This is a genomic window from Petrimonas sp., from assembly GCF_963921705.1.
GTDB classification, from domain to species: domain Bacteria; phylum Bacteroidota; class Bacteroidia; order Bacteroidales; family Dysgonomonadaceae; genus Petrimonas; species Petrimonas sulfuriphila.
Window position 1 is genome coordinate 2,595,003 of record NZ_OY997410.1, and the last position, 115,343, is coordinate 2,710,345.

Sequence of the window (115,343 nt, forward strand, 5' to 3'; positions counted from 1 at the left end):
TTATCAGTAGTTTTATCACATCCTCGTTCCCATCCATCACCTCTAGTGCGTACTCATACTTGTATGAAAGTGTTTTACGCTTCTCAAACATTTCAGCTAAAAGCTTGCTGCCTCTGCTTAAAACATTTAACAAATCCTTTATTGAGTAGAAATAATTCATTACATTTTGTTTCAGGATGATTATTGTAAGAGCAAAGATAATCCAATTTATCATTTTTTTATTGCAACGCAATTGGTATGCATAAAGAATGTAAGCAGTATATTTCAACCATTCTCCTTTTTTTATGTGGTACCACTTGAAATCGAATCGTAGCTTTAGATCATCATTATTTACATCAATAGTTCGTTATTTTTTCAAGTATAGTCATGCAGCAATAGCCGCAAACTCAATAAGTTCTTTGACAAGTTTATCATTTAATCTTCTGTTCGGTCTAATGCCGGACACGCGAATAAATCGATCGAGCCTATAGGCGTTGTGTATCATTGTTTTACACGATGCCATCGAAAACGGGATGCCCCTTTCCCTTGCCAGCACTTTTGCAAGGTTCACCGAGGTAAGCGAGGCATTGAAGTTAAATCCAAGTTTTGCCACATCCCTTGCCTGCGATTGCATGAGCCCGGTAAATCCCTTGGCATCGCGAAAGCAGAACTCGATTTGAAAACGTGTCCGGTAATACTCGATGACATCCTTGCCGCTCATGGCGGTATTGGTGGAGAAGAACAGTTTGGGGCTTTTTGCCTCCCTATCGTACCAGATGACCAGCCTCACTTTCATCTTGAGTGATTTTGACCAGGCGATTAGGGTATATAGTTCCCCGTTGTCTATATTGATCTTCTCGACCCTGGATTTGTCCAGGTTTGCCATGTCAATCCTGCCGTCGTAGAGTTTGGGTCTTCCCCTCTTGCCGGTAGGTTTTTGCAGGGTGGGATAGAAAAGGACGGCATCATTCCTGAAGCGGCTGACCAGTGCAAAGCCCATCCCGTGCAAACCCTCCACGAAAGTGCTCCTGGAGAAGTATGCATCGGCAACCACATAGTGGCTTGCCCGCTGGAGTTTCTCCTTCATTGAGCCCAGTACCCGCAGGTACCAGTCAATCAGGTTTGAATCCCGGCTTTCCAGAGTCTGGCTGTCAGGTGTCTGTACCCCCTGAAGGCTGATGCAGTCATTGTTGTCGATATCGACCAGCCCGATTCCAAGGATCTCCAGTCCCCGTTTGGATTGACCTGCGGCACCCGACCAGAAGTAACCAATCCATGGGGTATGCTTTCCCGATTTGGATATGAAACTGGGATCAACGGCTACAGCCTTCCTATTCCCGGTCAGTATGCGATCCGAGAGAAACAGGTTAAACCCGCACCAGTCAAAATCCTTCGAGAAGTTCTGGCGAAAGCGTTGTTCACACGATTTGCCATATCTTCCCAACTGAAGGAAGTTGATTCTTCCGGGAATGACCATATATAAAATCAGTGTCTCCATCAGGAATGTTTTGAAACTTTTGTGTAACTTCGTTGTCAGTTCACTAAGGACATCATTACAGATACCCATATATTGGTCAAGCAGGCTGTTTCTTTTCATTACTTTATCGTAGTAGGATACCATAAAGTTACTGAAATTCAGTCACTTGACCATCTTTTTTATGTTAAACTTTGTTCATATATGTCTGAATATTAATTAGTTATTAAATATTTACCGAAGTATTGTTACATATAAAACCAAGAAAAAGTCGATTTACTGTGCAAAATATACTAAGACATTTTGAATTACTTTCCGATGCAGAACTTGCTAAAGATGTTCCCCAGAATTTCATCGGTGGATATTTGCCCGGTAATTTCCCCGAGGTAGAACATGCACTCACGGATATCCTGTGATATAAAATCGCTGGAGATACCGATCTCCAGTCCCTCTTTAACCCGACGGACGGCTTCCAGCGCTTTTACCAATGCCTCGTAGTGGCGCAGGTTGGTCACAATCACATCGTGTTCGCCTATTTGCGGGATAGCCGCCGCTTTTAACAGCAGCTGCTGCAAAACGTCGGTATTCTGTTGTTTCTTTGCCGATATAAACAGGCGTTCGGACTTCAGTTCAGGCAGGATATGTTCTTTTTCGACCCGTTCGGCATCTGGCAAGAGATCGGCTTTGTTGAACAACAGCAACACATGCTTGTCAGCAAGTTTGGGGACAATGGATTCGGCAAGCGACTCTATTTTCTCCACGGGAGTAGTTAGATCAATCATCCACAACACAATGGAGGCCTGCCCGATTTTTTGAAAAGTGCGTTCGATCCCCATCGTCTCAATGGTATCGGTAGTGTGACGGATACCTGCGGTATCGATAAACCGGAAAGAGACTCCGCTGATGTTTACGGTATCTTCAATCACGTCACGCGTGGTGCCGTGGATATCGGAAACAATGGCTTTTTCTTCGTTTAACAGCAGGTTCAGCAACGTGGATTTTCCGGCATTGGTCTCTCCGATAATGGCAACAGGAATACCGTTCTTGATCGCATTCCCCAACTGAAACGAACGAGCCAGCTTATCAATCTCGCGTTCAATCTCTTCCGTCAGTTCGTAAAGTTTCTGCCGGTTGGCAAACTCCACATCCTCTTCCGGAAAATCCAGTTCGAGCTCGACCAACGACACAAACTGCAACAACTTATCCCGTAACTCCGCCAGTTTTCCGGCAAACCCGCCGCGCATCTGGTTCATGGCCACACGGTGCGAAGCCTGCGATGCGGAGGCAATCAGATCAGCTACCGCTTCTGCCTGGCTCAGGTCGAATTTGCCGTTTCCGAACGCACGGCGTGTAAACTCGCCTGGCTGTGCCAAGCGGACACCCCGGGCAATCAGTGCCTCCACAATCTTCTGCTGGATGTATACCGAACCGTGGCACGAGATCTCCACGCTCTCCTCACCCGTAAACGAATGCGGAGCACGAAAAACGGTAACAAGTACCTCATCAGTAACTTCGTTGTTAAACACGATCTGTCCGAAAAGTACCGTGTTTGCCTTTGTCCCAGCCAGTTTTTTACCGGATGGTGAAACAAAAAGGGTATCGGTCACAGCAATAGATCCCTCTCCCGATAAGCGGATAACGGCTATCGCACCCATCCCGGGCGGAGTGGATACCGCACAGATAATATCATTCATATGCGTTGTGAATTAATACCGGAAACTACTCCCTCCCAAAAACTCCCTCAGCAGGGAAGTGGGCGGCAATTCCCTGTCGGCAATATAATTGAAATAACGCAAAAACTTCAGTAAGCGATAAGCTTCGGAATATTCTTCCACCACACGGGGAACCTGTTGCAAAACCGGCTCGGCATGGCGACGGATGGCGGCCAGCTCGTAGATCATGGCCGAGTTGAACATCACGTCGGCGTTCTCCTGATACGGAAAAATCCACTTCTCTTCGCCCCGGCGAACGCTGTCCCACCGCGAAATGGTATCTCGAGCAGAATATCCGCGGTACCGGTTGTCACGGACAATCCTTCGCAACAGCCGGTTGTCCGCAGGCGGGATCCAGTTGTGGTTGTCCAGCGAGATGGAGGTGAGCGCCGAAACATAGATCATATACTTTTTATCGCGAGCAATGTGTTCCGTCAGCTTGGGATTGAGCGCATGGATCCCCTCAACGATCAGCACACTTTTTTTATCCATAACGAGACGACGGTTCCTGAACTCTCTTTTCCCGGTCACAAAATTGTACGATGGCAACTCAATCTCCTCCTCATTAAGCAGTGTTATGATCTGATTTTCAAAAAGATCCAGGTCAATAGCGTAAAGCGATTCGTAATCTTTTTCGCCAAACTCATCAAGCGGAGTCAGGTCGCGGTCGATAAAATAATCATCAAGTGAGATACCCACCGGCTTCAGCCTGTTCACATAAAGCTGTACTTCCAGCCGCTTCCTGAAGGTTGTTTTTCCAGACGATGACGGCCCCGAGATCAGTACAACCCGCAAACCATCGTTGTATCTTTCTGTAATTTCTTTGGCAATATCGGCAATTTCATTCGCCTGGTAAGCTTCCGAAACCTGAATAATCTCTGAAATTTTATTTGTTCGGATAGCCTTGTTCAAATCGCCCACATTATCCAGCTTACTTATCTTCAGAAACTCGAGATGCTCCCTATAAACCTTCAGCAACTTCTGCTGCGGGATGACCGGCTCCAGCTCAACCGGATTTTGCCTGTTAGGCACCACAAGCAAAAAGCCGCCGTTATAGGGAACAACATCAAACAAATGAAGATAGGCCGATGAAGGCAGCAGACAACCGTAATAATAATCGATATAATTGTCCAGTTTTGAGTAACGTGCATACAACAAATCATCAGAAGTCTCAAGCAATAGCGCTTTGTCTTTCATTCCGTTTTCGCGGAACAGCTTTACCACTTCCGCAATCTCTTCTTCCACTTGAATAAACGGAATATCGGCATCGATAATTTCCTGCATCCGTTTTTTGACCGCCATCAGCTCCTTTTCTCCTACCTCCACGTTGCTCTCTATGTGGAAATAGTATCCCCTCGAAACGGCGTGTTCAATGTACACTTCCGCATCCGGCAAAGTGTCGTCAACGGCTTTCGACAGCACGAAGCACAACGAGCGGACGTATGTCCGCATGGCCGAAGAGTCACTGATGTCGACGTACTCCACCCTACGTGGACGGTAGACCTGGTATGTCAGCGATTCTGTTTTATTGTTCACTTTTGCATTCGCAATGAGGTATGGTTTTTTCACTCCGAACACTTCGATCAGTTCTTCCAAGGAAGAACCCACCCTAACATCCTTGTATTCATTGGTGTTAAGGCAATGAATACGAACAGTATCAGTCATGTTTTTTTCAATTAATTTTCACAAATATTTGCAATCAAGCCTATTTTAGCTATATTTGCACGCTAATATACGCTATTTTTGGAAAATGGACTACAGTTTCTTCGACTTTTTAAAGCTTATAGGCTCACTTGCTCTCTTCCTTTACGGCATGAAGATTATGAGCGAAGGCCTGCAAAAACTGGCAGGAAATAAGCTCAGAACAATTTTGTCAGCGATGACAAAAAACCGCGTCATGGGTGTTTTAACGGGTGTCCTGATCACCGCACTCATCCAATCTTCGTCAGCCACTACGGTTATGGTGGTGAGTTTTGTTAATGCCGGATTGCTGAGCTTGGTCCAATCCATCGGTGTTATCATGGGAGCCAACATCGGGACAACGGTTACGGCGTGGATAATTTCTCTGTTTGGATTCGGGAAATTTTCCATCAGCGCTTTATCCATCCCGTTGATGGGGATTGCCCTCCCCTTGATTTTCTCATCGAAAAGCAAAAACAAATCTACCGGCGAATTCATCTTTGGTTTTGCATTTCTTTTTATGGGCCTCGATTTCCTGAAAAGCGCAATGCCTGACCTTCAGAACAATCCCGAAGTGCTGTCGTTCGTACAAAACTTCTCCGACATGGGTATCGGATCGGTTCTTATTTTTCTGCTGATAGGATCTGTTTTGACCATCCTTGTGCAGTCGTCGAGTGCAACCGTGGCCCTTACCCTGATTATGGCAACAAAGGGATGGATCGATTTCCCGGCTGCGGCAGCAATGATTATGGGTGAAAACATCGGCACCACCATTACGGCAAACCTGGCAGCCATTCCGGCAAACCTGTCGGCAAAAAGAGCCGCCTTCGCCCATTTCATGTTCAATGTGCTGGGTGTCATCTGGATGTTGTTTGTATTCAAGTATTTCGTAAATATGGTGGAAGGGCTGGTAACCTCTTTCGGGCCGGCCAATCCGGCTGAAATGTCGGCGTTTATCTCATCCCTCTCTCCCGAAGAGTATACACAGATAACAACACTTTCAAAATCGGAACTTTCTGCGGACCTGGTGTCCAAACAGAACATGTACCTCAGTTACCAGGGAGCTACCTCATACGGATTGTCGCTTTTTCACACGTTGTTCAACATTTGCAACGTATCATTGATGATCTGGTTTGTAAAGGTATACGAAAAAATATGCATCAACGTTGTTCGTCCGAAAGCCGGAGAGGAAGACGATGAAGAATTTGTTCTTCAGTACATTTCCACGGGAATCTTATCCACGGCAGAGCTCTCTATCCTGCAAGCCGAAAAAGAGACGGAGGTGTATGCCAAGCGGGCACGGAAAATGTTTGGATTTGTCAAGAAGATGACCAACATGGACCACAACGACAAGAAATTCCTGAAGCTATACAACCGGTTGGAGAAATATGAAGATATCTGCGACCAGATGGAAGTTGAAATTGGATCCTATCTAAGCAAGGTTTCCGAAGGAAGGCTTAGCCACCAGAGTAAAGAACATATTCGTGCCATTCTTCGTGCCGTAACGGAAATAGAAAGTATTGCGGATTCGTGCTGTAACATCGGCCGCCACCTGAAACGGAAGATGGAAGCAAACGTTGTTTTTGAAGAGAACATCCTTACCAACATCAACTCGATGTATGGATTGCTGGATAAGGCATACGAGAACATGCAGCTGGTTCTGAAGAACCAGCAGATTTCGGAAAAAGAGCTGCACGAAAGCCAAAGCATAGAAAGCACCATCAATAACAAGCGAAACACACTGAAACAGAAAAATGTGGAAGACCTGAACGAAAACCGGTATTCTTACCTGAACGGCGTGTTCTATATGGACATTACTTCGGAGTGTGAACGGATGGGGGACTACATCATCAATGTAATCGAATCACTGAAAGTGAAACCGGATTGAATTCTGTGCCGGTGACTAAAAAAAAATTCCTACCTTCGTAGTTTAATAAACAACGGCAACAATGAAGGATAACGACTGGAAAAAGCGGTTGAATATTGTTTACTCAACCAACCCCGATTATCACTATCAAGATGGGGAAGCGGAAGAGGAAATCACTCTTCCCAAGGAGAAGCAACTTCTGCGTGTGAGCCTTGACAAACGGAACCGGAAAGGGAAAGCCGTTACATTGATTACCGGATTTGCAGGGACAAACGAAGCATTGGAGACATTAGGAAAACTGCTGAAAACCAGATGCGGTGTGGGTGGTTCAGCCAAGGACGGAGAGATTATCGTTCAGGGCGACCACCGGCAAAAAGTGCTCGAGATACTGCAAAAAGAGGGATATGCAAAATCGCGCGTCATCTGACTTCAACCACCTGCTGCTCATAAAAGCTTCTGCCGGGTCGGGAAAAACACACCGGCTGACCGGAGAATACCTGCGCCTGCTTTTTTCTGCCGAAAACCAATACAGGCACATCCTGGCTGTTACCTTCACCAACAAGGCTACGGATGAAATGAAGTCACGCGTTGTAGAAGAGCTCTACAAGCTCACAAAAGAAGAAGGCTCAAGTTATTTGGAAGAGCTGAAAAAAGAATTCCGGCTCCCGGAAAACAGAATCAGAGAAAGAGCCGCAACTATCCTCGAAAGTATTCTTCACGACTATTCCGCTTTTTCCATCAGTACCATAGACCGTTTTTTTCAACAAACCCTGCGTGCTTTCACGCGTGAAATGGGTTTGTCGGGAGGGTATAAACTGGAACTCGACGACAATTTTGTGCTGACGCAGATTATCGACTTGATGATCTTTGAACTCGACAAGCCCCAAAACAAAGAACTCGCCGGATGGATCCTCGATTACATGAGACACCAGATTGAGGACGGGAAAAGCTGGAACATCAAACAAAACATCGGCAAGTTGGCCGGACAACTCTTCAACGAGAAATACAAGCTGCTGGACAATGACGACAAGCTGAAAATTGAAGACAAAAAACAGCTGAACGATTACCGGCAGACATTGCTGAAGATCATCCGGTCGTGGGAAGGTGAATTGAAATCTACCGGAGCGCGCGCGTTACATCTGATGGAACGATTCGGGCTGAACTACACCGATTTCAAGCACGGCAAAAACTCCGGGTTTCTGGCTTTCATCAAATTGGCCAATGGAGATTTTAAAAAGCCATCGCCCCGTTTTTTTAGTCGTGCCGACAACCTGGAAGATTGGGTAACCACCAAAAGCGAGAAAAAGCCGGCAATAGAGTCTGCCTATTACGAAGGGCTCAACGATTGCGTGAAACAAGCCGTAAACCTGTTCGAAAACAACCTCTCCTACAACACCGCCGTAAGTATCCTGCAAAACTACCACACGCTGGGGATCCTCAACGACATACGAAACCGCCTGCAGGAATACCAGCAGGAAAACAACACCCTTTTCCTTTCCGACACAACCGAACTGTTGAACAGGATTGTTTCCGACAGCGAATCGCCCTTTATCTACGAAAAAACAGGCACGCGCATCAACCACTATATGATTGATGAGTTCCAGGATACTTCATCCATGCAATGGCAGAATTTTAAACCGTTAATCAAGGAGAGCCTGGACGGCGGACATTTCAACCTGATTGTCGGGGACGTGAAACAAAGCATATACCGTTGGCGGAATTCCGACTGGGAGTTGTTGGAAAGCCGGATCCTGCAGGATTTCAGCGACAACATTATCCGCAACAACGTGCTTGAAATGAATTGGCGTAGTGATTTCAACATCGTGAATTTCAACAATTCCGTCTTTTCCGCCGCAGCGGCAATCTTGCAAAAAAAATTCAATACCTCTGCAGAATTACAGGAGAATCCCAACGGGAAAATTACAGAAGCCTACCAACACGTCCGGCAACAGGTTCCGTCGGGTAAAAGTCCGGGCGAGGGGTATGTCAAAATTTCGTTCCTCGACACCTCTGACAAGGAAAACGACTGGAAATCAAAGGCATTAGAACAGCTTCCTCTCGAGATCGAGCGCTTGCAGGACCAGGGATTCGCCTTAAAAGACATTGCCATCCTGGTGCGGAAGAACGACGAAGCAATAGAGGTTGCCGAGACCCTGCTGAACTACAAGGAAAAGAACCTCCAATCCGGTTACCGGTACGACATCATATCAAACGAGGCACTCGTCATCGGTAATGCGCAAAGTGTGAAGGCCGTCATTGCCTTGCTCCGCCATTTTCAGAACCGCAACGATGAAACCCGCCGCATGCTTGCCGTATATGAATATTACCGATTTCACCGGGGTCTGTTGCCCGATAAGGCTATCAGCAACTATTTTGATGAAGGAGCGAAGGATTTCCCCGTTGAAGTCAAACCGGAACTTCACCGCATCTCCACCCTGCCTTTTTACGAGATGATCGAGGCTTTTTTCGCGATGAGTGTGGATGCGCTCAATGAAAAGGAAAATGCTTACGTACAGGCATTTATGGATATTGTGCTGAAGTTCAGCACCGATGCTTCATCGAACATCAATGATTTTCTGGAATGGTGGGACGAAAAAGGATCGGGGAAAACACTTTTTTCGCCCGACGAACAAGATGCCATCCGGTTGGTCACCATACACAAATCCAAGGGATTGGGGTTTGGTGCCGTTATTATGCCGTTCTTAAAATGGGACATCGACCATACCGGCAATATGGGGCCTGTTTTGTGGTGTAAGCCCACGGTGGAACCTTTTAACAGGCTTGGAACCATTCCACTGCAGTATAAGAGCTCTCTCGAAAACACCCTCTTCAAAGAGGACTACCTGAAGGAGAAGCTGTACACATACATAGACAACCTGAATCTGCTTTATGTGGCTTTCACACGCGCCAAGAACCGCATCATCGCCGTTGCGCCTAAACCTGTAGGGGACGCCGTTAACGATATCAATTCGCTGTTGTGGCAGACATTTAAATCGGACGGGAAAAATGAAGGAGAGCTTTTGCTAAGTGATTATCTCACCGGACAGGAAAACAACGCGGTTTTCGAGTTGGGAACCCCTACTCTGCTCCAGCGTAAAACAGAAAAAGGATCGGCTTCCAAGCTGGATTCGGGAAAATGGCAATCCATCCCGTTCAACAACCGACTTAAGCTGCGGTTAAACTCAGCAGGCTTTTTTTCCGAAGATGGAAGCCGTGCCTACGGAACACTTATGCACGAGATCATCAGTAGCATACAAGACCTTGGCGACCTGGCCGGTGCTGTTGAAAAAAAATATATTTCGGGGGAAATCGATGCCGGTGAAAAAAACGAGATAACCGGACTGCTCACACACATTTTGTCAGATCCGGGGATTGCTGAATGGTATTCAGGAAAATACCGTGTCATCAACGAAACAGAAGTACTTCATCCGGCTTTCGGCTTTAGCCGGCCCGACAGGATAATGATTGGAGATAACGAGGCAATCGTGGTGGACTACAAATTTGGCGAAAGGGAAGAAGAACAATACAAACGCCAGGTGAGACATTACGTCAGGTTAATAAAAGAGATGGGATACAACAATGTGAAAGGATACGTGTTTTACGTGAAAATAGGGAAAGTAATCGAAGTCGGGACAATCTAAAGATTATGCTAAAAGAAATGCTATACGTGGGATTGGGGGGTGGAGCCGGCAGTATACTGCGGTTCCTTACCTCGAAAATCGTGGCGAAGTATGCGCACGATTATTTTCTATTTTTAGGGACGTTCGCCGCAAACATTATCGGGTGTTTCCTGATAGGGGTTTTGTCGGGGTGGATGCTCGCCAACCAACCCGATAATCAACCGTTCAGGTTGCTTTTTATCGTAGGATTCTGCGGCGGATACACTACATTTTCGACGTTTGCTTTTGAGAACCTCCGGTTACTGGAACTCGGCCAGTGGACGCTGTTGCTGGGCTACACCCTGTTCAGCGTTGTCCTGGGGATCTTTGCCGCCTGGGCGGGAATGAAAATCGGTGGTTAAAAAAATGAAGAAAACACAATGAACTCATCAATCAAATTTACCTTGACCGTCTTTTTTACGGTTATCAGTACCTCAGCCGTCTTTGCACAGACCGATTCCGTCTTGCTGAGAGAGATCAACTCCTTGAAACAGACAGTAAACGACTATCAGCATCGTTTTGATGTATTGGAAAAGCAAATCGACGACCTGATGTGGTTCCGGCGGTTGGAAGATATTGCCCATGTCGACAAAGTGAGGATAACCAGTACTCCCCGATGGAAACCGAAAGACCCTGACGACCGCTTCGCAGGCAACAAATTACAGTTCTATACCTATGTGTTCATTCCCAAAACTGTGGACACCAACAGGAAATACCCGCTAATTGTCCTGCCACACAGCGGGATTCATGCCAACTTTTCTACCTACTACGCACACATCGTACGCGAGCTGATTGCCCAGGAATACGTGGTGGTATCGGCGGAATACCGGGGCAGCACGGGATACGGAAAAACCACGTACGAAAACATCGATTACGGCGGCCGTGAAAACGACGATGTACTGGAAAGTCGGAACTATATGATTGATAACTATAGCTTTGTGGATTCCACCCGCGTGGGTATCATCGGGTGGAGCCACGGTGGAATGATTGCGTTGATGCAAATCTTGCAGCACGGCGACAACTACCAATGTGCGTTTGCCGGAGTGCCCGTAAGCGACTTGGAAAACCGGCTGGCCTCGCACGAAGAGAGTTACACGGATTACTTCACGGCACCTCACCATATCGGGGAAAGTATCCGGGAAAATCCCGGAGAATATGCAAGGCGCTCCCCCACTCACTACGCCAGGAACCTGAACAAACCGTTGTTAATTTACACCAACACCAACGACAACGACGTCTATGTGGAAGAAGTAAAATTAATGATCGAAACCCTGAAAAAAGAGGGTAAACAGTTTGAATACACCATCTTTGAAGAAGCATCTGGCGGGCACGGCTTCGACCGTATCGACAGCAAGGAGGCCACCGATATCCGCTATGGCGTGCATAAATTTCTGGAACGTTACCTGAATCCGCCCAAACCGTTCAAATCGGCGGCAGAAATGCGTGTGGCGGCGTACGGATTTTAAGCTTATGCTTCTATTTCGTTTTAATAATTATCACCCCGTTCTTCCCCTCGTCACCGTAAATTTCATTAGCGGATTTATCCTTTAATACTGTTATCGACTCAATCTTATCGGGATTAACGGTATTTAGCTCAAAGTCTGCCGGCATTTTTTTTTCGTCAACAACAATCAAGGGTTTTCCCTTCAACCCATGAGTCGAAATTATTGCATGTTGAGCCGGCTTTTTCATCGTAATCAACACCACACCGTTTTTCCCGTCTTCGCCGTAAAGGAACGTGGATGTCTCGTTCTTCAGAACATCTATCGATTTGATTTCCTTGGGATTGATTCCCTTAAGTTCTTCTTCCGAAGTTCGTTTTCCATCCACGATAAGCAACGGTTGCATTCCGTCCGGGGTACGGATTCCGATAACATTCTCACCCTCCTTTTCCCGGATTTTAAGACCTCGCAATTCTCCTTTGAGGGAGGACATCTGTCCTGAACCCACAGCAATCACCTCCTCGGGAGATAACACGATAACCAGATTGTCTTTCGCTTCATCGACCGTATATTCCGAAGATTTATAATTAATCATCGAAAACACGAGCGTACTGCCTTTATCCACTTTTATTACAAATTTTCCTTGTGAGTCAGTGATGGTTCCCCGGTTTGTTCCTTTAATAACAACAGCTGCCCCCATTATAATACCCTGGTTGTCTTTCACTAAACCAGATACAGTAAGCTTTTCCTCAAACGCGATGACAAAATCTGAACTATCCTTCGTCAAAACTCGTGTGTTCCCTAATTCTAACGGATTTTTTGTCAAATCTGCCCGATCATCGGCAATAATTATCGAATCCCCCATTTGAGTCGTCATTATCTCGTTTTCAGAAGTGTTTTCAATTTCCTTTTCCACCACTTTCGCATTCAGTTTAGGAACCGAGAGGACGACCATAGCCAGAAACAACACGGGAAGCGCCGCCGTGTAGCTCCATTTCATTTGTTTGTTGGTTTTGTTTTTCATCATCATTGTAATTCTTTTGTGCAAGTCGCGCTGACGGAAGTTGTTTGCCAAAGCAAACTTATGTTCGCCCACACTCTTGCGGATTAATAAAAGTTGATATTGTTTTGCATCGGTGCCGCTGGTAAGGACCTGTTCGTCGGCCTGGTATTCGTGAACCGATTGAATTTCCCTTCGCAGCAGCCACGAGAAAGGGTTAAACCAGAAAACACACGTGAACAGATCGAAAAAAATCATATCGTATGAATGTAGCAAATGAATATGTGCCCGTTCGTGATTGATGATAGCCCGATTGTCTGCCGTAATGTCTTTGCGTGACAAAACAATGTTTTTCATCCAACTGAACGGCGCAATATCTTTATCGGTTACACATAAAACTGTTTCGTCGGCCAATGACTGCTTCTCTGCCTTCCGAATAATACGGATAAGCTGATTCAGTCCCGCCAGGTAACGCAAAACAGCGAAAAGGAATCCGGCGGCAAACAGAACCGACAGTACCGGCACCCATGGAATTACAATATGTGGTTGCGGTCCAACAATCTCACTCACTGGAATATTCGAGGGATCTAAGGCAAATGTTTCTGCGATTGGTTCTACTTTTTTTACGGGAAGCAAACTGAAACGCAAGACCGGAAGCACGACGACCAGCATCACGATCGATATCAACAAAAAACGATTGAAGCGATGAAACGTATTTTTTCCGAAAAAAAGCCTGTAGAAACCGTAAAAAAAGGCCATCAGAACGGAGGCGCGAAGCAGGTAATATAAAAATGTTTCCATTTGTCAGTATTTGTGTTTGTCTTTTTTTTAAGAATTTAAATTGAATTAGATTGAATAAGATTGAAAAACAGGCAGCCCACTATCAATCTCCATCAATCTTTTTCAATCTATCATCAATATTACTAAAACATGGCAGTAATTTTTTATTTTCAGTTCTCATTCAACTTTTCCACTTCGTCCAGCAGTTTCCTCACCTCTTCCACCGAAATATTCTCCTCTTTGATCAACGACGAGACTACGCTCAGGTACGAATTATCGAAATACCTCCTCACCACATTCCGAAGCGTTCCGTTGCGATACTCCTCTTCCGTAATTACGGCAAAATAGCGGTATGTGGTCCCAAATGTTTCGTGAGACAAAAAACCTTTCTCTTCCAGTGCCCGCACATAGGTGGATAACGTATTGAAATGCGGCTTCGGTTCGGGATACATTTCTACGAGTTGCTTCACAAACAACGCATCGTTTTCCCAAAAATAACGCATAACTTCTTCTTCTTTGGCTGTTAATTGTTTCATTTTTTACAGAGGTTAGATGTCAGACTTCAGACCACATTAAGCGTGGAGAAATTTACTATGGCACAAATATAACTATTTTTTTTAGTTTTGAAACTAATTTATATAGTTAAAAGAACTAAAGAGTATAGTTAAAATTAAAAGTGAAAAATAAACCGACTGGTTATCAATCGGTTTATAAATATATAATCAGATAGTATTAACGTAGCTGACAGATTAACCCTTTTCCTTCAACCTCCCGTTTTTCTTCAACGCCTGATCCAGGACCCACTGGATTTGGCCATTAACACTGCGAAACTCATCAGTAGCCCACTTTTCAATAGCCTCCATCGTTTCTGAGTCCAGCCGCAATGCGAAGTTCCGGGTTGTTTTTTCTTTTTTAGCCATTTTCAATCCTTCGTTTTGCCCAATTTAACCAAAATTTCGGCAAGAAATTCAGCCTGCATTGTTCCGATAAGCACTTTTTTGCCGTTCATCAACACAAGCTGCAACCCCTTGTTTCCAGACATGGTAAAAGCTCTTCCCGCATTTATGGAAAACCGGATACCCCAGCCACCGAATTCTTTTATGGGTTTATAATCTCTGACATACACCTTATGCAAGTTACTCCAATCGTAAAACTTATACCGGAAATGAAACGGGAAAAATTTCACGTAAACACCTTCTTCGTTAATGTAAGTAAACAGTTTTGCACCGAGGATTGCCACACTCAACAAGAGCATGGCTGCGGCAACAATTATTAATCCGGCATCGTTCATCGGGTTAGTTCCCCACTCCTTTCCCAGTAGAAGCTGTTGAATACAACCCCACAAAAAAAGGGCGTTAATCCCCAGCAAGAGAATCCATGTCCACCACTGGCGAAACCGCTGTACTTCGTAAAATTCAACCGGTTCTTTTTTCATCATTCTTGACTTTATCCTTTAACCCTGGCTCGCTTACTGATACAATGTTCCTGTATTCAATACCGGCTGCGCCGATTCATCGGCACAAAGCACTACTAACAGGTTACTTACCATGGCTGCCTTTTTATCGCTGTCCATCTCAATGATGTTTTCGTCTTCAATGCGTTCGAGCGCCATCTTTACCATCGACACCGCTCCTTCAACAATCTTCTCGCGTGCCGAGATAATGGCTTCGGCTTGTTGGCGGCGAAGCATCACGGCTGCAATTTCGGGAGCATATGCCAGGTAATTGATGCGCGCTTCAACAATTTCTATACCCGCCATTTCCAAACGGTTGTTCAACTCGTTGAGCAAATCCACGTTCACCTCGTCACCTCCCGAACGGAGCGTAATTGCCGCATCCGATACCACATTATTGTCGTAAGCGTATTGCCCGGCAACCTGACGCAAAGCGGCATCACTCTGAACAGCAACAAAGTTTTCAAACGCATCCATTTGTTTACTCACCGAATAAGTTACCGTGCCGTCTTTGCCCGGTTTGGAAGCCGCCATTGTCTGTGCGTCAATTTCAAACATTGCCTTGTACGTATCTTTAAGTTTCCAAACCAATACCAATCCTATCAAAATGGGATTTCCCACTTTATCGTTGACTTTTATCGGATTCACATTCAGGTTTCTGGCACGCATCGATAGTTTTTTCTTGGACATGAACGGATTAACCCAAAAGAATCCGGTTTCTTTTAAAACACCCTTGTATTTTCCAAAGAAAATCATCACTACTGCTTCATTGGGTTCGAGTTTTACAAATCCGAAAAGCAGAACAAACCAGATCAACGCCAAAAAACAACCGGCAATAACCCCTGCATTACCCCCAAAAAAACAAAAAACAGTTCCCCCAAGCATTAGAAGTAACAAAAAAAGCATAAGAAACCCGTTGACTTTAAAACTCTTAAAATTAAATTCCTTTGTTTCCATATCGATTAATTTAAAATGATATTATTTCAATATCACAAATATATTAAGTATTTTTATACCTCCCAAATTTTCAGCGTTTTTTTTGTGTTTTTTTAAAATTTCTCTCAAAAAACATGAAAAAATGACAGAGCATCGGGTAAAACCATCGGTTAAATCCTTAATTAATAAGCAAAAAGTTATACCTTTGCCTCAGAAACTATTTTGAATTTTTAGAAAACATTCAATGCTTTTTTACAATCGTTTAAATAACAATCAATTAGTACTCGAATGAAAAAATTATTATTTATCACGTTAGCAACTATGGCCTTACTTGCTTGTAACAACGCAAAAACCGGGGAACAGGCCCGGGAAAACGGAGCTATTTTTTACACCGAATTCGACACACCGTTCGGGATGCCACCCTTTGACAAAATTTCCTTTTCCGATTTTAAGCCCGCATTTTTAAAAGGGATGGAAGAGGAAGCCGGCGAAATTGATTCTATTGCGAACAATACGGAAGCACCCACCTTTGAAAACACCATTGCAGCATTGGACAACAGCGGACGTTTACTGAACAGGGTTTCTCGCGTTTTCTTTGGTTTAAAGGGAGCTGAAACCAACGATTCTATCCAGGCACTGGCAGAAGAATTATCCCCGCTGATGTCCGAACACCGGGACAACATCAATTTTAACGACAAGCTGTTTGCGCGTATCAAAACGCTACATGATGACACAACGGGCATGAACCTGACTACCGAACAGTATCGTTTGCTGGACAACTATTATAAAGAGTTTGTCCGTTCGGGAAGCATGCTGGGCGAAACAGAGAAAAACAGGCTCCGTGAAATCAACAAGGAGCTTTCCTCCCTTACGCTTAAATTCGGGAACAACCTGCTGAAAGAGACCAACGGCTTTAAATTGATTATCGACAATCGGGAAGACCTGGCCGGACTCCCCGAAGGAGTAATCGCTGCCGCTGCAGAAACTGCCAAAAACGAAGGACAGGAAGGGAAGTGGGTTTTCACACTTCAAAAACCCAGCTGGCTGCCGTTCCTGCAGTACTCTGAAAAGCGGGAATTAAGGGAGAAACTATATAAGGCCATGTTCAACCGTGGCGACAACGATAACAAAAACGACAACAAGAAAATCATCAATGACATTGTGAACCTGCGCATCGAAAAAGCGCAAATGCTTGGCTACAAAACCCACGCCGATTTTATCCTGGATGAAAACATGGCGAAAACGCCGGCAAACGTCTACAAGCTACTCAACGATGTATGGAAATACGCTTTGCCACAGGCTAAGAAAGAGGCTGCCGAACTTCAGGCAATGGTTGATGCCGAAGGCGGAAATTTTAAAATAGAATCGTGGGACTGGTGGTATTACACCGAAAAACTCCGTCAACAGAAGTATGCCCTCAACGAAGAAGAAATTAAGCCTTACTTCAAGATGGAAAATGTTCGCGAAGGCGTATTTGAAGTAGCAAACCGCCTCTACGGTTTGAATTTCAAAAAGCTGGAAAACGTACCGGTTTACCACCCCGAAGTAGAAGCTTATGAGGTGCTGGATGCCGACGGCTCCCACATCTCGGTATTCTACACCGATTACTTTCCACGTGCAGGTAAAAATGCCGGAGCCTGGATGAGCAGCTTCCGCGGACAGCAAATCCGCAATGGCGAAAACATCCGTCCGCTCGTTTTCAACGTGGGCAACTTTACCCGTCCCACCGAAACCACTCCTTCACTGCTCACGCTGGACGAAGTGGAAACACTTTTCCACGAATTCGGACACGGTTTGCACGGAATGTTGTCTAACGTGACTTACTCAGGTGTTTCAGGCACAAGTGTTTCACGCGATTTTGTAGAACTACCTTCACAAATCATGGAGCATTGGGCATTCCATCCCGAAGTGTTAAAAATTTACGCCAAACATTATCAAACGGGCGAAGTAATTCCCGATTCATTGATCGCAAAGATAGACGCAGCGTCCAAATTCAATATGGGATTCATTACCACCGAGTTTGTTGCGGCTGCATTGCTCGACATGGACTACCACACACAAAGCGAAAAGAAGAGTATCGACGTTCGCGATTTTGAGAAAAAATCCATGGAGAAAATCGGACTTATCAGCGAAATTATTCCCCGTTACCGCAGTACCTATTTCTCGCACATCTTTAGCGGAGGCTACTCTGCCGGATATTATGCTTACCTGTGGGCAGAAGTACTGGATGCCGATGCGTTCCAGCCTTTCGCCGAAAAAGGAGTGTTCGATAAAGCAACAGCCGCCTCGTTCCGTGAAAACATTTTATCGAAAGGCAACTCGGATGATCCGATGACACTTTACAAAAAGTATCGGGGCGCAGAACCAAACCCGATCTATTTATTGAAAAACAGGGGATTTATACAATAATTAAATTCTATCCATTAACTCGTGGGATGACTTTCAGAAAGTCATCCCCATTCTGCAAAAATAATCCAACGATATTGTTCTTAAAAAGACAAAAAAAGTGTATATTTGCAGGCTCAAATAGAAAGGCATTCCAGATGCCTTTATTTTTGGCAAAAAAAATCGGATAAACATCTAAAAAAGAATAGATTAATACTCATATAATAAACGTAATATCGAAATGCAAAACAAAGGATTTATTAAAGTTTTCGCAATCATACTCACGCTTATCTGTTTGTTCTACTTATCTTTTACCGTAGTAGGCAGACAATACAATAAAAAAGCCGACGCGTATGCTAAAGGAGACTTGGAATTAAAGAATCAGTATCTCGATTCACTTTCTACCGAGAAAGTTTATTTAGGATACACATTAAAACAAATTCGCGAAAAAGAGATCGGTTTAGGACTCGACCTGAAAGGTGGCATGAACGTGATTGTGGAAATGGATGTTGCTCAGGTTCTCAGAGCGCTGGCCAACACCGACGACCCGCAGTTCAACCAGGCATTACAGGAGACCATTGTTCAAAACAGAAAAGGAAGTTCATCCGATTTCATCACTCTTTTCCGTCAAAACTACGAAAGAATAAATCCCGACGGTAAACTGGCAAATATCTTCAGCATCACTATGAGTGACCGGGTCGCCCCGACAGCAACCAACGACCAGGTAATCACTGTCCTCCGGCAGGAAGTAAAAAGCGCTGCCGATAACTCGTTTAATGTGCTCCGCACACGTATCGACCGTTTCGGTGTGGTTGCGCCCAACATTCAACGCCTCGACCAGGCAGAACGTATTCTTATCGAGATGCCCGGTATTACGGAACCCGAACGTGTTCGTAATCTTCTGCAAGGAAGTGCCAACCTGGAGTTCTGGAAAACCTACAACGTAAATGAACTCGGAACGTATTTCAACGAAATAAATACCCGTTCTGCAGAATATGCGCAGGCCGTACGCGGAGCTGCTGCAACATCCACAGATTCTACAACGGTAACAACAGACTCTTTATCGGTAGATTCACTGACCTTGGTTTCCACAGCCGCTGAAGGAGAAAAGCAGGAAATCAACAGAAGTTTCGTTGAATATTTTGCTCAACCCTATTTTGCCATGAGCGGTGCCAGCGGACCTATTGTGGGGACGGCCGCCAAAAACGATACGGCTGCAGTTAATTACCTGCTACAACGATACAAAGATATTTTTCCCGCCGACGTTCGTTTCAAATGGGGATTTAAACCCATCGACCAGCGTGAGACTTATTTTGAATTATATGCACTGAAAGGTGACGGAACCAGACGCGGGCCCGCCCTCGAAGGAGATGTTGTTACCAACGCGAAAGCCGACCAGGGACAACAAGGTTCAGCATGGGAAGTGAGCATGACCATGAACTCAGCCGGTGCCAGCCGCTGGGCAACCATCACAGGAGCAGAAAAAGGCAAATCCATCGCCATTGTTCTTGACGGTTACGTTTACTCTGCACCTACCGTGAATGACCGCATAGAAGGCGGACGCTCCTCCATTTCCGGACGATTTACCCCCGAAGAAGCGGGTGACCTGGAAAATGTATTGAAATCGGGTAAAATGAAAGCGGGTGTACGCATCGTTCAGGAAGACGTTGTGGGACCCTCACTGGGGCAGGAAGCCATCCGCGACGGTTTTGTATCGTTCGTCATTGCCCTTATCGTATTGTTTATCTTCACCTGTTTACTGTACGGAATTGTTCCGGGAATGGTAATCAACGGTGCACTCCTCATCAACTTCTTCTTCACGCTGGGTGTTCTGGCGGCATTCCAGGCAGTCCTCACACTGCCGGGCATAGCGGGGATGATCTTGTCTCTGGCTATGGCTGTGGATGCCAACGTGCTGATTAACGAACGTATCAAGGAAGAACTGGCCAATGGAAAATCGTTGCGTAAAGCACTGGAAGACGGTTATAAGAATGCTTTCTCTGCAATTCTCGACTCTAACCTGACAACCATTATTACCGGTATCATCCTGGCGATCTTCGGAACAGGTCCTATCAAAGGATTTGCCGTTACACTGATCATCGGTATTTCCGTTTCGTTCCTAACCGCCGTTTTCTTAACTCGTTTGGTTTACGAGTATCAATTTGAAAAAAACAGGTGGCAAAAACTCACTTTCAATACCGGATTCTCAAGAGCAATCTTTAACGTATATAACTTCGATTTCATCAAAAACAGCAAGAAAATCATACTGGCAATACTCATTTTTGGAGTTGTCAGCATCGGTTCACTCTTTACCTTGAAATTGAATACGGGTATCGACTTTACCGGTGGACGCAACTACATTGTGCGTTTCGACCAGCCGGTAAAAACAGGAGATATTGAACAAGCTTTGCAACCGGTCTTAGGCGGTTCGGCGCAGGTGATCACCATTGGCTCAAGCAATCAGGTGCGTATTTCTACCAACTATATGATTGATTCCGAAAGCGCAACCGTGGAAGACGATTTAGTTACACTGCTTGGGGAAGGGTTAAAAGATTACATTGCACCCGGAAGCAGCATCAACGACCACATCCTGAGTTCACAGAAAGTGGGTCCAAGCGTTGCTGAAGACACGATGAAGAATGCCTTCCTGGCGCTTACCATCGCTTTAATCTGTATGGGTATCTACATTTTTGCCCGTTTCCGTAATTGGGCATTCTCCGTAGGAACAGTTGCAGCACTATCTATTGACACGTTTGCCGTTATCGGTTTTTATTCACTTCTTTGGAAGGTAATGCCGTTCTCAATGGAAATCGACCAGACATTTGTTGCGGCTATCCTGACCATTGTGGGTTACTCCATCAACGACAAAGTGGTTGTGTTCGACCGTTTCCGTGAAGTACACCAGTTGTATCCCAAACGCGAACTGCGCGCACTGTTCAACGACTCTATGAACGCCGTGTTGGCACGTACCATCAACACCGGTTTGAGTACGATCCTGGTTATCTTGTGTATTCTGTTCCTGGGAGGTGATGCCGTAAGAAGTTTCGTGTTCGCCATGTTGATCGGGGTAGTTGTAGGAACTGTAACAAGTTTGTTCATTGCTTCACCTGTAGCTTACTCGATCATGAGAACGCAGCAGGAAAAGAAACAATTGGAACCTAAAAAATAAACAATATATTCAATTAGGTATTATTATGTTAAAACGGGTTGCCAGGCAACCCGTTTTTTTTGCATTTGAGAACAAAGTACTAATTTTACCGCGTAATAAATCACAAGATTATGAAAAAGACGCTATTTCCCTTTCTTTTTTTATGCTTTACCGTATACATAAATGCGCAACGTACCGCCAACGGGCTTTTTGTTACAAAAGATACCGTTATAGGAAAAGCGTTTGACGGAAACGATATTGTGGCCAAATGTTACCAGCCACAACACAAAATTTACCGGTGGCATTGGGATGGTTTTTCAGACAACCTATTACTCGAACTGAGACAGGCAAACAAGAAAGGAACCTCGTTCAAGAATGAAGGAAACGTCGTGATGATCGATCTGGAAGATAAATCTGTAAAATGGAGCCGGAATGTCAATTACAACAACTCCGAAACAAAACAACAGGGGAGGTACCTCTTTCTCGCCGAAAAAAAGAAAAACCTTTGCCTCGATCCCGAAACAGGAAAGGTACTTTGGGAGAACAAAAATGACTTTTATTTTATAGACCCGGAGCTGAACATAGGCGTGGGTTATCCGCTCCAAAGCATGTCGAATAACTTATCGGCCATCGATTTATCCAACGGAAATATTCTGTGGACCAAGCCGGTTGACCGGACACGCGGCTGGGACGATGCTTACATGCTGACCGACTCCATTCTTCTGGTGTCCGTAAACGGAATTCAGGCACTTGAACTGCCTACAGGAAAGAGCTGGTCGTACAAAGCAACCACCAGTCAAAAGAAGATCGGGAAAATGATCGCAACCAACGCCGCAGGTATTTTGCTGGGGGTTCTCACGGGAACCGTCATGTATCAAACAAACCCCGACGAGGTTACGGAAATGGTTTCAAATATGCTGATCGATGAAGAAAACACGATCGTTCTCGCTTCCCGAGATATGATTTCCCGGGTAGGAAACTCGGGAGAAATTCAGTGGAGTATCCCGCTACCTGAAAAAATCACATCGAAATCGTCCCTTTTCCTGAAAGATTCGGTCATTTATATGATCAATCGCGGTTATGCCTTCTACAACGGTGGTTTTTCCACGGTTGGCGACCCTTATTTCGCTGCTTTTAACCTTAATGACGGCACCCAACGGTATTTAAACATGATTCCCGAGAAAAAAGAGTTCATCCGGAATTTTCAGGTTATCAACGACGTGCTTTTCCTGGTTTTCGAAAACAAAATCGTCACCTATTCCCTTGCCGACGGCAGCCTGCTGACGGAAAAAATAATCGGTCTCGAGAAAGGTGAACGACTGGATACTTTTGTGGAATCCGGAATCTATGCCCTGCAGGGCGATTCTACTTTTATGGATTTGGCTGCCGCTTACCCCGAACAGAACCTGATAATGACGTCCGAGAATCGAGTCATCTCGCTGACTGACAGTTTAGAAACACTAATAACGTATGACAAGAAGGATGTTTTCAAAAAAACAATCGATAACGGCAATTATAAATTCCTGACTAACGATGAAAAAGAGTTCACCGTTTGTGATTATTCGGGAAAAGCGTTAATGAAATTTCGGGCATCACCCAATATGTTTATGAGAAACAACAAATTGTATGCTTTCGATAAAGATTTGTTTTGGGAATTAAGCCTAAGTGCGTTCGTACGATAAAAACTTGATGTAATTTTAGTCGGTTTCGGTTATTTTTTATAATTTTGCAACCCGAAACGTTGCCACAATAGCTCAGTAGGTAGAGTAACGCATTCGTAACGCGTCGGTCGCGAGTTCGAATCTCGCTTGTGGCTCTTTCACCAAAAGCCTTTAGCCGCCCGGCTAAGGGCTTTTTTAGTTGGTGCCGCAGATCTCCCGGATAAACCGTTCTTCCGCCTGATGCACCCAATCCCGGAAGTTTTCATCGGGCCGGTAATGCGGTATAAAGTTCAACAGTTTGTTCAGTTTAAATTTCGTACTGCTTATTCCCGCTCCGGAAAGGCTGGCATCATAAGCATTAAACTCCTGCTCCACGTGTACGGGAATCATCAGAATGGGTTTTTTGTAATAGAGTGCCTCGCACACCGACTCAAATCCCGAGGTGGTGGAATATGCCATACTACCCGCCATACTTTTCAGGAAAAGATCGTCATTGATGCGATATAGTATCAGGTTTTCGTCTATCACCGTCACCTCATCGGCATCCTTCTTGTCCCAGAAGAAGCGCAGCGGAATGTGGGGGTTTTTAGTGTGCCAGTCCAGCACTTCCTCGTAATATCCGGTATTGATCATATAGCCGTGGATATAATCTCCGTCGGAGGGTTCATTTTCAAAGACCTCCTGTCTGAGCAGTGGCGGAACAACCACCAGGTTCTTCTCAATGCTTCCGGGCATATCACGGAACGAAAGTGCCAAGATTTTGGACGAACACTGGCAGGTAACCTTCGTTATCATCCGAAGAAAATAATACTTGATGTCCTGTTCGCTGGTGGTTTTGTATTTCGGATTCAGCAGCATGTATTGGTGTGCGATGCTGATTAATTGAACATTTAACTTCTTATCAAACCGATAGGTTCTAAAAGCCACTCCGGTAATCATCTCATAAAAATTGACCACCGCGTCGGGACGATATTCCTCTATCTTGGATTTGACGAAAAGAATGCTTTTCCGAAAGATGAACGATTGCGAAAAATTACCAATGACGCTCAATACGAGGTTTGGCCGTTTTTGTTTGTATAATGCGGTGAAATTAGGGCTTCTAAAATCAAAAACAGGCGCATTGATTTTATCGAGATAAAACCGGGGAATTTGTCGCGAGTCGTCTTTACCCACCAATACGGCCACCACTTCGTGTCCGTGTTTTCTTAACATAGACGCCAATGCGAGCGATTGCGTAAAGTGTCCCCTGCCCTCGCCCTGTACGGTAAATAAAAATTTCACAGTTATTTATTCTTGATTTCGCGCAAAGGTATAAAATTATTGCCACATAACAGCCATAACCTCACACGGATTTACCGGTTGAATGTCAATGCTTCTCCCGGAGCAGATTCAACTACATTACCTTTATCAAACACCAGATTCCCGTTCACAAACGTTTTCTCGATGCTGTGCCGGAAAGTTTCACCTTCGAACGGCGACCAGCCACATTTGTACAGAATATTGTTTTTACCGACTGTATAGGGTTTATCAGGATTCACAAGCACCAGATCGGCAAAATATCCTTCGCGGATATACCCCCGGCCTTTCACCTGAAAAAGTTCTGCAGGCGCATGGCACATTTTTTCCACAACAAATTCTTTCGACCAGAGCCCTTGTAACGACAACTCCAACATAGCCTGCAGGGAGTGTTGAACCAACGGCCCGCCTGAGGAAGCTTTCAGACAACCGCCCTCTTTCTCGCTCAACAAATGCGGAGCATGATCAGTTGCCACAATATCCAGCTTTCCCGATATCAGCGCAGAACGCAAGGCATCACGGTCTGCACGCGTTTTTATCGCCGGATTCCATTTGATGCGTGTGCCCAACCGGGCATAATCCTCATCGGTAAACCAAAGGTGATGAACGCATACTTCTGCTGTTATTTTTTTGTCTTTTACAGACGACTTACTGAACAAACTCATTTCCCGGGCAGTGGAAAGATGCAACACATGCAGGCGGGAACCGTACTTGTCGGCGAGTTCCGCAGCTTGTGCCGAAGAGCGGAAGCATGCTTCTTCACTGCGGATAAGCGGATGGTACAGAACGGGAATATCTTCCCCGAACCGTTTCTTATAGTTATCTACATTTTCACGTATAATCTCTTCGTTCTCGCAATGTGTAGCAATCAACGAATCTACCTCTGCAAAGATCCGCTGCAGCGTTTTTGCGTTGTCTACCAGCATGTTTCCGGTAGAAGCGCCCATAAATACTTTCACCCCGCAAACGTTCTTTTTGTCGACTTTTTTCAGTTCCTTGATGTTGTCGTTGGTGGCACCCAGGTAAAACGAATAATTGGCAATGGATTTTTGTGCGGCCAAATCAAACTTTTCGTGCAAAGCATCTATCGTCACGGTTTGCGGGTTGGTATTGGGCATTTCCATAAACGAGGTTACGCCTCCAGCGACAGCGGCCCTGCTCTCCGAATAAATATCACCCTTGTGCGTAAGTCCGGGATCACGAAAATGCACCTGATCATCCAATACCCCGGGAATAAGGTACAAGCCCCTTGCATCGATAATGTCACCGCACTGCTGAAGGATAATTTCGGGGACTTCGTTCTCAAATACTTTCGAAATCCTGTCTCCTTCTACAAGTACAGAACCCGTAAAGGAACGGCCTTCGTTAATAAGGATTGCCTTATGGATAAGTTTCATAATTGTTTGGGTTTAATGTTGCCCGATATTTTTCTCCAGCGCAAATTCATAACACCAAAAAAAGCTTCCCCAAAAATGCTGCTGTTCATTTTGGAGGTCCCCAACTGACGATTTACAAATATCACCGATACTTCTTTTATTTTGAATCCCAATGCGTAAGCCGTATACTTCATCTCAATCTGAAACGCATAGCCTTTGAATTTTATATCGTCCAGGTTGATGGTCTCCAATACCTTTCGTTTGTAGCAAACAAATCCGGCAGTAGTATCCTTAATAGCTACCCCTGTTATCACCTGAACATATTTGGAGGCGAAATAAGACATCAAGACACGTCCTATAGGCCAGTTGACTACATTTACACCGCTGCAATACCGGGATCCCACCGACATATCAAACCCTTCATCGTGACAGGCAGAATAAAGCCTTGGCAAGTCATCGGGATTGTGGGAAAAATCGGCATCCATCTCGAAAATATAAGCGTAAGAACGGGCTAGAGCCCATTTAAAACCATGAATATAAGCGGTCCCCAAACCCAACTTACCTTCCCGCTCTTCCATAAAAAGCCGGCTTGAAAATTCCGTTTCTGCCAAATGGCGTACAATGGTTGCGGTTCCATCGGGCGACCCATCGTCTATAACCAGTATGTCAAATGGCTTTGACAAACCAAAAACGGTACGGATAATGTTCTCGATGTTTTCTTTTTCGTTGTACGTGGGTATAATTACAAGACTGTCGGACATGGTTTTGAAATTTATACCAAAAGTACATATTTTGTCGCAGAAAAAAAAAGAAATACAAAAAACTTGTTTTATAAATAAAAACATTGTATCTTTGCACCTCAATTAATGAAAACATATCGCGGAGTGGAGCAGTTGGTAGCTCGTTGGGCTCATAACCCAAAGGTCATAGGTTCAAGTCCTATCTCCGCAACTACTGAAGGAAAGTTTTAATACTTTCCTTTTTTCTTTTCTACGGGTTAACGCGTCAATCTTCCCAATATCTCCTGCATCTCCGGATCTGGTTTGTGAGCCTGCAGATAACCACGATAAAAAATGATCTGGTATCTTTATGGGCAAAAAAAATAAAAAAAATGGGAGACTCTCATTTTTTTTATACATTTGCAGTGTGAAAATCAAAACAAGAGACAATGAAAAAGTCGTTCTTTTTTATTATCATTCTGTTTATAAACACATTAAACAACCCTGTTTTTGCACAGCAAAAAGGAGGAGCGTCCTATTATGCCGACAAGTTTCACGGCCGGAAAACATCAAGTGGCATACCCTACCATAGAGACAGCCTCACTTGCGCTCACAAAACCTATCCGTTTGGGACCATACTGGAAGTGATAAATCCGAAAAACGGAAAGAAGGTACTGGTGGAAGTAACCGATCGCGGCCCATACTCCAGAAATAAAATCATCGACTTGTCGTATGCCGCTGCCAAGCAACTGGACATTATCCATCAAGGTGTCACTACGGTGGAGCTCAGCGAATGGATTTGGGACCTAACAAGATTCAAGCCGTTTGTTTTCGAATTCAACAATATCTTTGTGAAAGTTTCTCACCCGGCTGCGAAGAATTTGAAAATAGACAAAGAAAAAGTGCTGAAGTAAATTTCAGCACTTTTTTTGTTATTTATTCTCGTTGGAAAACGAATACGGAAAATCGGACTTTCGGATTCCCCTTGTCCTGTTCGGTTTATCCGACATCTTCACATCAATTCTGGCTCCTTCCATCAAATCCTGATGCTTCACGTAGTTTTTGGTATACGTTTTTCCGTTCAATCTAAAGTCCGAAATGTAACGAGTTGACTTACTGTTCCCTGGAGAATTTATCAGTAGTTTTCTCCCGTTTTCCAGGTGAACGGTTATTTTCTCAAACAACGGTGACCCCAGGATATATTCATCGCTTCCCGGACAAACCGGGTAAAATCCCATAGCAGAAAAAACATACCATGCCGACGTTTGCCCGTTATCTTCATCACCGCAATAACCGTCGGGAGCGGGCGTATAAAGTTTATTCATCACTTCACGCGCCCAGTATTGGGTTTTCCAGGGTTCTCCTGCATAATTGTAGAGGTATACCATGTGCTGAATGGGTTGATTCCCGTGAGCATACTGCCCCATATTCATAATCTGCATCTCCCGGATTTCGTGAATAGGAAATCCGTAATAGCTATCGTCAAAAACCGGTGGCATCTTGAAAACAGAATCCAGCATATTCACAAATTCCTTGTTTCCACCCATCAGATCGATCAATCCTTGCGGATCGTGAAATACCGACCAGGTGTAGTGCCAACTGTTGCCTTCGGTAAATGCATCCCCCCATTTCGTGGGGCTGAAAGGCGACTGAAACGTTCCGTCCTTGTTCTTGCCCCTCATCAGTTTGTACTCAGGTGAATACAAATTACGGTAATTTTGGCAACGTTTCGCGTATAGGTCGATCTCCGCCTGGGGACGGTTCAAGGCTTTGGCCAATTTATAAATTGTCCAGTCGGCATACGCGTATTCCAGCGTGCGCGCCGCATTTTCTTTGATCTTCACATCATAAGGAACGTAGCCAAGTGTATTGTAATATTCATGCCCCAACCGCCCGGTAGACGAGACCTTCGGATGTACATTCTCCGTTCCGTGTATCATTGCCTCATAAAGCGTTTCGATATCGTAGCCGCGTAACCCTTTCAGGTAAGCATCGGCCACCACCGAAGCCGAATTGTTCCCAATCATGATTCCACGGTGTCCAGGACTTGCCCATTCAGGCAGAAAGCCGCTCTCTTTGTACGTATTAATCAACCCCTCCTGAATCTCCTTGTTGACAGACGGGTACATCAAATTCAGCAAAGGAAACAGGGAACGGAATGTATCCCAAAATCCGGTATCGGTGTACATATATCCGGGGAGTACCTGCCCGTTGTAAGGGCTATAATGTATTGCATTTCCCTGGGCATCAATTTCGTAAAACTTACGGGGAAAGAGCGTTGAACGATAAAGGGTGGAGTAAAAAGTGCGTTTGTTGTCAATATTGTCATCTTCAATCTCTACTTTGCCCAATACTTCATTCCACGATTTTCTGCCTTCCTGCTTAACATTTTCGAAACTCTTGCTTTCAACTTCTTTTAAATTCTGCCAGGCTTGTTCGTAGCTGATAAAAGAGGATGCCACTTTTGCAACGACTTTCTCCCCTTTTTTCGTGGAAAATCCGATAAAAGCACCTGCATGATTGTCTTCCACCTTATGGATCCCTTGCAGTATCTCTCCGCTTTTCACCACAGATTTATATTCAAAGGGTTTATCAAAAACAATCACAAAGTAATTTTTGAAGTTTTCCGGCACTCCTCTGCTGTTACGTGTAGTATAACCGATGATGGCTTTTTTTTCCGCAAGAATCTCCACGGCCGAACCCTTGTCGAAAGCATCCACCAGCACGTACGAACGGGTTGTTTCCGGGAAAGTAAAGCGAAAGACAGCCGCGCGTTCCGTTGGCGTAATTTCGGTTGTCACATCGTAATCAGCCAGGTAAACACTGTAATAATAAGGTTTGGCTATTTCAGCCTTGTGTGAAAACCAACTGGCTCGCTTCTCCTCATTAAACTCAATTTTATCCGTCATCGGCATAATCGAAAACTGGCCGTAATCATTCATCCATGGGCTTGGCTGATGCGTTTGCTTGAATCCGCGGATTTTATCCGCATCGTAGCGGTAAATCCATCCATCACCCATCTTTCCGGTCTGCGGAGTCCAGAAATTCATTCCCCACGGCATGGCAATGGCCGGATAAGTATTTCCGTTGGAAAGTTCAAACTTGGATTGAGTTCCTACAAGAATACTCACATAATCAACCGGTTCTAATTTATCCTGTGCATGAACAAGATAAACGCTCAGCAACAAAAGAAGAAACACTGAATTTGATTTCATTACGCTTATTTTTAAGTGTTTAATAGGTTCATTTTATTTTCCTTCTCTAATTTAAGAATCAATTCTCCAAAAAGAGTGTTAACCCATGCGAACCATGTTCGTGTAAAATTTGCAGGATCATTTTTATGAAACGATTCATGCATGAATCCGGTACCGGCGTCAGTATCACGAAGCATTTGTATACAATGTCGAATCTCATCGTCGCTCTGGCTTGTAATTGCACGCAAAATAATACTCATGGGCCAAATCATATCATAACCGATGTGTGGTCCACCAATTCCCTCCCCTGCAGTTCCTTTAAAGAAATACGGATTATCTTTGCTCAACACGAAATTACGCGTATTTCGGTAGATAGCGTCATCGTCACATTCGCCACCCAAGTACGGAATTGCCAATAAACTTGGGACATTAGCATCGTCCATCAGGTAATAATTTCCAAATCCGTCCACTTCAAATGCGTAGATTTGACCGTGGTTGGGATGTGTGGTGACCGCATATTTCTTAACAGCTACATCAACCTCGTCGGCCAGGGATTTGCACTCTTTCGCAAAAGAAGCATCCTTGGTAACCGATTCCGAAATTTCGACCAATTGCTTCAGCGAGGTTACGGCAAACATATTGGAAGGAACCAGAAATCCAAAAGTGGTAGCATCATCCGAAGGACGGAACGAAGAAACGATTAATCCGACAGGATTCACAGGATTCCCCAATCCCTTATTATTTACCGTATCCAACTGGCGGTCGGTAACACGTAGGAAAGTATATGGCCCTTCATTTTCTTTTCGTTGTTGTTCCCTGAAGGTTTTCAACACCAATGCCATCGCTTTTCGCCAATCGGCATCAAAGACCGAGGTATCGTTGGTCGTTTTCCAATAATGGTAAGCCAGACGAATAGGATAACAAAGTGAATCAATTTCCCACTTGCGCTCGTGCACCTCGGGTTTCATATCGGTATTGTCCGTCCTCCATTCCCCTTTGGGATTAGGATTAGGATAAAATGCGTTCGCATAAGGGTCGACAAGTATACACTGCGTTTGCCTGTTTACAACGCCTGCAATCATCTGTTTGAGTTGATTGTCTTCGTTCATTAAAGGAAGATAAGGCCAAACTTGCGCCGAGGAGTCACGAAGCCACATGGCATCGATGTCCCCCGTAATTACAAAAGTATCGGGTTTCCCGTTTCTCATTGAAAAATTCACGGTTGTATCCAACGTGTTCGGAAAACAGTTCTCGAACATCCAAGCCAATTTTTCATCTTTAATCTTGGACTTAACCCTTGTGATGGTCGTTTCCACAGCCCTTGAAACAAATTTTCTTTCAGAAACAGGAGGCCGTCGTGACACATATTTACCCGCCTGGCCGGAAGTTGTGATTTTTCCTTTCGCCCAGGAAGGATTTACAGCCAAGGCCGTAAGCCCCAGGGCACTTTTTTTGATAAAATTTCTCCTTGAAGTCATTTTTATTCACTTAATTTTAGTAATGTCGCCGAGTCCGGCGAAAAGTTCAATCATACAAGCATTATCGAGCAACCATTTATAAGGTTGTGTCGACTTTTTCCTCCAGTCTTTTCCAAGCAGGTTATGCTCATCTGCTGTATTGCTCCAGGCAAAGTGAGCGTTTTCAAGCATGGATTGAATATATTTCTTGTTTCCGTCCACGATATAAAGCGCTTTTAATCCCCTGAAAAGTATTGCATTAAACCACGGAGTATCGGGATAGAACACTATTCTTCCCTCCGCAGTTGATTCAACAGTTGTAAAATATTGATAAGTTCCCGATGCTGTTTTTTGAGCATCAGTCAGGTATGTTCTGTCACCGGTAATCTGGTAAAGCAAAACTCCCGCTTCGATCATTTGCCCGCTGTTGTAAGTATATTTCCTTTTATCAATTTTTCCATCAAGCGCAACATTATCCCAATAAACAAAATCAGACCGGTCCAGTAAATTGTTTTTTGTCCAGAGATAAGTCTCTACTGCACGTGAAAGGAATTTTTCATCGCCGGTTAACTGATACAACCTGGCACTGAGTACGGCTGACGGTGCATTTGAACAGGTATTTTTACTGGTTTTCTTTTGCTCACACCAATAAATGCCCCCATTTAGACTGCCGTCCCAACCGCTATAAACAAAATCATATGTTTCAACTGCATTGTCGAGGTATCTTTTGTTTTTGGTACTTGCATACAAGGAACAAAAATCAAGCGCCAGCCATACATTATCGTCATAGAATCTGTCGCTGCGCCCCGCGAAAGTGGGATAGGACTGATAACCTCCGGGTTGACGCGATCTATCGAGGTATTTCTCCAATCCCGGCAACAACCGCTTCTCCATCAGATCAAGGTATTTTTGTTCTTTCGTAAGAGCGTACAGTGCAACCGTTCCGGAAATCACACCCGAGTAAGGCCATAAAAAAGACACTTCCTGTTTTTGTTTTTGAGTGCTCCCCTCAGCCAGGTAATTTACTTTGTGATCGGGATTTATCGGATAGGTTTCCGACAACAATCCGTGTTCAGGAACATCATAAAGTCTTATAACATTAGTGAGAATAAAGTCAGCAATCTGCTTTTCATTGCCTATTCCTTCCACTTTTTTACCTGGAACTCCGGCATAACCGGCACAGAAAAACAAACCGGTAAAAACAAAAATAAATATCAATATTTTTTTTGTGCCCACCATCTGATTTTGAAATAAAACAGCTAACAATTCCTTACGAAAAATCTATCGGCAATTTCTTGCGAAAAGCATCCTTGAAACACATCAACGTTTCGGTTCTGGCCAGACCAAGAGGTTGAAGCTGGCTGTGGATAATTCGAAGCAGATCTTTGTTGTTTTTAGCAAACACTTTAATTAACAGGTCATACTGCCCGGTAGTGTAATAACACTCCACCACTTCGGGGATTTTCTCCAATTCTTTCACTACGCTATCGAAAGACGAAGGTGATACAAGGAACAGCCCCACGTAAGCACACGTTTCGTAACCTATCTTTTCAGTATCAAGGATAAATTCCGACCCTTTGATAACCCCTAAATTGACTAACTTCTGTACGCGTTGGTGAATGGCCGCACCCGATACGCCGCATTCACGGGCTACTTCAAGAAAAGGAATTCGCGCATTGTTTACAATCAATTTCAGGATTTTCCCGTCCAGTTCGTCTAAATCATGATAAGCCATAGTTGTACTTTTAATTTGTTATAAAAACGATTATTTTTTTACAAAAATATAAAAAAACAGGTTTCAAATGGCAAAAAACGAATAAATTATTACCATTTAAGCGAATCGAGGGCGATAAATGCGAATAACGATGAAGCTGTCAACAATGCTTTCTCGTCAATGAGAAAAGTGGATGAGTGAAGCTTACCGCAATTTCCGTTTTCGGAAGCCACACCAAACCGGTAAAAACAACACGGATATTGTTGGGAAAAAAAGCCAAAATCCTCTGCTGTCATGCGTACGGGGTACTCCGAAACCCCGGCTTCGCCTAAAAATTCGATAGCCTGCGAACGTACTTTTTCAGTTACAGCAGCATGACTGACGGTGCACGGATAACCTTCAGGCATAACAATCTCACAGCTACACCCATAGGCAGCAGATACCGAATCAATAATTTGCGGGATGACACCAAGCATCTTCTGTCGTTCGCTTTCGTCCATACACCTGAGTGAGCCGGCAAGCACTACTTCCGAAGGAATAACGTTGGTTGCACCGTCGGCAATGAATTTTCCGAAGGAAAGTGTCATGGGTTGAAACGGATTTCTGCGGCGGCTGACCACTTGTTGCAGGGCGATAAGTATGTTCGAAGCAGCCAGCACCGTATCATTCAGTTCGTGAGGTAATGCCCCGTGGCCACCCTCTCCTTTCACCTTAATGTGAATTTCGTCGGCGGATGCCATTACCGTTCCGGTTTGGAATGCCACCATTCCGGCGGACAAATCCACGTAAGCGTGTTGTTTCACTACGAAATCGGGTTTAAAATCCCGAAAAACACCGTCTTTCAACATCAGGGCGGCTCCACCGGGCGATTGCTCCTCCCCGGGTTGAAACACAAACAATACCGTGCCGGAAAATTCACTTCGCAGCGAATTCACTATTTTGGCTGTCCCCATCAACGATGCCGTGTGTGAATCGTGGCCGCAGGCATGCATGATACCATCGGTCACCGATTTATACGGCACATCATTTTTTTCGTGTACAGGCAAAGCATCCATATCGGCAACAAAAGCGGCGGTTTTTCCACCCCCTTCTTTTTCACCTACGACCCACGCCAGAATTCCATATCCTCCGATATTTCTGCGGTACGGAATTTTTTCGATATCCAAAAACTCCGTAATGTACCTTGCCGTATTTTCTTCTTTATAGGAAAGCTCGGGATGTTGATGTAAATAGCGGTAATGTCCGACAATTTCGGTAAAAATTTTTTCCGATTCTTTTCTTATCATTACCGCATTATTTGCCATTTCCATCCGGTCTGTTACTTTGGGCATTATTCCCTGTGATTTACGAAAGTTTATGGATTACCAGGCCTGAACGAAGTTTCGGTTCAAACCACGTTGTTTTGGGAGGCATGATGTTGCCAGAATCAGCAATATCCATCAACTGCTTCATGGATACAGGATAAAGTGCTATCGCCAATGCCATTTCTCCGGTGTCCACCCGTTTTTTCAATTCTCCCAAGCCACGGATTCCCCCCACGAAATCAATACGCTTATCGGAACGCAGGTCTTTTATTCCCAAAATCTCGTCCAGGATAAGGAGGGATGTAACCGTTACATCCAGTGCACCTATAGGGTCGTTATCGTCATAGGTTCCGGGTTTTGCCGTCACACTGAATGAACGTCCGTCGAGATATACCGAGAAGTTGTGTAAGTTTCCGGGTTTCTGTATTTCGGAACCGGTAGGCTCAACCAGGAAATTCTTTTCCAGTTTTTTCAAAAATGCGTCAGGGGATAATCCGTTCAAATCCTTTACCACCCGGTTGTAATCGATAATTGTCAACTGATTGTCCGGAAAACAGACCGCCATAAAATAGTTATACTCCTCATCCCCCCTGTGGTAAGGATTATTCTTTGCCTTTTCAGCACCTACAAGGGCAGCCGCTGCGGAGCGGTGGTGTCCATCAGCAATATACATGGCCGGGAAAGTGGCGAAAATTTCGGTAATGCGGCGGATATCGGTATCATTGTCAATCAGCCAGAAATGGTGTCCTACACCGTCTACGGAAATAAAATCATATTCAGCTTCCTGCCTGATAATCCGCGCTATTATGGCATTAATCTCTTCATTGTAATGGTAAGCAAAAAATACGGGTTCAATATTGGCATCGTTCACACGCACATGCTTCATCCGGTCTTCTTCTTTATCGCGCCGGGTTAACTCATGTTTCTTGATTTTACCGTTTATGTAATCTTCCACGTAAGCACCGACCACCAGGCCATATTGCGTCTTGCCGTTCATTGTCTGTGCATACACGTAATACATTTCTTTTTCGTCCTGCACCAACCAGCCTTTGTCTTGAAACAACCGGAAATTCTCTGCAGCCTTCGCGTACACATCCTCGTCGTGTTCATCTTTTCCAACCGGAAATTCAATTTCCGGTTTAATGATTCGATAGAGCGATTTTTCATTTCCTTCGGCTTCCCGGCGGGCCTCGTCAGAATTTAGCACATCATACGGACGCGATGCTACCTCTTTTACGAATTGTTTGGGTGGACGAACACCCTTGAATGGTTTAATAATTGCCATTGTTTAAGATTAATATTATTTGTGAATACTGCTGCAAAAGTACTGTTTTTTTCCCAACCTTGTAGTTATTCAGCGAAATTGTTTAACTTTGGTGTGAGCAATCAAACACTTAGTATTATGGGTGGTGAAGGACACATGCTGGACATGATAAAGAAGCTGGAGCTAAACCGCACACAAAGAAAGGAGGTCGGAGGCGGAAGATTCAGGTCGCATAAGCGGCCGCGCATAACGGAAGAATACTTACGGAACATAGAAAGCGTTGAAATAGAAAAAGCTGAGGAAATTTCTTCACAAAAAAAACGGCAATATCAAATTATTGCCATTGTCTCCCTGATTATTGTTGTGGCAGCCCTACTTTTTTTCTTCATCCAGCTGTTTTCACACCGATGAGTTTTTTATACGGCAGGTAACACCTTCAAAATTTATTAAAAACAAATAAAACGTGAAGTAATATGATTCAAATTCCCGAACAAAAGATTATCAAGGCAGCCGAAAAAGGCATGGATGAATTTCTGAAGGTGTTTACCGATGCTTACCTGGAAGTGTTAGACGGGGGCATTACGGCAGAGAACATGCATAAGCTAAATGGTTACCAACACACGCTTCTGGCTTTCCGGTTTTTTACGGACGAAGTGCGCGAAGGGGGTTTCGTGCAGTTGATCCAGAACGGATACGGCGGGTACCTTTTTGACAACCCTGCGGCGAAGGCCTTGAAGTCGATGGGAGCTAAAGGGTTATCGAAAATCCTGTACAAAGCCAAGGAAATTTACGATAGCCACCGGGCTGAACTCGAGCGTGACACCACCGAAGAGGAATTCATGGCCATGTATGAACAATTCGAACAGTTCGATGAATTGGAAGAAAAGTATATGGAAATAGAAGAGGAAGAGACTACTGTTATTGCAGCATACGTGGATGAAAACATGGAAGATTTTGCGGAAGTGGTCAAGTGAATGCTGATAAAAAAAATTGCGTATCGACCGGCCAAAAGAAAATAAAGAGGATATTTTCCCTTTTCTCCCGCTACGGCATGCTGTTTCTTTTGGTTCTTGTCAAATTTGTTTTGCAGTACGTCATGGTCAATCCGGAATACGAACTGCACCGCGATGAGTTTCTCTATCTCGACCAGGCTTTTCATCCGGCTGCGGGGTACATTTCAGTGCCTCCTTTTACCTCGTGGATTGCCGCAATAATCCAGTTGTTGGGTGGAGGGTTATTCTGGGTACGTTTCTTTCCTGCCCTCTTCGGCGCGTTAACGGTCGTGATGGTTTGGTTCCTGGTGGAGGAACTGAAAGGAGGGCTTCCGGCCAAGATGCTTGCCTCAGTTTTGCTGATTTTTTCTCCTTTTTCCCGACTTAATATCCTTTTTCACCCAAACGCTTTCGATATCCTTGTGTGGACAATCATTTTTTACACGCTCGTCAAATTTATCACTTCCCAAAACAACAAATGGTTGCTCATGTCAGGGGTTATCTGTGCACTAGCTATCAACAATAAATACACGGTGTTTTTTCTTATCGCGGGGTTGTTAATTGGGTTACTTCTTTCTTCTCAAAGGAAAATTTTAACCCATAGATATTTCTATTATGCTGCGGGAATCTGCCTGCTGCTAATCCTGCCCAATATTATCTGGCAAGCCAACAATAACCTGCCGGCCTTTCATCACATGAAAGCGCTGAACGAAAGCCAGCTGTCTCACATCAGTCATGCAGAGTTTTTAATTACCCAACCCCGTTTTTTGATGTTTGGAGTATTTCCTGTCTTGGCTGCACTCTGGTCGTTTATCTTTTACAAGCCTTTTCGCCAATTCCGGTTCATCGGAATAACTTTCCTTGTCGTCCTTACACTGTTCACCCTTTGCAGGGCGAAGAGTTATTATGCGCTGGGGCTTTATCCCGTTTTGCTGGCTTTTGGCAGTGTTTATCCGGAACGCATGATCGGGAAAGGCAGGGTTGTGGTATTCTCGTTGCTGGGAGGGCTGAGCATGGGTGCTTTCCTTTTTCTCGGCCCTTACATCATGCCCTACCACTCTCCCAAATACATCGCGGAAAATCAGGAGTTCTATAACAAGATGGGGCTACTCGACTGGGAGGATGGTTCCCAGCGTCAACTTCCTCAAGATTTTGCCAATATGACCGGTTGGAAAGAACTGGCCGCAAAAACAAGAGAGGCTTACAATCAAATCCCTGATAAAGAGAAACAATCAACACTCCTGTTCTGTGACAATTACGGCCTTGCGGGAGCTATAAATTATTACAACAGGGATAAAGTGCCGGAAGCCTACTCGTTAAGTACCGATTACATTTTTTGGATTCCGCATTATCCAGTTATTCTAAACATTATCTGGATCGGTCCGGAACCCGACAGCACAACCCTCAACCTGTTCAGGAGTGTTCACCTGAAAGGCAAAATTGAAAATAAATATGCCGATGAATACGGAACCCGGATCTATCTTCTTAGCCAACCGAAAACAGATGTAACACCCGTGTTTTATAAAATGATTGAAGAAAAGAAAAAGGCAATGGATATTTTCTAGGGCTCCCTGCTATCTGCTCTTTTCTCCTCTTCCAGCAACTTTGCCGCTTCACAAACCTCCTTGTACCATTCTTCACCGAACCTACGTATAAGCGGCTCACGAAGAAACTCGTAGATCTTTACCCCTTCACGTTTTCCAAGTTTCACAGCGGGCTTGCATATCGACCAACGGTTGTAGTTTACTGCCGTAAATTCGCTCAGCTTCTGTAAACGTATGGGATAAAGGTGGCACGAAATGGGTTTCTGCACCTGAATACGGCCTTCGCGGCAGGCTTTTTCAATGGAACATTTGCATGTACCATCCGCATCAAAGTAGGTGAACACACATTCCCGGCCGTTGATGATGGATGTTACCAGTTCACCGTCATAATCGGTATAAGCAATGCCCTGTTCTTCAATAAGAGCCTGCGCCTTGGGCGACAAATCGTTCCATATCTCAGGCAGGATCGACTGTATTTGCTCAAATTCCTCCTGTTCCAACGGCGCGCCAGAATCACCTTCAACACAACAAGCACCTTTACATTTGGTTAAATGACAAATAAAATGCTCTTCAAAAATATCGTCTGATAATATAGTGTCTCTAATTTGAATCATCATTTTCAACTTTAACTTGTACCTTGTATTGTGAAAACAGGAAATAGGTCAACAACCCACTCACAATCATCACAATAAACGAAACCCACGTCAGGGGCTTATCTTCCAGTTGTTCCAGAAAATTGCTTTCTCCCCAGAAGTACGTGATCACAACCACAGCCGCATTATTCACAAAATGATAAAGCATGGGAATCCATAAATTTCGTGAATAAAGAAACAGGTACCCCAACACAGCCCCCATAACCAGTCGCGGGAGAAAACCATAAAATTGCAAGTGAATGGCACTGAAAATAAAGGCGGCTGTCCACACTGCCACATGGCCGTTACGCAACCATTTTTCGATAAGCTGTTGCAAGGCACCCCTGAAAAAAAGCTCTTCCACAAAAGCGGCGGCAGCAGCAATAATCAACAAATTCAAAAACAAGTCGGATAAGGTTTCCCCCGAAAGGAAGAGATCGGTAACATCCTTGGCGGCGTCCTCCATCTGCCGCATCCAATTCTCCACTCCCGTCAATGAGTCAGGAAGCACAATCTGTTCATTCCACTGAGCGATAACCGCTATTGCGGGATAGGAAACTCCAAAAATTAAAAAACCGTACAGAAGACCTTGCGACATTTTTCGGGTTTTCCTTACCCCCATCATCTGCATCGGCTTATCCGCAATCCATAGACAAAGAGTGTAAGCGGGCAGAAACATCACAAAAATATCCTGCAAGATAATGCTGAACCGATAATACCAGATGCTTCCCTCTGCGGATGGCAGTGAAATTCCGGCCATGAACAAGATGGCTCCGGCCACAAATGAGCCCATCAGGGAGAACAAAAGCAGGTAGATAATTCTTGCACGCTGTGAGCTATGTTCGAGTATTTTTTGCATGTTTTGTAATTTCGAGCTGCAAAGATAGCTAAAATAGGGTGAATGCGAAGGGCTTATTTTGCATTGTTTAAATAATTAACTCTCAAATATTTTTTGCAGTTATCAATATAAAGCGTATTTTTGCATCCAATTTTAAAAAATCGGTTTTACTATTTAAATCGATTGATTTTCAAACTGGAACAAAACTTATAAAGCGTAAAATAAACAGTTCAAATGAAGGTAACACTCAACAAAACAGACAATGTAAACGGCATCATCGCCATAGAATTAGAAAAACCGGATTATCAGGAAAACGTTGACAAATCGCTGAATCAATTCCGTCAAAAAGCCAATATCCCTGGTTTTAGACAAGGAAAAATTCCCAAAGGAATTATTCAGAAAATGTATGGAAAATCTATTCTTGCCGAAGAGATCAACAAGTTAGTAAGCAACGAATTATACAAATACATCAAAGAAAACGAACTGAATATCCTGGGTGAGCCGCTGCCAAACGAAGAAGAACAAAAAACCATCGATTTCGACAAGGATGAAAATTTCGAATTTAAGTTTGATGTTGCTTTGGCTCCTGAATTTGAACTTCCACTCAACAGAAGAGACACGCTCATTTATTACAACGTCAAGCTGGAAGATGATTTGCTTGATAAACAATACGATGCCTACAAACAAAATTACGGCTCCTATAAAAAAGTGGAAGGCGAAACGGTCGAAACCGATCTTATCAAAGGAAAGATATCGGAAATCGATAACGGCGAACCTAAAGAGAACCTGATTGAAATCGAAAACGGCATGATCATGCCATCGTACATCAAGGATGAAGAGACAAAAAAGAAGTTTGTGGGTGCCAAGGTGGGCGATACTGTCGTCTTCAACCCCAAAACAGCCTATGACAACAACGCTGCGGAAATAGCATCGTTGTTGCAGATCGCCAAAGAAAACGTAGCGGATGTCGACTCCGACTTTTCTTTTGAGATCCAGGAAGTTACCCGGTACGAAGAAGCAGCTATGGAGCAGGAATTGTTTGATAAAGTGTTGGGCGAAGGTGTGGTTTCATCGGAAGAGGAATTCAAGGTAAAAGTCACGGAATTACTGAACAACCAGTTCAAACCGGCAGCAGATAACCTGTTTATGAAATCGGCACGTGAACTGATCCTGAAAAAGTTGAAAGACGTTGAATTTCCCGATGTTTTCCTGAAACGGTGGTTATTGGTTGCCAACGAAAAAAACACAGCGGAAACGATCGAAAACGACTACCCGAAAATCGCTGAAGATTTAAAATATCACCTGTCAAAAGAGAAAATTGTAAAGGAACAGGACATTAAAATCGAAAACAGCGACCTGGAAACCTTTGCAGCCGAGGTTGCCAGAGCACAATTCGCGCAATACGGGATGAGCAATGTTCCCGCCGACGTGTTGGAGAACTATGTTAAACGGATGCTGGGTGACCAGAATACGGTCAGAAACATGTACGACCAGCTGGTTGAAAACAAAGTGATGGAATGGCTCAAACAAACCGTTAAAGTCAACGAGAAGGAAATTCCATCAAAAGATTTCGAGAAGTTACTGTCGGAGGACAAAGAAGAAAAATAAAATCTTCTGCGTAAACAAGGAGATTATCTCCTAAAAATAAATATCTTTGTTTCACGGAAAACGATATTCAGATGGTTGATTGTCTAAACCACACACATCGCATCAGGAGTAAAACCGGTGATAAAAAAAACAAAAAATTATGCAAAACGATTTCAGAAAATATGCCGTCAAGCATCTTGGGATGAGCAGTGCCCGATTAGACGGCTATACAAAAATAATAAGTGCAGGCGGCGGATACATCTCTCCGACCATTATCGAAGAACGTCAGTTGAACGTTGCCCAAATGGATGTATTTTCACGTCTGATGATGGACCGGATCATTTTTCTGGGCACCCAGATTGACGATTACACCGCCAACGTCATACAGGCACAGCTGCTTTACCTCGACTCTGCCGATCAGGGAAAAGATATTTCCATTTACATCAATTCTCCCGGTGGATCGGTTTATGCCGGTTATGGAATTTATGACACCATGCAGTTCATTTCCAGCAACGTAACTACCATCTGTACCGGGATGGCAGCATCTATGGCCGCTGTTCTGCTGGTTGCCGGAGCACCCAAGAAGCGCTTTGCGCTGACGCACTCGCGTGTGATGATTCACCAACCGTTGGGCGGCGTTCAGGGACAGGCATCGGACATTGAAATTACCGCGCGCGAAATCGCCAAGGTAAAGCAGGAATTAAATGCCATCATTTCAAAACATACCGGAAGACCCATCGAGGAAGTATCCCGCGATTCTGACCGTGACTTCTGGATGAGTGCCTCAGAAGCAAAAGAATACGGCATGGTGGATGAAATATTGATGAAGAAGTAGGAATAACGGAGCGGATTCCCCGATCAACGTGTGGAGTCCACAATGTCAGGTTCGTCTGTTATCTGATGCCTGATATCTAAAAGTCTAATAAAATGGCAAAAAAAGCAAACAGCAGCAATCATTGCAGTTTCTGCGGAAGAAGTGAAAACGATGTGAACCTGCTTATCTCGGGAATATCGGGTTATATCTGCGATATGTGTTCTGAGCAGGCACATGAAATCGTAAACGAAACGTTCAAAAGCAGTGGAAAATCGGCTCCCGACATTTCACTCAATTCACTTCCCAAGCCGAAACAGATCAAGGAATTTCTTGACCAGTACGTTATTGGCCAAGACAGTGCCAAACGCTTTCTGTCTGTTTCAGTTTACAACCATTATAAGCGAATCCTGCAAAAGACGGTGAAAGACGATGTGGAAATCGAAAAATCAAACATCATTATGGTCGGTGCCACCGGAACAGGAAAAACTTTGTTGGCTAGGACGATCGCCAAACTGCTGCGTGTTCCGTTTACCATCGTCGACGCTACTGTTCTTACTGAAGCCGGATACGTGGGAGAAGACATTGAAAGTATTCTCACCCGGTTGCTGCAGGTTGCCGATTATGATGTCGCCGCAGCAGAGCGTGGTATCGTTTTTATCGATGAAATAGATAAAATTGCCCGTAAAAGCGATAATCCGTCCATCACCCGCGATGTCAGCGGCGAAGGTGTTCAACAAGGATTGTTGAAGTTGCTGGAAGGATCAGTCGTAAACGTTCCTCCGCAAGGCGGAAGAAAGCATCCCGAACAGCGCATGATTGCAGTAAATACCAAGAATATATTGTTTGTTTGCGGGGGCGCTTTCGACGGGATTGAGAAAAAAATAGCCAACAGGCTGAATACGCGCGTAGTAGGTTATGCAGCCAGCGGAAGAACCGCCGATATAGACCGTAACAACCTGCTCCAGTACATCACCCCGATGGATTTAAAAGCTTTTGGCTTAATACCCGAAATTATCGGACGCCTGCCTATACTTACCTATCTGGAACCCTTAGACAGGGATGCTTTGCTGAGAATCCTCACCGAGCCCAAAAACTCCATCATCAAACAGTACGAAAAACTCTTCTCCATGGACGGTGTTACACTCACCCTGGATAAGGATGTTTACGAGTACATTGTTGACAAAGCCATCGAATTCAAACTCGGTGCCCGTGGGTTACGTTCCATTGTGGAAGCCATTATGATAGACGCCATGTTCAGTTTGCCTTCCGAAGACAAGAAAAAACTACACGTAACACGCGAATATGCGGTGAAGCATTTCGAAAAATCGGATTTCCGGCACCTGAGAGTAGCTTAAATTGCCTTTTCTCTTTTCTCTTTTCCTTCCTTTTTCAGGAAGTGGTTTGTTGTGTCTTTATTTCTCCCGAAAGATGAATATCAGAATTTGTTTATTCGGTTTTTATTCTTAAATTTAGTGTTTATTTTTGAATTGGAATTGTTTTTAAATATAAAATACTTTCTTACATTTGCATTATTCCATTTGCACAAAAATGTTTTAAGTTTGTAGCGGAATTGCTCTTATGGAAAAACAAAAGACTCTATACGAAGAATTAAAGAAATATTTCGGGTTCGACACGTTTAAAGGAAATCAAAAAGCCATTATCGAAAGCGTCTTGTCCGGGAAAGATACTTTTGTATTGATGCCTACCGGGGGCGGAAAATCGCTTTGTTACCAGCTGCCGGCATTGCTTTCCAAAGGTACGGCAATCATCATTTCGCCACTTATTGCACTGATGAAAAATCAGGTGGATGCCATGCGGAATTTTAGCGAAGAAGACGGCGTTGCTCATTTTCTGAACTCTTCGCTGAATAAACAGGAAATTGAGAAAGTTAAACAAGATATTGTTTCGGGAAAAACCAAGTTGCTGTATGTTGCTCCCGAATCACTTACCAAGATGGAGAATATTGATTTTCTCCAAAACGTGCCCATCTCGTTTTACGCGGTGGATGAAGCACACTGTATATCGGAATGGGGACATGATTTTCGCCCCGAATATCGGCGCATAAAACCCATTATCAACGAAATAGGCCCTCGTCCAGTCGTTGCGTTGACGGCAACGGCCACACCCAAGGTGCAGCATGATATTCAGAAGACACTGGGTATGCTGGACGCAGCCGTTTTTAAATCATCCTTCAACCGGTCCAATCTATACTACGAAGTAAGAAAGAAAACCGATAAAGTTGATAAGGAGATCATAAAATATATCCTTTCTCAAGGCATAAAATCAGGTATTGTTTATTGCCTGAGCCGCAAAAAGGTAGACGATTTTGCACAGATACTGCAAGCCAACGATATACGGGCCCTGCCCTATCATGCCGGGATGGACGCTGCCACTCGAAGCGCCAATCAGGATGCGTTTCTGATGGAGCAGGCAGACGTAATTGTCGCTACTATTGCTTTTGGCATGGGGATCGACAAACCCGATGTACGCTATGTGATTCATTATGACATACCTAAAAGTCTCGAAGGGTACTACCAGGAGACGGGCCGTTCAGGCCGCGACGGAGGAGAAGGCAAATGTATTGCTTTCTATTCCAGCAAAGATTTGCAAAAACTGGAACGTTTTATGCAGGGCAAGCCTGTTTCCGAACAGGAAATCGGGAAACAACTGCTGTTAGAAACAGCCGCCTATGCCGAAACTTCCGTTTGCCGGAGGAAAATGCTCTTGCATTATTTCGGCGAAGATTACAACGAGCCCAATTGTGGGAACTGCGATAATTGTTTAAATCCAAAAATAAAAGTGGAAGCTAAAGAATTACTTGTCACCGTTTTAGAGGCCATCTCCGTGCTAAAGGAAAAGCACAAGGCCGATTATTTGATTAATTTTTTACTCGGAAAAGAAACATCCGAAATAGAAACATTTGAACACAATGAGTTAGAAGAGTTCGGATCAGGATCGGATGAAGAGGAGAGCACTTGGGAAACGGTTATCCGTCAAGCACTACTTGACAATTATTTAAAAAAGGACATCGAGAATTACGGAATTCTTAAGATCACAAAGAAAGGAAAAGAATTCCTGAAAAAACCCGTTTCTTTCAAAATCACGAAAGAGGAAGATGAAGATGATGCCGATATCGAAGAACTCGAATCCGAAGAAGGCGTAATCGCATCGGGAGGGGGAAATTCCGGAGCTGCCGACCCGGCATTATTTTCGATGATGAAAGACTTAAGAAAGAAAATATCCAAAAAACTCAACGTCCCGCCGTATGTTATTTTTCAGCCCGCTTCCCTGGAAGCGATGGCTACGTCTTACCCCATTACACTGGAAGAGCTGCAGAATATTCCGGGTGTAGGGGCCGGCAAAGCAAAACGTTATGGTCAGGAGTTTATCGAACTCATAAAGAAACATGTAGAAGAAAACGAAATTATCCGTCCCGAGGATTTGAGGGTGAAGACCGTAGCTAACAAATCAAAACTCAAGGTTTCTATCGTACAGGCTATCGACAGAAAAGTTGCCCTGGACGACCTGGCCGAATCCAAAGGAATAGATTTCAACGAGATGCTTTCGGAAGTTGAGGCTATTGTCTACTCGGGTACAAAAATAAACATCAACTACTTCCTCGAAGAAGTAATGGATACGGATACTGTTAGAGAAATCTACGAGTATTTCCGGGAAGCCGAAACCGATAACCTGGATAAGGCTATGGACGAACTTTCCGATTATTCCGAAACAGAAATCCGCTTGGTCCGAATCAAGTTTTTCTCCGAAATGGCGAATTAACACTAGACAATGAACCATCGAACTCGATTCTTCGTTTATCAGAAACGAAGAGAAGAGAAAACAAAAAGAATGACATATTTACAAGACATAAATAGCCCGGCTGATCTCAAAAAGTTCAATGTTGAACAACTCAAGGAGGTCTGCAAAGATTTGAGGGAGTTCATTATTGAACAGCTTTCTCACAATCCCGGACATTTTGCATCGAGTTTAGGTACTGTTGAACTCACCGTTGCGCTTCACTATCTATACAACACGCCATACGACAAACTGGTTTGGGATGTTGGCCATCAGGCTTACGGACACAAGATACTCACCGGACGGCGCGATGTTTTCCACACAAACCGCAAACTGGGTGGACTTTCCGGATTTACCAATCCGCAGGAAAGCATATACGATACTTTTGTTGCCGGACACGCCTCCACTTCCATTTCCGCTGCATTGGGGATGGCTGTTGCTGCATCACTTAATAGTGAAGAAGACCGGCATGTAGTGGCCATTATCGGAGACGGAGCCATGACCGGCGGTCTCGCATACGAAGGATTAAACAATGCCTGCTCACAGCCGAATAACTTGCTCATCATACTCAACGACAACGACATGTCTATCGACAGTAATGTGGGGGGTATTAAGGATTATCTGGTTAAAATGACCACATCGTCCAAGTACAACAAAATGCGTAACAGGGTCTACCAATCCTTCAAAAGCAAAAACCTTATATCCGAAGAGAAGAAAAACATTGTGCTTCGCTTCAACAACAGCATAAAATCCCTTATTACCCAACAGCAAAATATGTTCGAAGGGTTCAATATCCGGTACTTCGGCCCGGTTGACGGACACGATCTGCCGGGACTTATCCGGGTTTTGCATAACATCAGGGACATGAAGGGACCAAGACTGCTTCACATCAAAACCGTCAAGGGAAAAGGGTTCAAACCCGCAGAAAAAGCCGCCACTATCTGGCATGCTCCCGGGTTATTCGATAAAGAAACAGGCGAACGGATTGTAAGAAAAAGAATTGATCAACCGCAACTCTACCAGGATGTTTTCGGACATACACTGGTGGAACTTGCCGAAGAAAACCAGAAAATTGTCGGGATTACACCCGCTATGCCCACGGGATGCTCCATGACGTATATGATGCAAAAATTGCCGGATAGGGCTTTTGATGTGGGAATTGCCGAAGCGCATGCGGTTACTTTCTCCGCCGGATTGGCAAAAGAGGGTTTCATCCCGTTTTGCAATATCTACTCATCGTTTATGCAACGGGCTTACGATCAGGTAATTCACGACGTGGCGCTGCAAAAGCTCAAAGTTATCATGTGTCTCGACAGGGCCGGACTGGTGGGCGAAGACGGGCCAACGCACCACGGGGTATTTGACCTGGCATATCTTCGGCCCATTCCCAACCTGGTTATTTCGGCTCCTTTCAATGAACACGATCTCCGCAACCTAATGTACACAGCCGTTTACGGCAATGATGGTCCGTTTGTGATCAGGTACCCGCGTGGGCAGGGGGTAATGGTGGATTGGCGCAACCCACCGCAGCTCATCCCAATAGGAAAAGGGAAAAGGTTGAAAAAGGGCAAAGACATGGCCCTGCTTTCCATAGGCGCCATAGGTAACAGCGCGGTAAAAGCCATTGCACGGGCAGAAGAGATGGGAATTAGCGTGGCACACTACGACATGCTTTTCCTGAAGCCAATCGATCAGGAGATGTTGAGTAAGGTTGCCAGAAAATTCAAGTACATCATCACGCTGGAAAACGGAGTAATAAAAGGCGGAATGGGAAGTGCCGTAATAGAATTTCTGGCTGATAACGGTTTTATCCACAACCGGATTTTCAGGATCGGGATAGCAGATGAGTTTATCACTCACGGAGCAATAACAGAGTTGCAAAAAATTGCAGGGATTGATGAAGAGGGTATTTTACGAAAAATTATAGAGGTAAACGAATTAATAAAACAGGAACAGGCCATTGTCGTCATTCAGGAACAAAGTAACCTGAGAAACTAGAAAACAGAAAAGTTGTTCTTCCGTTAACGTATTCTGGATGGAGTTCAGAAGCAATTGTAATAAACCATAACTGATGAAAATATTAATAGCTGGAGCAGGAGAAGTGGGCACCCATCTTGCCAAACTGCTTGGGCAGGAAAATCACGATATCACATTGATGGACAGCAGCAAAGAGCGGCTGATGGCTGTTCGCGACAACGCTGAGTTATTGACTTTCATCGGAAACTGCACATCGCTGAAAGACCTTACTGAAGCCGGCGTTGCCGATTCGGATCTTTTTATCGGTGTTACCCCGGAAGAGTCCAAAAACATTAACGCTTGCATGCTTGCTGCCAATCTGGGCGTCAAGAAAACGCTGGCTAGAATTGATAATTACGAGTACCTGCTGCCCAAGAACGTGGAGTTTTTCGATAAGCTCGGCATTCACTCCATGATCTATCCCGAAATGATGGCCGCACGTGAAATCGTTTCTTCGCTCAAAACTCCCTGGACCAGGGTTTGGTGGGAACTATCAAACGGCTCCATAATACTTACCGCAGCCAAAATAAGGGCCAATGCGCCTATTGCCAACTGGTACCTGCGTGAACTCCCAAACGTCGGTAAAAAGTTTCATATCGTCGTTATAAAACGCGGAAACCAAACGTTGATCCCGAAAGGAAGTGATCAGATCTTACCCAACGATATTCTCTATTTTACCACGTTAAGAAAAAACCTCGATGAAATGCCTGCTATCATGGGTAAGACATCGTTCGAAACCAAAAACGTCATGTTTATGGGCGGTAGCCGGATTACCATGCGGGCCGTGCAATACCTGCCGTCAAACATAAACATAAAGATTATCGAACAAAACCGGGAAAGGGCGGAAAAACTCGTAGAGATTTCTCCTTCGAACGTTACCATATTTCTGGGTGATGCGCGCGATGCAGAGTTGTTACTCAGTGAAGGAATCTCCGATATGGACGCATTTGTTGCGCTTACCGGAAATTCCGAAGCCAACATCCTGGGCTGTATGATGGCCAAGCAATACGGTGTTAAAAAAACCATTGCCGAGGTAGAAAACATAGATTATATTCCTATGGCCGAACGTTTCGATATCGGCACCGTAATCAACAAAAAGCTGTTGGCAGCCAGCAAAATATACGAACTTCTTCTCAAAGCGGATGCTTCAAACATCAAATGCCTCACTTTCTCAAATGCAAACGTAGGAGAAGTTGTTGCAAAACCCAACTCAAAAGTCACCAAAAAACTGATCAAAAACCTGAATTTACCCTCCGACATGACTCTCGGCGCACTTATCCGAAACGGGGAACCCATGCTTATTGACGGTGATACGCTCATTGAGCCATACGACCAGGTAATGGTGTTTTTTATGAATACATCGTTGAAAAGCATTGAGAGTTTCTTCAATTGATTATGCGAAACTTCAACCATCAATTCGTATTTAGCAGCATAGGACTTATTTTGATGATCGAATCATCATTTATGCTTATTTCCGCATTTGTTGGCGAAGTTTATCAGGAACCTTCCGTTTACAGCCTTTACCTGTCATCGTTAATAACGTTCGTTTCAGGGCTTGTTTTATTTTTAATCGGAAGAAAGAAGCGTAAAGAGAAACGCATCTCCCAACGGGAAGTTTACCTTACCGTCACACTTGTATGGGTGATGATGGCCCTTTACGGTACGCTGCCTTTTTTGATCGGTGGAGCCATCCCTTCTTTTACGGATGCTTTCTTTGAAAGCGTTTGCGGGTTTACCACCACCGGAAGCTCTACCCTGATCAACATAGAAGCCTTCCCTAAATCACTTCATTTTTGGCGAAGTTTTACCCAATGGATTGGAGGCATCGGAATCATCATTTTTGTGATGTCTTTTTTGCCCCTCTTCGGGGGCAGCTCCTCCCATCTTTACAATGCCGAGGCAACCGGAATCTCCAAAGAACAACTTCGCCTGCGTGTCAGCGACATCACCCGAAACATGTCCTTCACCTACCTGGGTCTAACAGCAGTCGGGTTTCTCCTGCTCTGGGCAGGTCCCATGAATGCATTTGATGCGGCCTGCCATGCTTTCACCAGCATCTCCACCGGAGGATTCTCCACCAAACAAGCCAGCATTGCTCATTTCAACTCCGCCTATACGGAATATGTAATTATATTTCTGATGTTCTCGGGCGGAATCCGTTTTTTGTTGCTGTTCAACCTGTTCCGCAATTTCTCAGGTCGGATTTTCAAGGACGAGGAGTTTTTGTGGTACTCTTTTATGATTCTCGGCTTTACGTTTATCATTACCCTGGCCTTGTATGCCGAAGGTAACGTGTTGGGATCTGTAGAAGACACTATCCGCACCGTTCTTTTTCAGGTTGTAGCGGCAATCACCACTACCGGATATGCCACTACGGACTTCCTGCGTTGGGGACAATTTTATTGGTTCCTTTTCCTGGCTATGGTTCTGTTTTGCGGAAGCGAAGGTTCAACATCGGGCGGGATGAAGATATCCCGGTTAATCATTTTGGTAAAGAATACAAAGGTAGTATTTCGTCGCCAGGTTCATCCGCAAGCATTGTATATGGTAAAGATTAACGGGCAGGTGTACTCAAATGCGGTAGTTGAAAAGGTCCTTGCTTTCGTTTTTCTTTACCTGACTATCACCGGACTGGGTGCCATCGTACTGAGTTTTACCGGAATGTCGTTCGACGAATCCATTGGTGCCGCAGTTTCGAGCATGAGCAGTTATGGCTTTGGGTTAGGCGATTTCGGCCCGTCGGGGAACTTTTCAACCGCTACCGGTTTTGCCAAGTACTTCTTGTCTTTCCTGATGATTGTAGGCCGGCTTGAAGTGTTCACGGTACTCTCGCTTTTCACCTCAAGTTTATGGAAGAAGTGATAAAACAACAAAGGGCAACTTGCGTCGCCCCTTGCCTTGAACAACTGTTCATCATTTTTTCTTCAACAAGGCATACACCCACAGAATGATCAGTGCGCCTCCAACGGCCAGTAACAGCGTACGAAGGCTGAATCCGTCAACGGTCCCCCAGCCTAACAACGAACCTATCCATCCGCCCAAGACACCGCCGGCGATACCGATCAAGATGGTTACGATCCAACCGCCCGGATCTGCTCCGGGGCGAATGGCTTTTGCTATCAAACCTGCTAACAGGCCTAAAACGATCCAAGATAAAATTCCCATAATCAAAAATTTTAGTTAGCTAATTAAAAAATACTATTCTATAACGTATTCTTTTAACGCTTTGTTCGAACCGCCCCATCATTTTCCTCTGTTCCTACACCATTGGAAGAAACATTCATCCACGATTATTTTTTATATTTCGAAAAGTCGGCGTTGATCATATCACCGGTTTCCATAAACGCCTTGTGGAATTCAAAACAAGCGTATAAATTCTGCGGTGTGTGCCCTTTTTTCGTAAGACTCAGGTAATCGTGCAACAACGGGCGGTAGCTAGGATGTGCGCAATTCTCAATGATCTCTTCAGCACGGGCATACGTTCCCTTGCCGCGCAAATCAGCAACGCCATACTCCGAAACAATTACTTTCACCGAATGTTCGCTGTGGTCTTCGTGTGCCACTTTCGGAACAATGGCGCTTATTTTTCCATCTTTTGCGGTTGAAGGTGTAACAAAAATAGAGATATAAGCACTTCGCGTAAAATCACCCGAACCTCCGATACCGTTCATCATCATATTACCCATCACATGCGTGGAGTTTACATTTCCGAAGATATCAGCTTCAATGGCTGTATTGATGCCTATTACTCCCAACCGGCGCACCAGACCGGGATTGTTGGAGATTTCCGACGGACGAAGCACCAGCTTGTTCTTGAAAAAATCCAAATCGCGATAAAAACGTTCCATTGCTTCGTTGCTTAACGTAAGCGAGCAACCGCTGGCAAAAGAGATATGCCCTTTTTGCATCATATCCAACACGGCATCCTGAATAACCTCGGTATATACTTCGAAGCGGGGAATATCCTTGTTCTGTGCCATGGATGCAAGAACAGCATTGGCAATGTTTCCCACACCCGATTGAATAGGCAGGAAAGTGGGCGGAATATGTCCTTTTTTCAATTCAGAAACGAAAAAGTTCGAAACGTTCTCTCCGATTTTTTCCGTAATCTCATCAACCGGTGCAAAACCGCTGCCTTCATTTTCCTTACTTGTCCTTACCACATAAATTTTTGAAGGATCCACTTTCACGTATTCCAACCCTACACGCCCCTGTACTTCAAAAATATTTATCTGACGGCGTTTAGGAGGATCCTGTAATTCATATAAATCATGCACACCGCGCATTTTGGCGGGTACCTTATCGTTCAGCTCCACAATAACTATCTTGGCCAAACGGCAAATGGTGGGCATAATCCCAACACCGCTGGTGGGAACAATCTCTCCCGAATCGGTAACCTCACAGGCTTCCACAATAGCCACATCCACTCCTCCTAAAAAACCGTAACGAATTTCCTGCGCCACTTGAGACAAGTGCATGTCGAAATACTGTACCGGTTCATGCTGAACGGCGTTAATGGCGTTACGCATATCTTTATTCGTCTGATAGGGTGTGCGGAATTTTACCGCATTGGCGCGAGCCAGGCTACCATCGATAGAATCGCCGGTGGAAGCACCGGTAAACATGCCTATTTTAAAAGGATTGCCTTTAGCGTGCTCTTCTTCGGCACGTTTGGCAATTTCAACCGGAACCACTTTAGGACATCCGGCGTGTGTAAAGCCGCTAAAACCCACATTGTCGTTGTGGTTGACAAGAGCAGCAGCCTCTTTCGCTGTTACATAAGTAAGACTCATAGATTTTTGTTTGTTTTTTATATCATTGTTTTTTAGTTACACAAGAGTCAGGTCAGTATTTTCTGTTCAGTATTTCACTGTAGATAACCGCCTTGCGTATTTCAGACTGTCCGTTTTTGCTCCTCAATTGCTCCAGAATAGGATGGACCGTTTCCATTTCTTTCATCTCATGATGATTGTCGAACCGTTCGGTTGCAAACATGGAACCTTTCAACGAGGATTCTCCCTCGAAATCGGTTACCAGGTCCAGGGAAGATTGAAATTCCCAACGAGTGCTCCTGGCTGAGGCCATTGCTGGCCTTGCGAGTCGATTTTCATTCTTAACGGTCTTTGGAGTTGGAGGTGAAATAGGTTGTCTTTGTGGTTTTTGAAAAACTTCCCGAAACACATCGCGAAACTCTTCTTCTAAATTTACAGGTTGGGTACTTTTACTTATTTTCTTTTTCTTTTTTTTTGAATCATTAAAAATTCCAAAAACAAAGAAAGCAAGCATGAGTATTAAATAAATAATGTCGCCAAATTCCATAAATTGATTAATTTTGCAGTCCGACAAAAGTAATCAATTTTCACGAATAAAGGAAAGGTTATTCAAAAAATCAGGGGCAACTTCACAGCCGCCCCTAATTGTTTAACCAAAACCTTAACTATGAAAAAATTTTTATTTTTTCGTTCGTGACAAAAGTAAAACAAGAATTTAAATTTTACAAATATTTTAGTTTAAAATATACTAAGATGTTTATAAATTCCTGACATTAAGAAAAAATTACAGCAAAAAAAGAAAAATGAGCACAGAAACAACAGATAATCAAAAAGAAAAAAGGCTATTTATCGAAACGTACGGTTGCCAAATGAACGTAGCCGACTCCGAAGTAGTGGCAGCTATCATGGAGATGGACGGATACTCGGTTACCGAAGACGAGAAGGCTGCCGATGCTATTTTTGTCAACACCTGCTCCATCCGAGACAATGCAGAACAACGCGTGATACAACGGCTTGACTATTTCAACGCTTTGAAGAAAAAAAAGAGAGGAGAGCTCATCATCGGTGTTTTAGGATGTATGGCAGAACGTGTAAAAGAGGAACTGATCGATAATCATCATGCTGACCTGGTAATCGGCCCCGACGCCTACCTCGACTTACCCAACCTGATGGGGGCCGCCGAACGCGGAGAAAAAGCAATCAACGTGGTTCTTTCCAAAACGGAAACCTACAAAGATGTTATTCCATTAAAAATGAGTGGATTAAATATTTCGGGGTTTGTTTCCATTACGCGGGGATGCGATAAGTTCTGCCACTACTGCATCGTTCCTTTTACGCGTGGCAGGGAGCGAAGCCGGGAACCGGAGAGCATCCTCAACGAGATTCGTGACCTAAAGGGAAAAGGCTATCGCGAAGCCACTTTGTTAGGACAGAACGTCAATTCATACAAGTTTGAAGACGACGGAAGAGTTATCGATTTTTCCGATCTGTTGGCAATGGTTGCCGAGGAAGCACCTCAAATGCGTATCCGTTTTACCACATCGCACCCGTGGGATATGAATGACAAAACATTGGAAACCATTGCCAAGTACAAGAATTTGTGCAATTATATCCATTTGCCTGTACAGTCGGGGAGTTCACGCATGTTGAAACTGATGAACCGGAGATACGACAGGAAATGGTATTTAGAGCGTATTGCCGCTATAAAACGGATCCTTCCCGGTTGCGGACTCTCAACCGACATTATGTGTGGATTTCACAGTGAAACCGAAGCAGATCACCAGGAAACACTATCACTTATGCGTGAGGTAGGCTTTGATTCGGCTTTTATGTTCAAATACTCCGAACGTCCGGGCACATACGCTGCGAAAAAAATGGAAGACAATGTTTCCGAGGAGGTAAAAGGCCGCCGTCTGCAGGAGATTATCGACCTGCAGCTTGAACTTTCGCAGAAAAGCAACGAGCAGGACGTAGGAAAAGAGTTTGAGGTGTTGGTAGAGGGTTTCTCAAAACGCTCTCGTGAACAGCTCTTTGGAAGAACTGAACAGAACAAGGTGGTTGTTTTCGACAAGCAAAAGCACAGGATTGGAGAATTCGTAAAAGTCAAGATTACCGGATTTACTGCAGCAACGCTTTTTGGAGAGCCTAGCGGGAACTGATAAATCAACTTTTTCCCGAGGGAGTAAACATTTTCAAAAAAAAAACGTTTTACTAAATAGGCAACATTGAAAACAACATTTCAAAGAAAACAAACTATTAACATCTAAAAAAGCAAAATTATGAAATCAGAAGCAAAATTATTACTCGGATTAGGAATTGGAATTGCGCTTGGAGCAGCTGTCGGTTATATTATGGGAAGCGACAAAAAGGAAGAGTGGCTTGAACAAGCTAACGCGTTTGCCGATAAAGTACGTGCGAATGTAAAATCCGCTATCTATAAAGGAAAAAGCGAAGTCAGTGATCTGAAAGAAGACATTGATGACATTGCAGAAATAGCAAAAAAAGAATTGGCTAAACACTAAAAGGAAACTCAGATGGAGGACAAAACGGTTACCAGCTTATTTGAAGAGATGAAAAGCGATGTCACGGGTTATGTGACAAACACGATTGAGATTGTAAAACTCGAAGCTTTTGAAAAAGTGAGTAAGGGAGCGGCTTCAACTGCCATTACTCTGTTTTTGGTCAGTTTCATTTTTCTGATATTGGCATTGGCACTTCTCACTCTCGGATTTTACCTGGCAGACGTTTTTGACAGTAATTGGAAAGGTTTTGGCATTGTCACTTTAGGCACTATCGCTCTTACTCTGGTTTTGTTGTTGATAAAAAAGCCGCTGAAACACTCTATCATCAATTCTGTAATCAAATTTCTGCAACGTCAGGAAGACGAAGAGGTTAAATTTACAACAAAAAGCTGATGAAAAGTTACAAACTTACTCCACTCGACGAGCTCCATCTGGAGAAGAAGAAACTGCGTGAGGAACGTACAATTTCTGGTCAACGCCTATCTTATCAGATCCAGTATCTGGCGGATAACTGGGGATCTATGCTTACCAAAGGCGTAACGACCAGTATCAAGAACAAGTTCAGTGAAACGGTGGACAACCTGTCTTACGGCTCATCGTCGTCCGTGGTACCCTTTAAAACAAAAAAACCGGGTAACCCCTGGATAAACCTGGCCCTTTCAAACTTACCTTTAATAAGTGGAATTGCCTGGAATGTTGCCAAGCCGGCCATTCTGGCCTTTGCCGTAAAAAAAATTACCGGTAGGTTGTTTGGAGGGAAGAAACGAAAATAAAACTACTTGATTAAATTAAGGCTCTGTGGACGGTGGTTACACCGTCCACTTTTGCTATCTTCGAAATAAGGACATTAACATCTTCCACACTGTGGACATGAACATGAAAAACACCTTCAAAAATACCGTCTTTCGACGTAACGTTCACACTTTTTATGTTTACCACAATATCCTCTGCGAGTTTAGACAATATCGTATTCAAGATGCCTATCCGGTCAATGCCCGTAAAAACAATGGCTGAAAGAAAAGAATACTGTTTATAGTCGCCCCACTCCGTCGCCAGGATTCTTTCCCCAAAACGCGATTTCAACTTTATGCCTGTTTCGCAGGAGCGTTTGTGAACTTCCACTTCATTTTTGTCGGTTATAAATCCAAAAACATCATCACCGGGCAACGGATTGCAGCAAGAAGCAACAATAAAATTTTTCTTGAAACTCACCTCGTGCAGTTTATATATCGCCTTCTTGTCTATTTCTCCGGTTTTTGCAGGACTTGCAACAGCAATGTCACTCCTGCTTTCCTCAGGGGCTTTTTTAAAACCGCTCATGGCCTGTTTCATATAACGAACAAACAGGTTGTCTTGCTTGGGTTCCACTGTTTCCCGTTGTTTAAGTAACTTATCCCTGGAATCGGGAAGTTTCAGGTCACCATTCCCCAGGCCATAATGCAAATCTTCCCGCTTTTCTACTTTATAATAATTCAGGGTTTTGTTGTACAGGGTATTATCGAGTTGTTCTTCTCCGACAAACTCTTCCAACATTTTTTGACCTCGCTCGCTTATTCTTCTCCTTTGCCGGCGGATTGCGGCTTCTATCTTGGTTCGGGCCTTGGCGGTTGTAACGTAATTGAGCCACTCGGGTTGTGGTTGTTGCGATTGGGACGTCAGAATCTCTACCTGATCGCCGCTTTTCAGTTTCTGGCTAAGCGGAACCAGCGTATGGTTCACTTTTGCTCCCAGGCAGTGGTCGCCTATGCGGGTGTGGATGTTGTATGCAAAATCGAGGGCGGTAGCACCCAGGGGAAGGGTTTTGATTTCGCCTTTTGGGGTGAAAACAAAAATCTCGGAAGCGAACAGGTTCATTTTTACCGTATCCAGAAAATCGATGGCGTTAGGGTTGGGATTGGCCAATACCTCCTGAATCGTTTTCAGCCATTTATCCAGTTCGTTGTCTTCCTCTATCCGGTTCTCCTTGTATTTCCAATGGGCAGCAAAACCTTTTTCCGCAATATCGTCCATTCGCCGGCTCCGGATCTGTATTTCGATCCATTTCCCGTCGGGACCCATCACCGTCAGGTGAAGTGCCTGATAACCGTTGGCTTTGGGATGGCTTACCCAATCACGGATACGGTCGGGGCGTAATTTGTAAATATCTGTAATGGCGGAATAGATGTCCCAACATTGCTTTTTTTCATCCATCCCGGGATAGATCTCAAAGATGATCCTGACAGCAAAAAGGTCGTATACTTCGTTAAAATCGATGCCTTTGGCCTGCATCTTCTTCCAAATGGAATAAAGGGACTTTACCCGGGCACGCATCTCATATTCGATATTCATCTTATCGAGCGCTTTAACCACCGGTTCGGCAAAGCTCTCATAAATCTCAAACCGCTCCTGGGCAGACGTTTCTACTTTATTCGAAAGCTCTGCGTAAGATTCCGGGTGTTCGTGCTTGAAGCAAAGTTCTTCCAACTCGGTCTTGATGGCAAAAAGACCCAACCGATGCGCCAAAGGAGCATAAATGTACATGGTTTCGCCGGTTATCTTGAATTGCTTTGCGGGAGTCATGGACGACAATGTCCGCATATTGTGCAGTCGATCGGCAATTTTTATCAGGATCACACGAATGTCTTCCGACATGGTCAACAGGAGTTTACGAAAGTTCTCCGCCTGAGCCGATACGTTCTCACCAAACATGCCGTGTGAGATTTTTGTTAATCCGTCAACGATCTGCGCAATCTTATCTCCGAAAATCACTTCAAGATCTCCAACCGTATAGTCGGTATCCTCCACCACATCGTGCAGTAATGCGGCCGATATGGAGGTTGACCCCAGTCCCATTTCCCGGGAAACAATCCTTGCTACGGCCAGCGGATGCATAATGTACGGCTCTCCCGAACGACGGCGTGCTCCTTTGTGGGCTTCCTTCGCCATATTAAAGGCTTTGGTAATGACTTCCACTTTACGCCGGTGGTTCGAATTTAAATAATCGTTAATAAGTGCCTGAAACTCATCCTCGATCATCCGATCTTCTGCCGCAAGTTTATCTTCTTCGCTCATATTTTCATTTAAAACATACCGTAATTGAACGTTGCAATGAAGGAACGAAATTACAAATAAAACAGCTATCAAAGTCACACGTAACAGATTTTTTATTGTTGGAACGTTAAAAATTGCGGTTTTTATTGTTTGGTGAACAAAAATGAAGTAACTTTGTTTTGTCAAATACAGGGGTGCCACATAACAACGGGCTGAGATCATACCCAAATACCTGATCCGGATAATGCCGGCGGAGGGAAACAAAAAAAGATCACAAAAAAATCAATGGATATTCAACAGGTATACGCTCCGCGTTATTAGCCGTACAATTGAATAACATTGTAGCTTGGTGATTTTGTTTTTAGGTAAATCTTTCAAAAATCCCCTTTTTTATTTTACTCATCCGACGCAAAAAAACACTTGTTTCTTGTGTCATAAAAACTACTTGTAAATGAAAAAGGCAGTTATTCTTGCAGGGCTTCTGGCCCTGAACCTTTCCTTGTTTGCTCAGGCAGACGAACAAACCGACAGTTTAAAGAACATACATCTCGAAGAAGTGGTGGTCTCTTCCACCCGGGCGGGAAAGAACACGCCGATGGCGTACAGCAATGTTTCCCAGGCAGAAATCAGAAAAGAAAACGCAGCCCGAAATATCCCGGCAATCCTGCAGGGCATTCCATCGCTGGTGTTTTTCAGCGAAGACGGATTGGGCGTGGGAAACACCTCCATGCGCATACGCGGAACGGATGCCACCCGCATCAATGTTACGCTAAACGGCATGCCGTTAAACAATCCTGAGAGTCAGGAAGTTTACTGGGTAAATCTACCCGATTTATCATCGTCCCTGCAAAGTATTCAAGTACAGCGCGGCGTAGGAACCTCAACAAACGGTGCTGCCGCTTTCGGCGCCAGCATCTCCATGAAAACGGCAGGCGCACGGTCAACGGCATATGGCGAAGCATCCACATCAGCAGGCAGTTATCACACGTTTTCGTCCACTATCGCTGCTGGAAGCGGGATTCTAAAGAACGGCCTGTCGCTGGATGCACGTTATTCACGAAACACGGGTGACGGATATATCCGCAACGGATTTGTAGATCACAGCAACCTGTATGCTGCCCTTTCCCATTATACGGACAATCAATTGCTCCGGTTGAGTTATATCAATGGTAGGCAGAAGACAGGCATCACCTGGGAAGGAATCTCCCCCGAAGACCTGGAAAAAGAGGGAAGAAGATACAACCCCGCGGGAAAATACATCGACGAAGCCGATAACGTGCATTATTACGATAACGAAACCGACAACTACTTTTCACACATCGTACAACTTCTGTTTACGCGCGACCTCAACACCCATCTATCCCTCAATGCCAACCTGAGTTATAACAACGGTTTTGGTTATTACGAAAATTATCGTTCCGATCCGTATGGCGGATTCAAGCGGGGCGATAAGTTTTCGAAATACGGGTTGCCTGATCAAACGGTAAACGGAGTAACCTATTCGCGCTCACCGTTAATCCGCCAGAAACTGATGCGCAACGATTTTTACGTGGCAAACCTGGCATTCTTATACACCAAAAATGCGCTCGACTGGTCTTTCGGCGGGATGTACAGTTTCTACGACGGCGACCACTACGGCAAACTGCCCTGGATAAAATTCAATCAAAACATCCCCGAAGATTACGAATGGTACCGAAATGTAGGGAAGAAGGGTGAATTCAACTTCTTCACGAAAGCGGAATACCGGCTCAACGAAAAAGTTTCGCTCTTCGGCGATCTCCAGTACAGGCATATCGATTATGATTTTTCAGGAATTGATGACGACCTGGCGGATATCACCAGCCACTTCAAATACTCCTTCTTTAATCCCAAAGCCGGAGCCTCCTACCGGATAGATAACCGCAACAACCTGTATGCCTCGGTGGCTGTTGGGCAGCGCGAACCGCTTCGGACCGACTTGAAGGAAAGCATCAAGGGAGGCGGAGGAGAAGAGCGGATCTGTCCCGAAAAAATGATCGACTATGAGTTGGGATATCGTTTCTCCCACGAAAACGGTGTGAGCCTGGGTGCAAACATTTACTACATGGATTACAAAAACCAGATGGTGCAAACCGGAAAGCTCAACGACGTGGGATACAAGTTGATGGAGAACGTGAAAGACAGTTACCGGACAGGTGTGGAACTGGAAGCATCGGTACCGTTGGCAAACGACAAATTTCGTTTTGATGCCAACGCCACATTGAGCCGGAACAAAATCAACAATTACACGGCCTATTTCGATCTGTACGACAACAGCAATGACTGGAACGAAGTTTATATAGAAAAAAACGGCAAGCAGGTACGCAAACAGACCCGTAAAGAGTTGGGGACAACCCACATTTCCTATTCTCCCAACCTGGTGGGTATGGCTAGCCTGACCTATCAGCCTCTTCCGGCGCTCTATTTCAATTTGTTGGGGAAATATGTGAGCAAACAGTATCTCGACAGCACATCGGACAATGCAAAATCGATTGACGGCTATTTTGTAAGCAACTTCTCGGCCGGATACACATTCAAGAAAACACCGTTGGGCAGTATAGCACTGCAGCTCTTCGTGAACAACCTGTTCAATAAAGAATACATTGCCAACGGGTGGGCTTCTACCGAAGTATTTGAAGAGGATGGTAGCAGCGTAAACTGGATTGGCTACTATCCGCAAGCTACCCGGAATTATATGGCACGTCTAACGGTTAGTTTCTAAACCCTGTTCGCCTGAAAAGAAGTTTTTGCGGGCTGCGGCTCACCCGGCCCGGCCTGCAAAATATAACCCGCAATTCATATGCAGACCCTTGAAATTATTGGAGCCGTTATCGGGCTTATCTACCTCTATCTCGAATACAAAGCCAACCGCTGGTTGTGGCTCTTCGGCGTTATTATGCCGGTGGTGTATATTGTCATCTTCTACCAATCCAAGTTTTATGCCGACATGGGCATAAACATCTACTATTTCTTTGCAAGTATCTGGGGATGGATGGTCTGGACAAAGAAGAAGAAGAATTCAGCAAAAAACGGGAAGATCTCCCATACTCCCACCCGTTTCATTGTACCGTTAACGTTGGCGGGTATTGCTATTTTTGCACTTATAGCCTTTATCCTGGTCAACTACACAGACAGCCCGGTACCGTATGGAGATGCATTCACTACAGCCCTGAGCATAATTGCCATGTGGATGTTGGCTTTCAAATACATCGAACAGTGGGGATTGTGGTTTGTGGTGAACAGTATTTCCTGCGGCCTTTACTTCTGGAAAGACCTACACTACACCAGCGGATTGTTTGCCATCTATGCCGTTATTTCCATTTTTGGATATTTCAAATGGAAGCGGATGATGAAGGATGAATTTCGCCCTTTTACCGTCTAACTACAACCGGAGGCGCCTAAGGTTCACTTCGGGTACCTGCACTCCTGTTAATTGCATCAGACTCTATAAATTTGCCGTAGCTGTAACCTTCTCCTGACAGCTCCATAATTCTTTTGTAGATAGCAAGTCTGGAGGGAGCGTTAAATTCGTCAGAATAGGAGTTCATTATGCTGTTTTGGGAAGGTCGATAGACTCCATATTCATAAGTAAGAACACGTAGTTTGCGTCTGATGTCTGATGATGCTTTTAAAGTTATAAAAATCAAGATTTGAGATTACAAGTTAGTTAATTTGTTAAAAACTTGTCAAGCTTAGTCTCGATTTTCATAATTTAGAAATCAGCCCAGGACTTCACTTATTAGTATGATTGTTAGCGAAAAAGCACATAATTAAAAAACTATGGTCGTGAAGTTATATAAAAAACACAGTTTTCTGGATTACTACCCGGGATATTATATCGACACTCTACTTAAGAGCGCCTTATCGTTGTTGTGTTCCCTTCCGATATGGAGATATCTACAGGTTGATTTGTTCTCCAGGCTCCTCGTGTAAAATCAGGAATTTCAACGGGTTTTGAACGATTCGATACCGATTTTTCACTTAACGGGATAATCACGCTCCAAGAAGCAGCATCATACACGTCGATATCCATCGGAAGCCCGTTTCTCAAACAATCAATAAGCCGCCATGTCATTAAAAAATCCATTCCCCCGTGTCCTCCTACTTTTTGAGCCATATCACCTATTCGTTTTACAATCTCCGGCTTATATTTGTCGTTAATTTCATTCATCTTTTCATTATCAAGCCATTCACTGCCAAGTGAAATCCTACCGGGTTCAGGATATTTCTGAACAGCACCTTTTGTGCCGCTAATCATGTGTATTCGGGAGTAGACCCGAGGACTGGTAATGTCGTGTTGAAGCATGATGGTACGCCCTTTCTCCGTCCTGATTATTGAAGTATTCATATTTCCTCTATAGGAGTTAGTATCATACTTTTTATAAAACGGATCACTTTGTGCCAGTTCCGAAACTTTCTTTCCCAACATAAAATCATTTGAAGACATTGAGGTCATGTAGTCCAGTTTGTCTCCTCTGTTTATGTCCATAACCTGGCATACGGGTCCTAATCCATGCGTAGGATACAAATTTCCATTATGGCGCTGACTTTCTTCCAAACGCCACATATTGTTATCTTTTGTCTTTTCATAAAGTGACTGGTGATGAATATATGCAGCATCGGCATGAATAATATCTCCGAAAAATCCTTGTCGCACCATATTTAACGTTAGTAGCTCGAAAAAATCATAACAACAGTTTTCCATCATATAACAATGCTTTCTGGTCTTCTCCGAAGCCTCAATCACTTCCCATGCCTCTTCAACGGTAGCTATTGCAGGTACTTCAACAGCCACATGCTTACCACACTCCATAGCATACACAGATATTCGTGCATGGAGCGGTCCCCGCGGCACAGCAATACTTACCAAGTCGATGTTTGGGTCTTCACATAGCTTTCTCCATGCATCTTCACGTCCGGTATGGACCTCTGCTTCCGGCAATCCCCGTTTTCTCAGCAACTGTTGAACATTGTCAATGCGAAATTGTACAACATCACAAATTGCCTTTATATGAACTCCTTCCAAAAAGGTCATCTGGTTCAGGTTTGCGTAACCACGATTCCCTATCCCGATAAATCCTACACGAACGATATCCAACTTGGGAGCCCGGTAACCACACATATTAAAATACTGTCTTCTTCCAGTTTCCTTGGAAAGAATTTCATATGGTTCTGAAATAGATTTTTCAGCTCGAAGCCCAGGAATAAAGCTTAAGCCAATACCTCCTGCTGTTATCTGTTTTAAAAAATGACGTCGGTTTTCTTTCATTCGATTACTTTATTTGTAAATAGAAATATTATTTCTCAATTAGCCCAATTTAGTCCAAAACCATTTTAATAAGTCTAACCTTAAAAAAGCCCAATTTTCTTTTATTTATGAAATTATGCCGGATGCTTTTGTATTTTTTTAATGATATCGGATGAATCAAAAGTATCTTCCGGTAAATCAGAGACATCCATAAAGGCGAGCGGTTAAGTATCCATTTATCTGATTCCTGCCAACCCCAATCGAGTTGAAAATGGCTTATTCCCAATCTTGCACAAACATCAATCTACCTGAAACAGAAATCTTCCGTTAATCGCTCCAAACTATAAATCTTCAGTATAAAGTTTACCGGTTGGTTAAGTGCAAATTTAGTTTAGTAATTTCACAAAAACAACTAATTTTACAACAAACTAACTTTATGCAAAAACAAGGTATGAACGTTATCACGAATCGCTTGACAACCTTACGCCTGCGGATGTTTATTCAGGCAGAGGAGAGAAGATATTAAAAATCAGAAATCAAATAAAAAAAGAATCGACGGTATTACGAAGAAAAAATTACGTATAGTTCAAAATGCAGCAAGCACTTAACACTAATATTTTTCTTTTCGAACACCCTCTCGCAAATAAAGGAGGGTTCTGAATTATGCTAACCATTTTTCATCTTACTTATATCGAACTCACATTTCCACAATCAAAACTATATATAAGAGAGGTGTGAGGTTGAAAAACATTCTACCCTATATATTAGAAAGGCATCTACAGTCCTTATGAGGGGTTTTACAATTAGTTTAAGGAAGGATTGTCAACAGAAAGAAGCACCTCTTCCAGAAGCAGGAATATTGCCCTCTGGCGTCAGAAAATAACCGGACGGATCTCTTAAAAGAGACAGCTCTTATCCAAACATAACTATTCTCTCTTTTATACTGGAGTTTTTGTCTTGTGGAAGTAAAATCGGAAGAATTTACCAATTCGATAGATTTACTTTGTGGGTAAAAATAGAAGACAAAGAAAGCTATTAATAAATGATTTGTTTGACTACGGTTTGACTTAAATAATAAAACGGTTTCAAGATATTTCCTAAAACCGCTTATGAAATTGGTAGCGAGAGGGGGGCATGATCCCCCGACCTCATGATTATGAATCATGCGCTCTAACCAACTGAGCTATCTCGCCAACATGTCTTTCCGAAAATGATTCCAAATTCGAGGTGCAAAAGTAGTTTAAATATTTTAATTTTGCAACCCTAAAACAATAAAACCCGACAAAATATTATTTTTTATTCCAATGCCATCAGCGCAAACGATGCCAGCCAATGTTCTCCGCCGTAGTTCCCGTCAAAAACAAGCGGAAGAGCATGGTCCAATAGTTTCTGGGCGGTTTCTTCGAAATGCAGCTTCAACGGATGCCCTTCGGATAATGATTTGGCGATTCCTTTCATGCACCACGCCCGAGAAAACGACAGTCCAACCAGATGAACCGTCTGATAATCATCCAAATCGCTTACCACAGGAATCTGACTGATGTTATCGATCCCTTTTTGTGTATAAAAGGCAACCAGCCACTTTTCAAAATCGTCCCGGGAAAGAATTCTCCTCATCAGATCAGCAATTTCCAGGCTGGGTGAGAAAAAATCGGCGCCGTCCGGCTCCAGGTGTGCCGGGGTCTCCGTGTCTTTTCCGTAAAAATCGAGCGATTTACCGATCAACTCTTTTTCAAACTCCTTATTTCCGTTCTCCCTTGCCCAATCTATGGCAAAACCCAGTGCAAAAGCTGAATTCGGATGCACTCCTGTTCTGTTCGGATAGGTCTGCTTGGGCAGATACTCCCTCCACAGTTCCACAATTTGCCCGGTAAGCGGCTGAAGGTTTTCGTGCCATTGCCTGGCAGCCGGATTGTCCCACGACGCCAGTTCTTCATCGAGTTTCAGCAGCCACGCCCAACCGTAGGTTCGTTCAAATCCTTTACCTGTCTCGTACTTGAGGAAATACTCCTTCTCAACTTCAACCGCTGCTTTATCAAAGGAGTTATTCAACAAGGTGATGATTTCATTTTTGCTCGCAATACCGGGTTTGGTCTTCAGTAAGCGGATCAACATCCAATGCCCGTGAACACTACTGTGCCAGTCAAAACACCCGTAAAAAACAGGATGCAGTGCCTTGGGCGAAAGACCTACCTCATCGGCCGAACCGTAGGTATGTCCCGGTTTGTTGGGATATTCCCGATCGATACAACCGAGGGGCAGGGCAGATAATTTAAGCGCTGTTTCATCGGTGAGATCCGGATTTTTTTGCGAAAAGAGAGGTGACAGCACCATGCTTAAAAAAAGGTTGATAAACAAAATGGAGGACAACGGTTTCATAAAATTTCTGATTTATCCATTCAAAGATAGGAATAATATCGGCTAAAAAGAGTAATTTTGCACCAAATCCGAAATCGCAAATCCCAATTCCAAAACTAACCGTGATTTATCCCGAAAATTTCGAACAAAAAATAGAGTTTTTCAAGATAAGACAACTGCTAGAACAACATTGCCTCAGTCCACTGGGCAAAGAGAAGGTAGAAGAGATGCAGTTTTCTTCCGTTTTTGAAGAGATTGACGTACAACTATCGCAAACCGATGAGTTTGTGCATATCTTACAGGAGGAAGACTCTTTTCCTTCGGACAACTTTTACGATGTGCGCCCGGTTCTCCATCGCATACGTGTTGCCGGGTCGTGGATTGATCAAAACGCTTTGTCGGAGCTTCTTAAATCGATGTTAACGATAACTTCCATCGTAACGTTTTTTAAAAACGATGAAGAGAAAGCGGAACGTTATCCCCACTTGATGTTGCTGGCAAAAGAAGTGTTTGTATCGTCGGAAATAAGCAAAAAAGCCGAGCGGATCATCGATGAGTTCGGACAAATAAGGGATCATGCATCTCCCCAACTAAGCAATATCCGCAGGGAAATCACCTCGACGCTCAACAGCATCTCTCGAAGCCTGAATTCGATATTACGCAAAGCACAGGCCGAGGGCTTTGTGGACAAAGACATCACTCCCAGCATGCGCGACGGAAGGTTGGTTATCCCCGTAAATCCGGCTTTCAAGCGAAAAATAAAAGGAATTGTCCACGACGAGTCGGCCTCAGGGAAAACCGTTTATATAGAACCTTCGGAGGTGGTAGAGGCCAACAACCGCATCCGTGAGCTGGAAAGCGACGAACGTCGCGAGATCATCCGCATCCTCACCGAGTTTACGGATTACCTCCGCCCTTTTCTACCCGACTTGCTGCAGTCCTACGAATTCCTGGCACAAATAGATTTCATCCGCGCCAAAGCCAAATTTGCGCTGCAGCTAAACGCATTGAAACCCAACTTCGAAAACAGGCTCATTATCGACTGGGTACAAGCGGTTCATCCGCTTCTTTTTCTTTCGCTGAAAAAGCAAAACCGCAAAGTGGTACCGCTCGACATAACGCTCGAAGAGGACAGCCGGATACTGGTGATCTCGGGGCCCAATGCCGGAGGAAAGTCGGTTTGTCTGAAAACCGTAGGACTACTGCAATATATGGTTCAATGCGGCTTGTTGGTTCCGTTACGGGAAAATTCACAAGTGGGCTTGTTCAGCGATATTTTTATTGATATAGGCGACGAGCAGTCCATCGAGAATGATCTCTCCACATACAGCTCCCACCTGCAGAACATGAAGTTCTTCGTGAAAAACTGCAGTAAGCATTCTCTCTTACTGATCGACGAATTTGGCAGCGGCACGGAGCCACAAATTGGAGCAGCCCTTGCCGAATCGCTGTTGGATCGGTTTAACCAAAAGAACGCTTTTGGGGTCATCACCACCCACTACCAGAACCTAAAACATTTTGCCAACGAAAATGAAGGGGTCATCAATGGAGCCATGCTTTACGACAGACATGAAATGCAGCCGCTCTTCCAGCTTTCCATCGGAAACCCTGGAAGCTCCTTCGCTGTAGAGATTGCCCGCAAGATCGGACTTCCCGACGATGTAATCGCCCAAGCCTCCGAAATTGTCGGCAGCGATTACATCAACATGGATAAATATTTGCAGGACATTTCCCGTGACCGCCGTTACTGGGAGCGTAAACGCGAAGAGGTTCGCCGCGAACGCAACCGGCTTAACGAGATTTCGGAAAAATACGAATCCGAAATGGAGGAAATAAACCGGAAGAAAAAAGAAATATTGGCCGAAGCAAAACAGCAGGCTGAACGGCTTATAGCTGAGAGCAATGCAAAAATTGAAAGCACCATACGCCAGATCAAGGAAGCACAGGCAGACAAGGAAAAGACCAAACAGGTGCGCCAATCGCTCAGTGAATTCCGGGAGAACATAGTAGCGTCCTCCGACACTCACCAGGAAGTGAATCCGATCCGAAAGAAAGTCAAGCAAAAACCCGTAACTCAACCTCAAAACACCAACCTCAAAACGCCAATCGTCACTGGCGATACCGTTCGCATGAAAGGACAGACCGTTACCGGAGAAATCCTGGAGATACAGGGAAAAAAAGCGATCGTTGCCTTTGGAGTAATCAAATCCACGGTCGACCTGGAGAAACTGGAAAAGGTGAGCCGTAATCAGCGGGCCAAAGAAAATAAATCGTCCAACACGCGCGATCTGCTGCACGACCGCAAGCTCAACTTCAGGCAGGATATCGACGTACGCGGAATGCGTGGTGACGAAGCATTACAAGCTGTAGTGTACTTTATCGACGATGCCATTCAGCTCAGCGTTTCCCGGGTACGCATCCTGCACGGAACAGGCACCGGCGCATTGCGACAAATCATCCGGGACTACCTGAGAACAGTACCGGGTGTCGCCCATTTTCAGGATGAACATGTTCAATTTGGCGGTGCCGGAATCACGGTAATTGATTTGGATTAAACATTATTGTTTTATCTTTGCACGAAAAACAACCATTTGCGCACTAAATTAACAGATAAAACAAACTCTTATGCTGAAATTTTCAAAACCTTTTTGGGTCGCGAACTTTGTAGAACTCCTTGAACGTCTGGCATTCTACGCCGTCTTTATTGTAATCACCCTCTATCTGTCCAACGTCTGGGGTTTCTCCGATGTGCAGGCAGGCATCATTTCCGGGATATATTCCGCTTTTTTGTATTTACTTCCAACCTTCACCGGAGCCGTTGCCGACAAAATAGGCTTTCGCAATTCCATCATCTTGGCATTTACCTTCTTAACCATCGGTTACGGTGGGCTGGGCCTGGTTCCCACAATATTGCAGAGCGCAGGGTTGGTACATTACGGAATGACCACCACCTATTCGGGATTAATCGGAAGCCTACACCAATGGTCGATTATCCCGATTCTTGTTTTTATCGTGATCGGTGGCGCTTTCATAAAGGCAGTAATATCGGGAACCGTGGCTCGTGAAACCACTACGGAAAATCGCGCCCGGGGATATGCCATTTTTTATATGATGGTGAATATCGGGGCATTTTTGGGTAAGACCGTGGTCGACCCTCTACGAAGGAGTATGGGGGATGAAGGCCTGGTCTACCTCAATTACTTTTCCGCTTCCATGACATTTTTAGCACTGATTGCCGTGTTCTTCTTTTACAAATCGGCGCATACCGAGGGTCAGGGAAAGAAAATGCAGGAGCTTTTGCAATCGATGGGCAAGGTGCTGACAAACGGAAGATTGATGATCCTTATCCTGATCATAAGCGGTTTTTGGATGATCCAAAGCCAAATGTACTCTACAATGCCGAAATACGTCATACGACTGGTGGGCGATGGTGCTACACCGGGATGGTATGCCAATGTGAATCCACTGGTGGTATTTATAAGCGTTAATTTTATTACCTCCATGATGAAAAAAAGAAACGCCATCACTTCGATGATGACAGGCATGTTTATTATCCCGCTTTCAGCGTTGGTCATGTCTTTTGGGAACCACATAGGAGATGCATATATCCTGGGGATGCATCCCGTTGCATTCATGATGATTATCGGTATTGCCATGCAGGCGTTGGCCGAATGTTTTATTTCACCTCGCTATTTGGAGTATTTTTCGCTGCAAGCACCCAAAGGCGAAGAGGGATTATACCTGGGATTCAGCCACCTGCATTCATTCTTCTCCTACTTGTTTGCTTTTGGAATATCGGGATTCCTGCTGGAAAAATATTGCCCCGATCCACGCCTGTTTACCAGTGCCGAAGGCATACTCGACAAGGCAGCCTATTCTGCGGCAACAGAGCACGCACATTATATCTGGTACGTTTTTGTAGGAATTGGAGCCATTTCTGCGGTTGCCCTCTTTATCTATTCCAGGGTAGTTAAGCACCTGGATAGGAAGCTTGAACTTGTGAAGCAATAAATTTACTTTATTACTTATTGATCAATATTTAATAATTACTTTGCTTTAATTGCCTATTTTGTCTATTTTTGTCAATGGAAATTCTTTATAAAAATCATGTCATGCGATTAGATTTAAGTTCTTACATTACACTCGAAAGAATACCTCAACGGTATTATAAACCGGAAAACGATTTTGAGGAATACACGCTCAGCCGCTTCGAAAAAATCCCGATTCACATTTTTGAAAAATCGGATCGTGCTGCAAAAAAAGTAGCCAGCGGCATTGTAAAAAACCTGCAAAAACATCAGGCGGAGGGAAAACAGTTTACCCTCGGCGTATCCGGAGGATCTTCACCCATTCAGGTATATGAAGAACTGATCAGGCTGCATAAAGAAGAAGGGGTGAGCTTCAACAACCTGGTGGTATTTAACATTTACGAGTTCTATCCGGTTTCCGAACCATCCCTTACTAATTTACAGTTCATCAAGGACTCTTTTTTGAACCACATCGACATAGACCCCGGGAACATCTACTCGATCGATGCCACAATCGAAAAGGACCTCATCGCGGAAAAGTGTGAGGAGTACGAACAGGCATTGCATCAATTGGGGGGATTGGATTATTTGCTGCTGGGATTGGGAAGCAAGGGAAACATCGGCTTTAACATGCCGGGTAGCAACCTCCATTCACAAACCCGCCTGGTGATGCTCGACGGAGACTCGCGACGAGACATAGCTTCCAGCTACGAATCACTGGACAAAGTGCCCGTCAGCGCTATCACTATGGGTATTGCGGATATGATGCGAGCAAAGAGAATTGCACTGATTGCCTGGGGCGAGCAAAAAGCAGAAAGCATCAAACAAATGGTGGAAGGAAGCGTAACGGAATCGACGCCTGCGTCAGTTTTGCAAACGCATCCGGAAGCAGATGTTTATATCGATCTGGCTGCAGCCAGCGACCTGACCCGTATCAGCCAGCCTTGGCTTGTAACCAATTGTGAATGGACAAGCAAACTTATCCGCAGAGCGATCGTTTGGTTGTGCGGCATTGTGAACAAACCCATTTTGAAACTCACCAACAAGGACTACAACGATAACGGGCTAAGCGAACTTATAACCCTTTACGGTTCTGCGTACAACGTCAACATAAAAATATTCAACGACCTGCAACACACCATCACCGGCTGGCCAGGCGGGAAACCCAATGCCGACGATTCCAACCGTCCGGAAAGAGCAAAACCGTACCCCAAACGCGTGATCATCTTCAGCCCTCACCCCGATGATGATGTGATTTCTATGGGTGGGACCTTTCAGCGGTTAGTGAATCAAGGGCACGACGTGCATGTTGCTTACCAGACTTCTGGAAACATTGCCGTTGGCGACGAAGAGGTTATCCGGTATTTATCGGTCTTCAAAAATCTCATCAAAGAGTTCGAACCGACCAACTCTGCCGCTCTTAGCAAGTTATCGAACATATTACACCATCTCTTCCACGAAAAAGGGGTAGACGATATAGACACACCTGAAGTTCGTTTTCTCAAAGGAAGGATTCGCCGTGAAGAAGCTCGCTCTGCAGACAGATACGTGGGGTTACCACACAGCCATGTATATTTTCTCGACTTGCCCTTTTACGAAACAGGAAGGGTAAAAAAAGACCCCATTTCGGAAAGAGATGTGATAATCGTCAAGGACTTTATTGAAAGCATCAAACCGCATCAAATCTATGTTGCCGGCGACCTCGCCGATCCGCACGGAACCCACAAAGTATGTCTGGATGCTATTCTGGCCTCCATCGATTTGATGAAGGATGATGAGTGGTACAAGGATTGCCGCGTTTGGATGTACCGGGGTGCCTGGATGGAATGGGAAATAGACCATATCGAGATGGCCGTTCCAATCTCTCCCGAAGAGTTACGCCAGAAAAGAAATGCTATCCTGCGCCATCAGTCGCAAATGGAAAGTGCTCCGTTCCTCGGTGACGACGAACGGTTGTTCTGGCAACGTTCTGAAGAGCGTAACCGGGCAACGGCCAACATGTACGACAAGCTCGGATTGGCCTCCTATGAAGCCATTGAGGCATTCGTGGAATACAAGCCTTTTCGGGAAAACATCGAGAATCATTGACGGATAAGGGAACTTTTTCTCAGTATAAGGCGCGTCATACCAGTTTTTGTTCCAGCGCTATCCGCACCAGAACGGCTGTGTTACGAGCGTTAAGCTTACAAAGAAGCTTCTTTCGGTAGTTATTGATGGTATCTACGGCAAGGAGCATCTGTTCTGCAATTTCAGGATTGGTGTATCCATTTACGATATGCTTCAGCAGTATCCTTTCCCGTGGAGTTAGCCAGATCTGTTCCACGGAGCGTTTGTTCATCAGAAAGTCAATCTCTTCGCACAAAAAAGTTTCGTTGTCAGCTACTGTTTGAATACCCAACAGAATTTCTTCGGGCATGGCATTTTTAATGACATAGCCCGAAGCGCCGTTTTCAAGCATTTGCCGCACGATAGAATATTCCGAATAACTGGTGAGCGCTACTATTTTCACCTGCGGATATTTCTCTTTTATTACGCTGCACAGGTCAATGCCACTCCAATCGGGAAGATTGATATCCAGCAAGATGACATGCGGTTGTTTGAAACTTAATTTCCACAGGCAATCTTCTCCGGTATAACTCACGGCCGTGGTCTGGGCAAATCCGGAATTATCCACCAACTTTTGCAACCCCTCTACCAGGATTTTATGGTCATCAACGATATGAACGGTTATCATTTTGCTCGTTTTTGTCTTTGCTTGCCTACCCTGCTTAACTATATCTTTATCTCCACATCCACCTCGGTCCCCTCACCCGGAGAAGAGTGGATGTTCATGGTTCCGTTCACTGCCGCAACGCGTGTCCGGATATTGTTCAGACCCGTACCCGAGGTCTCGGCGGCCGTATCGAACCCCTTGCCATCATCCTGGACATTGAGTGAGATCAGATCAGTGCCACATACCAACTGCACATTTACAACACTTGCCCCAGCGTGTCTTAAAGCGTTATTTATCAACTCGTTTGCAGCACGATAAATAACCGCTTCGAGCTTCTTTTCAATCCGCTGTTCTGCACCGAAATAATGAAATTTTACGTTTCTGAAGTTTTTACAGAAGTCGCTCAAGGCTATCTTAAGCCCATAGCGCGAGAGTGCTTCGGGCATCATGTTGTGTGCCACACGCCGGAGTTCCCCGATGGAATTGTCCAACATTTCCATCACTTTGTTGAAACGTAAAACATCTTCCTCTTCAATAATTACATCCTGTTTCATATCGAATAAATTTAATTTCACTGCCGAGAGCATTCCCCCCAATCCGTCGTGAAGATCGCGTGCAAGCCGGGTACGTTCAGCAGTTTCGCCATTCAGCACGGCTTGCGCGGCGATGAGCTGGTTCTCCTGTTCGAGTTGAAGAATCTTTTGCTTGTTCAGTTCTTCGTGGGTTTTTATCGCCCTGTTGCGTAAATACAATACCAATAGAAAGAGAAACAGGCTGACTGTGCTCACCAGAAAGATAATGGAATTAAGTTTTTTTTCTTTCTCCAGCGTACGTATCCGGAGCTCTTTCTTCTCGGTTTGGTATTTTTTTTCCAATTCTGCCATGGCTTGTCCAAACTCTGCTGTTGAACGGGTATCGATCAGCTTCCGGTACTTGTCGAAGTAGAGCAGTGTTTCCTGTTGATTATTTAAAAATACCCCTGCCCTCACCATATTGGCATACAGGTTTGAAGTTACGTTGGCATCCGTTGTGTCGGCTTTTATGGCTTCTCTGGCCGACTTCAAGCAATTAACGTAATCTTTCTCGTTAAAATAAATATTCGACAAGATATTTAACGAACCGGCAATCTGGGTGTCATACCCTATCTCCCGGGTTAAATCCAATGCTTTCAGCGCGTATTCTTTCGCTTTCGGGTAGTTGTTGTAATCCAGGTAATAGACCATGGCTATTCCTTGAATTGCAATGGCTTCCGATGCTTTATAGCCTCCCTTGTGAAAAATTTCCGCCGCTTTTTCAGAATATTCCAACGAAGATTTAAAATCTTTTCGTTTAAGGGCTATCCTGCTGAATCCCTCGTATGCACGCCCTATATTATACAAATCATTGGCCTCTATACTCTCTTTTTCCAGTTCCGAATAGTATCTTTCGGCCTGGCTTAAATTTATCAGGCTATAATATAATGTAGCAATGTTTCCGAGCAGCGACCGTATACGCTCCTTGTTGTTATGCTTCTCAAACACAGGGAGAGCTTTCAGGTAATAGGTAAGAGCTTCCTGATAGTTCCCCGATACGTTGTGCACATTTCCGATAGCCCCGTAAACGGCAGCTTCCAGTTGTTCATCTTTCAGGAGGATAGCCTTTTCAAGCGATTTGTTTAAAAACAGTTGAGCCGTATCCATCTGACTGTTCATGTAGTAGGCGACTCCTAAATTTCGGTAAAGCCGTGCTTCCATGAGCAGGTTCTGGTCCGATCTTGCCCTTTCAATACCCCGCACAGCGTATTTTTTTGATTTTTCAAAATTATCGTCGAGGTAGTTCCAACTTAAATCATCGCATACCGTCAGGTACTCTTCCGACGACAGGCCGTTACCGATCAACACATTTTCCAAACTATCCAGATTCTGGGCAGATCCATGTATACCAAGCAAGTACAACCCGATAAACAGAGTAGTCATACCTTTCCTTTTCCTAAAAGTCATCATTGTGTTTAGTTATTAGTATTGTAATGTGTCGATACCAGCAAACGCACGATTATATATAGCCGATACAAAATTAATTTCATTCACAGCAATTAAAAACTCCCTTTTGGGTCTATTTTTCACTTTTCTCAGCTTGTAAATTTGTATCCGAAGAGTCGGACAATGTGTGAAAAATACTCAATAAACAAAAGTAAAAATCAGTGTTTTATGGAAATTATTAACAAAGTAAAAAACATTTTGTTGAATCCCAAAACAGAATGGGAAGTAATATCGGAAAAAAACGATACACACTTGAAAGTATTAACCGCCTACCTTATTCCTCTGGCGCTCATCCCTGCTATTGCAGGATTCATTGGATACGGAATTTTCGGATTCAACCTGATGGGAATTCATGCGAGTTTCGCAAATATCGGTATCCGTCACGCATTTACTTCATTTATCTCTACACTAGGAGGAGCTTACCTGTCGGCATGGATCATTGCCTTTCTCGCCGATAAGTTTGAGTCCATCAAAAATTTTGATAAGGCATTCTCTTTGGTCGCCTACTCCTATACGCCTATGTGCGTGGCAGGAATACTCTTGTTGGTTCCCAGTTTGTCGTTCGTGGTAACGTTGGGAGGGCTCTATGGCCTCTACCTGCTCTACCTGGGCCTGACACCCATGATGAAGACATCCGAAGAGAAGAAAAACACCTATTTCATCGTGAGCCTGCTCTGCGTGGTAGTGGTTTCGGTCCTCGTTTCTGCACTCCTGGGTGCCCTGATCGTTTCGTCCTCAAGATTCATTTTTTAAATAGACAGATCATGAAAAAAGTACTTATCCTGTTAGGTTTTTGCCTGTTGTTTAACACGCAGGCCGATGCACAGAAATGGCTGAATAAACTGGGAAATGCGGCAAAAGATGCAGCAAAGAATGCCGTAGAGAGACGCGTGGAACAGAAAGCGGAGGAGGTAACCGAGAAAGCAATGGATAAAGCGGAAGAGTCGGTGACGAAAGAGGATAAAAACAAGAAATCCGCCTCAAACGAAGAAGAAGAGGAAGGTGCCATTGTTACGGAGGAGAAAGGCGAAAATATGGCCGCCAACACTTCGCAAAAATTAACGGGCACCAGCCAGTACGATTTTGTACCGGGCGATCAGATCCTCTTTTACGACGATTTCTCACAGGATGCTATCGGCGACTTTCCGGCCCTTTGGACAACAAACGGCAGTGGTGAGGTGAAGTCGGTGAATATCGCTCCCGGCAAGTGGTTTCATATGAACGGGGAAGATGCGGTATACTGTTATACCCGTCAGATCGATTTTCCGGATAACTTTATCGTTGAGTTCGACATTATCCCCGATGAAAAATATCAATACGGAATCCAGTTCACACTCTACCAGGAAAATGCAGATGACCCGAAAGAGATGAACGACGATTTATATCCGGGTGAAGCAGGGCTACATGTCGATCTGGGATATGACCGCTGGGATACCAAGGGTTACAAGGAAACACAGGACTGGCTTACCGGACAGGCAACGAAAAATACGGTTGTCCGTGAAAAGGAAAATCACGTCATCCTCTGGGTACAGAAACGCAGGGTGCGTATCTATCATCAGAACGCTAAAGTGTTGGATATGCCCACCAACATCTATCCCAACGTGAAGTTCAACCGCATGCGATTCTCGGGATGGGACCGATACAGTGCACCCTACGTGTCGAACCTGAAAATCACCACAGCATCGCCCGACACCCGCAGCAAACTGATTACCGAAGGAAAGCTGGTCACCTACGGCATCACCTTTGATGTGAACAAGGCGGATGTAAAACCCGAATCGTTCGGCACACTGAAGAGCATCGCCGATGTGTTAAAGGAAAATGGACCGGTAAGAGTTAAAATTATCGGGCATACCGACAGCGATGGAGATGATGCCAAAAACCTGGAGCTATCGCAACGCCGTGCCCAATCGGTAAAGAACGAGCTGGTCAGCAAGTTCGGAATAGACGCATCGCGGATAGAGACGGAAGGAGCCGGTGAAACCACCCCCGTTGCGTCCAATGATACACCGGCTAACAAAGCGTTGAATAGAAGGGTGGAATTTGTCAAACAGTGAGTGCAGAATGCAAACTTGGTTTGTATTTTGCCGAATCGTGAAAAAAATCACAGGGATTAAATTATTAAACTCTGAGATGCTTAAGATCATGAAAAGAATTTTCATTTTATTTTTAAGTCAACTGGTATTTTGTTGCTTTATAGCTGTGAATGTGTTTTCACAAAACGACCCCGATTTCTTTGTCAGACAGTTACCTCCTGTTCCGCTGGAGATTTGTGGAGAGAGTTCCGAAACAATTGAGAGTTGGCATAACCAGTTGTCTCCCAAAATAGACAGAATGAAGGTTACTCAGTGATGAGAAAATACGACAAGAGGACGCGATTGCGAATGGGAAGGGTAATCAAGACTTTTTTAATTCACCCGCACTTCAAAATAAATACAAGGATTTATTGGATAAAGTAAATGAAATCCAGATTAAGACTGATACTAAACTATCTGAAATTAGTTTGATACAGTCAAAGGCAATCATTGCTATAGCGGATAAATACATTCCTATACTGGAAGCACTGAAAAAGGAATTACAATCGGCAAGGTCAAGTGGAAAACAGGTAGCAGATATAAAAGAAAAAACAACGCTTGTGGTAACCGAAAAATGCATTGAAATGAGTGTAGTAAACAAAAAGTTTGCTACTTCCTTTTGCGAACTGATTCCTGAAGTGATATCATCCGGCATACGGATTAATAAATTAAGAGATGAGGCCAATAAAATGTTATATACCAATTATCATTTCGAAACGCATTACGGTACATGGATGGACTATCTCGTATATTATTCAGAAAAACTGATAAGAATATACGATGATCATCCCCGCAATGTTTTACAAGGAAAGGATTTCGATTTTTGATTCATCCTTGCAATTTACTTATCTGCTTACATTTTGCAGTTTTCCATCGATACCAGCAAACAGACTAATTAAAATATTTTCACCCACTTGGATACATGATTGATACAAAGATTGAAAGCATGAGAATTTACATAATAATCTGCATCATTTTTTTATGTTGTTTTTTTCCGGAACTTTACGCACGGCATCTAACCACCAACAGTGCTGTTACAAACGATAGAATCGCCACTTTCACAACCGGTGAACCGAGAAGGGACACGGGTGATTTGAAAGTAACCAGGGAAGATTTCACCAAATTGTGTCAGAATTACATCGATTTGTATTACGATAAGCTTGATCTTATTGAAAAATCACGGATAAACACCGCTACAGATCGATTAAAGGCAAATCCGGACTATGCTGCCGATCTATCTGGCAGTGCCGTGGTGGCTTCCGCCACTGCTACATTGGAATATATGCCTATTGTGATGTCGGCTTTAGCTGCCCTTTCTGATCCGGTTGATCCGCTGCTCGTAAATAATTTTGGTGCTATCCTGCGTGCACTACATGATGCCGATGTGAAACAAATTTCACAGGGGTTTGATGACCCAATTCTTATATTTATTTATGCAAAAACCCTGGAGCCTCATTCACCGATGATCTTAACGAATCTCGGAAACGCATACATTGACCTCAACATGTATCCAGAGGCCGAAGAAAACTATCGGCAGGCCATTAAATACGATGATTATTTCTGTGCAGCCCATGAAGGGATGGCAAGAGTGTATGTACATAAAAAAGATGGCAGACGTGCCATCGATGAACTTATCAAGGCAGGCAAACTGGGCTTTTCAGCTTCAATGCGGAAAGGCTTCAGGGAAGCCGCAAAAAGCGGAGGTCACGTAGAATCTCCATTCTGGGAAGAGGATCAACAAAATGAGGATCAAAATGAGAACGAAAAGTCGCAGGATGACATACTGAAACTGCCTGTTTTTCCGAAATGGGTGAGCAGGGATGCGTTTATGTTTTCATTACCCAATCTGGTTGAGTTCTCACAGGCTGTGATGGAGAAGAGCATGGCAGGGGGATTGCAATTTGCTGCCACGTACCATGCCGACGAGCTGGATGAAGCCATCAATGATTTTGATTCTGACCCATACCCTGATGAGGAGGATGATAGTGATGGCGAAGATGAAGACGATAATTCTGAAATGGAGAGTATTGAAAGTGTCGAGTTGTTGCCCTCCTATGGTCAGAAATTATTTATGTTGGAGCTGGTAAATGATTATTATACCCAAAAAATTGAGCAGGAATACAATAAAAATGCGGCGAGAAGAAAAATGGCAGATGAGATTTTTCAACAAGAACTGCAAAACCTAAAGGAAAGTGGTGAATATAAACAGATGATGAAGTACGTGCAGGAGAATGATACCTACAATTCAAAAAGACTCGCCAAGGATATCAACAAACGTGCCTCTGCCCTTGCTGATGACCATTTTATTCAATGGAGAGATATGACGTTGGACACCTACCGGGGTGTAAAGATATTGCTTTATGAATATTGGAATGTAGCTTACCAGGTGGCTGGAGATATGTATGATCAGGACGCTGTAAATTATTTCAATGATATTCGGGAGTTAACAGTTAATATCAGTCTGTTACCCATAGCAACCGATTTTTCTTTATTACCGCCGGGCTACGCATTGGCAGACTATTTCGCCCCCATTGTAACCAAGGATGAAGACCTGAATCAATATAAAAGTTCACCGGTTGCTGAGATTGAGATGCTCGAGAAAGAGGTGGATGATTGCCCGCTCAAAAAAATTGACAAGCTCGTTTTAAATGCAGGAGCAATAGGATTTAGTATTACCTGTGATACCTGGGAAATTGAATATTTACAAGGTATTGGAGGATCGTTAAAACGTAACTTTAAGAATGGAGATACCGAAATTACGGTCCTGGTAGGTGTCAAAGCCGGTGTTGGTGGTGTGAGTGCTACCGCCAAGGAAGGCATATCGCTCAAATTCAATGAGGCGGGCGATTTCACGGGATGGGCGGTTAAATCGGAGGTAGGTGCCAAAGTGGGAATGGGGCCTGTTTCAGTGGGTAAATCAATTGGATTCTCAAGCGATATAGGCATGGTTTCTTCCCCAAAAACGACGATATCATTCGGAGGGGTAGGAAAGGAGACAAGTAACTAAAAAAATATGAATCATATGAAAAAGATCGATTTTATAATTATTGCAATGTTGTGTATGGTGCACAGCTACGGAGAACAGAACAGTTACCTCTTTTTGAGAGATGGGATGACGGCCGGTAGTGACACTTTGTTGCTGCAGAATAACCCGGACTGCAACTATCTGCGCATATTGCGTAGTTTCCCATCGATTCCGGAAAATACACTTACCGCCAGTCAAACAGAAATTGAGCGTTATAAGGAGAAACTGGAAATCATTAACGAACTACTCTATGATTGTGAAGAAGCTGAGAAAGAGAAACAGAGGATAAGGGACAATAAGCCTGTTCCTTTTGATCTGGAGATACTGAATAAGATTGATGCTGCTCAAAAAGAGTGGGAGAAAATTTATGATCAGTATACATCGATCACTATGCCTCTTACTGAGACTGAAATGGATATTTTGGGCCAGTGGCGGGAGGGCATTGATTCAATGATGAAATTGAATGAACCGCTTAATTACGAGTTGGCGGAACTCAGAAGCAAACCTGCTTCGACAGGAAATCAGCAAAGGAAAAAACAATTAGAACAACAAATCCATCACAACCGGTTAAAGTTCCATAAAGAAGTGGATAGGAAGAACAGGGAAAATCTTCAAAAGATGCTGCAGGAGTATGAGAAATTGACTCCCATTGTAGATAAATTAGATAATTATATCGTTGATGGTTACCGAATTTCATCGGAATCAGTCGGTTTGACAGCCTTAAGGGATCTGTATAAATCAATGTTAAGAGCTTTTTCCTATAACGCTGAGGCCGAGGGCAAAATGAGTCCCTTCGATGCTGTACACGAATTGAATAAAATGTTTAGGTAAGAATAAACATGGAATGACCTGCTGTTAAACGAGTTTTTGCGTTCGACGTGCCGCCAGAGCTGCTACAAATCCTTCCCGAGGGCTGCCGTAATGTCGGCAGAGCAAGCTGTGTCTTCTATCCTCTTTTTGCAGGAATTCAGTTTGACACCTTAACCGGAAGGAACGACGGCAAGGGGTACAATTTCACCATCGTCCTTACTCTGTATGATTCAGAGAGTCAAAATGAAGAGGTCACGGGACGAACGGAATTAGAGAAGATGGCATTGGAGATGAAGCTCGAGAGCATAAGGAAAGGGTTACATCCAGTGCATGACGAGAAACTGGCGGATATAAAAACCCGGGAGTGGGGAGCTGGCGGAAGCTACAAGTATATGGCAAAATGGGACGATAAGGAGCTCGTGCGCTACTCCAGCTACTATACAGGCCGGGTGAAGGATGTCTTTTTCACCCTGGAAGCAGATGGCGACGACATTGCAGTTCCCTTGATGGTAGCAGAGAAGCTAGCTTCGCTGGCCGGGGGCGACATGACATACAGATCGCTGAAAAGCAGGATAGTCAAACAGTGAGATTATCGCTACCGGATACGACGGCGATCACTTTTATTAGAGAAACAAATTACTGAGAATTCATAAATCAACAAGTGTGATAAAAGCAAACTAAAAAACGGAATAATCATGAAAAAACTTGTATTCTTTTTGTTGGTGGCCCTGTTTTTGGGCAGTTGTTCCGGTGAGAAGAAAGAAAGAGAATCCCGGGGACAGGAATTTTCGGCAAAAGAACTCCAAGCTGAGGCCGGAAAAAAAAGATATCCCCTTGAACAAGGAATCATTCGCTCTACCTCTGAAGCCATGGGCATGGAGATGAGCATTGTTACCTATTTTGACAAGTGGGGCGAATGGGAAGCTATTGAAACAACAGTGCCGATGGAAGTCATGGGAGAGGACTACTCCACACGTACCTTGGAGATCATAAAAGGGGATGACCACTGGAAGATCGACCTGGACAAGAAGACAGGTGAGCATTATACCCTGGCAAGGGCAATCAACCCCCTGGGAGTAGATGTGGAATCATTGTCGGATGAACTGTTGGGAAAGATGAACCTGGAAGACCTGGGAGAAGTCGAATTCCTCGGATACAAATGCCGAAAGATGAGCATGAAGAGCGATAAAGGAACCCAAATGGATTATGTGATGTGGGGGAATGTCATGATGAGCATGGAGGGTGAAGCAATGGGCATACAAACTTCCTCCCGGGTAACATCGGTTGAAGAGGTGGCTCCTCCGCAGGAAAAATTTGAAGTACCCCGGGATATCCGGTTCACCGACGAGGAGTAATACCGTCTCATTTATGAAGCAATTATTACTTTTACTTACGGCGTTAACGTTCGCATTTGTTGCCTGTGCACAGATGCAAATACCCAGGGATATAAGCCGGATTCTGGAAAAAGCAAAATCCGGAAAGGAACTCACCGAACAGGAAAGTGCCCGGCTGGAGCAGTGGGGAGAATCGATGGAGAAGCAAGCCAATGCGCTGGACAGGCAAACGGATAAAGGCAAGCTACAGGTACAGGCTACTACGAATAAGCACAACCCATGTCCCGAAAAGGCTGAGCTCTCCCTCCTGCCTTCACTGACGCGTGATACGTATGTAGAGTTTGCTCAATCGCTGATGGCGGCGTATGGGCCGAAGACGGGTGATTTACAAAAGCTGAGGCTTATGCTGGAGCGCTCTTCCAAAAAGACAGACGGAGCAGATATGGGAGCGGCCTTTGTGATGACAGGGGCAGGATCGGCATCGGTTTATGCCATTGCCTGGAGTGCCGTCCAAACGCCGGATGATGTGCTTACGGCCAACAACCTGGGCGTGGCACTCAAAGACATGGGTGAATATTCCAAAGCCATCCGGGTGTTGCAATATGCCGATCGGTTAAAACCGGATATCGGCCTTATCCTCTGTAATCTGGGTTGGGCTTACCGGGAAGCTGGCGACAACACGAATGCCACCCTGATGTTTGAAAAAGCGTTGAGGACAGCACCAAAAATGAGTTCGCCTTACTTGGGCCTGGGGTTGATTGCCCAATGCGAAAACAATCCCCTGAAAGCGGAACAATACCTGCGGAAGGCTTTGGGCCAAAGGTATTCGGCAGTAGGTTTCGGCGCCATGAAACAAGCACAGGCGGCAAAGTCGCCTTCACAGAGCCAGGGGAGCCAGCCCCGGCCGCTGACGGATGAGAAAGGCGATACAGAAGGAGTGGAGGTACCCGACCTGCCCGTGTATGAGGATATCGGAAGAATGGCGGGACAAGAGCAACCAATCAAGAGATACCTTTCCGGCCTGGATGCCCGGAAAAGACAGCTGACCTCCGACCTGCTGTCGGTGTCGGAGCGGATCAGAAAACAGCAGCTGCGTGCATCGAAAGATCCGGACAATGCAATGGTTTTCACCCGTGATTTCTCAAAGGAGATCATGCTGTTTTCCGATATCACGGAATTGTTGTTTGGTGAAAACAGCAACTACGGACAAGCACTGAATCAGGGTGCAAAGATCATGGAAAACAATTCGAACCTGCTGGAACAACATATGCCCACAATCACACAACTGATGGAGCAATCGCTACGTCTTCAGGAAGAGCTGACTGCACTCCTCAAGAAGCTTGAGGCGTGTGGAGATAATGAGTATTGCCAGAAAAAGGTGGGAGCGGAAATCAGGCAGGTACAATACCAGCTGGACCAGGTCATGTTTCGCATCTGTAAGGAACAAAAACGGGACCTGGAATCTTCCTTTTCAGCCGGATGCAAAAACTACACACTGGTTTCCAATGCTTTGAAAGAGGCGATCCCCGACTACTATGCTTTTACCAATCCCATCATTGAACGGATGTATGCCCCCAGTCTCAATGAGTATTACAACCTTTACCGGGAAATGATGACGGTGATCCATCTGGAGATAGCTGCCGGCTTTGCTTCAGGATTGCCGGGTTATGCCGATCAGCTCAATCAAATGATTTGCGTGGAGCCCGAACCGCCGGAACCGCCGGGAGAGGCGCCTGACCCTGAGCTGCCCTCAAAAAAGAAGAAAGATTGCCCGTTGGGTGAAAACGGTATCGGGGGTGGCATTGGGCCTTTATCGTTTGAGCTCAGCTGCGACCACGTGAAGTTATCGGGTGGAGAAGGTTTACTATGGTCTGTAAAGCGCGATTTTAACAAACACGAGACCACCATCTGGGGAGGAGTGGGCGTGAAAGGAGAATACGGCAACGGCAATCTCACGGCGGAAGCTACCATGGGAGTAGAGGTCACCATCGGACAGGGTGATGCCGTAAAGGATGTGGCTTTCACCAGCTCGGTCAAAGCCGGTGTGGGCGGACTGGCAGAAGGAGAGATTAACGGCCGTTTTGCCCTGGAAGGAGGCCCTTCGGTGGATGCGTCCGCTAATTTTACGCCACCGGGCATTTCTGATTTGCTGCCGGAATAAGCAATAACCAGTCTTGCCACAATAAGTCTTTCAATAAAAAATGGATGTTAAATCAATAGGCAATGAAAAATAATGTAGTTATAATTCTGTGGATTTTTTCTCAACTTGTCTCAGCGCAGCAACTCGCTCAAAACTATCTCTCCAACCTTCCAAAGTTTCCAGACAATGGTTGTGCGGTAACCGAAACAAATAAAAACACCTTTTACCAGCAGATTGACAGGGTCATCGAAGCGATCGAATTGGATATTGAGCGGATACACAAACAACAGCCGCCTGCCGACCAAAATCAGCTCTTAAGTACGGTATCAGGTGGCGAAGCTGCCGGCGAACAACTGGCACAACAAAAACTCATGAAAGATCACGGAATCTCTTCGATGGATCTGAAAAAAATTGAAAACATGAGTGAAGAGGAACTTCAAGAGTGGGGTGAGAAGTATGTCGCTTCCAACAGGGGAAAACATTCGCAATCATCTGCCAGGAAGCAGTACAACATCAAATTACAAGACCTTCAGGACAGACTGTCGACGTATAAAGAGGGGTGGGTGAACATGCAGGCTGAATATGAAAAGAAAGAAAAGCAGGCTAAAACCGATCTCGACCTGTGTTTGGAAATGGTATTGAAAAATGCCCCGGAACCTCAATACAGAGGTGAAGCATGCATCAACCAGGATGTTATTGATGAGTATATCACCAAGAACGAACAACGTTGTAATGACAACTACTGCCAGGCTATCGCGCCACTCAAGAAACAAATGATAAACAAAAAATGGGGGGAGATGCCTCAGGTACTGAGGTTGCTTTCCCAAATTCAAACGATACAGAACAATCAGGTGAAAGAACAAACCGGTCTTAACCTTAATGCATCTCAATCAAATGAACTGGCTGCGTTGGAACTGGTAAAGGAATTCGCCGGAGAAATGCGAAATATGCTTTGATATGAAACAAACGTGCCTCATCCTTATTGCGAATAGAGACAACAATTTGTAAATATTTTGTGTTATAAGCGTAAACATAAAAATTACAGCATTATGACAACAAAACATTTCTTTCTGATCGCCGCCGTTTTCTCTTTTTCCATCTCACTGGCACAAGGCAAATTTGTAACCTATGAGGTGGACAATGAGCCTTATGAAGGCTATTACATCAGGCCATCGACGGGAAATCCGGGAAACGCCGCACTGGTACTGATTCTTCACGACTGGGACGGGCTGACCGATTACGAAGTAAAACGTGCCAACATGTTGGCCGAAGAAGGCTATCAGGTATTTGCAGCCGATCTTTTTGGCAAAGGGATCCGTCCCACCGAGAACAAAGAGAAAGCCCAACACACGGGAGAATTGTATAAAGACCGCAGTAAACTGCGCCGCCTGATGACGGGTGCTTTGCATGCTGCAAGACAACAGGGCGCTGAAACGGAAAAAGTGGCGGCGATGGGTTATTGTTTCGGGGGTGCAGCCGCCCTGGAGCTAGCCCGCTCGGAAACAGCGTTGAAAGGTTTTGCAACCTTCCACGGTGGCCTGGGAACCCCCGAAGGGCAAGATTACTCAAAAACCAGGGGGAAGATCATCATTTTTCACGGAACAGCCGATACCGCCATCACTATGGATGATTTTGCCGCTCTTGCCAAAGAGTTGGAAGCGGCAAAAATCCCCCACGAAATGACCTCATACGGAAATGCCCCGCACGGTTTTACGGTGTTCGGGACTCCGGCATATCGCCTGGAAGCTGATAAGCAATCTTGGAAACGATTCATAAAATTTCTCGAAGAAATATTCTCTTAAAAACAAGCCAATTCTGCTCATCTATTTTTATACAACGGACTAAGTTCAAGATAGAAGTGCAAAAGATTTGATTACATTACACTTCTTATCTTAATTGTTTTTTTCCAAAATCCCCTTTCAAAAGTGCTTAAGGGGTTTTGAAAAAAACAATTAGTCAATCAGCAACATAAAAAAATAAAAAAGGAGACCGAAGTCTCCCTAAAATTAACTATTATGTTGCTTATGAAAAAATACAAACAGTTAACTTCAGAACAAAGATATGCTATTTATTTAGGCTTACAAAACGGAACAAGCAAGTCTGAAATAGCCAAGCAGATAAAGGTAAATATTTCTACGGTTTATAGGGAATTAAGCCGTAACAAAAACAAAACTGGAGGCTACTCATGGCGTTTGGCACAAGAGATGGCCCAAGAGCGCAAAGAACGTTTACCGGGCAATAGATCGACATCGGAGTGGATTAAACAGAAAATAATCCGTCTCATTCGCAAAGATTGGTCGCCCAAACAAATCAGCGGATATCTCGCAAAATATGATCAAATATCTATCTCTCACGAGACTATTTATCAATGGATCAGGCAAGATAAGAAATCGGGAGGAAACCTTTACAAGCACTGCCGCCACAAGCTCAAATACAGAAAAAGACCCGTAGGTTCTGCCACTAACATACCCAACAGAAAAAGTATTCGCCAAAGGCCAAAAGAGGCCGACGGAAGCCGGTTTGGAGATTTTGAAATGGACACCATAATAGGAAACGGACAAAAGGAAATAATACTGACAATGACAGAAAGAAATACAAACTTTATAATGATGAGAAAACTGCCTATGGGCAAAGACTCTAAGCAGGTTTGCAAGGAAGTCATTGCTATGTTGCTGCCTTATAAGGACAAACTGAAAACCATTACAACAGATAACGGATCCGAGTTTGCAGCACACGAACTGATAACAAAAAAGTTGAAAGTACCGGTATATTTCACTGATCCTTATTCATCGTGGCAAAAAGGAGCTGTTGAAAATGCCAATAAATTAATCCGGCAATACATCCCAAAAGGAGCAACATTTAAAGATTATTCCGATGAGAAAGTAAAAGAAATACAGCATAAACTAAACAGAAGACCAAGAGAAAAATTAGACTTTAGCAATCCTAAAATAGAGTTTTACAAAAATTATTACTAAATTGCACTTGCTGGTTGACTCTAGGCGGCCAAAAAACTGTTGTGAAATGCCGTTATATGGAAAAAAAGTTGTATATTGAGCGCAATTTATTGTGAGCAGTTATGCTTAAAGAGAAGTTTCATATTGAGTTTGTGATGGGGAGTGCCACACAAGCGAGTTTGTGGAGAATGATCAGCCAGGTTGACGGATTATCGGAATGGTTTGCCGATGAAGTTACGATGAACGAGGAAGAAAATGTTTACACATTTTTTTGGGGAAAGTCGGATAATCAGGCAGAGATCTTAGGTTCGAAACCCCAGCAAAGTATTCGTTTCCGGTGGTTGGACGAGGAGGAAGAAAATATATATTTTGAGTTCCAGCTTCATAAACTGGAATTATCCAATGAAATTGCTTTACAAATCACCGATTTCGCAGAACCCGACGAAAAAGGCGATGCCATTACCTTGTGGGAAACACAGATCGATAAAATGAAAAGAAGGCTGGGTGTGTAGTAGCTATCCCTCGCTATATAAACAAAAAGAACAACCGAAAACAAGCCGGTTGTTCTTTTTGTTTTCTTAAACCTCAAAACACTTTTCTCCACAGGAATTTATTATCTTTGTATCGAATTTAAAAAGGGCTTCTTTTAACAGATGAGAAGGGATTTCCATATAAAAAAACTTTACGGCTATTTGTTAAAAACCTATATCCCGCTGTTTCTGATGACGTTTGCCATATGCCTTTTTTTGGTGTTGATGCAGTTCTTATGGAAATACGTTGAGGACATGGTAGGTAAAGGGCTCGGGTTGAACGTAATAGGTGAAATGTTTTTATACGCAGCGCTTCAGTTGATACCTTTGGCACTGCCTTTATCCATATTGCTGGCTTCGCTGATGATGTTTGGGAACCTGGGTGAAAACCTGGAGCTGCTGGCCATAAAATCGGCGGGGATCTCTCTCATCAAGGCGATGGTTCCGCTCATTGCCCTGATTGTCTTAATCTGCATAGGCACCTTTTTTTTTCAAAACAACGCCATGCCGAAAATCCAGCCCAAGTTTTATTCACTCCTGATCTCCATCCGGCAGAAATCACCTGAACTGGATGTTCCCGAAGGTGTTTTTTACAAGGAGATAGAAGGTTACAATTTGTACGTGGACAAGAAAAACCGGAAAACCGGAATGTTATATGGTGTTTCCATTTACGATGTCAGCAGCGGGTTCCAGAATATGGCTGTCATTATCTGTGATTCGGCCGAGATGCGGACCTCGGAAGATAAATTATCGCTTGTCTTTACGATGCATAGCGGGCAACAGTTTCAAAACTTTACCCAGGGAACGGAAAATATGAATTTTTCTTCGGAGTTTATCCCCTATGCCCGCGAGAGTTTTGTTACAAAAACGATGACTATACCCTATGATGACAACTTCAACCGAATGGAAGAAAGTGTTTTACAGGAGAGCGAATCGAGCAATTACGTTTCCAAAAATATCGCACAGCTAAGGGTTTCGATCGACTCTATGGAGCAATTCATCGACAGCGTAAACATTTCCGACCGGAAGATAATGAAACAATATACCTATCTTTCTTTCCGGAACAGCTATCCGCAAGAGAAAAGGGACTCCATCGTTGAGCACGCAACCGCATCCATGAAACCCGATATGGATTCTATTTTCGCTTCAAGAGACATACAAACCCAGACGGCCATCCTGCAAAACGCCTACTCAAAAGCCGACAATAACGGGAACGATTATCTTTTCCGGTCGATGTCCAAAACAACCACACAACGAAATATAAACCGGCAATGGATCGAGTGGCACCGAAAATTCACCATCCCCTTTGCCTGTTTCGTATTCTTTTTCATCGGTGCCCCACTGGGCTCCATCGTACGCAAAGGTGGCCTGGGAACACCCATTGTCATATCGGTTATTTTGTTTATTATCTACTATATCTTAGACAATGTAGGTTACAAAATGGCCCGCGACGGGGTTTGGGATCATTGGATCGGCATGTGGTTCAGCTCGATGATTCTGCTGCCGTTGGGCATTTTCCTGACGTACAAGGCCATGACAGACTCGGTAATTATGAGTACCGATACCTATACAAGCTTCTTCAAGAAACTTTTCTTTATCCGCGAGAAAAGAAATTATACGCTGAAAGAGGTCGTTATTGAAGAACCCAACTACGCCGAGGTTTATCAATCGTCACGTGAGCTGACCGATGAGGTGGCCGCCCACCTGCAAAAATACGGCACCCTCGGATACAAAACCTATTGGACAGACAACGGATACGACCATTCCTTGACCTCGATAAAAAACAAGATGGAGAATATGCTCAATCAGCTATCCAACTCACGTAAGCCGATGGTTATTGAGAAAGCAAAGGAATACCCGGTTTTGATAAAATATGTACGCCCCTTTAATACGGGATCCACACTTGCCAAACTGTGCATGTATATTTTCCCTCTCGGGGTTATAATGAAACTGCTTTCACTGCCTTTTGAAAAGCGAATCAACAGGGACTTAAACGCCGTATTAACGTTAAACAACGAATTAAATGAGATAATGAACAACCAGCAACGTAAAGTAGCTGTATAAACAATACAAAATGAAAGAATTTACGCTAAACACGATAGAAGAAGCTATCGAAGAAATAAAAAAAGGAAACTTCATAATCGTGGTCGACGACGAAGACCGGGAAAATGAAGGCGATCTGATCATTGCTGCCGAGTGTATCACGCCGGAAAAAGTCAACTTTATGGAAACGCACGCCCGGGGACTTATCTGTACACCCATCACCAAAGAACGTGCCGAAGAATTGGAGTTGCCCATGATGGTCACCCACAACACCTCCATCCACTCCACACCGTTTACCGTCTCTATAGATTTACTCACTCACGGCTGCACGACCGGCATCTCGGCCTACGACCGGGCACAAACCATACTGGCGCTGGCACGTGAAGAAACCAAACCCGAAGATTTTGGCCGGCCGGGACACATTTTCCCGTTACGAGCCATGAGCAAAGGCGTTATTCGCCGTGCAGGACACACGGAAGCTACTATTGACCTGGCCCGTTTGGCCGGATTGTACCCTGCCGGAGCGCTGGCAGAGATAAAAAAGGAAGACGGGGAAATGGCACGCATGCCCGAACTGATGAAAATGGCAAAGGAATTTAACCTGAAGATTATTTCGGTTGCCGATCTCATCAAGTATCGCCTGAGGACAGAGTCGCTCGTAAACCGCGGGGAGGAGGTACATTTACCCACCCAGTACGGAGAGTTCCACATGGTCCCTTTTCGTCAGAAGTCCAATGGATTGGATCACGTAGCACTGATAAAAGGAGAATGGCACAAAGACGAGCCCATTTTGGTGCGCGTTCACTCGTCGTGTATAACCGGCGATATTTTCGGCTCCATGCGATGCGAATGCGGAGAACAACTGCATAAAGCCATGCAGATGATCGAAAAAGAAGGAAAAGGCGTGTTGGTTTATCTCAATCAGGAAGGACGTGGAATCGGACTTATGGCAAAGGCTTCGGCCTACAAATTACAGGAAAAGGGAATGGATACGGTTGATGCCAACCTCCATTTAGGCTATAAGGCAGACGAGCGCGATTACGGCGTGGGTGCACAAATCCTGCAAAGCCTGGGCGTCACAAAAATGCGGTTAATGACCAACAATCCCGTGAAACGTATCGGACTGGAATCTTACGGACTGGAAGTGGTGGAAAATGTGCCTATCGAAATTACGCCCAACGAGTACAACCATTTCTACATGGAAACCAAGAAGAAAAAGATGGGACATATCCTGAAAAATTCCGGATTGTAACCGTAAAAGTAAAAAAATGGAAATAACCGGTCTTCTCATAGGTTTTGTGGCCGGAGGAATTATTGCCTGGATCATGGCAACCCTCCTTGTCAGGTTGAAAACGGTATCAAAACAAGAACTTGAAGCCGTGAATGAGAAGAATGTCTCTCTACATACCGACCTCATTGTAGCGCAGGAGAAACTGAAGTCCATGCAGGAAGATGAGGCGGAATTAAGAACGGAGATTGCGGCATACCGGGAAAAGACAGAACAGTCCCGGGACGAAGTTCAGGCCCTTGAACGTAACCTCTCCGGCACTACTGCCCAGCTCAATGTAGCCCACGACACCGTACAAAAGCAGTTGGAAGAAATCGGCACTTACAAGCTGGAATTAAAATCGATGACCGATGAGTTTAACGAAACCAACAGGTTGCTTGCCGCCTCAACAGCCGACTTCAACGCCCTGAAAGAGAAGCTGGAGACGCAAAAGTCCGAAATGGAGAACCTGCGAAAACAATTCAACCTGGAGTTTGAAAATATCGCGGAAAAAATCCTGGACGAAAAAACGCACAAGTTCACCAAGATCAATCAGGAGAACTTAGACATCATCCTGAAGCCGTTAGGTGAAAATATCGACTCGTTCCGGAAAAAAGTGGAAGAGGTCTACATTACCGAAGCCAAAGAGAGGTTTTCACTGGGCGAAGAAGTAAAAAAGCTGAAGGAGCTCAATACAAAACTCAGCGAGGATGCCGTGAACCTGACCAATGCCTTGAAAGGAAGTTCCAAAACACAAGGCGATTGGGGACAAATGATCCTGGAGAACATCCTCGAGAAATCGGGATTGGTGCGCGACAGGGAATACTTTGTCCAAGAGTTCCTGAAAGACGTCGACGGTGCCTACCTCGTTAACGAGGACGGAAGCAAAATGCAACCCGATGTGATCATCTCCTACCCCGACGACCGCAAGGTAATTATCGACTCCAAGGTATCGCTGTCGGCGTATGTTCGTTACACACAAACCGACGAAGTCGACGAACAAAAAAAATGCATCGGGGAACACCTGCGTTCGGTAAGGAAGCACATTGATGAGCTGAGCCGGAAAAGCTATCAGGATTACGCCGTTACGCTCGATTTCGTGATGATGTTCGTCCCAAACGAACCGGCATACATGCTTGCCTTACAACACGACCCGGATATCTGGCAATACGCATACGACAAAAAAATCCTGCTCATCAGCCCTACAAACCTGATTGCAGCGTTAAAGCTCATCGTTGACCTCTGGAAGCGTGAATATCAGAACCGAAATGCGATAGAGATTGCCGAACGCGGAGCAAAACTCTACGATAAGTTTGTGGGGTTTATCAATAACCTCGAAAAAATCGGGAAAAACCTGGACCAGGCTCAGAACGCGTACAACGATGCCTACAAACAGCTTTCTACCGGAAACGACAATTTGGTCTTACAGACCCAGAAACTAAAAGATTTGGGAGTTAAAGCAAAGAAAAGCTTGCCGCAATCGCTGATTGAGGAGTAAAAAAGCCCAGGCTCTCACAACTTATAACTTAACAACACTATGTACGAAAAAATGCAACAACACCTGCAAAGCGAATTAGCCGCTATCCAAGAAGCAGGACTTTACAAAAATGAACGGATTATCGTTACGCCTCAAAAGGCGGAGATCAAAGTAAAATCGGGACAGGAAGTATTGAACTTTTGTGCCAACAACTACCTCGGATTGTCAGACAACGCCCACCTGATCGAAGCAGCCAAAAAAGCCCTCGATGAGCGCGGGTACGGAATGTCATCCGTACGTTTCATTTGCGGGACGCAAGACCTTCACAAAGAGCTGGAAGCTACGATCAGCAAATTTTTCAAAACGGAAGATACCATTCTATACGCAGCCTGCTTCGACGCCAACGGCGGGTTGTTCGAACCCCTGTTTACCGAGGAAGATGCTATTGTTTCAGACGCACTCAACCACGCCTCCATCATCGACGGAGTGCGCCTGTGCAAAGCCAAACGTTATCGCTACGCCAACGCCGACATGGCCGATCTGGAAGCCAAACTGCAGGAAGCACAAGCGCAACGCTTTCGCATCATCGCAACGGACGGTGTGTTCTCCATGGATGGAAATGTGGCTCCCATCGATAAAATCATGGAATTGGCCGAGAAGTACGATGCCCTGGTGATGATCGATGAAAGCCATTCGGCAGGAGTCGTCGGAAAAACCGGACACGGCGTTACTGAACAATACAACTGCCTGGGGAAGGCGGAAATCATTACCGGAACGCTCGGAAAAGCATTTGGTGGTGCCATAGGCGGTTTTACTACCGGACGCAAGGAGATCATCGACATGCTTCGTCAGCGTTCACGCCCCTACCTTTTCTCCAACTCCATTCCTCCGTTGGTGGCAGCTGCCGGAATCAAGGCGTTTGAATTGCTTCAGGAATCGAATGAGTTGCAAGACAAGCTGCACGAGAATGTCGATTATTTCGTAGCCAAAATGAAAGAAGCCAATTTCGACATCAAACCTACCCAGTCGGCTATTTGTGCCGTAATGCTCTACGACGCCAAGCTGTCACAGGAATTTGCATCAACCCTGCTCGATGAAGGCATCTACGTTACCGGATTCTATTATCCCGTCGTTCCGAAAGGGGAGGCACGTATCCGTGTTCAGCTATCCGCCGGACACAAACGTGAACACCTGGACAAAGCCATTGCTGCGTTTATTAAAGTCGGGAAAAAACTTGCCGTTATTAAATAACCCACAACTTATAACCCACACTCATTATGAAAGCCTTAGTTAAACTGCGTCCCGAAAAGGGAATATGGATGCAAGAGATACCCGTTCCCGAGATCGGAGTGAACGATGTCCTCATTAAAATCATAAAAACCTCTATCTGCGGAACCGATCTGCACATTTATAAATGGGACGATTGGGCGCAAAAGACCATCAAACCCCCCATGACCATCGGCCACGAATACGTGGGCGAAATTGTGGATATGGGAAGCGGAGTAAAGAACCTGAAAATTGGCGACCGGGTTACTGGAGAAGGACATATCGCTTGCGGACACTGCCGCAACTGCCGCCGCGGGAAGCTACACGTTTGTGAAAACACCCTCGGTGTGGGTGTGAACCGCGACGGAGCCTTTGCCGAATACTTGTCGCTCCCGGCAGAGAATGTCGTTAAGCTGGATTCACGCATTCCCGATGAGATCGCGTCCATTATGGATCCCTTCGGAAATGCCACGCATACTGCCTTATCATTCCGGCTCATCGGGGAAGATGTGCTCATCACCGGTGCCGGACTTATCGGGAGTATGGCAACCGCTATATGCCGTTTTGCAGGCGCCCGGTACGTTGTGGTCAGCGACCTGAGTGATTACCGGCTGGAGATAGCCCGGAAAATGGGGGCTACGCTAACCGTTAACCCTTCGAAAGGAGAGAGCATCCGGCAAGCGGTTGAAAAACTGGGAATGCGCGGCTTTGACGTAGGGTTGGAAATGTCCGGCTCCCCCGCTGCATTCCGGGAAATGATCGACAACATGTACAACGGTTCAAAAATATCGTTACTGGGTATTTTACCCAACAACACTACGGTCGACTGGAACGAGATCATCTTTAAGGCCCTTACGCTGAAAGGGATTTACGGCCGTGAGATGTGGGAGACCTGGTACCAGATGGAGCAGATGCTTATTTCCGGAATTGACCTGACTCCGGTTATCACCCATCGTTTTTCCATCGATGAATACCAGAAAGGGTTTGAAGTGATGGAAAGCGGGCAGTGTGGAAAAGTGATTCTCAGCTGGGATTAGAATTTTCAGAACGCGTCGGCAGCAGGCTTGCGTTCGGTCAGGGTAAGTATCCGGAAGTTCCTGTCTAGTTCCATCTGAACGATATAGCCTGAAACGGTTTTCTGTTGTCCACCGTCAACATACGATTTCTGAACGGGGACATTCACCTTGTAATGTTCAATATCCGTTTTCTCGTATGCTACTGCGGCCGTATTCGGTAAAAACTGAACGGTTGGAGCCTGTGTTCTCGCCCCAGAGATAATCAGGTCTCCAACTATTTTTTCACGTTGACCTCCACCGGAGTTGAAGAACCGGAAAACGACCGGAGCCATATATTTGGTTATTTCGTTGGCTTTAAGAGCGGATAATGCCGTAAAGAACCCGTCAACGGTAAGCCGGATACTGTCCAGATCACTTTTTGTAACCGGATACGATTGGAACAACATCTCGTATCTTTCCTGTGCATTGCCGAAATAGTCGCCCGGCAGTTCTCCGCTTTGCGACGCAACCATATAGTCAGAATAACTTTCGGCGGTATTGTCGTTCAGGGTAGCCACCCAAGTAAGCGAATCTAACCTTTTTTTCACCAACGGGGTGTACGGGCTTTCCGGATATTGAGTCAGGAAATCCCGCAGTTCCGCCCTGTTATCCGAAGATTGCAGTGTTCTCCAGGTCTCTACTTCGTTTCCTTTGAGCTTCACCAGATTTTCTTCAGCCAGGAGGTAATATTTTCCTTTCGGAAATGCCTGCATGTAGTCCAGGTAGCCACTTACCGTGTTTTCTTTCACAGCCGCATCCCATTGCAGCCTGTCTAAATTCCCTTTTCTTACCGTCTCTCCGTAATAAAAGAAACCGGCAATCAGCAATATCCCTAACAGGAGTAAGCCCAGAAGAAGACGGCTTTTATTCTTTCGCGGCTCTGTGTCTTTTGACAGAATATCCTTCGGCAGATCCGGATTTTCTTTTTTGACCTCAACACTCTTTTCAGTCAATTCCTGCCCAACAGCATCCATTCCCCCTTCTCTTTTGGGGACATCCACTTCATATTCCTTTTCTATCTTATCTTTGCATTCGTTGCAAAACAATGCTTCTTCCGGTTTACTCTTTCCGCAAAGCGGGCAAAATTGGGCCATAGTGTTGTATTTAATTCAGGCAAAGATAAAAAATGCACGGCAATAAAGATAAAAAAACGGCCTGTTTTTGCAAAGAGCATCAAAGTTCGTATATTTGTCCCACCACCGTTACCGGCTTTGTCGCGGATGATGATGTATTTGAAAAAGGGATTGTTTATGAATGGTTCTTACAAAAAAAGAATGCTTAGTTTTAAATACGCTTTTCAAGGTGTCGCAACACTTTTCCGCGAAACGCCCAACGCGGTAATTCACCTGATACTGGCCATATCAGCCATTCTGATGGGGTTCATGTTTTCGATTTCCACTGCGGAATGGCTGGCAGTAACTGTCGTCATTGGATTGGTTTTGGCCCTGGAAGCTGTAAACACCTCCATAGAAACGCTTGCCGACCTTGTTTCAAAAGAACGCAACGCAACGATTAAAAAGGTGAAGGACCTGGCTGCTGCAGGCGTTTTGCTGGCTGCCATGGCGGCATTGGCGGTAGGGGTTTTGGTTTTTCTTCCAAAAATTATTGAGTTATTTCAACCTTGATGCCTGATTACACAGCCTACCTGACGGATATACAGGAAGTTTCAATTTCGGAGTCTGCTTTAAACGACAAACTTTTCGAGCTGAAAAAGTTGTTAGAGCGCTTGTCGAGAGAATTAACGTCCGGTGAATCCGTCCAGTTTCCCAACCTGTTCTCGCGCTTGGTGTTCCTAGCTCAGCAACACCGGATTCCCAACCGGTTGGAGTGGCAACTGCAACACTTACGAGTTCGTACGAAAGAGATCCGGGAAAAGAATGAAGAACTGGTAGAGGCCGAATACCGGCAACACGAAAGGGCACTGATCAATTTCCTGGAACTCCTCTCCGGCAACAAAACAAATTCGGATGAGGGCCTCACGCTCTCGCCTCAACCCATCGGCAAAGAGCGGACGCTACGCGTTCAAGTTCAGGCGGTAGACAACGAAAAAGCCGAAATCAGGTGCCTGTCGGAAAAACATCCGGGAACGGAGGTAACTGTCAGGTGCGATGCGTTGAGCAGCCCGGTCGATCATTTTTGGGAAGGGGCGCAGCTCAACCTGATCGATTTCACGGTAGACAAAAACGGCAGTTTACTCCCCAAGCTGATTGTATTAGAACCCGATTACCTGATAGACGCCTCCGCCATCGCGGAATGCTTTCACGATTACTGCGTCACTCCGATGCACTATTTCAGAAACAAGTTCGAAACACCCGAAAACCGCTCCTATCTTCTGCTGGGTAACCTGGCAAACTTTTTCCTCGACGAGCTGATCTTTGCCCAACAACCCGATGAGGTCTCTTTTGACGAAACATTCCTGAAATCGTTCCGGCAGTCGCCTTTCGAATACACGAGCTGCCGGGATATTGCAACCGACGAAGACTTCCGTGATTTCATGCGAAAAGCGCGTACCCAGTTTGAGAACATCAAACGAGTGATCACCGAAGATTTTCCACGGAGAGGAATTAACCTGCACCAGTGTACGCTCGAACCGTCGTTCTTCAGTGAACGATACGGTTTTCAGGGGCGGTTGGACTTGTTGCACATCAATAAAAAAGCGTATGAGATTGTAGAGCTCAAATCGGGTAAACTTCCCTACCCTGCTTACGACACAGGAAAGATTGCGCTTAACCACGAAGTACAGATCGGCGTTTACCGGCTAATGACCGAAAGTGTGTTTGATGTACCGTCACGCCGGGTGGAAGCAGCCATTTTGTACTCGTCCGGAAGCATTCCGGGTACAAACCTCCGTTTTGCCGCCGGATTCCAACAACTGGAGAAAGAGATCATCAACGTCAGGAACCTCATTATTGCCAACGAACATGCCATCATAAACGGTAACAATCAAACGGTTGCGCAACTGTTTCAGGCACTTTACGACACCACCGGAACCGCTCAGAAATCCGCAACGTTCTACACGCAACGGATCGAACAATTCAAGTCGGTACTGCAACAATGCGCGCCAATGGAATTGAGCTACTTTTACCGCTACATCCGTTTTGTTTCGCGGGAACTGTACCTGCAAAAAACAGGAGACGTAGAATACGAGTCACCCGCCGGTGTGGCTTCGTTGTGGAACAGCGATTTTACCGAACGTGCAGAAGCACTGGATGTTTTGTATGGCTTGTCCATCGAGTCGATTGACGATTCGGGAAACGACATGAAAATCGTGTTCCGGAGAAATCATGCCGGAAACGATGTGGTAAACTTCCGTGAGGGAGAAATCTGCATTGTCTATCCCCGGCAGGATGAACAAGACACCGTCCTCAACCGCCAAATACTGAAAGGGGCCCTGGCAGCCATCTCGCGGGAATTTGTCGAGGTCCGTTTCCGGAACAAGCAACGAAACCGCACGTTTTTCAACGAGAACCCGCTTTGGGCGATCGAGCATGACGCGCTCGACACATCGTACAACAGTATGTATAAGAGCCTGTTTGATTTTCTGAATGCCGAAAAGCAGCAGCGCGATTTACTGTTGGGATTAAGAGCACCCCAAGCCCCGGCAATCCCTGAAAATAAGTTGCCTTATCCCGAAAGCATCATCCGGAAAGCGATGGCTGCCGAAGACTATTTCCTGATTATCGGTCCGCCGGGAACCGGAAAGACATCCATTTTTGCCCGCCGGCTGATTGAAGAGTTTTACGCGAAAGAAAACGGCAACATGCTGGTATTGGCCTATACCAACCGGGCCGTGGATGAGCTTTGCGAAGCCATAAATGCCGCATTTGGCTGCAAGGATGAAAATTCATGCAACTACATCCGTGTGGGAAGCGAACTTTCGTGCGCCGAAGCGTATCGGGACCGGTTGTTGCAAAACATCTCCGAAAAAGCCAGTAACCGCGAATCGCTGCGGACAACGATCCGGAAGACCCGGATTGTTGTATCCACCCTGGCATCCATAAACGGAAAACCGGAACTTTTCAGCCTCAAGAAGTTCGATGTGGCCATTATCGATGAAGCGTCACAGATCCTGGAGCCACAAATTATAGGGTTGTTGCCCCGTTTCGATAAGTTCATCATGATTGGCGACCATCACCAGTTGCCCGCCATTGTCTTGCAGAAAAAACAGGTTGCCGCCATTCACGAGCCGGAACTTACCGGAGCAGGGATCACCAGTTGTGCCCATTCCCTTTTCGAACGCTTGCTGCGCAACTGCGTCGGTAACAACTGGACACACGCCTACACCCAGCTCACCATCCAGGGCAGGATGCACGAGCAGATTGCCGCATTCCCCTCCACTCACTTTTACCCGCAAGCCCTCTTGTCCGCAAAGGAGTGGCAGGCTCAACCGTGGAGATCATCCTTCCCCGAAACCGGCAATGTCTTTTTACAGCATGTGTCAAAAAGCCGAATCGCATTTTTTTCGACCGAACAGTTGCCTCCGCAAAGTACCTCATCGAAAACAAACACCCCTGAGGCGGAGATCGTGGCTGAGGTCATACGTTCCGTTGCCACCGTGTATGCGCACGACCGGCGGAATTTCGACCCACGGAATATCGGAATCATTGCGCCCTACCGAAACCAGATAGCACTCATCAAGCACAAACTGGAGAAAGCAGGCATTCCAGCGTACGAGAACATTATGGTGGATACGGTGGAACGCTTCCAGGGCAGCCAGCGCGATGTGATCATCATTTCGTTTTGTGTGAATAAACCGTATCAACTGTACTTCCTTTGTAACCTGAATGATGAGGGCACCGTAGACAGAAAACTGAACGTATCTCTTACGCGCGCTCGCCAACAACTGTTTATGGTGGGAAACCGGCAAATCCTTAAAAAACATCCTGTTTACGCAACGTTGATGGAATTTCTGAAAGAGAAAACGGTGGTTCTGGAAGCTACCGGGATTAACCCGTAAAAACGTTGTTGCTCGGTAAAAATAGCAATTTTAATTCACGAATCAAACAAAAGTTTCAGCCTAATAATTTTTTGTTACAATAAATTTTGTACTTTTGTACTCACAAATTGTCTTATGGTGTAATGGTAGCACAACAGATTCTGGTCCTGTTTGTCCAGGTTCGAGTCCTGGTAAGACAACTAATTAAAAATCAGACTGTTGGAAGAAAGCCAGCAGTCTTTTTTTATTTTATATGCAGCAGAAGCGAAAAATAATCAACGATCCCGTTTTTGGATTTGTCAATATCCCCGATGAGTTTATTTACGAACTTATCCAGCATCCCTGCCTGCAGCGGCTGAACCGGATCCGGCAACTAGGAATGGCATCCTATGTTTATCCCGGTGCACAGCATACCCGGTTTCACCATACCATTGGCGCCATGTACCTGATGGACGTGGCCTTGCTGAATTTACGCGACAAAGGCCACGAGATCACCAAAGACGAATACCGCGGAGCGCTGGCTGCCATCCTGATGCACGATATCGGGCACACTCCCTTTTCGCATGTGCTGGAGAATACGCTGGCGAACAACGTGCCTCACGAAGAGGTTTCGTTGCTGCTGATGCAGCAGATCAACGACGAGAAAAAAGGTGCACTCCAGACGGCCATCGATATTTTTCGGGACAAGTACCCCAAGCGGTTTTTACACGAGCTGGTAAGTGGGCAGCTGGATGTCGACCGACTGGACTACCTGCAGCGCGACAGTTTTTTTACGGGTGTCAGCGAAGGGGGTATCGGTGCGGCACGCATCATGAAGATGCTCGATGTGATTGACGACAAGCTGGTGGTTGAGTCGAAAGGGATTTATTCGATAGAGAACTTCCTGATGTCACGCCGGTTTATGTATTGGCAGGTCTACCTGCACAAAACGGCGGTGGCCTCGGAGAAAATGTTGACAAACACCATCAACCGGGCCAAGTACCTGTCGCGAAACGGCGAAGACCTCTTTGCATCGCCCTCGCTGGCATTCTTCCTAAAAAACGACATCACGTTGAAAGATTTCCGGGAAAGCCCGGAAGTGCTGGAACATTTCACGAACCTGGACGACAACGATATCTGGACATCGTTAAAGGTATGGAAGTCTCATTCCGACAAGGTCTTATCCTTGCTGAGCCACGGAATGGTCAACAGGAAGCTGTTCAAGATCCAGATTACCAATGAACCTCACCCGGCAGAAAAGAAGCAAGAATTTATCGAAAAATTTACCCGTAAATACGGAATCTCGGAAAGCGAGGCTACCTATTTTGTTTCTGCCGATTCGCTGGCTACCGACATGTACAACAAGTACGACGAAAGCATCAAGATCCTCTATCGCGACGGCTCCATAAAAGACATCTCCACCGCATCCGATATGTTCAACATCGAGTTGTTATCGAAAAAAGTGGAGAAGTATTACTTCGCGTACCTGAGGGACTAGCCCTCCTCTTCGGTATAGTCTCTCCCTTCGGGAACAAAGAACCACACCACAATCGCTCCGACAAGGCCCGACAAGAGAATTACGATCCTTATGGCCGGCACATTTATTATCAGGAAAGAAGAGACCAACACCATCGTCACCATCAAAATGATTACCTTCACTTTTCCGCCTTTCGAAATACCTTTCCGGCGCTGGTAGTTTTTAATGCGGGGCCCCAGTATCCTGTTACTCAGCAACCAGTTATACAGCTTTTCGGAACTTTTTGCAAAAAGGGCGGCAGACAATAGTGCGAAAGGGGTACAGGGTATGCCGGGAACGAAAACGCCCAACACGGCTAAAACCAGTGCAAAAGAACCTCCTGTGGCGAACAGGATTCTTTTACTCCTGTTCTTCTCCAATTCTTTTTTAGCTTCAACAACGGTAATCTCTTTGGAAATGGGCTGCGATTTTCTCTCTTCCGGTATGTTCATTCCGACACAAAAATGGTTTAAGGCTGCAAATATAAATAAAAATGTTATCTTTGCCGCATTGTTTTAGATTATAATCGATTAGCGTTATGCAAATTCCTCTTTTCAAGAATCAACAAGTCAACGTTCTCTTTGTTTGTCTCGGAAACATTTGCCGTTCTCCGGCTGCTGAAGGGATTCTCAAGAAAATGGTTGCCGACAACCGCCTGGAAGAGAGAATCTTTGTAGATTCCGCAGGCACATCCGGCTGGCACGAAGGCGAATTGCCCGATGACCGGATGCGTATGCACGGACAGCGGCGCAACTACGATTTTTGTTCCCGGTCGCGGAAGTTCGTCAGCACTGATTTTGAGCGGTTCGATTACATCATTGTGATGGATGATGACAACTACAGGAACGTAAAAAAACTGGCAAAAACGGAAGAGGATGTTGCCAAGATCCACCGGATGATTGATTTCTCCAGTAAGTTTTCCCACCACCACAAGGTTCCCGATCCCTATTACGGGGGAGCGTCCGGTTTCGAGCTGGTGATGGATTTGCTGGAAGATGCCTGCGGGAACCTGCTGGATAAGATAAAAAGTAATTTTGGATAGAACCGGGATCTTCTTAAGTCGAAATACCCGTTTCTAATTTCAAATTTCTACGAATATTCGTATCTTTGCACCCTTAAATAAATATTCAGAATTTTATATAAGATATGGCAAAGGAATTGAAAGAACTTACCTCCCGCAGCGAAGATTATTCGCAATGGTACCTCGACCTGGTGATTAAAGCCGAATTGGCGGAAAACTCAGCCGTACGCGGTTGTATGGTGATAAAACCGTATGGGTATGCTATCTGGGAGAAGATGCAACGCCAGCTGGACGACATGTTCAAGGAAACCGGACACGTGAATGCCTATTTTCCGTTGTTTATACCCAAATCGTTTCTCAGCCGTGAAGCCGACCACGTGGAAGGTTTTGCCAAGGAGTGTGCCGTAGTAACGCATTACCGGCTGAAGAACGCTCCCGATGGAAGCGGCGTAGTGGTAGATCCCGAGGCCAAGCTGGAGGAAGAACTGATCATCCGCCCCACCTCCGAAACCATTATCTGGAGCACCTATAAAAACTGGATTCAATCGTATCGCGACCTGCCGTTGCTCATCAACCAATGGGCAAACGTGGTTCGTTGGGAGATGCGTACCCGGCTGTTCCTCCGCACGGCCGAATTTCTCTGGCAGGAAGGGCATACGGCCCATGCCACGGAGCAAGAAGCTGTGGAGGAGACCGAGAAGATGATCAACGTTTACGCCGATTTTGCCGAAAAGTACATGGCCCTGCCGGTGATAAAAGGAAAGAAATCGGCTTCTGAACGATTTGCGGGAGCCATAGACACCTATACTATCGAAGCGTTGATGCAGGACGGAAAAGCCCTGCAATCCGGCACATCGCATTTTCTGGGACAGAACTTCGCCAAAGCGTTTGATGTAATGTTTGCCGATAAGGACGGCGGACGCGACTATGTCTGGGCTACCTCCTGGGGTGTTTCCACCCGGCTTATCGGGGCACTCATCATGGCTCACAGCGACGACAACGGGTTGGTACTCCCCCCAAAACTGGCTCCCTATCAGGTTGTTATCGTCCCTATATACAAAAATGCCGAACAACTGGCTCAAATAGACGAAAAGGTATCGGGTATTGTCTCACGCCTGAAAGCGCTGGGAGTAAGCGTAAAGTACGATAACTCCGACAACAAGAAACCGGGGTGGAAGTTTTCCGAATACGAATTAAAAGGTGTTCCCGTTCGTCTGGCCATGGGTGGCCGGGATATGGAGAACAACACCATAGAGGTTGCCCGCCGCGATACGCTGACCAAAGAGACCGTTTCCTGCGAGAACATCGAGGAATACGTCAAGAACCTGCTCGATGAAATTCAGGAAAACATCTACAAGAAAGCGCTCGATTACCGTGCCTCCGCCACGCGGGAAGTAAACTCCTACGAAGAATTTAAAGAAGAGATCGAGAAAGGCGGATTTCTACTCTGTCATTGGGACGGAACCCCCGAAACCGAAGAGCTCATCAAGAACGAAACCAAGGCTACCATCCGTTGTATCCCGTTGGAAGGTGATAAAACACCCGGGAAATGCATGGTTACCGGTAAACCGTCGGCACAACGGGTGATTTTCGCAAGGGCATATTAAAGATGGCGAAGTTAAAAAACTGGATCTCGGCTTTCAGGCTTCGCACACTCTTTCTGGCTGTCGCCGGAGTTACCCTGGGTACGGGAGTTGCCTTGCAGGAAGGAAAATTCTCTGCAATCACTTTTGTATTGGCACTGGCACTGGCTGTATCCATCCAGATCTTGTCGAACCTGGCAAACGACTTGGGCGACTACCTGAAAGGTACCGATGTTACCGGCAACCGACAGGGTCCTGCCCGTGCGGTGCAAAGCGGAAAAATTTCTCCCGGGGAGATGAAAACAGCCATCGGGATCGCTATCGTTATCGTTGCTGCAATCGGGCTTACGCTGGTTTTAGACGCTGCTGAGAGTTATACTCAACCGTCCGTTTTCCTACTTCTTGCTATCGGGTTGGTCTGTATCCTGTCGGCCCTGTTCTACACCATCGGTAGGTATGCATACGGCTATGTGGGGCTGGGTGATTTTTTTGCTTTCTTGTTTTTTGGTCCGGTAGCGGTTATCGGAACCTATTTCCTGCACGCCCATTCTCCAGGATTTCAGCCTGTCTTGCCGGCTGTAGGCCTGGGCTTCATAAGCACGATGGTACTCAACATCAACAACATGCGCGACATGGATAACGACAAGGCATCGGGAAAGATTACCTTTGCCTTGCTGTTGGGCTTAAAAAATGCCAAGATCTACCATACCTTGCTCACTTTTGGAATGTTTACCTGCTTTTTGCAATACAGCTTTATGTTCGCAGCGTCGCCCGGATACCGGTTTCTCTATGTGGCTGTTTTTCTTTACCAGTTCTACCTCTTAACGCAAGTTCACAAGAAAACAGGCCGCGAGCTGGATCCCTACCTTAAGCTCACCTCACTGTCAGGTTTTCTGTTAGCCGTTGTTTTCAGCATCTGCATCAATATTTAAACCGTCTGAAAAGGAATGAGAAGAATTTTAGTGCTTGCGGGAAAACTTATCGGCGATCTCATTGACATCTTTTATCCGCCGTTCAAGCGCTATTTCAGCCGGCAGTTTTTCCGCTATGGCGTAAGCGGTGCCGCCAATGTAGGGTTCGACTGGCTGCTCTATTTCGTTGTCTATAACTACGTCATACAAAAGCAGTTCGTTCCGCTCGGGTTTGTGACCATCAGCCCGCACATCGCGGCTCTGCTCATCACGTTTCCGATCACCCTGTTCACGGGATTTCTGCTTCAAAAATACGTCACATTCACCTCTTCCGATTTGCGGGGCAAAGAACAGCTCGTCCGTTACATGGCTGTTGTGGGAGTGAATCTGCTGATCAATTATTTCGGATTAAAGCTACTGGTGGAGGTGCTGCACCTCTACCCCACACCCTCGAAAATGGTGGTGACGCTGATCTGTACGATCTTCAGCTATTTCTCTCAAAAGACGTTCACGTTCAAAATAAAAAACTAAACTCTTACTTCAACTCAAGCTCTACCACGTAATCCAGTTCATCGGGAACCTTGTCGAACTTCAACAGAACACCGTCAACATCCTGCGTGAATTTTACCGGTTTCTTATCGAGGAAAACGCGGGCCGATTTCACTTTTTTTCCGTTCGTTGGCAGGTAGAACGACTTATCTTTGTAGTTGAGGATATGAACGTAGAGTCTGTTCTCTTTTTGCGTGGTGACACCCCAGTCGCGCGGTGTGACAAGCCCTCCCCTTGTACCGTAAATGCTTTCACCGTACACCTTCAACCAATCCCCCATGGCTTTGTAGCGCTGGACAGCTATATCGGGGAATGTACCGTCTGGACGCGGTCCAACGTTCATCAAAAGATTGGCATTGTTGCCGGCCGCCTTTATCAAATAATGGATCAGCTCTTTTTCCGACTTGTATTTCAGGTCGGTAATGTTGTATCCCCACGAATTGTTCATCGTTTCACATGTTTCGAGCGGAAGCTGTCCGATTTCCGCGTTGGCTGAAAACCCGGTGGTGTTGTGACCCGGCAAGTCTTTCTCAAAAGTCTGTCCGTCCTCCCCTTCCTGCGGAGCAAGGTGGTGATTGCTGATGACAAGGCATCCCGGCTGTATGCTGTGGATGTGGTCGTAGATTTCACGCAGTCGCCAGTTGAAATCGGCAGGCTGGTCCCATTGCCCGTCAAACCATATTGCGCCGATCTCTCCGTAGTTGGTCAACAGTTCGGTAAGCTGATTGAGCATGAACCGGTGGTAGGAGTCCCAGCTTCCCTGTTCGGTGCGTCCTACTCCACGGCCCGTGCGTCCGATCGGAAAATAGTCGGATCGCCTCCAGTCGAGTTGGGAGTAATAGAAATGCAGTTTGACTCCCTGCTTGTGGCAAGCATCCGCGAGCTCTTTGATGATGTCGCGCTTGAACGGTGTGCCGTCCACAATGTTATAAGGCGATTGCCGGGTATGAAACATCGAAAAGCCATCGTGATGGCGTGAAGTGATGCAAATGTACTTTGCTCCGGCCGCCTTCACATCTGCCACCCATTTTTCAGCATCGTATTTAGAAGGATAGAACCCATCGGCCAGCTTGGCATACTCCTGCCAGTTGATGTTCTTGTTGTTCATGATCCACTCCCCGTCGGCCATCATGCTGTAAATACCCCAATGGATGAATACCCCGAATTTCATGTCCTGGAACTCGGCTCTGTTTTTCAAGTTCTCTGCTGCAGGCACATATTTTTGTTGTGCCTGGGAACTGCCGGCTATAGCAACTGCCAGCAACGATAAGATAATTAGTCGCTTCATTGTTAATCGTATATATTTAATTGTTTTCCAGATAGGTTATGGCCTCCTCAACACTCTTTTCATTAGCCAGCTTCACCTCGTTCTTTTTCAGGTAATCGCCAACCAGCTTCTTTTTGTCCCGATAAATTTTCTTCAACTGCCCGAGGTTCGAAAAACTTTGCAACTTCCCGTTCCGGTTCAGCCAAAACACATTGTAAGGTATAATCTTGTAGTCGTCAGGAAGTTTCAGGTCATATACCCTGCCGTCCGACAGGATGGAAGAATAAGATGTTGTGGATGATGTTTGCGACGTTCCTCCGTAAGCGGCCGGCTTCCCGGGAGGGATCAGCCTGCATTTGTGTTCCACAAACAAATCAATTTCAGGTTTATCGATCAGGATTCTTACGAATTTATTGTTTATCCGGATAAACTTCTCATCCGCAACGAACACGGTATCTATCTGGGGAAGGACGGCATCTCCTATTGCCAGGGTTTTGCCGTTTTCATCAAAAACCATCTCTTCCGATGCTGCATTATAATTGAGCTTGGCGTTGTTCCTCACGCCGTTTTTCAGCAACACCACCCCCGGCTGGAAATCGGGGAACAGGTAATGCGACAGGGTTACCGTTTCCTGTGCTTTCAGGCAAACGGTTGTCGACAACAGGAGGAATAAAGTCAGGTATTTGATTTGCATGTTGCCTGTCCAACGATTACTTTAATTGTGCCGGTTTCATTGCACCGTACCTTTTTGATGCGATTGGACGACGTAAAGATAATGGATATTCTTTTTCCGGCAAAAAAAATTGTACAGGTTGTAACCAAACAAAGGAAACGGTTGTCCTATTATCGGATTAAAACAAAAACACAATGAATCAAAAAATTCTCTTTTCGTTATTTCTATGTGGCATACTGTTGCCCCTGCGTGCCCAGATAAAAGGAACGGTAACCGATAGCGACAGCAATCCCATTCCATTTGCCAATGTGGCCATCTACTCCCTCCCCGACTCAACACTGATCACGGGAACCACCACCGATCAACAAGGTGTCTTCTCGCTTCTTGCGGATAACAACAGCTCCAATGCACTCCTGCGGGTATCGTTTATTGGATACGAAACACAAACGGTGCCGGCGCTCCCCGAACAAACGATCTCCCTTCAACCGGACACTACCCTGCTGGATGAGGTGGTGGTAGAAGGAGACCTGCCCCGCATCAGGCTGCGCAGTGATGCCGTGGTGGCTACCGTACAAAACACCGTATTGAGCAAGGCCGGAACAGCCAACGATGTGCTGAAACGGTTGCCCGCCATCACAGGTGACAACGGCGATTTCTCGATCTTCGGCAAAGGGAAGGCAAAGATTTACGTCAACAACCGTGAGTTGCGCGACGTGTCGGAACTCGACCTGATCGCGTCCGCCGACATCAGGGAAGTGGAGATTGTGCACAACCCCGGCGCGGGATACGATGCCTCCGTAAAGGCGGTGATCCGTATTCATACCGTCCGCAAGACCGGCGACGGATTGAGCTTCGATATACGGTCTACCTACCTGCAAACGGAAAATACCGACCTGCGGCAGCAGCTCAACCTGAACTACCGCCACAAGGGATGGGATATCTTCGGGACGGTCAAATATGAACGGTATGCCTACGTCCAGGACAGCCGGATAGCCCAGGAGGCCTTCGTAGATACCCTTTGGACACAAAAAAACGAACTCCGTGTGGACGGGCTATCCAATCCGCTGACCACCATTGCGGGGGTCAACTACGAGATTTCATCCAACCATTATGCGGGAGTAAAATACACCATGACCGCCTTTCCGGGAAAAAACGGCATGCAGTCCACCACGCTGAGCGACGTCTATGCCGACGGGGTGTTTTACGACCGGTGGAAAAGCAACGATAACCAGACACAGAACAGCAAACCCAGGCACAGGCTGAACGCCTATTACAACGGCAAGTTCGGAGAACTGAACGTGGATTTCAACAGCGATTTCTACAGGAGCAGCCAATCGACCGCCTCCTCCATTACCGAGAGCAGCCAGGAGTATGACGACCGGGTCATCACCTCCGACAATCGGATCAAGAATCGCCTGTTTGCCACCAGGCTGGTACTCTCCTATCCTGTTTGGGAAGGCCAGCTCTCGGCAGGGAATGAGTTTACCCGTACCCGCCGGGACGATGACTACACCACCGACATCCAGGGAATCCCTTCCACCAACACTTCCATCCACGACGAAAACAACGCTTTCTTCGCTGAATATTCCCGTTCCACCCCTATCGGACAGTTAACTGGCGGAGTCCGCTTTGAGAAAGTCTATTCCGACTATTTCAGCGACGGCGAAAAGATGGATGAACAAAGCCGGCATTACGCGCACTGGTTTCCCAATTTCTCCTACAGCAATACACTGGGCGGAGTACAACTGCAACTAAGCTATACTGCAAAGACCGTCCGTCCCGCATACTGGCAGCTGGGAAGCAGCATCTTCTATGCCAACCGGTTCACCATGCAGACAGGCAACCCCTTCCTCAAGCCGACCATCATCCACGATGCTTCGCTCACCGGTTCCTGGAAATACCTTCAGCTCATGGTCAGCTACAAGCAGGAAAGAGATGTGATCATGCAGTGGGCGACACAGATGGAAGAGAATCCCGCCGTAACCCTCCTTTCTACGCGCAACCTGGACAAGCTGCCCAGCCTGACCGCCTACCTCACCGCTTCTCCCAAATTCGGCATCTGGGCTCCGCAGGCCTCCATCGGGTTTATGAAACAATGGCTCACCATCACCAGCAACGATAAGCAGGTACGCCTGAACAGCCCCATACCCACCGCCTCGCTGAACAATTCCTTTTCGTTGCCGAAAGGGTTCCTCCTGACCCTCGACGCCAATTTTCAGGGCAAGGGGAACCAGCAAAACGTGGAATTGACCGATCACCAGTTCGTGGTCAACCTGGGAGTCACCAAATCGTTCTTCGACGACCGGCTGTCGGTAGTGCTGAAAGGGCACGATCTCTTCCACGGGCGTACGATGGATATCAAAGCTTATAACGACCGCCTCAACATTTACCAGTTCAGCCGCTGGGATACGCGCGAGCTGGAGCTGACGGTGCGCTACAAATTCAATACCGCCAAGAACCGGTACAAGGGAACCGGCGCCGGCCAGGGAGAGATCAACCGGATGTAAAAGTACTGTTTCACTCAAAATAAAGCCTGCCGCTTTGCATCAAAGCAGATCGAGCGGGCTTTTTATTTTGGATTTCGCGATGTCGGTAACATGGGTATAAATTTCGGTCGTATTCACCGATTTGTGTCCGAGCAATTCCTGGATATACCGGATATCCGTACCGTTTTCCAGCAGGTGGGTAGCAAAGCTGTGGCGCAAGGTATGGGGAGTCACTTTTTTGGTGATGCCCGCTTTTAAAGCTGCATTCTTGACAATGACCTGCACGCTCTTTTCGGAATAGACACCCCCTCCCTGCCCCTCTATCAGGTATTCCTCCGGTTGATATATCTTGTAGTAATGCCTTAAAGATTCCAGTAACAGAGGGGAAAGCATCACCACACGGTCTTTTCCTCCTTTGGCTTTTCTAATCAGGATAATTTTATTTTTCGAATCGACATCGGTCAGTTTCAGGTGAAGCAGTTCGTTTAACCGCAGTCCGCATCCATATAACAGCTGTACGATACATTTATGCTTCAGGTTGGTCACATTCTCCATTAACCGGCTCACCTCCCGGGCAGTCAGGTAAACCGGCAGACTTTTGTTCTTCGAGCGGGGATACAGATGGTTTAGGTTGAGTTGTCTGTTGAACATGGAAAGATAAAACTTGTCTATTGAAGCCACGATCAAACGTTGATAAGATGCTCCGATGCGATGTTTCTCAATTTTCCAGTATATATATTTCTCAATTTCCGTTTCCGTTATCTCCAGCGGATGGCTGTATTTCTTTTCAGCCAGCTGTAAAAAACTCCTCACCGCACTCTTGTAATTTTGAATGGAGTTGGAACTGTATCGTTGAACAATCATTTTTCGTTCAAACTCCTCCAATAAATCCATTGTTTTCATCGTCTTCGATTTTGTGAAACATTCGTATATGCAAAAATATAAAAAAAATTAATTAAAACATAACAAACACAAATACAATATGATATAAATGCAAAATATTTTAATGTTAATATATATAAGCGAATGTTATAAATCGGGTATTTACGAAAGTTGTATATTTATTGCGTAAACGACACGTTATGGGGCATTATAAAAGAACACCCTGACAAATTATTAATCAGCAGATTATATAAAATAATACGACAAAATGAAACGACTTTTAAGACATCCGATTTATGTGTTGATTCTTTTTGGAATTTTAGTTTCAACGATTGCAAAAGCTGATACTTGGGATAATCCAATAGTTAAGACATATTATTCGGATAATAAGGAATTTAAATTAATTATAACACCCAGAAAGGCTTCCGACAAATATTATCTATGGGATTACTACAAGAGTAACAACCATCCACAGACAAAAAAGGTTTTGCGGAAAAAGGAAAAGTTTATGCGGAGCATTTCAGCCCAAGATACTGTTTTAATACCGTGTACTGGGGAATTATATCGGATAAAAGGAACTGATAGTGTTTTAATTTGGAAAAGGACATTGCTAAATGATGTTTGCCCTGTTAATGCGATAATAGCAGACGATGGTTCTTCGATTGTGACTATTGATAATTGGTATTCGAAAGGATATGGAGTAAATGTATTTGTTGTTTACGATGAGAATGGAAATGCAAAAAGGACGTATAAACTTGAAGAAATAAGCCCTTTCTCACTGAATGATTATTTAATGTCAATATCTTCAATAATCTGGTACGATAAGGTTGAATATATTGAAAATGATAAAATTGAGCTTGTTTTTGAGACAAGAGATAAAAGAACGAAAATAATGATTTATAATACAAAGGAATTAGAATTTGAAAAATAACGCCCCATAACACGCGGTATAAAAAATTGCCGGTTCAGTACGTTATTCAAGGGTTGTAGCCCGCTTCAACTTTTGTGTAACTTGACAGGAAATCGCCCGCAATCGGCAACTTTTCATACCGCCAACCGTTGAACTAAACCTGTCGGTAAATTAGAATAGTGATAATTTTGAAGCGTAATAACTTCAATTAATTATCATTATGAATCTAAACAAAACATTCGAGAGTTTGCAGATCAAGGAGATGCAAATTCGCAATTACAGTCCCCGTACAATTAAGACGTATTGCAGCCTGCTCATAAAACTTGAAAAAGACTTGGGTAAATCGCTGTATGAGGTTACCACCGAAGACTTTAAAAACTGGTTACATTACCTGATTACAAAAAAAGGAATTTCCGTTTCCACGGTAAACCAGCTTATAAGTGCTTTCAAGATTTTTCATGTAGACGTCTGCCATCGCAAATGGGAAGAGTTCCATGTAAGACGGCCTCGCAAGGAGAAAAAACTCCCCATAGTTTTGTCATTGCAGGAAGTGCAACGCATGATCACGGTAACAAACAACATAAAGCACAGAGCCATTCTAATGCTTACTTATTCTGCGGGACTTCGCAGGATGGAAGTATTACAAATCAAACCACGCGACATTGATTCACAGCGTATGCAAGTACGTATCGTGCAAGGAAAGGGGAAGAAGGACAGATATACCATTCTTTCGTGGAAAACACTCGAAGTGCTGCGAATGTATTATAAATTGGAACGACCAAGCACTTATCTATTCGAACCGATGGGGCGTAAAGGACAACCCTTGTCGGAAAGAACTGTAGAGTATATTGTGAAAAACAGTGCTAAAAATGCCGGAATAAAAAAAGAGGTATCGTTTCATACATTGCGTCATTGTTTTGCCACCCATTTATTGGAAGCCGGTGTAAACCTGAGACAGATACAGCAGTTCATGGGTCATACTTCATTGAAGACCACAGCTGTTTACCTGCATGTAGCCCATATCAAAACCAGCGAGTTTACTTCTCCATTGGATGATATAACACTTTTCTGATCTATCATTATGGAGAATAAAAAGCAAATCATAGAGATTGCTGACATTTTCCGGGATAAGAAACACGATTTCCTGACCGAGAACACACTTTGTGCCGTACAGCAAAAAGCAATGGAAGATATTATTGCCTGTCGTACTTCAGAATTTGGCGGGCATACATTGAGTTGCAATCATTGCGGTCACAAGGTTCAATCCTATAACTCGTGTCGTAATCGCAATTGTCCCAAATGCCAGTACATAAAACGGATGCAATGGGTGGATAAACTTGCGGCTGATCTCCCCCCGGTAAAACATTTTCACATTGTTTTCACAATACCCGCGTGTCTGCACAAACTGTTTTATATCAATCAGAGGATTGCTTATTCCTTGCTCTTCAAAGCAGCCGGACAAACACTGATGCAATGTGCCAGAAACACGCATTATTTAGGCGCAGAGGCCGGAGCTGTTGCCCTGTTACACACCTGGGGTCAAACAATGACCTATCACCCGCATATTCATACCATTGTTCCTGCCGGAGGAGTATCCGATGATGGAATGGAATGGGTACCAAGTGCTAAAAAGTTTTTTGTCCCGGTAAAAGTACTCAGCACCGTTTTCAGGGGTATTTTATGTCGGCTACTGCAGGAGTCAGTATTCAGGAAGGAGATCAAACTTCCAGATGATACACCCGATTTTCAGACCATAAAAGCAAAATGTTACGCTAAAAAATGGGTGGTTTATGCAGAAAAACCGTTTGCTTCACCCGATAATCTGGTCCGTTATCTGGGCAACTACACACACCGTGTGGCAATTAGCAACCACCGTATGGTAGGTTACAAAGATGATAAGGTTACTTTCAGCTATAGGGATAACAAGGCAGGAGGTGCAAGAAAAACAATGACCCTGGAAACTATGGAGTTTATACGGCGATTCATGCAGCATGTCCTTCCATGTGGATTTAGCAAAATACGTTACTTCGGATTCATGGCTATCTGCAAAAGGAAAACAAAGCTCAATTTATGCTATTCACTGTTGCCCACCCCAACCTATTTTTCAAGACTTACAGGACTGCTTGCAATGGAAGTTTTACAAATAATATCCGGTAAGGACCCGATTATTTGCGCAAAGTGCAAAAAAGGGAAATTAATGGTAAGCCCGGCATGCAATGTTTTACACATAGAACCAGGATAATTCTGATAATTAACAAAAGCGTTCTTTCCATTTAATGACAAAACTCGTATAGATGATGAGCAAAATCATACAGGGAGAATTATGCATTTACGTGGACGGTCTAAGATTAAAAAACAATCATGTACTTGAAAAAGAGCTTTTATAGGAACTTATTAACACAAATCAAGCAAAAACGCCAACCTCCCATAAATACTTTTCCCATAGCAATAGGTTCCGTTCAACTAGTTTTATTTGCCATTATTGATATCATATTAAATTAATCTTTGTGAAAATTTGTGAATCAACTTCTTTTCAATAACTTTGGTGGGCTATAACGGCGAATAAAACACTAAGATGTTATAGGGCATTTTAAAACTACAAACAATGACAAAAGGAATTCGACTGATAATATTTATAACATTGGCTGTTTTACTAGCAGTCATTTACTGGTTTTTTAAAGGAACAATTTTGCCGCAAGACACTATTGGAATTGTAATATTTTCCAGTCTGCTTATGTTATCGTTTAACACCCTTGTACTAGAACATTACTTTACTAAACCGACCGATGTTTTAGCAGCTTCAATAGCAATTCTTTTATTAATAACTCCAATAAAAAAAGACTTGGTAAACCTTGGAGTTTGGTACAACATACTATTTTTCTTCACATTTGGACTTGGCGTTTTATCAGTTATTTCTTTGGCATTATTTGCTCCAAACAAACCCGAAGACACGACACAAAACAAAGTCTCAAAGCTTCTTAAAGATTTTGTTGTGCGATTCGGAGGTAGTAAGGTTCAATTCTTCTTTTTATTCATTTTGACAATGTTCTTCTATGTTGACAGCAAATCTCAATACTTCCTTTTCCTTTTCATCTACTCCGCTTTTGTCCTTCTTGACCCATGGAAGTTCATAATGAAAATACCTGCTTTTACAAAACAAAAACCGCAAGAAGGTATTGGACAAATATTTGGTGTTCAGTCTAAGAACACCTTCCTTGTTAAACTTTACGATAAAAGACCATCAATAAAAATATTTGACTTTGTGGAATTTAAATATTCAATGGATGAGAATAAAAGTGTTAGAACTGGACTTATTCTTGACAACTATCTTCTCAATCAAGAACAATGGGTTAAAGTTCTTGTAAGTGATGAAATCAGTAAAATATTTGAAAATAAAACTTACAATAAATTCAATGATGTGAATGTCGTTTTCAAAATCACCAATCCTGAAAACAATAATTACCTTGAAAAATTTGTCGGTCTGATTGATGAAAACTCTACAATTTCTAGCATTCGCTTTATTTATAACTCCAAAAAAGAAATTTTTGATGGACAACTCTTGGAAGTATTTATTAGAGGTAAAAAGGTTCTTTATCAGGTTATTCAGGGCATAACTAAAATTGAAACACTTGAACAGAAAAATGAAACGGGTTATGTTGTTGGTGAAGCAATACAACTTGGTGTTTGGATACCTGAAAAAGGAAATTTTGAAAAATATGGTTGGGTACCTTTTATTAATTCTCCAGTGTACATTGCTTCTCCAATTCCTGTTCCTGCAATTGGGGAGAATGAATATGAAATAGGGAAAATTCCAAACTCTAATTATCCGGTAATACTAAAAAAAGACATTGCACTGACACATCATACAGCCATTTTAGGAGTAACAGGAACTGGTAAATCAATCTTTGCAAGAAATTTAATTCGTCAGTACCTCTCAGACCCGAATACAAAAGTTATCTGCATTGATTTTACGGATGAATACAATGGCAAATTCTCTGACTTAAATCCGATAAAAGTTATTCCTGAAGAAACAGCAGAACAAGCATTTAAGGATATTGATTTCATAGAAAAAGAAGTTGGAAAAAACTATAATAAAGATAACGATGCGACAATAGCGAAGCGAAAACAGGTTGCAGGTTATATTCATAAATCCATCTGTGACTTTCTGAAAAATCCTGAGACAAAGCTTTCAATTTTTGAATTGCCTGATGTATCAAATACCTCTGGAATAT

The 115,343-nt window shown here is 44.7% G+C and carries 92 protein-coding genes, 4 tRNA genes and 1 riboswitch (2 of these 97 cut by a window edge); of the genes, 61 read left to right on the top strand and 35 right to left on the bottom strand.

Features of this window, described 5'->3' with window-relative positions:
• The 4 genes from AACM02_RS10860 to AACM02_RS10875 all read right to left on the bottom strand — a co-directional run.
• Positions 1–214, bottom strand: the start of a protein-coding gene (locus AACM02_RS10860; protein WP_339116983.1) for a hypothetical protein. It extends 1,082 nt beyond the left edge of the window; the window shows 214 of its 1,296 coding nt (coding positions 1–214); its start codon is at positions 212–214; its stop codon lies beyond the left edge, outside the window.
• A 150-nt stretch (positions 215–364) separates the two neighbouring features.
• Complete coding sequence (locus AACM02_RS10865; RefSeq protein ID WP_339116984.1) at positions 365–1,576, bottom strand: transposase; 1,212 nt, start codon at positions 1,574–1,576, stop codon at positions 365–367.
• Positions 1,577–1,761: 185 nt separating this feature from the next.
• On the bottom strand, positions 1,762–3,147 hold the full coding sequence (gene mnmE / locus AACM02_RS10870; RefSeq protein ID WP_339116985.1) for a tRNA uridine-5-carboxymethylaminomethyl(34) synthesis GTPase MnmE: 1,386 nt from the start codon (positions 3,145–3,147) through the stop codon (positions 1,762–1,764).
• A gap of 12 nt (positions 3,148–3,159) precedes the next feature.
• A complete protein-coding gene (locus AACM02_RS10875; protein ID WP_339116986.1) occupies positions 3,160–4,830 on the bottom strand; it encodes a nucleoside kinase in 1,671 nt (556 codons plus the stop codon).
• An 85-nt stretch (positions 4,831–4,915) separates the two neighbouring features.
• Here AACM02_RS10875 and AACM02_RS10880 point away from each other — a divergent pair, with 85 nt between their 5' ends.
• The 5 genes from AACM02_RS10880 (at position 4,916) to AACM02_RS10900 (ending at position 11,837) form a co-directional block, all read left to right on the top strand.
• Entirely contained in the window at positions 4,916–6,733 is a 1,818-nt protein-coding gene (locus AACM02_RS10880; protein WP_339116987.1) for a Na/Pi cotransporter family protein, read from the top strand.
• A 61-nt stretch (positions 6,734–6,794) separates the two neighbouring features.
• Entirely contained in the window at positions 6,795–7,139 is a 345-nt protein-coding gene (locus tag AACM02_RS10885; protein ID WP_332457428.1) for a translation initiation factor, read from the top strand.
• Positions 7,117–10,353, top strand: a complete 3,237-nt coding sequence (locus AACM02_RS10890; RefSeq protein WP_339116988.1) for a UvrD-helicase domain-containing protein — start codon at positions 7,117–7,119, stop codon at positions 10,351–10,353. Before AACM02_RS10885 ends, AACM02_RS10890 begins: the two co-directional genes overlap by 23 nt.
• A 5-nt stretch (positions 10,354–10,358) precedes the next feature.
• Positions 10,359–10,733, top strand: a complete 375-nt coding sequence (gene crcB, locus AACM02_RS10895; protein WP_214062864.1) for a fluoride efflux transporter CrcB — start codon at positions 10,359–10,361, stop codon at positions 10,731–10,733.
• An 18-nt stretch (positions 10,734–10,751) separates the two neighbouring features.
• A complete protein-coding gene (locus AACM02_RS10900) occupies positions 10,752–11,837 on the top strand; it encodes a prolyl oligopeptidase family serine peptidase (protein WP_339116989.1) in 1,086 nt (361 codons plus the stop codon).
• Between the two features lie 10 nt (positions 11,838–11,847).
• On the opposite strand, the gene AACM02_RS10905 is transcribed toward AACM02_RS10900, so the two are convergent.
• The 5 genes from AACM02_RS10905 to AACM02_RS10925 all read right to left on the bottom strand — a co-directional run bounded on the left by AACM02_RS10905 (position 11,848) and on the right by AACM02_RS10925 (position 16,003).
• A complete protein-coding gene (locus AACM02_RS10905) occupies positions 11,848–13,614 on the bottom strand; it encodes a carboxypeptidase-like regulatory domain-containing protein (protein ID WP_339116990.1) in 1,767 nt (588 codons plus the stop codon).
• A 149-nt stretch (positions 13,615–13,763) separates the two neighbouring features.
• Positions 13,764–14,129 (bottom strand): BlaI/MecI/CopY family transcriptional regulator, encoded by a 366-nt coding sequence (locus tag AACM02_RS10910; RefSeq protein WP_339116991.1) that lies wholly within the window; start codon positions 14,127–14,129, stop codon positions 13,764–13,766.
• Between the two features lie 213 nt (positions 14,130–14,342).
• Positions 14,343–14,513: an Arc family DNA-binding protein gene (locus tag AACM02_RS10915; protein ID WP_339116992.1), complete on the bottom strand. Its 171-nt coding sequence runs from the start codon at positions 14,511–14,513 to the stop codon at positions 14,343–14,345.
• Between the two features lie 2 nt (positions 14,514–14,515).
• Positions 14,516–15,031: a hypothetical protein gene (locus AACM02_RS10920; RefSeq protein WP_339116993.1), complete on the bottom strand. Its 516-nt coding sequence runs from the start codon at positions 15,029–15,031 to the stop codon at positions 14,516–14,518.
• A gap of 30 nt (positions 15,032–15,061) precedes the next feature.
• A complete protein-coding gene (locus AACM02_RS10925; RefSeq protein ID WP_332457435.1) occupies positions 15,062–16,003 on the bottom strand; it encodes an SPFH domain-containing protein in 942 nt (313 codons plus the stop codon).
• A 267-nt stretch (positions 16,004–16,270) separates the two neighbouring features.
• Here AACM02_RS10925 and AACM02_RS10930 point away from each other — a divergent pair, with 267 nt between their 5' ends.
• The 4 genes from AACM02_RS10930 (at position 16,271) to AACM02_RS10945 (ending at position 23,331) form a co-directional block, all read left to right on the top strand.
• A complete protein-coding gene (locus AACM02_RS10930; RefSeq protein WP_332457436.1) occupies positions 16,271–18,391 on the top strand; it encodes a M3 family metallopeptidase in 2,121 nt (706 codons plus the stop codon).
• A 217-nt stretch (positions 18,392–18,608) separates the two neighbouring features.
• Positions 18,609–21,536, top strand: a complete 2,928-nt coding sequence (secDF, locus tag AACM02_RS10935; protein ID WP_339116994.1) for a protein translocase subunit SecDF — start codon at positions 18,609–18,611, stop codon at positions 21,534–21,536.
• Between the two features lie 110 nt (positions 21,537–21,646).
• Positions 21,647–23,197 carry a PQQ-binding-like beta-propeller repeat protein gene (locus AACM02_RS10940; protein WP_214061942.1) on the top strand — a complete coding sequence of 517 codons (1,551 nt, stop codon included), beginning with the start codon at positions 21,647–21,649 and terminating at the stop codon, positions 23,195–23,197.
• 61 nt (positions 23,198–23,258) lie between these two features.
• Positions 23,259–23,331, top strand: a tRNA-Thr gene (locus AACM02_RS10945).
• Between the two features lie 40 nt (positions 23,332–23,371).
• On the opposite strand, the gene AACM02_RS10950 is transcribed toward AACM02_RS10945, so the two are convergent.
• From AACM02_RS10950 to AACM02_RS10960, 3 genes are all read right to left on the bottom strand, one after another.
• Entirely contained in the window at positions 23,372–24,457 is a 1,086-nt protein-coding gene (locus AACM02_RS10950) for a glycosyltransferase family protein (RefSeq protein ID WP_339116995.1), read from the bottom strand.
• A gap of 71 nt (positions 24,458–24,528) precedes the next feature.
• Positions 24,529–25,869 carry a dihydroorotase gene (locus AACM02_RS10955; RefSeq protein WP_339116996.1) on the bottom strand — a complete coding sequence of 447 codons (1,341 nt, stop codon included), beginning with the start codon at positions 25,867–25,869 and terminating at the stop codon, positions 24,529–24,531.
• Positions 25,866–26,609 (bottom strand): polyprenol monophosphomannose synthase, encoded by a 744-nt coding sequence (locus AACM02_RS10960; RefSeq protein WP_332457438.1) that lies wholly within the window; start codon positions 26,607–26,609, stop codon positions 25,866–25,868. Before AACM02_RS10960 ends, AACM02_RS10955 begins: the two co-directional genes overlap by 4 nt.
• Positions 26,610–26,726: 117 nt before the next feature.
• On the opposite strand from AACM02_RS10960, the gene AACM02_RS10965 reads away from it, so the two are divergent.
• A tRNA-Met gene (locus AACM02_RS10965) sits at positions 26,727–26,799 on the top strand.
• A 217-nt stretch (positions 26,800–27,016) separates the two neighbouring features.
• Positions 27,017–27,481 (top strand): septal ring lytic transglycosylase RlpA family protein, encoded by a 465-nt coding sequence (locus AACM02_RS10970; protein WP_339116997.1) that lies wholly within the window; start codon positions 27,017–27,019, stop codon positions 27,479–27,481.
• An 18-nt stretch (positions 27,482–27,499) separates the two neighbouring features.
• Here AACM02_RS10970 and AACM02_RS10975 read toward each other — a convergent pair whose 3' ends face one another.
• The 6 genes from AACM02_RS10975 to AACM02_RS11000 form a co-directional block, all read right to left on the bottom strand.
• Positions 27,500–29,782, bottom strand: a complete 2,283-nt coding sequence (locus tag AACM02_RS10975) for a GH92 family glycosyl hydrolase (protein WP_339116998.1) — start codon at positions 29,780–29,782, stop codon at positions 27,500–27,502.
• 11 nt (positions 29,783–29,793) lie between these two features.
• Entirely contained in the window at positions 29,794–31,239 is a 1,446-nt protein-coding gene (locus AACM02_RS10980; RefSeq protein WP_339116999.1) for a glycoside hydrolase family 125 protein, read from the bottom strand.
• Positions 31,240–31,245: 6 nt separating this feature from the next.
• The gene (locus AACM02_RS10985; RefSeq protein WP_339117000.1) at positions 31,246–32,457 is read right to left on the bottom strand and encodes a glycoside hydrolase family 76 protein; all 1,212 of its coding nucleotides are present in this window, start codon (positions 32,455–32,457) and stop codon (positions 31,246–31,248) included.
• 31 nt (positions 32,458–32,488) lie between these two features.
• A complete protein-coding gene (locus tag AACM02_RS10990; RefSeq protein ID WP_339117001.1) occupies positions 32,489–32,953 on the bottom strand; it encodes an Lrp/AsnC ligand binding domain-containing protein in 465 nt (154 codons plus the stop codon).
• A gap of 89 nt (positions 32,954–33,042) precedes the next feature.
• Complete coding sequence (locus tag AACM02_RS10995; RefSeq protein ID WP_339117002.1) at positions 33,043–34,263, bottom strand: M20 family metallopeptidase; 1,221 nt, start codon at positions 34,261–34,263, stop codon at positions 33,043–33,045.
• Positions 34,264–34,276: 13 nt separating this feature from the next.
• Positions 34,277–35,521 carry a DUF1015 domain-containing protein gene (locus tag AACM02_RS11000; protein ID WP_214062791.1) on the bottom strand — a complete coding sequence of 415 codons (1,245 nt, stop codon included), beginning with the start codon at positions 35,519–35,521 and terminating at the stop codon, positions 34,277–34,279.
• A 93-nt stretch (positions 35,522–35,614) separates the two neighbouring features.
• On the opposite strand from AACM02_RS11000, the gene AACM02_RS11005 reads away from it, so the two are divergent.
• From AACM02_RS11005 to AACM02_RS11015, 3 genes are all read left to right on the top strand, one after another.
• Positions 35,615–35,911, top strand: coding sequence for a hypothetical protein (locus AACM02_RS11005; protein ID WP_339117003.1), 297 nt, complete (start codon positions 35,615–35,617; stop codon positions 35,909–35,911).
• Between the two features lie 62 nt (positions 35,912–35,973).
• Positions 35,974–36,474: a DMP19 family protein gene (locus tag AACM02_RS11010; RefSeq protein WP_339117004.1), complete on the top strand. Its 501-nt coding sequence runs from the start codon at positions 35,974–35,976 to the stop codon at positions 36,472–36,474.
• A gap of 77 nt (positions 36,475–36,551) precedes the next feature.
• The gene (locus tag AACM02_RS11015; protein WP_339117005.1) at positions 36,552–38,057 is read left to right on the top strand and encodes a glycosyltransferase family 39 protein; all 1,506 of its coding nucleotides are present in this window, start codon (positions 36,552–36,554) and stop codon (positions 38,055–38,057) included.
• Here AACM02_RS11015 and AACM02_RS11020 read toward each other — a convergent pair.
• Both AACM02_RS11020 and AACM02_RS11025 read right to left on the bottom strand, forming a co-directional pair.
• Positions 38,054–38,650 (bottom strand): DUF3109 family protein, encoded by a 597-nt coding sequence (locus AACM02_RS11020; protein WP_332457446.1) that lies wholly within the window; start codon positions 38,648–38,650, stop codon positions 38,054–38,056. The two genes, AACM02_RS11015 and AACM02_RS11020, sit on opposite strands and share 4 nt — an antisense overlap.
• A complete protein-coding gene (locus tag AACM02_RS11025) occupies positions 38,637–39,527 on the bottom strand; it encodes a CPBP family intramembrane glutamic endopeptidase (protein WP_332457447.1) in 891 nt (296 codons plus the stop codon). The genes AACM02_RS11020 and AACM02_RS11025 overlap by 14 nt, the downstream gene beginning before the upstream one ends.
• A gap of 213 nt (positions 39,528–39,740) precedes the next feature.
• On the opposite strand from AACM02_RS11025, the gene tig reads away from it, so the two are divergent.
• From tig to AACM02_RS11060, 7 genes are all read left to right on the top strand, one after another.
• Complete coding sequence (gene tig, locus AACM02_RS11030; protein WP_339117006.1) at positions 39,741–41,114, top strand: trigger factor; 1,374 nt, start codon at positions 39,741–39,743, stop codon at positions 41,112–41,114.
• Positions 41,115–41,253: 139 nt separating this feature from the next.
• Positions 41,254–41,928: an ATP-dependent Clp endopeptidase proteolytic subunit ClpP gene (clpP, locus tag AACM02_RS11035; protein ID WP_339117007.1), complete on the top strand. Its 675-nt coding sequence runs from the start codon at positions 41,254–41,256 to the stop codon at positions 41,926–41,928.
• Between the two features lie 92 nt (positions 41,929–42,020).
• Positions 42,021–43,262: an ATP-dependent Clp protease ATP-binding subunit ClpX gene (clpX, locus tag AACM02_RS11040; RefSeq protein WP_339117008.1), complete on the top strand. Its 1,242-nt coding sequence runs from the start codon at positions 42,021–42,023 to the stop codon at positions 43,260–43,262.
• Between the two features lie 223 nt (positions 43,263–43,485).
• Complete coding sequence (gene recQ, locus AACM02_RS11045) at positions 43,486–45,687, top strand: DNA helicase RecQ (RefSeq protein ID WP_339117009.1); 2,202 nt, start codon at positions 43,486–43,488, stop codon at positions 45,685–45,687.
• 69 nt (positions 45,688–45,756) lie between these two features.
• The gene (dxs, locus tag AACM02_RS11050) at positions 45,757–47,700 is read left to right on the top strand and encodes a 1-deoxy-D-xylulose-5-phosphate synthase (protein WP_339117010.1); all 1,944 of its coding nucleotides are present in this window, start codon (positions 45,757–45,759) and stop codon (positions 47,698–47,700) included.
• 73 nt (positions 47,701–47,773) lie between these two features.
• A complete protein-coding gene (trkA, locus tag AACM02_RS11055) occupies positions 47,774–49,111 on the top strand; it encodes a Trk system potassium transporter TrkA (RefSeq protein WP_332457453.1) in 1,338 nt (445 codons plus the stop codon).
• A gap of 2 nt (positions 49,112–49,113) precedes the next feature.
• Positions 49,114–50,580 carry a TrkH family potassium uptake protein gene (locus AACM02_RS11060; RefSeq protein WP_339117011.1) on the top strand — a complete coding sequence of 489 codons (1,467 nt, stop codon included), beginning with the start codon at positions 49,114–49,116 and terminating at the stop codon, positions 50,578–50,580.
• Between the two features lie 51 nt (positions 50,581–50,631).
• On the opposite strand, the gene AACM02_RS11065 is transcribed toward AACM02_RS11060, so the two are convergent.
• The 3 genes from AACM02_RS11065 to AACM02_RS11075 all read right to left on the bottom strand — a co-directional run bounded on the left by AACM02_RS11065 (position 50,632) and on the right by AACM02_RS11075 (position 53,037).
• A complete protein-coding gene (locus AACM02_RS11065; protein ID WP_214062097.1) occupies positions 50,632–50,883 on the bottom strand; it encodes a GlsB/YeaQ/YmgE family stress response membrane protein in 252 nt (83 codons plus the stop codon).
• Between the two features lie 125 nt (positions 50,884–51,008).
• Complete coding sequence (locus tag AACM02_RS11070; RefSeq protein ID WP_214062096.1) at positions 51,009–52,511, bottom strand: succinate CoA transferase; 1,503 nt, start codon at positions 52,509–52,511, stop codon at positions 51,009–51,011.
• A 52-nt stretch (positions 52,512–52,563) separates the two neighbouring features.
• Positions 52,564–53,037, bottom strand: a complete 474-nt coding sequence (locus AACM02_RS11075) for a hypothetical protein (protein ID WP_332457456.1) — start codon at positions 53,035–53,037, stop codon at positions 52,564–52,566.
• A gap of 256 nt (positions 53,038–53,293) precedes the next feature.
• Here AACM02_RS11075 and miaB point away from each other — a divergent pair, with 256 nt between their 5' ends.
• From miaB to AACM02_RS11095, 4 genes are all read left to right on the top strand, one after another.
• Complete coding sequence (miaB, locus tag AACM02_RS11080; protein WP_332457457.1) at positions 53,294–54,649, top strand: tRNA (N6-isopentenyl adenosine(37)-C2)-methylthiotransferase MiaB; 1,356 nt, start codon at positions 53,294–53,296, stop codon at positions 54,647–54,649.
• 120 nt (positions 54,650–54,769) lie between these two features.
• Positions 54,770–55,012, top strand: a complete 243-nt coding sequence (locus tag AACM02_RS11085; protein ID WP_332457458.1) for a YtxH domain-containing protein — start codon at positions 54,770–54,772, stop codon at positions 55,010–55,012.
• Positions 55,013–55,024: 12 nt separating this feature from the next.
• The gene (locus AACM02_RS11090) at positions 55,025–55,405 is read left to right on the top strand and encodes a phage holin family protein (RefSeq protein WP_321719693.1); all 381 of its coding nucleotides are present in this window, start codon (positions 55,025–55,027) and stop codon (positions 55,403–55,405) included.
• Entirely contained in the window at positions 55,405–55,785 is a 381-nt protein-coding gene (locus AACM02_RS11095) for a hypothetical protein (protein WP_339117012.1), read from the top strand. The genes AACM02_RS11090 and AACM02_RS11095 overlap by 1 nt, the downstream gene beginning before the upstream one ends.
• Positions 55,786–55,795: 10 nt before the next feature.
• Here the strand turns inward: AACM02_RS11095 and AACM02_RS11100 are convergent, their stop codons facing one another.
• On the bottom strand, positions 55,796–58,063 hold the full coding sequence (locus AACM02_RS11100; protein ID WP_339117013.1) for a RelA/SpoT family protein: 2,268 nt from the start codon (positions 58,061–58,063) through the stop codon (positions 55,796–55,798).
• A gap of 159 nt (positions 58,064–58,222) precedes the next feature.
• A riboswitch (TPP riboswitch) is annotated at positions 58,223–58,319 on the top strand.
• 174 nt (positions 58,320–58,493) lie between these two features.
• Between AACM02_RS11100 and AACM02_RS11105 the strand changes: the two genes are divergently transcribed.
• Both AACM02_RS11105 and pnuC read left to right on the top strand, forming a co-directional pair.
• Complete coding sequence (locus tag AACM02_RS11105) at positions 58,494–60,782, top strand: TonB-dependent receptor domain-containing protein (protein ID WP_339117014.1); 2,289 nt, start codon at positions 58,494–58,496, stop codon at positions 60,780–60,782.
• A 78-nt stretch (positions 60,783–60,860) separates the two neighbouring features.
• On the top strand, positions 60,861–61,442 hold the full coding sequence (gene pnuC / locus AACM02_RS11110) for a nicotinamide riboside transporter PnuC (protein ID WP_286848664.1): 582 nt from the start codon (positions 60,861–60,863) through the stop codon (positions 61,440–61,442).
• 16 nt (positions 61,443–61,458) lie between these two features.
• Here the strand turns inward: pnuC and AACM02_RS11115 are convergent, their stop codons facing one another.
• The 4 genes from AACM02_RS11115 to AACM02_RS11130 form a co-directional block, all read right to left on the bottom strand.
• Positions 61,459–61,608 (bottom strand): hypothetical protein, encoded by a 150-nt coding sequence (locus AACM02_RS11115; protein WP_214062124.1) that lies wholly within the window; start codon positions 61,606–61,608, stop codon positions 61,459–61,461.
• A gap of 302 nt (positions 61,609–61,910) precedes the next feature.
• Positions 61,911–63,329 carry a Gfo/Idh/MocA family protein gene (locus AACM02_RS11120; protein WP_286853896.1) on the bottom strand — a complete coding sequence of 473 codons (1,419 nt, stop codon included), beginning with the start codon at positions 63,327–63,329 and terminating at the stop codon, positions 61,911–61,913.
• A 1,095-nt stretch (positions 63,330–64,424) separates the two neighbouring features.
• Positions 64,425–64,501, bottom strand: a tRNA-Met gene (locus tag AACM02_RS11125).
• A 103-nt stretch (positions 64,502–64,604) separates the two neighbouring features.
• Entirely contained in the window at positions 64,605–65,687 is a 1,083-nt protein-coding gene (locus AACM02_RS11130; protein WP_332457553.1) for a DUF2891 domain-containing protein, read from the bottom strand.
• A gap of 101 nt (positions 65,688–65,788) precedes the next feature.
• Between AACM02_RS11130 and AACM02_RS11135 the strand changes: the two genes are divergently transcribed.
• From AACM02_RS11135 to AACM02_RS11145, 3 genes are all read left to right on the top strand, one after another.
• Positions 65,789–68,221, top strand: a complete 2,433-nt coding sequence (locus AACM02_RS11135; protein WP_332457554.1) for an endonuclease MutS2 — start codon at positions 65,789–65,791, stop codon at positions 68,219–68,221.
• Between the two features lie 70 nt (positions 68,222–68,291).
• On the top strand, positions 68,292–69,677 hold the full coding sequence (locus AACM02_RS11140; RefSeq protein ID WP_214062028.1) for an MFS transporter: 1,386 nt from the start codon (positions 68,292–68,294) through the stop codon (positions 69,675–69,677).
• Positions 69,678–69,778: 101 nt separating this feature from the next.
• Positions 69,779–71,782, top strand: coding sequence for a glucosamine-6-phosphate deaminase (locus AACM02_RS11145; protein ID WP_339117015.1), 2,004 nt, complete (start codon positions 69,779–69,781; stop codon positions 71,780–71,782).
• Positions 71,783–71,816: 34 nt separating this feature from the next.
• On the opposite strand, the gene AACM02_RS11150 is transcribed toward AACM02_RS11145, so the two are convergent.
• Positions 71,817–72,428 carry a response regulator transcription factor gene (locus tag AACM02_RS11150; RefSeq protein WP_339117016.1) on the bottom strand — a complete coding sequence of 204 codons (612 nt, stop codon included), beginning with the start codon at positions 72,426–72,428 and terminating at the stop codon, positions 71,817–71,819.
• Positions 72,429–72,466: 38 nt separating this feature from the next.
• Entirely contained in the window at positions 72,467–74,362 is a 1,896-nt protein-coding gene (locus AACM02_RS11155; protein ID WP_339117017.1) for a tetratricopeptide repeat protein, read from the bottom strand.
• A 231-nt stretch (positions 74,363–74,593) separates the two neighbouring features.
• On the opposite strand from AACM02_RS11155, the gene AACM02_RS11160 reads away from it, so the two are divergent.
• The 17 genes from AACM02_RS11160 (at position 74,594) to tdh (ending at position 94,380) form a co-directional block, all read left to right on the top strand.
• Positions 74,594–75,178, top strand: a complete 585-nt coding sequence (locus AACM02_RS11160; protein WP_339117018.1) for a Yip1 family protein — start codon at positions 74,594–74,596, stop codon at positions 75,176–75,178.
• A gap of 11 nt (positions 75,179–75,189) precedes the next feature.
• Positions 75,190–76,479, top strand: coding sequence for an OmpA family protein (locus AACM02_RS11165; protein ID WP_339117019.1), 1,290 nt, complete (start codon positions 75,190–75,192; stop codon positions 76,477–76,479).
• A 446-nt stretch (positions 76,480–76,925) separates the two neighbouring features.
• Complete coding sequence (locus AACM02_RS11170; protein WP_339117020.1) at positions 76,926–77,324, top strand: hypothetical protein; 399 nt, start codon at positions 76,926–76,928, stop codon at positions 77,322–77,324.
• 119 nt (positions 77,325–77,443) lie between these two features.
• A complete protein-coding gene (locus AACM02_RS11175) occupies positions 77,444–79,504 on the top strand; it encodes a tetratricopeptide repeat protein (RefSeq protein WP_339117021.1) in 2,061 nt (686 codons plus the stop codon).
• 15 nt (positions 79,505–79,519) lie between these two features.
• Positions 79,520–80,353 carry a hypothetical protein gene (locus AACM02_RS11180; protein ID WP_339117022.1) on the top strand — a complete coding sequence of 278 codons (834 nt, stop codon included), beginning with the start codon at positions 79,520–79,522 and terminating at the stop codon, positions 80,351–80,353.
• A 47-nt stretch (positions 80,354–80,400) separates the two neighbouring features.
• The gene (locus AACM02_RS11185; protein WP_339117023.1) at positions 80,401–80,919 is read left to right on the top strand and encodes a hypothetical protein; all 519 of its coding nucleotides are present in this window, start codon (positions 80,401–80,403) and stop codon (positions 80,917–80,919) included.
• A 108-nt stretch (positions 80,920–81,027) separates the two neighbouring features.
• On the top strand, positions 81,028–81,687 hold the full coding sequence (locus AACM02_RS11190) for a hypothetical protein (RefSeq protein WP_339117024.1): 660 nt from the start codon (positions 81,028–81,030) through the stop codon (positions 81,685–81,687).
• Between the two features lie 13 nt (positions 81,688–81,700).
• Positions 81,701–83,827 carry a hypothetical protein gene (locus AACM02_RS11195; RefSeq protein ID WP_339117025.1) on the top strand — a complete coding sequence of 709 codons (2,127 nt, stop codon included), beginning with the start codon at positions 81,701–81,703 and terminating at the stop codon, positions 83,825–83,827.
• A gap of 62 nt (positions 83,828–83,889) precedes the next feature.
• Entirely contained in the window at positions 83,890–84,762 is an 873-nt protein-coding gene (locus tag AACM02_RS11200) for a hypothetical protein (RefSeq protein ID WP_339117026.1), read from the top strand.
• A 93-nt stretch (positions 84,763–84,855) separates the two neighbouring features.
• Positions 84,856–85,608 (top strand): dienelactone hydrolase family protein, encoded by a 753-nt coding sequence (locus tag AACM02_RS11205; protein WP_214062524.1) that lies wholly within the window; start codon positions 84,856–84,858, stop codon positions 85,606–85,608.
• 222 nt (positions 85,609–85,830) lie between these two features.
• Entirely contained in the window at positions 85,831–86,781 is a 951-nt protein-coding gene (locus tag AACM02_RS11210; protein ID WP_238866016.1) for an IS30 family transposase, read from the top strand.
• A gap of 101 nt (positions 86,782–86,882) precedes the next feature.
• Entirely contained in the window at positions 86,883–87,272 is a 390-nt protein-coding gene (locus AACM02_RS11215; RefSeq protein WP_214062523.1) for an START-like domain-containing protein, read from the top strand.
• 141 nt (positions 87,273–87,413) lie between these two features.
• Entirely contained in the window at positions 87,414–89,354 is a 1,941-nt protein-coding gene (locus AACM02_RS11220; protein ID WP_339117027.1) for an LptF/LptG family permease, read from the top strand.
• Between the two features lie 10 nt (positions 89,355–89,364).
• The gene (locus AACM02_RS11225; RefSeq protein WP_339117028.1) at positions 89,365–90,585 is read left to right on the top strand and encodes a bifunctional 3,4-dihydroxy-2-butanone-4-phosphate synthase/GTP cyclohydrolase II; all 1,221 of its coding nucleotides are present in this window, start codon (positions 89,365–89,367) and stop codon (positions 90,583–90,585) included.
• Between the two features lie 16 nt (positions 90,586–90,601).
• Positions 90,602–92,098: a DNA recombination protein RmuC gene (gene rmuC, locus AACM02_RS11230; RefSeq protein ID WP_214062371.1), complete on the top strand. Its 1,497-nt coding sequence runs from the start codon at positions 90,602–90,604 to the stop codon at positions 92,096–92,098.
• Positions 92,099–92,137: 39 nt separating this feature from the next.
• Positions 92,138–93,328 carry a glycine C-acetyltransferase gene (kbl, locus tag AACM02_RS11235; protein WP_339117029.1) on the top strand — a complete coding sequence of 397 codons (1,191 nt, stop codon included), beginning with the start codon at positions 92,138–92,140 and terminating at the stop codon, positions 93,326–93,328.
• Between the two features lie 26 nt (positions 93,329–93,354).
• A complete protein-coding gene (tdh, locus tag AACM02_RS11240; RefSeq protein ID WP_339117030.1) occupies positions 93,355–94,380 on the top strand; it encodes an L-threonine 3-dehydrogenase in 1,026 nt (341 codons plus the stop codon).
• Between the two features lie 5 nt (positions 94,381–94,385).
• On the opposite strand, the gene AACM02_RS11245 is transcribed toward tdh, so the two are convergent.
• Positions 94,386–95,492, bottom strand: coding sequence for a hypothetical protein (locus AACM02_RS11245; RefSeq protein WP_339117031.1), 1,107 nt, complete (start codon positions 95,490–95,492; stop codon positions 94,386–94,388).
• Positions 95,493–95,524: 32 nt separating this feature from the next.
• Between AACM02_RS11245 and AACM02_RS11250 the strand changes: the two genes are divergently transcribed.
• The 5 genes from AACM02_RS11250 to AACM02_RS11270 all read left to right on the top strand — a co-directional run bounded on the left by AACM02_RS11250 (position 95,525) and on the right by AACM02_RS11270 (position 100,811).
• Positions 95,525–95,680 (top strand): hypothetical protein, encoded by a 156-nt coding sequence (locus AACM02_RS11250; RefSeq protein WP_332457574.1) that lies wholly within the window; start codon positions 95,525–95,527, stop codon positions 95,678–95,680.
• Complete coding sequence (locus tag AACM02_RS11255; RefSeq protein WP_339117032.1) at positions 95,673–96,023, top strand: diacylglycerol kinase family protein; 351 nt, start codon at positions 95,673–95,675, stop codon at positions 96,021–96,023. The genes AACM02_RS11250 and AACM02_RS11255 overlap by 8 nt, the downstream gene beginning before the upstream one ends.
• The gene (locus AACM02_RS11260; protein ID WP_339117033.1) at positions 96,023–99,355 is read left to right on the top strand and encodes an AAA domain-containing protein; all 3,333 of its coding nucleotides are present in this window, start codon (positions 96,023–96,025) and stop codon (positions 99,353–99,355) included. Before AACM02_RS11255 ends, AACM02_RS11260 begins: the two co-directional genes overlap by 1 nt.
• A 108-nt stretch (positions 99,356–99,463) precedes the next feature.
• Positions 99,464–99,534 (top strand) — tRNA-Gln (locus AACM02_RS11265).
• A gap of 53 nt (positions 99,535–99,587) precedes the next feature.
• Positions 99,588–100,811, top strand: a complete 1,224-nt coding sequence (locus tag AACM02_RS11270) for an HD domain-containing protein (protein WP_339117034.1) — start codon at positions 99,588–99,590, stop codon at positions 100,809–100,811.
• Here the strand turns inward: AACM02_RS11270 and AACM02_RS11275 are convergent.
• Positions 100,808–101,281, bottom strand: a complete 474-nt coding sequence (locus AACM02_RS11275; protein WP_332457578.1) for a YbaN family protein — start codon at positions 101,279–101,281, stop codon at positions 100,808–100,810. The two genes, AACM02_RS11270 and AACM02_RS11275, sit on opposite strands and share 4 nt — an antisense overlap.
• 86 nt (positions 101,282–101,367) lie before the next feature.
• On the opposite strand from AACM02_RS11275, the gene AACM02_RS11280 reads away from it, so the two are divergent.
• The 4 genes from AACM02_RS11280 to AACM02_RS11295 all read left to right on the top strand — a co-directional run bounded on the left by AACM02_RS11280 (position 101,368) and on the right by AACM02_RS11295 (position 104,875).
• Positions 101,368–101,871 carry a low molecular weight protein-tyrosine-phosphatase gene (locus AACM02_RS11280; RefSeq protein ID WP_339117035.1) on the top strand — a complete coding sequence of 168 codons (504 nt, stop codon included), beginning with the start codon at positions 101,368–101,370 and terminating at the stop codon, positions 101,869–101,871.
• Positions 101,872–101,975: 104 nt separating this feature from the next.
• Complete coding sequence (proS, locus tag AACM02_RS11285; RefSeq protein WP_339117036.1) at positions 101,976–103,457, top strand: proline--tRNA ligase; 1,482 nt, start codon at positions 101,976–101,978, stop codon at positions 103,455–103,457.
• A 2-nt stretch (positions 103,458–103,459) separates the two neighbouring features.
• On the top strand, positions 103,460–104,365 hold the full coding sequence (gene menA, locus AACM02_RS11290) for a 1,4-dihydroxy-2-naphthoate octaprenyltransferase (protein ID WP_339117037.1): 906 nt from the start codon (positions 103,460–103,462) through the stop codon (positions 104,363–104,365).
• 15 nt (positions 104,366–104,380) lie between these two features.
• A complete protein-coding gene (locus AACM02_RS11295; protein WP_339117038.1) occupies positions 104,381–104,875 on the top strand; it encodes a GtrA family protein in 495 nt (164 codons plus the stop codon).
• Between the two features lie 4 nt (positions 104,876–104,879).
• On the opposite strand, the gene AACM02_RS11300 is transcribed toward AACM02_RS11295, so the two are convergent.
• Positions 104,880–106,181 (bottom strand): alpha-L-fucosidase, encoded by a 1,302-nt coding sequence (locus AACM02_RS11300; protein ID WP_339117039.1) that lies wholly within the window; start codon positions 106,179–106,181, stop codon positions 104,880–104,882.
• Between the two features lie 16 nt (positions 106,182–106,197).
• The gene (locus tag AACM02_RS11305; protein ID WP_214062834.1) at positions 106,198–106,854 is read right to left on the bottom strand and encodes a hypothetical protein; all 657 of its coding nucleotides are present in this window, start codon (positions 106,852–106,854) and stop codon (positions 106,198–106,200) included.
• 173 nt (positions 106,855–107,027) lie between these two features.
• On the opposite strand from AACM02_RS11305, the gene AACM02_RS11310 reads away from it, so the two are divergent.
• Positions 107,028–109,340 (top strand): outer membrane beta-barrel protein, encoded by a 2,313-nt coding sequence (locus tag AACM02_RS11310; protein WP_339117040.1) that lies wholly within the window; start codon positions 107,028–107,030, stop codon positions 109,338–109,340.
• Between the two features lie 39 nt (positions 109,341–109,379).
• Here the strand turns inward: AACM02_RS11310 and xerA are convergent, their stop codons facing one another.
• On the bottom strand, positions 109,380–110,222 hold the full coding sequence (gene xerA, locus AACM02_RS11315; protein WP_332457583.1) for a site-specific tyrosine recombinase/integron integrase: 843 nt from the start codon (positions 110,220–110,222) through the stop codon (positions 109,380–109,382).
• A 247-nt stretch (positions 110,223–110,469) separates the two neighbouring features.
• On the opposite strand from xerA, the gene AACM02_RS11320 reads away from it, so the two are divergent.
• The 4 genes from AACM02_RS11320 to AACM02_RS11335 form a co-directional block, all read left to right on the top strand.
• A complete protein-coding gene (locus AACM02_RS11320; protein WP_339117041.1) occupies positions 110,470–111,132 on the top strand; it encodes a hypothetical protein in 663 nt (220 codons plus the stop codon).
• A gap of 199 nt (positions 111,133–111,331) precedes the next feature.
• Positions 111,332–112,183: a tyrosine-type recombinase/integrase gene (locus AACM02_RS11325; protein WP_129593933.1), complete on the top strand. Its 852-nt coding sequence runs from the start codon at positions 111,332–111,334 to the stop codon at positions 112,181–112,183.
• Positions 112,184–112,192: 9 nt separating this feature from the next.
• Entirely contained in the window at positions 112,193–113,353 is a 1,161-nt protein-coding gene (locus AACM02_RS11330) for an IS91 family transposase (protein ID WP_339117042.1), read from the top strand.
• Between the two features lie 363 nt (positions 113,354–113,716).
• On the top strand, positions 113,717–115,343 hold the 5' portion of the coding sequence (locus AACM02_RS11335) for an ATP-binding protein (RefSeq protein ID WP_339117043.1). The gene runs 500 nt beyond the window's last position; only the first 1,627 of its 2,127 coding nucleotides appear in the window; it begins with the start codon at positions 113,717–113,719; the stop codon falls past the right edge of the window.

Coding starts and splice junctions, on each gene's coding strand:
- AACM02_RS10865 (WP_339116984.1), bottom strand. CDS start 1,576: ATGAAAAGAAACAGCCTGCTTGACCAATATATGGGTATCTGTAATGAT.
- mnmE (WP_339116985.1), bottom strand. CDS start 3,147: ATGAATGATATTATCTGTGCGGTATCCACTCCGCCCGGGATGGGTGCG.
- AACM02_RS10875 (WP_339116986.1), bottom strand. CDS start 4,830: ATGACTGATACTGTTCGTATTCATTGCCTTAACACCAATGAATACAAG.
- AACM02_RS10880 (WP_339116987.1), top strand. CDS start 4,916: ATGGACTACAGTTTCTTCGACTTTTTAAAGCTTATAGGCTCACTTGCT.
- AACM02_RS10885 (WP_332457428.1), top strand. CDS start 6,795: ATGAAGGATAACGACTGGAAAAAGCGGTTGAATATTGTTTACTCAACC.
- AACM02_RS10890 (WP_339116988.1), top strand. CDS start 7,117: ATGCAAAATCGCGCGTCATCTGACTTCAACCACCTGCTGCTCATAAAA.
- crcB (WP_214062864.1), top strand. CDS start 10,359: ATGCTAAAAGAAATGCTATACGTGGGATTGGGGGGTGGAGCCGGCAGT.
- AACM02_RS10900 (WP_339116989.1), top strand. CDS start 10,752: ATGAACTCATCAATCAAATTTACCTTGACCGTCTTTTTTACGGTTATC.
- AACM02_RS10905 (WP_339116990.1), bottom strand. CDS start 13,614: ATGGAAACATTTTTATATTACCTGCTTCGCGCCTCCGTTCTGATGGCC.
- AACM02_RS10910 (WP_339116991.1), bottom strand. CDS start 14,129: ATGAAACAATTAACAGCCAAAGAAGAAGAAGTTATGCGTTATTTTTGG.
- AACM02_RS10915 (WP_339116992.1), bottom strand. CDS start 14,513: ATGGCTAAAAAAGAAAAAACAACCCGGAACTTCGCATTGCGGCTGGAC.
- AACM02_RS10920 (WP_339116993.1), bottom strand. CDS start 15,031: ATGATGAAAAAAGAACCGGTTGAATTTTACGAAGTACAGCGGTTTCGC.
- AACM02_RS10925 (WP_332457435.1), bottom strand. CDS start 16,003: ATGGAAACAAAGGAATTTAATTTTAAGAGTTTTAAAGTCAACGGGTTT.
- AACM02_RS10930 (WP_332457436.1), top strand. CDS start 16,271: ATGAAAAAATTATTATTTATCACGTTAGCAACTATGGCCTTACTTGCT.
- secDF (WP_339116994.1), top strand. CDS start 18,609: ATGCAAAACAAAGGATTTATTAAAGTTTTCGCAATCATACTCACGCTT.
- AACM02_RS10940 (WP_214061942.1), top strand. CDS start 21,647: ATGAAAAAGACGCTATTTCCCTTTCTTTTTTTATGCTTTACCGTATAC.
- AACM02_RS10955 (WP_339116996.1), bottom strand. CDS start 25,869: ATGAAACTTATCCATAAGGCAATCCTTATTAACGAAGGCCGTTCCTTT.
- AACM02_RS10960 (WP_332457438.1), bottom strand. CDS start 26,609: ATGTCCGACAGTCTTGTAATTATACCCACGTACAACGAAAAAGAAAAC.
- AACM02_RS10970 (WP_339116997.1), top strand. CDS start 27,017: ATGAAAAAGTCGTTCTTTTTTATTATCATTCTGTTTATAAACACATTA.
- AACM02_RS10975 (WP_339116998.1), bottom strand. CDS start 29,782: ATGAAATCAAATTCAGTGTTTCTTCTTTTGTTGCTGAGCGTTTATCTT.
- AACM02_RS10980 (WP_339116999.1), bottom strand. CDS start 31,239: ATGACTTCAAGGAGAAATTTTATCAAAAAAAGTGCCCTGGGGCTTACG.
- AACM02_RS10985 (WP_339117000.1), bottom strand. CDS start 32,457: ATGGTGGGCACAAAAAAAATATTGATATTTATTTTTGTTTTTACCGGT.
- AACM02_RS10990 (WP_339117001.1), bottom strand. CDS start 32,953: ATGGCTTATCATGATTTAGACGAACTGGACGGGAAAATCCTGAAATTG.
- AACM02_RS10995 (WP_339117002.1), bottom strand. CDS start 34,263: ATGCCCAAAGTAACAGACCGGATGGAAATGGCAAATAATGCGGTAATG.
- AACM02_RS11000 (WP_214062791.1), bottom strand. CDS start 35,521: ATGGCAATTATTAAACCATTCAAGGGTGTTCGTCCACCCAAACAATTC.
- AACM02_RS11010 (WP_339117004.1), top strand. CDS start 35,974: ATGATTCAAATTCCCGAACAAAAGATTATCAAGGCAGCCGAAAAAGGC.
- AACM02_RS11015 (WP_339117005.1), top strand. CDS start 36,552: ATGCTGTTTCTTTTGGTTCTTGTCAAATTTGTTTTGCAGTACGTCATG.
- AACM02_RS11020 (WP_332457446.1), bottom strand. CDS start 38,650: ATGATTCAAATTAGAGACACTATATTATCAGACGATATTTTTGAAGAG.
- AACM02_RS11025 (WP_332457447.1), bottom strand. CDS start 39,527: ATGCAAAAAATACTCGAACATAGCTCACAGCGTGCAAGAATTATCTAC.
- tig (WP_339117006.1), top strand. CDS start 39,741: ATGAAGGTAACACTCAACAAAACAGACAATGTAAACGGCATCATCGCC.
- clpP (WP_339117007.1), top strand. CDS start 41,254: ATGCAAAACGATTTCAGAAAATATGCCGTCAAGCATCTTGGGATGAGC.
- clpX (WP_339117008.1), top strand. CDS start 42,021: ATGGCAAAAAAAGCAAACAGCAGCAATCATTGCAGTTTCTGCGGAAGA.
- recQ (WP_339117009.1), top strand. CDS start 43,486: ATGGAAAAACAAAAGACTCTATACGAAGAATTAAAGAAATATTTCGGG.
- dxs (WP_339117010.1), top strand. CDS start 45,757: ATGACATATTTACAAGACATAAATAGCCCGGCTGATCTCAAAAAGTTC.
- trkA (WP_332457453.1), top strand. CDS start 47,774: ATGAAAATATTAATAGCTGGAGCAGGAGAAGTGGGCACCCATCTTGCC.
- AACM02_RS11060 (WP_339117011.1), top strand. CDS start 49,114: ATGCGAAACTTCAACCATCAATTCGTATTTAGCAGCATAGGACTTATT.
- AACM02_RS11065 (WP_214062097.1), bottom strand. CDS start 50,883: ATGGGAATTTTATCTTGGATCGTTTTAGGCCTGTTAGCAGGTTTGATA.
- AACM02_RS11070 (WP_214062096.1), bottom strand. CDS start 52,511: ATGAGTCTTACTTATGTAACAGCGAAAGAGGCTGCTGCTCTTGTCAAC.
- AACM02_RS11075 (WP_332457456.1), bottom strand. CDS start 53,037: ATGGAATTTGGCGACATTATTTATTTAATACTCATGCTTGCTTTCTTT.
- miaB (WP_332457457.1), top strand. CDS start 53,294: ATGAGCACAGAAACAACAGATAATCAAAAAGAAAAAAGGCTATTTATC.
- AACM02_RS11085 (WP_332457458.1), top strand. CDS start 54,770: ATGAAATCAGAAGCAAAATTATTACTCGGATTAGGAATTGGAATTGCG.
- AACM02_RS11090 (WP_321719693.1), top strand. CDS start 55,025: ATGGAGGACAAAACGGTTACCAGCTTATTTGAAGAGATGAAAAGCGAT.
- AACM02_RS11095 (WP_339117012.1), top strand. CDS start 55,405: ATGAAAAGTTACAAACTTACTCCACTCGACGAGCTCCATCTGGAGAAG.
- AACM02_RS11100 (WP_339117013.1), bottom strand. CDS start 58,063: ATGAGCGAAGAAGATAAACTTGCGGCAGAAGATCGGATGATCGAGGAT.
- AACM02_RS11105 (WP_339117014.1), top strand. CDS start 58,494: ATGAAAAAGGCAGTTATTCTTGCAGGGCTTCTGGCCCTGAACCTTTCC.
- pnuC (WP_286848664.1), top strand. CDS start 60,861: ATGCAGACCCTTGAAATTATTGGAGCCGTTATCGGGCTTATCTACCTC.
- AACM02_RS11115 (WP_214062124.1), bottom strand. CDS start 61,608: ATGAACTCCTATTCTGACGAATTTAACGCTCCCTCCAGACTTGCTATC.
- AACM02_RS11120 (WP_286853896.1), bottom strand. CDS start 63,329: ATGAAAGAAAACCGACGTCATTTTTTAAAACAGATAACAGCAGGAGGT.
- AACM02_RS11130 (WP_332457553.1), bottom strand. CDS start 65,687: ATGAAACCGTTGTCCTCCATTTTGTTTATCAACCTTTTTTTAAGCATG.
- AACM02_RS11140 (WP_214062028.1), top strand. CDS start 68,292: ATGCTGAAATTTTCAAAACCTTTTTGGGTCGCGAACTTTGTAGAACTC.
- AACM02_RS11145 (WP_339117015.1), top strand. CDS start 69,779: ATGCGATTAGATTTAAGTTCTTACATTACACTCGAAAGAATACCTCAA.
- AACM02_RS11150 (WP_339117016.1), bottom strand. CDS start 72,428: ATGATAACCGTTCATATCGTTGATGACCATAAAATCCTGGTAGAGGGG.
- AACM02_RS11155 (WP_339117017.1), bottom strand. CDS start 74,362: ATGACTACTCTGTTTATCGGGTTGTACTTGCTTGGTATACATGGATCT.
- AACM02_RS11160 (WP_339117018.1), top strand. CDS start 74,594: ATGGAAATTATTAACAAAGTAAAAAACATTTTGTTGAATCCCAAAACA.
- AACM02_RS11165 (WP_339117019.1), top strand. CDS start 75,190: ATGAAAAAAGTACTTATCCTGTTAGGTTTTTGCCTGTTGTTTAACACG.
- AACM02_RS11175 (WP_339117021.1), top strand. CDS start 77,444: ATGAGAATTTACATAATAATCTGCATCATTTTTTTATGTTGTTTTTTT.
- AACM02_RS11180 (WP_339117022.1), top strand. CDS start 79,520: ATGAAAAAGATCGATTTTATAATTATTGCAATGTTGTGTATGGTGCAC.
- AACM02_RS11190 (WP_339117024.1), top strand. CDS start 81,028: ATGAAAAAACTTGTATTCTTTTTGTTGGTGGCCCTGTTTTTGGGCAGT.
- AACM02_RS11195 (WP_339117025.1), top strand. CDS start 81,701: ATGAAGCAATTATTACTTTTACTTACGGCGTTAACGTTCGCATTTGTT.
- AACM02_RS11200 (WP_339117026.1), top strand. CDS start 83,890: ATGAAAAATAATGTAGTTATAATTCTGTGGATTTTTTCTCAACTTGTC.
- AACM02_RS11205 (WP_214062524.1), top strand. CDS start 84,856: ATGACAACAAAACATTTCTTTCTGATCGCCGCCGTTTTCTCTTTTTCC.
- AACM02_RS11210 (WP_238866016.1), top strand. CDS start 85,831: ATGAAAAAATACAAACAGTTAACTTCAGAACAAAGATATGCTATTTAT.
- AACM02_RS11215 (WP_214062523.1), top strand. CDS start 86,883: ATGCTTAAAGAGAAGTTTCATATTGAGTTTGTGATGGGGAGTGCCACA.
- AACM02_RS11220 (WP_339117027.1), top strand. CDS start 87,414: ATGAGAAGGGATTTCCATATAAAAAAACTTTACGGCTATTTGTTAAAA.
- AACM02_RS11225 (WP_339117028.1), top strand. CDS start 89,365: ATGAAAGAATTTACGCTAAACACGATAGAAGAAGCTATCGAAGAAATA.
- rmuC (WP_214062371.1), top strand. CDS start 90,602: ATGGAAATAACCGGTCTTCTCATAGGTTTTGTGGCCGGAGGAATTATT.
- kbl (WP_339117029.1), top strand. CDS start 92,138: ATGTACGAAAAAATGCAACAACACCTGCAAAGCGAATTAGCCGCTATC.
- tdh (WP_339117030.1), top strand. CDS start 93,355: ATGAAAGCCTTAGTTAAACTGCGTCCCGAAAAGGGAATATGGATGCAA.
- AACM02_RS11245 (WP_339117031.1), bottom strand. CDS start 95,492: ATGGCCCAATTTTGCCCGCTTTGCGGAAAGAGTAAACCGGAAGAAGCA.
- AACM02_RS11250 (WP_332457574.1), top strand. CDS start 95,525: ATGCACGGCAATAAAGATAAAAAAACGGCCTGTTTTTGCAAAGAGCAT.
- AACM02_RS11255 (WP_339117032.1), top strand. CDS start 95,673: ATGCTTAGTTTTAAATACGCTTTTCAAGGTGTCGCAACACTTTTCCGC.
- AACM02_RS11260 (WP_339117033.1), top strand. CDS start 96,023: ATGCCTGATTACACAGCCTACCTGACGGATATACAGGAAGTTTCAATT.
- AACM02_RS11270 (WP_339117034.1), top strand. CDS start 99,588: ATGCAGCAGAAGCGAAAAATAATCAACGATCCCGTTTTTGGATTTGTC.
- AACM02_RS11275 (WP_332457578.1), bottom strand. CDS start 101,281: ATGAACATACCGGAAGAGAGAAAATCGCAGCCCATTTCCAAAGAGATT.
- AACM02_RS11280 (WP_339117035.1), top strand. CDS start 101,368: ATGCAAATTCCTCTTTTCAAGAATCAACAAGTCAACGTTCTCTTTGTT.
- proS (WP_339117036.1), top strand. CDS start 101,976: ATGGCAAAGGAATTGAAAGAACTTACCTCCCGCAGCGAAGATTATTCG.
- menA (WP_339117037.1), top strand. CDS start 103,460: ATGGCGAAGTTAAAAAACTGGATCTCGGCTTTCAGGCTTCGCACACTC.
- AACM02_RS11295 (WP_339117038.1), top strand. CDS start 104,381: ATGAGAAGAATTTTAGTGCTTGCGGGAAAACTTATCGGCGATCTCATT.
- AACM02_RS11300 (WP_339117039.1), bottom strand. CDS start 106,181: ATGAAGCGACTAATTATCTTATCGTTGCTGGCAGTTGCTATAGCCGGC.
- AACM02_RS11305 (WP_214062834.1), bottom strand. CDS start 106,854: ATGCAAATCAAATACCTGACTTTATTCCTCCTGTTGTCGACAACCGTT.
- AACM02_RS11310 (WP_339117040.1), top strand. CDS start 107,028: ATGAATCAAAAAATTCTCTTTTCGTTATTTCTATGTGGCATACTGTTG.
- xerA (WP_332457583.1), bottom strand. CDS start 110,222: ATGAAAACAATGGATTTATTGGAGGAGTTTGAACGAAAAATGATTGTT.
- AACM02_RS11320 (WP_339117041.1), top strand. CDS start 110,470: ATGAAACGACTTTTAAGACATCCGATTTATGTGTTGATTCTTTTTGGA.
- AACM02_RS11325 (WP_129593933.1), top strand. CDS start 111,332: ATGAATCTAAACAAAACATTCGAGAGTTTGCAGATCAAGGAGATGCAA.
- AACM02_RS11330 (WP_339117042.1), top strand. CDS start 112,193: ATGGAGAATAAAAAGCAAATCATAGAGATTGCTGACATTTTCCGGGAT.